The sequence below is a fragment of the Nocardioides massiliensis genome (assembly GCF_030811215.1).
GTDB lineage: Bacteria > Actinomycetota > Actinomycetes > Propionibacteriales > Nocardioidaceae > Nocardioides_A > Nocardioides_A massiliensis.
The window spans coordinates 3,686,015-3,797,172 of record NZ_JAUSQM010000001.1 but is presented as its reverse complement, the minus strand read 5'-3'; the positions used below and the strand labels follow the sequence as shown (position 1 = coordinate 3,797,172).

Below are 111,158 nucleotides of genomic sequence, written 5' to 3'. Positions count from 1 at the left end.
CCGGAGATCGCCGACGATGCTGCGCACGCCGACCTCGACCTGATCATCACCGAGACGAAGTGGGCCGCCACGCTGGCGGAGGGCGGCCCTGCCGCGCCGGTGTGGGTCGTCGACGCCGAGGCGGACGGTGACGCGGCGTACGCGAAGTGGCTGGCGCCGTACCGCGGTGCGCAGCTGCCCCAGGTGCAGCCGAGCGCCGAGGATCTGGCGATGCTGCTGTTCAGCAGCGGCTCCACCGGGCGGCCCAAGGCTGCGCTGGTGAGCCAGGGCCGGCTCGGTCGGTTGACCGACACTCTCGTCGGGCGGCTGGGCATCGACCGCGACTCGGTCACCTACCTCTCCACGCCGCTGTTCCACGGCAACGCCGTGATGATCAACCTCGCGCCGGCCTGGCACGCGGGCGCCACGGTGGCGATGGTGCGCAAGTTCTCCGCCTCTCGCTTCAGCGACGACATCCACCGCCACGGCGTGACGTTCGTGAACTACGTCGGGCGGACCCTGTCGTACGTCCTGACCCGCCCGGAGGACCCGCGCGACCGCACCAGCACGCTGCGCCTCGCCTACGGCACCGAGGGCTCGGTCGCCGACGTGCTCCGCTTCGGCGAGCGCTTCGGGTGTGAGGTGATGGAGGGCTACGGCTCCAGCGAGGGCGTGCTGCGCATCAACCGCACCCCGGACACCCCGCCGGGCGCCCTGGGTCTCCCGGCCAACGGCGCCGACGTCCGGGTGCTGCACCAGGAGACCGGTGAGGAGTGCCCGCGGGCGCGCTTCGACGAGACCGGGCGACTGGTCAACCCCGAGGCGATCGGCGAGCTGGTCGGCGTCGGGCTGGCCCACACCTTCGAGGGCTACTGGAAGAACCCCGGTGCCATGGCCGACCGCGTCCGCGGCGCGGACTACTGGACCGGTGACCTGGCCTACCGCGACGAGGACGGCTGGTTCTACTTCGCCGGCCGGTCCTCGGAATGGCTGCGGGTCGACTCGGAGAACTTCGCCGCGGCCCAGGTCGAGCGCGTGCTCGAGCGGTACCCCGGCACGGTGGCCGCACCGGTCTTCGCGGTGGCGGACCCGGTCACCGGCGACCAGGTGATGACCGCGATCGAGCTGGACCCCGACCGGAGCTTCGACCCGGTCGCCTTCGGCGAGTTCCTGGCCGCCCAGCCCGACATGGGCGCGAAGTGGTGGCCGGCCTACGTGCGCGTCGTCGAGCGGCTGCCCACGACCGGCAGCGGCAAGGTCGACAAGGCTCCCTTGCGCCACGTCGCCTGGAACACCGCACGGGACGCGGTCTACGCCCGCGTCGGACGGACGGCGGAGTACGTCGCGCTCGACGCCGCCGGCCGCGCGGAGCTCGTCGCGCGGTTCCAGGAGCACGGGCGTGCGGCGTACCTCCCGCAGGACGAGATGCCCGCCTGAGCTACCCGCCCGATCGGGGTCAGGCGCGGTGCTGGCGCAGCTCGTCGGAGGAGCGCTTCGCGCTGACATTGCTGCGCGAGCGCCGCTGCTTGCGGACGACCTCGTCGAGCTCGGCGAGCATCGTCTCGGCCCGGTCCCGCTCGTCGGCGTAGTAGCGCTCCGACCAGCGCAGCACCATGTTGGGGAAGGCCCACCCGGGCTCGTGCTCGGAGCCCTTGACGTCGGCGGCCGCCCGGATGCGCATCTTCTCCGACTCCTCGCGGTGCTGCTCGAGCATCGAGCGCAGCAGGTCGGGGTCGCTGGCGTGCCCGAGCCACATGCGCAGCATCACGCCGTGCTTGAGGACGGCCGGCTCCACCGGCGCCTCCGCGGCCCAGCGCGCGACGGCCTCCTCACCGGCCTCGGTGATGCGGTAGAGCCGCTTGCCGCGGAGGTCGTCCTTGTTGACCACGCGGGAGACCGCGAAGTCGAGCTCCTCGAGCTTGCGCAGCTCACCGTAGATCTGGCTGTAGGACGGGGCCCAGTAGAAGAACCGCAGGCTCCAGTTCGCCCACTTCTTCAAGTCGTAGCCCGACAGCTCCTCTCCGAACGACAGCAGCCCCAGGACCGCCCAGCTGGTGGGGCGCAGGGCGGGGAGGGGGTTCGGCACCGCGGTCTCGTCGGCAGGCATGGGCCGGATCCTACGCTCCGTCGCGTTCTCGGCATGTTCCGATTCGGAACATGCCGAGATCGGGATTGACGCTTGCCTCGTTGGAGTATTTCTATTAGACATACTCCAGTCCGAACCAGAGGAGGGGTGTGCGTGCTCGACGACGCGCTGGGCCGTGAGGTGGCCGACCTGTTGCAGGTGCTGAACGACGGCTTCCCCAGGGTCGAGGAGATGACCGGGGCGGAGGCGCGTGCGGCGGTGTCGGCACGCAGCGCCGTGGTCACCAACCTCGACGACGTCCGCGCGACCGAGGACCGCGTGGTCCCGACGGGCGCGGGCGAGGTGCCCGTGCGGATCTACCACCCGCACTCCGACGCGCCGGGGGCGGACGGAGCCCGGCCCGCGGTGGTCTTCTTCCACGGTGGCGGTTTCGTCTTCTGCAGCATCGAGAGTCACGACGGGTTCTGTCGCCGGGTGGCGCGTCACACCGGCGCGGTCGTGGTGTCGGTGGACTACCGCCTCGCTCCCGAGCACGCGGCGCCCGCAGCGGCCGAGGACGCCTACGCCGCCACCTGCTGGACCCATGCCGAGGCTGCGGCTCTCGGCATCGACGCCGACCGGATCGTCGTCGCCGGCGACAGCGCCGGCGGCAACCTCGCCGCCGTGGTCGCGCTCATGGCGCGTGATCGCGGGGGGCCGGCACTGGCCGGGCAGGTCCTGCTCTACCCGGTGATCGAGCCCGACTTCACCTCGCCGAGCTACGTGCGCTTCGGCGAGGGGCACTTCAACACCCGGGCCGCGATGGAGTGGTACTGGACCCAGTACCTCGGGGGCCACCCCGACACGACGCCGCTCCCCGAGCCCGTCGCCTACGTCGTCCCCAGCCGCGCGTCGAGTCTGGCCGACCTCGCGCCGGCGGTCGTGGTGACGGCGGGCCGCGACCCGCTGAGCTCCGAGGGCGAGGCCTACGCCCGCGCCCTGCGTGCGGCCGGCACCGCCGTACGCCATCGGCACTACCCGGACCTGTTCCACGGGTTCGCCACCATCGGCCCGTTCGCCGCCGCGGAGTCCGCGCGCGAGCTGCTCTGGGCCGACATCAGCGCGCTCGTCGCGCGCCCCGATCGAGAAGAGGTCTCCGCATGAGCGCTCCCCAGGCCCCCGACGTCGAGAACTGCGACGTCCTGGTCGTCGGCGCCGGGTTCGCCGGCATCTACACCGTCATCAAGGCCCGGTCCGCGGGTCTGGACGTGCGCGGTGTCGAGGCCGGCTCCGACGTGGGTGGGACGTGGTACTGGAACCGCTACCCGGGGGCCCGGTGCGACGTCGAGAGCATCGACTACTCCTACTCCTTCGACGAGGAGCTCCAGCGCGAATGGGTCTGGAGCGAGCGGTTCGCCGCCCAGCCCGAGATCCGTGCCTACATCGCGCACGTCGCCGACAAGTACGACGTCCGCCCGCACTTCCGCTTCGACGAGCGGGTCACCACCGCACGCTTCGACGAGTCGAGCGCCCGCTGGCAGGTCGAGACCGACACCGGCACGCGGATGTCGGCGCGTCATCTCGTGCTCGCCACGGGCAGCCTCTCGGCGCCGCACCTGCCCGACATCCCGGGCGTCGACAGCTTCGCCGGTGAGGTGCTGATGACGGCCGCCTGGCCCGAGGGTCCGGTCGACGTCAGCGGCAAGCGCGTCGGGGTCATCGGCACCGGCTCGTCGGGCATCCAGTCCGTCCCGATCCTGGCCGAGTCGGCCAGCCACCTCACGGTCTTCCAGCGCTCGGCCAACTACACCGTCCCGGCGTCCAACCGGCCTTTCGGCGAGGACGACCAGGTCGCGATCCAGGAGAACTACGCGGCCAGGCGGGCGACGTCGTGGGCCAGCTCCGCCGGCAGCCCCCACGTGAGCCACCCCCAGGAGATCTGGGACCTCGACGAGCAGGCGCGGCTGGAGGCACTCGAGCAGCGTTGGCAGGAAGGAGGCGTGCTGTTCGCGAAGACCTTCCCGAACCAGACCATCGACCCGGCCGTCAACGACATCGCGCGGGAGTTCGCGGAGGCCAAGATCCGCTCGATCGTCCGCGACCCGCAGGTCGCCGAGGACCTCATCCCGACCGACCACCCGATCGGCACGAAGCGGATCTGCACCGACGACGGCTACTACGCGACGTTCAACCGCGACAACGTCTCGCTGGTCAACCTGCGGCGTACGCCGATCGTGGAGGTCACCCCCGAGGGCATCCGCACCGAGGACGGGCTCGTCGAGCTCGACGTCCTCGTCTTCGCCACCGGCTTCGACGCCATGACCGGGGCGGTGACGCGCATCGACATCGTCGGACCGCGCGGCGAGTCGATCGCCGACGCCTGGGCCGACGGGCCGGTGACCTACCTCGGCATGACCGTGCCAGGCTTCCCGAACCTGTTCGCGCTCAACGGCCCCGGCAGCCCCTCGGTGCTGGCCAACATGGTGCTCACGGCTGAGCAGCAGGTGAACTGGATGGTCGACCTGATCACGCACTGCGACGGCGCAGGTCACACCGTCGTCGAGCCGCGGCGCGACGCGGCGAACGCGTGGTTCGACCACGTCAACCAGGCGGCTGCCGCGACGCTCTTCCCCAAGGCCAACTCGTGGTACATGGGAGCCAACATCGACGGCAAGACCCGGGTGTTCATGCCCTACATCGGCGGGTTCAAGCGCTACCTGGACCTCTGCGACGAGGCGCGCGACGGCGGCTACGCCGGGTTCGTGCTCGGGTCATGAGCGCCGCTCACCCGGCCGGGCGGACCGACCTGCTCGCCTCCCTGGCCGGCAAGGTCGCCGTGATCACCGGGGCCGCCCGGGGCCAGGGCGCGGCGGAGGCCGAGCTGCTGGCCGAGCTGGGTGCCCACGTCGTCCTCACCGACGTGATCGAGGACGAGGGCGCGGCGCTCGCCGGCCGGCTGGGGGAGTCGGCCACGTTCGTGCCCCACGACGTCTCCTCGCGCGCCGCCTGGGACCGCGTCGCCGAGGTTGCGCGCGCCCGCCACGGGCGCGTCGACGTGCTGATCAACAACGCCGGCGTCTACCGCACCGGCGACATCCTCACCTGGCCCGAGGACGAGCTGCGCCAGATCTTCGACATCAACCTGCTCGGTGCCGTGCTCGGCCTGCAAGCGATCGTGCCGCTGATGCCGGAGGGGTCCGCGGTGGTCAACGTCGCCTCCATCTCAGGGATGCGCGGGCACGCCGGCGCACTGCCGTACGCCGCCTCCAAGTGGGGCCTGCGGGGGGTGACGAAGTCGGCCGCCCGGGAGTTCGCGCCGCGCGGCATCCGGGTCAACTGCGTCTGCCCCGGCGCGGTGGAGACGCCGATGATCGCCGGCAGCACCATGGACCTCTCGCACCTGCCGATCCCGCGTCGCGGCACGGCGGCGGAGGTGGCCGGGCTGGTGGCCTACCTCGCCAGCGACGCCGCCGGCTACATCACCGGCGCCGACCTGGTCGTCGACGGCGGTTCGACCGCCTGACCCGGTTCCGCGCGGGTCCAGCTGAGCGGGACCGGGTGTGCGTGCGGTCACAGCACCACCTTCAATGGGAGGATGCTCGACCACGCCGCGCCCCGGACGCTCGGTGAGCTGCTCGCGCTGCGAGCCGTCACCCACGCCGACCGGCCCGCGGTGTGCGACGAGGTCGTCGCCCTCAGCTACGCCGAGCTGGCCGGACGGGCCCGGGCCGTCGCCCGTCTGCTGAGCGCACGCGGGGTCCGGCCCGGCGACCGGGTCGTGGTGCAGGGTCGCAACGAGGTGACCTGGGTGGTCGCGGCGTACGGCGTCCTGCTGGCGGGTGGGACCGTGGTCCCGCTGGGAGCCCGGGTCACCGAACAGGAGCGGTCCACGCTCATCGACCAGCTCATCCCGCGGCTGGCCGTCATCGGGCACGGCGTCGCGGTGCCGGACACCGAGGATCTGGACTGCCTCACCTTCACCGAGCTCGAGGCGGTGGCCCCCTGCGCCGGTGCCGGCGTCGCGACCGATGCCTGGGTGGACCCCGGCGACCAGGCGATCGTCATCTGCAGCTCCGGGACCTCGGGGCGGCTCAAGGCCGTCCCGATGGCGCACTGGCAGCTGCTGCGGATGTATGACGACACCCGGTTGGTGCTGGGGTGCCGGGAGGACGACGTCTGGGCCGGCGTGGTCCCGGTGTCGCACTCCTTCGGCTTCAACGGGGTGCTGCTCGTGGCGTTCCTGGCGGGCGCGTCGGTGCGGCTGGTGCCCGACTACCGTCGCGACGCGCTCGCGGCACTCGTGGCGGCGGGGGAGGTCACCGTGCTCGCCGGGCCGCCGGCGATCTACCACGACCTCGCCGAGCAGCTGGACGCGCCGGCGCCCCGGCTGCGTGTCGGCATCGTGGGCAGCACCGAGGTGTCGGCCACCGAGATGGTCGCGCTCGCCCGGACGCTGGGCGTGCCGCGGTTCGTCACGGGCTACGGCATGACCGAGACCTGCGGCACGGTGGCCATCGGTGATCTCGACCCGACCACCGAGGACCCCACTCCGTGGATGCCGCTGATGCCCGGCGTGGAGGCGCGCATCTGCGACAGCAGCGGCGCCGAGCTCCCGGCCGGCACGGCGGGCCGCATCCTCGTGCGCGGCTACAACCTCACCCGTCCGTACGCCGCAGCTCCCGACCTGCTGCCGGGCGGATGGTTCGACACCGGCGACGTCGGTCAGGTCGACGCGGCCGGCCGGCTCGCGGTCACGGGTCGCGTCGACGACATGGTGATCGTCTCGGGCTTCAACGTGCACCCCTCCGAGGTCGAGGCCGTCCTGCGCGAGCACCCCGGCGTCGCCCAGGTGGGCGTCGTCGGCACCCGCGACCCCCGCACCGGGCACCGCCTGGCCGCCTGCATCGTCCCGACCGACCCGCTCGACCCGCCGGACCGGGAGGCCGTCCGCGCCTGGGTGCGCGACCGGCTCTCGCCCTACAAGGTGCCCAGCGAGGTGGTCCTGCTCGACGAGCTGCCGGCCACGGCGACCGGCAAGCTGTCGCGCGTGGCCCTGCGCCAGACGGTGACCGGCGCGCAGTCGGCGAGCACCCGGTGAGCGGGACCGCGCTGGTCACCGGCGCGAGCCGCGGCATCGGGCGCCAGGTGGCGCTCGCGCTGGCGCGTGCCGGCTACGACGTCGCCTTCACCGCGCGCACCCTCCGCGAGGGCGACGGCACCGTCCCGCCCCGCACCGCGCGGGAGGCGGCCGCGGGAGCCGGTCCGCTGGGCGTCCCCGGCAGCCTGGAGAGCGTGGCTGCCGAGATCCGCGCGCACGGCGTGCAAGCGCTGCCGGTGCCGATGGATCTCACCGACCTCGCCAGCGTGCGTGCCGCCGCGACGCAGGTGACCGAGGCGTGGGGCCACGTCGACGTGCTGGTCAACAACGCGATCCTGCACGTGCCGCACGCGCGGGTGCTGGAGCTCGATCTCGACGCCCTGCGCGCCAGCCTCGAGGCCAACCACGTCCACCAGCTTGCGCTCGTGCAGGCCCTCCTGCCGCGGATGGTCGAGCGCGGCTCGGGCCTGGTCGTCGGGCTCTGGTCGGGCTCGGTCGTCAACGACCCGCCGGCCCCACCGGGAGAGGGTGGCTGGGGCCTCGGCTACGCGTCGTCGAAGGCCGCGTTCGCCCGCATCGCCGGTGCGATCAACGCCGAGTTCTGGGAGCACGGCGTCCGCGCCTTCAACCTCGACCCGGGCTTCGTGGTCACCGAGGCGGCCGCCGCGCGCGGTGGCGTCGAGCAGATCGCGGCCCACGGGGTGCCCACGGTCCCGGCCGCGGCCGCCGGGAGGGCCGTCGTGCGGCTGGCATCCGACCCGGCCTTCGCCGCCGGGTCCCGCGGCCGGGTGGTCCGGGCCGCCGACTTCGCGGAGATCGGGATGGAGACCCCATGAGCGCGCGCGTGTTCTTCTCCTTCCCCGAGGTCGTCGACCCCGAGCGCCACGAGGACTACAACGCCTGGCACCAGCTCGACCACCGCCCCGAGAACCTCGCCCTTCCCGGCATCGTCCACGGCGAGCGATGGGTGCGGACGCCGCAGTGCCGCGAGGCGGCTGCGTCCCTGGGTCCGGACGGCGATGCCGGGCTCTCGGCCGCGCAGTACGCCGCGATGTACTGGTTCCGCGAGCCGACCGAGCAGAGCATCCGGGAGTGGGTCGAGCTCGGCAGCACCACCGCCGAGGAGGGCCGGCGCCCCGACCAGGACTGGACCCGACGCCGCCTGACCGGGTTCTTCGCCCCGCTGCGCGGGTGGGTCAGCCCGCGCGAGGCGATCACCACGGCAGCGTTGCCGTTCCGTCCGGTGCGCGGCGTGCTGCTCGAGGTGTGGCGGGTCACCGACCCGCGCGGACCCGCGGCGGACGCCGCCCTGCGCGGCCTGCACCGAGCGGTCGCCGAGTCCGTCGAGCAGACCGACGGGATCGTCGGCGCGTGGAGCTTCGCCAGTCGGCGTACGACGGCCGAGGACGACGACGGCACGACGACCGGTGAGGAGCAGTGGGGCCGGCTGCAGGTCGTGGTGCGCTACTGCGAGGACGACCCCATCGAGCTGGTCGACGTCCTCGCCGCCACCGCGCCGGACCCCGTTCTCACCCCGCTCCTGCGCACCCCGCTGCTCACGATCACGCCGTGGACCTGGGACTGGTTCCGCGCCGACTACGCCCCGGGCACCGCGGGCAGGTAGGCTGCTGGCAGCACCACGTCGTCGGTGGCGGGTCGGAGGGTTGGCCTCCCCGCCCAGCAGCGTCCGGTGCTGAGCGCGTCGCACAGCAGGTCCGGGCCGTTCGCGTCTTGGTGACCCTGCCCCGGCACGCGCATCCGCAGCCACGGAAGCGAGAGGCAGAGCAGGTTTTGGCACAACGCCAGGGACGTTCGCGTCACGGCGGTACGGCGGCGCGAGCGCAGCGCCGGCACCGCGACAACGAGGGGATCCTCCCGATCCTCGCCAAGGCCGCGCGCGAGATCGAGTCGCGCGCCCAGCGAGGTGAGCTGCTGCGGACGACGTTCCAGGTGGTGGCCGTGCTCGCACGCGAGGAACGGATGCGGGTCAAGAACGACGACCAGATCGGCGAGGCGCGCCGCGACGCGGAGCTCAAGCGGCTCGACGGCATCGCGAAGATCCTCGGGCAGGTCGCCGGAGCGCAGCCGGAGCTGTTCGAGCTGCTCGACGAGAACGCCGAGCTCACCGACTCCGCGCGGGCGCTGAAGCGCGAGATGCAGCTCTCCGCCGGGCTGGAGCCCGAGCCCGAGCCCGAGCGGGTGCGCGCCGCGCCGACGATCCAGGAGCAGCGCCAGGTCGTGCCGCGCTCGGTGATCGCCGCGCAGCTGGCCAACCCGTTCCTCGTCCCGGACTCCTCGGGCGCCGAGCCGCGACTGCCGGAGAGCCGGCGCCTCGCCGGCTGGGAGCTGATGGGCCCCCTGCTGAGCTCGTTCGAGAAGGCGGGAGCGGGCGCGCCGTCGTGCATGGAGCTGCCCGATCCCGACCCCGGCTTCGCCGTACCCCCCGGTCTCGAGCTGATGCCGCACCAGGCCCGGCTCATCGCGGCCGCCGCTGGTGGGCACCGCACCTTCCTGCTCGCCGACGAGCCCGGCCTGGGCAAGACCGCGCAGGCACTGCTCGCGGCCAAGGCCGCCAACGCCTACCCGCTGCTGTGCGTGGTGCCGAGCGTCGTCAAGACCAACTGGGCTCGTGAGGCCGCGCACTGGACGCCCAACCGCTCGGTGAGCGTCGTGCAGGGCAACGGCGAGGACCTCGACGGCTTCGCCGACATCATCATCGTCAACTACGAGGTGCTCGACCGCCACAGCGGCTGGATGGGCACCCACGGGTTCCGCGGGATGGTGCTCGACGAGGCGCACTTCATCAAGAACAAGCAGTCGCAGCGCTCGCAGCACGTCATCGACATCGCCGACCGCATCCGCCGCCGGGTGGGACGACCACTCATGATGGCGCTGACCGGCACCCCGCTGATCAACGACATCGACGACTTCCGCACGATCTGGCAGTTCCTCGGCTGGACCGACGAGAAGCACCCGCGGCCCCGGCTCCTGGTCAAGCTGGAGGAGACCGGCCTGACGCCGCTCGACCGGGAGTTCTCCCGTGCCGCCCGTCAGGCCGTCATCGACATGGGCATCGTGCGCCGGCGCAAGGTCGACGTGGCCAAGGAGATCCCGGCCCGTCGCATCGCCGACCTGCCCGTGGAGCTCGACAGCGCCTCGGCCCGCTCGATCCAGGGCGCGGAGCGCGAGCTCGCCCTGCGGCTGGCCAAGCGCTACGACTCCTCGATCGCCGCCCGCGAGGAGCGGACGGGCGAGCGAGTCGTCGGCATCGACCACGAGCTCGTGCGCCGGGTGGCCGCCGCCGAGATCGCCGAGCCGTCCGACACCTCGACCGGCGAGAACGTCTTCACCCTCGTGCGGCGCATCGGGCAGGCGAAGGCTTCCCTGGCTGCGGAGTACGCCGCCCAGCTGGCGCGCAGCACCGGCAAGGTCGTCTTCTTCGCCAAGCACATCGACGTGATGGACAAGGCCTCGGAGCTGTTCGCAGCGCAGGGCATCGGCTACTCCTCGATCCGCGGGGAGCAGACGCCGGCGGTGCGGCAGAAGAACATCGACGCCTTCGTCAACGACCCGGACATCGCGGTCGCGGTGTGCTCGCTCACCGCCGCCGGCGTGGGCGTCAACCTCCAGGTCGCCAGCAACGTCGTGCTCGCCGAGCTGTCGTGGACGCACGCCGAGCAGACCCAGGCGATCGACCGGGTGCACCGGATCGGTCAGGAGGAGCCGGTGACGGCGTGGCGGATCATCGCCGCCCACACCGTCGACGCCCGCATCGCCGGGCTCGTGGACGCGAAGGCGGGACTCGCCGCTCGGGCGCTCGACGGCTCCGACGAGGAGGTCGCCGCCGAGGCGGACGTCCAGCTCGAGGCCCTGGTCTCGCTGCTGACCGACGAGCTCAGCACGCGCCGGTAGTCCGTCCGCCGGGTTCGGCTACAGCAGGCCGGCGCCGCGTGCCCACTGCAGGCTCGCGGCCATGCCGGTGTCGAGGTCGGTGCGTGGCTGCCAGTCCAGCACCGCACCGGCCTTGGCGATGGAGTAGGACCCCGGACGGTTGAGGAAGTCGAGGCTGGCCGGGCCGATCTCGGTCCGCACGCCGGCTCGCCGCAGGGTCGCACCCAGCGCGGTGACGGCGGGGAGCGCGACCGCCGCCGGCAGCGTCGGGACCCGCCGTCCGATGGCGCCGGCCAGCCGGCCGAAGTAGTCGGCGCACGGCACGGACGCGGACGGCCCCAGCGTGATCACCTCGCCGACGGCCTGCTCGCGGGTCAGTGCCCGCAGCACGCCCTCGACCAGGTCGTCGACGTAGACCGGGGCGAACATCCCGCGCCCGCCGTCGGGCAGCAGCATGCGCCGGGCGCGCAGCAGCGCCAGCGGCTCGCGGATCCACACCGACCCGGGACCGTAGACGTCGCCGGGGCGCACGACGGTCACGGCGGTCTCGCCGCGGGCGTGCGCGGCCAGGGCCACGGCTTCGGCGCCGACCTTGGTGTCGGCGTACGACGACCGGCCGCTCACCCGCACGGGGTAGGACTCGTCGACGCCGTCGGGGTAGTCGGTGCCGAAGACGGCGACGGACGAGAAGTGCACGAACCGCGCGACGCCACCAACCCGTGCGGCATCCAGCGCGTGGCGGGTCCCGACCACGTTGACGCGCCAGGCGTCGTCGTACGCCGCGACCATGCTCACCGTCGCCGCGGTGTGGAGCACGGCGTCGCACCCGGCGAAGGCGTCCTGCCACGGTCCGGGCCGGGTGATGTCGCCGGCGCCGATCCCCCGCGCGGGGTCCGCGACGAGGTCGACGCCGACCACCTCGACGTCGAGCGAGCGGAGCCGGTCGGTCAGGGCGCGGCCGAGGAAGCCGGCAGCGCCGGTGACGAGGACCCGGTGGGGGAGCGCGCTCACCAGACCACCCCGCGGTCGACCACGAGGTTGGACCCGGTGATCGACGCCGCCGCCGACGAGGCGAGGAACAGCACCGACTCCACCACGTCGCCCGGCGGCATGAAACCGGGGAACGCGCTCTGGCTGCGCATGAGGAGGTTCCAGTCGATGTCGGCCGGGAGCTCCGCCGCCGAGGTGTGCGGCATCGGTGTCTCGATGCCGCCGGGCGACACGCAGTTGACGCGCACCCGGTGGGCCGCGAGCTCGATCGCCAGGGAGCGCATCGCCATCAGCACCGCGGCCTTGCTGGCGCAGTAGGGGCTGTTGTAGGGCTGGGCGAGCACCGCGGAGATGGAGGCGATGGTGACGACGTTGCCGCGACTCTCCGCCAGTGCCGGGGTGAGCGCCTGCGTCAGGAGCACCGGCGCGACGACGTTGACGTCGAGGTGCAGACGCAGCGCATCGGCGGTGATGTCGCCGACCCGCGCGAAGCGCTGCACCCCGGCGACGTTGCACAGGACGTCGACCCCGCCGAGCTCGGCCACCGCGGCGTCGGCGAAGGCAAGCACCGCTCCTGCGTCGCGGAGGTCGACCTGGTGCAGGCCGTCGCCGGGGGCGACGTCGGTGCCGACGACGCGGGCGCCCTCGCGCCGGAACGCCTCGACCAAAGTCGCGCCGACACCGCCGGCGGCGCCGGTCACCACCACCCGGGCGTCGGCGAAGCGGGCAGGGGCGGGGGCGGTGCCGGTCACGGGTTCTCCTTCGTCGGCGGGACATGCGTCGCAGCGAGGCGGGACGGAGGAAGTGTGACCCATGGCACGGCTACCCTGCGGCCTATGCCGAACTTTGCCGACTACCAGCTCGGGACGTACTTCGCCGGGCTCGCCGGCGAGCTGCCGACGATGCCGTTCTCCTTCGCCGCGTGGGAGCGACTCGCCGAGGAGAAGCTCGAGCACCGCCTGTGGGACTACGTCGCCGGCGGCGCGGGTGACGAGCAGACCCAACGGGGCAACGTCGACGCGTTCACGCGCTACGGCCTGGTCCCGCACATGCTGTCGGGCGCGGCGGAGCGCGACCTGTCGGTCGAGCTGTTCGGGATGCGCCTGCCGAGCCCGGTCTTCATGGCCCCGATCGGTGTCCTCGGCGTGATGACCGAGGACGAGCACGGCGACCTGGCGGCGGCGCGGGCCGCGGCTGAGACCGGCGTACCCCTGGTCGGGTCCACGCTGATGCAGGACCCGCTCGAGGACGTGGCAGCCGCGCTCGGCGACACCCCGGGCTTCTTCCAGCTCTACACCCCCAACGACCGCGAGGTCGCCGAGAGCCTGGTGCGGCGGGCAGAGGCGGCCGGCTATCGCGCGCTCGTCGTCACCCTCGACACGTGGACGCTGGGCTATCGCCCCCGCGACCTGCAGCACGGCACCTTCCCGCAGCTGCGCGGCGCGTGCCTGGCCAACTACGTCTCCGACCCGGTCTTCGCCAGCCGGCTGCCGAACGGCGACACGAGCGACGTCGCGACGGTCGTGCAGCACTGGGCACTGATGTTCGGCAACCCGACACTCACCTGGGACGACCTCGCGTGGCTGCGCGGGCTGACCGACCTGCCGCTCGTGCTCAAGGGCATCTGTGCCCCCGACGACGTGCGCCGCGCCGTCGACGCGGGCGTCGACGGGATCTACTGCTCCAACCACGGCGGTCGCCAGGCCGGCAGCGCGCCGGCCCTGCACTTCCTGCCCGGCGTGGTCGATGCGGCAGGAGACCTGCCCGTGCTCTTCGACTCCGGCGTCCGCAGTGGCGTCGACGTGGTCAAGGCGCTCGCGCTCGGGGCGCGCGCGGTCGGGATCGGCCGGCCCTACGGCTACGCCGCTGCGGTCGGCGGCACCGCCGGCGTCGTGCACGCGCTGCGCAGCCTGCTCGCGGAGGCCGACCTGACGATGGGGCTCAACGGCTACCACGACGTCGCCGAGGTCCGGTCCCGGCCGCTGGTGCGGCTCTGAAGGCTCGGCGCGCCGCGGTCCTCGCGGCCACGGGTGCGGCGGTCCTCGCTGCAGCCGTGGCGCGGCGCGTCCGCACGCTCGGTGCGGTCGCCCCGGAGCTGCGCACGGGGTTCGACCTCGTGCCGGTGCCGATCAGCAACCGCGTGCTGCTGGCCCACGTGCGCCGTCAGCTCGTCGCGGTGGAGCGCCCGGTCGACGGCGTCCGGGTGACGAGGTACGCCGTGCCCGTCCCCGACGGCACCCGGACCCTGGTGACGCTGCACGAGCCGACGGGGGAGGGCCGCCTGCGGGGAGCGGTGCTGTGGCTGCACGGCGGCGGCACCCTCATGGGCCGCCCGGAGGTCGACCACGCGTGGTGCGGGCGACTCGCCCGGGAGCTGGGCGTGCTCGTCGCGGCGGTGGACTACCGGCTGGCACCCGAGCACCCGTTCCCCGCGGCGCTCGACGACTGCCTCGCCGCGCTGCACTGGCTGCGCGAGCGGCTCAACGAGCGGAACGCCCCCGTGCGGGTCGCGCTCGGTGGCGCCAGCGCCGGTGGTCTGCTCGCGGCCGCGACGGCGCAACGGGCGCTCGATGAGGGCGTCGCCGGCGTGTGCTTCCAGCTCCTGCAGTACCCGATGCTCGATGACCGCACCGTGCGCCGGCCCGACCACCCGGCGCGCGGACGGGTCGGGTGGACGCCGCGGTCGAACCGGTTCGCGTGGCGCTCCTACCTCGGTCACGAGCCCGGCAGCGCCATCCCGCCGGCGTACGCCGTCCCGGCCCGCCGCGCCGACCTTGCCGGACTGCCGCCCGCGTGGATCGGGGTGGGAGACCTCGACCTCTTCCGTGACGAGTCGACCGACTACGCCGAGCGACTGGCCGCGGCCGGGGTCGCGGTGGAGCTGCACGTCGAGCCGCGGATGCACCACGGGGCGGACGTCATGGCCGACCTGGGGGTGGGCTCGATGCAGCGCTTCCGGCAGCGGATGGTGGACGCGCTCGACGCGGCACTCGGCTGACCGCTAGCATCCACACAAACAGTCAGTCCTGCCTTTTTGTGTGGAGGTCCCGTGTCCGAGGTCGACCCGCTCACCGACTACCCCCAGGTGGTCCGGACCTCGGCTGAGGCCCCCGTCCCGCTGTCCGTGGCCGGGCCCGCGGTGCTGGACCTGGCGTCGTACGCGCAGTGGCTCAGCATCCACGTGGACTTCCGCGGGTCCGTGCCGGGCGTGGCGAGCGTCGGGGACAGCTACGGCGAGCAGGTCACCATCATGGGCATCCCGGCCGACATCACCTGGACCGTCGAGGCGGTCGAGGAGGAGGCCGACCGGGTCGCGGTGGCGCTGCACGGAGTCGGGCCGATGGAGCTCGTGCTCGCCCTGCGGGTCTCGGCCGCGTCCGCCGAGTCTGAGGCCGGCGGGGGAGGCGTGGTCGTGCGCGTCGACGCCGGGATCGGGGGAGACCCGGTCGAGGGTCCGCTCGGCGCGACGGTGGCGGCGAGCGTCGAGGAGGCGCTGAGCAGCTCGGTCGTCGCACTGGCCGCGGAGCTCGCTGCGCGTGACGGTGTCGCCACGAGTGGTGGCTCCCGCTTCCCGCAGCGCACGCTCGTCCACGAGCGCACCGGCGTCCGCCTGGACCCGCGCACCCCGGTCATCGTCGGGGTCGGCCAGGTCGTGCAGCGCGAGCCGGACCTCGACGCACCACGCGACCCCGTCGCCCTCGCCGTCGAGGCGCTGCGGCGAGCGGGTGAGGACAGCGGCGCGGGCGCCGAGGTGCTTCGCGCTGCCGACGCGGTGTACGCCGTGGCCAGTGCGTCGTGGACCTACCGCGACGCCGCTGCGCTGGTGGCCGACGCGCTCGGGGCCGAGCCCGCGGAGACCGCGATGTCGGCGCCGTACGGCGGGGACGCGGGGCAGGTGCTCGTCAACACCGCGGGGCAGGCCGTGGCCGACGGGCGGGCCGAGGTCGTGCTGGTGTGTGGGGCGGAGTCGGGCAACACGCTCGCCGCCGCCCGCAAGCGGGGCGTCGACCTGGGCTGGCCGACGCAGGACGCCGACGTCGCCCCCACGCAGGTGATCGGCAGCGACCGTGAGGCCAACAACAGCGCCGAGTCCGCCGCCGGCCTCACCGTGCCCGTCTACGCCTACGCCCTGATGGACTCCGCGCTGCGCCGCAAGGCCGGCCGGACCCCGCAGGAGCAGCGGGACCTCGTGACCGGCCTGTGGTCGCGGCTGTCGGAGGTCGCGGCGCAGAACCCCTACGCCTGGCGTCCGCAGCCCATGAGCGCCGAGGAGCTCGCGACGGTCGACGCCGGCAACCGGATGATCAGCTCGCCGTACCCCAAGCTGTTGTGCGCCAACCTGCAGGTCAACCTGTCCGCCGGCCTGGTGGTCACCAGCGTCGCCGCCGCGAGCGCGCTCGGGATCCCGCAGGACCGGTGGGTGTTCCTCCACGCGGGCGCCGCGGCGTACGACGAGTGGTTCGTCTCCGAGCGCGAGGACCTCGGCGCCTCCCCGGCGATCCGGGCGATCGGACAGGCGGCGTTCGAGCACGCCGGGGTCGGTCCCGACGAGGTCGCGCACGTCGACCTCTACTCCTGCTTCCCCGCGGCGGTCCAGATCGGGGCGGCGGAGCTCGGGCTCGACCTCGACGATCCGCAGCGACCGCTGAGTGTCACCGGTGGGCTCACCTTCGCCGGCGGGCCCGGCAACAACTACGGCACCCACGCCGTCGCGACGCTCGTGGAGCGGTTGCGCAGGGACCCTGAGGCCTACGGTCTGTCGACCTCGTTGGGCTGGTTCGTCACCAAGCACGCGTTGGGCATCTACTCCGCCCGCCCGCCCCAGCGGCCCTACCGCGCGATCAACCCGGTGCTGCTGCCCGGCCCGACGCGCCCGGCCCTCACTGCGTACGCCGGTCCGGGGGTCGTGGAGGCCGCGACCGCGGCCTACGACCGCAGCGGGAAGCCCGAGGCGGCGATCGTCTCGGTCCTGACCCCCGCGGGCGCGCGGATGCTGGTGCGCTCCGCGCAGCCCGAGGTCCTGGCCGCGGTCGCCGAGGGCGACCCGCTCGGTGCACAGGTCGAGGTCGACGACGCGACCACGCTGCGCATCATCGATGCCGGTCCACACCCGATGCCGCCCGCACCCGAGCCGACGGTCCTCACCGAGCGCCGGGACGGTGTCCTGCTCGTGACGCTGAACCGTCCACAGCGGCGCAACGCGATCGACCTGCCGACCGCCCAGCTCCTGGAGCGGATCGTCGACGCCTTCGAGGCCGACGCCGAGGCGCGGGTGATGGTGCTGGCCGGCGCCGGCGGCACGTTCAGCGCCGGCATGGACCTCAAGGCCGCCGCTGCCGGACAGTTCGCCCTCACCGACAAGCGCGGTCCGCTGGGGATCTCGGCCCTGCAGATCGCCAAGCCGGTGATCGCGGCGGTCGAGGGTCCGGCACTCGCAGGGGGGTGCGAGCTGGCGCTGGCCGCTGACCTCGTTGTCGCCGCGAGCGACTCGGTCTTCGGGATCCCCGAGCCCAAGCGTGGTCTGGTCGCGGCGGCGGGTGGCGTGCTGCGGTTGACCGAGCGACTTCCGCGCAACGTCGCGATGGAGCTCGCGTTGACGGGCAACCCGATGCCCGCGACGCGGCTGGCCGAGCTCGGCCTGGTCAACCGCCTGGCCGCACCCGGGACGGTGCTCGACGCCGCGCTCGCCCTGGCCGCGGAGATCGTGGCCAACGCGCCGCTGTCGGTGGCCGCGAGCCGGCGGATCGTCCTGGAGTCCCCGGGCTGGTCGCCGGAGGAGGCCTTCGCGCGACAGACCGAGCTCGCCGCCGCCGCGGTGACGTCGGCCGACGCGCAGGAGGGCATTGCGGCGTTCGCCGAGGGGCGCACACCGCGCTGGCAGGGTCGTTGAGCGGCGCCGTCGTCGCGGAAGAGCGCCTCAGCGGCGGGGGACCAGCACGACCACCCCGTCGCGTGCGCCCCACGTGCCGCTGACCCGGCCGCCGAGGGTGTCGGTGAGCTGACGGACGCGGTCGAGGTGCTGGTCCACGGATGCGGCGGCCGCACCGGTGGGGGTCGCCGAGGCATCGCCGGAGACCGCGATGCGGACGTGCTCCGGTCCGCCCCGCAGTGCGAGCTGGACCGGCGAGACCCGCGCAGCCCGCACGGCGAGCAGGAGGTCGTCGAGGAGCTGCTCGAACGGTCCGGCGGTGATCCCGGCCGAGGGGTCGCCCGTGAGGACCACCTCCACCTCGGTGTCGTCGGCCTCCAACGTGGCACCCCAGGCGACTGCGGCCGCCGCGGCCAGCTCGGACAGCGACACCTCGGACTCGGGCGCCACCTGGTGCGAGCGCACCTCCTTCAACACGAGCTCGAGCGCCTGCGTCGCCGCCGTGACGCGGTCGCGACCGCGCGCGGCTGTGGCGATGGCGTCGTCCGGCAGGTCGTCGCGGGTGGCGAGCTCGTCGAGCTCGAGACCGAGCGTGGTGAGCGGTGTCCGCACCTCGTGAGCGGCGCGGAGCGCGAGGTCCCGGTCGCGGTGCAGGGTCTCCTGCAGCCGGCGGGAGCTGGCAGCGAGCGCGTCGGTGAGCGCCGTGATCTCGGGGACCGAGGAGGACGGGAGCTGCAGCTGCAGACGACCGCGCCGCAGGGCGTTCGCGGCCTCGGCCAGCACGACGAGGGCGGAGGTGATCGGACGCACCACCAACGCGAACGCGACCGCGCCGAGCGTGGCGAGCGCGAGCGCGAGGAGGACGAGCGCGATCCACGCCGAACGCGTGGCCGCGTCGAGGGCGTCGTCGGTGGCCGTCAGCTCGACCGTCAGTCCGTCCCAGGTGCCCGACCCGACCAGCTGTCCCTCCGCCTCATCGACCCGCTCACCGCCCGCCGTGACCGCCCTCCCGTCGGGGAGCGTGACGCGGACGCGGTAGTCGGCGTCGGCGTACGGCGTGGGGTCGATGGGGGTCGTGGTGCCCGCACCCTGGTTCAGGGCGACGGCGATCGTCTGGGCCTCGCGGTCGAGGTCGGCCTCGAGCAGACCGCGCATGACCTGCTCGTTGGTGATGCCGCGGACGACCGCGAAGACGGCGAGGACCGTCGCGAGGATGGCGATCGCGGCCGCCGTGAGCCGTCTGGTCATCCGGTGTCCAGGCGAAAGCCGACACCGCGGACGGTGACGATCTCGGCGCGCGACCCGGCGCCCTGCAGCTTCTGGCGTAGCCGACCGATCGTCACGTCGAGGGTCTTGGTGGACCCGAACCAGTGCTCGTCCCACACCTGGGCCATGAGGTCCTCGCGGGTCACCACGCCACCTCCGGCACCGTGCAGGATGGCGAGCAGGTCGAACTCCTTGGCCGTGAGTGCCAGGTCGGCGCCGGCCACGGTGACGCGGCGGGTGTGGGTGTCGAGCTGCAGGTCGGGGGTCCCCGGGGGATGGGTGGACCCCTCCGCCGGGGCGGCGGACGCGGTCGGGCCGGCCGCAGGGACGCTCGCGGCGGTCGAGCCCACCGCGCGGGTGGCTCGACGGGCGAGGGCACGCACCCGGGCCTGCATCTCTGCCAGGCCGTAGGGCTTGGCGAGGTAGTCGTCGGCTCCGTAGTCGAGGCCGAGGACCCGGTCGAGCTCGTCGGAGCGGGCGGTGACCATGAGGATTCCGCCGTCGTAGCCGGCCTCGCGCACCTCCTGGCAGACGTCGAGACCGTCGATGTCGGGCAGCGTGAGGTCGAGCACCACGACGTCGGGGCGGTCGCGCAGGATCGCGTCGGCACCCTCGCGCCCGGTCGCGTAGTGCGAGACGTCGTAGCCCTCGCGTTGCAGCACGCGCTGCAGGGCCTGGGCGACGTCCTCGTTGTCCTCGATCATCAGCACCGTAACCACCTGCCCCACCCTAGGTGGCGCGCGCCGTCTGGGGCGGCTTCACAGGTCGCCATCGGCGGGTCCGCTCTCGACGGCGATGCCAGGAGCGATCGGCCGGCCGGCGGTGTCGCGCAGCGTCGAGGCGGGGGCCCATCGCAGGGTGCCGGGCTCGGTGGCGGTGCGCAGCTGGTTGTCGGAGAAGGCGCCGATCGTCACGCGGAGGACCGTCACGGGCACCCCGCCCACCGTCCCGGGGAGGGCGCGCAGCGTCATGGGGACGGCACCGATGCTGGAGTTGGGGTTGATGATCTGCTGCTCGAAGGCGAGCTGGCCGATCCCGGGGATCGTGAGCCAGTCGCTGCCCGGGACAGGGCCACCCGGGGACCGTCCGCTGCGCAGGGTGCCGGTGACCTGCACCGCAGCACCGCCCCACGCCGCCCGGACCGAGGTGAGGTCAGCTCGGGCCGAGAGCGTGAAGTCGTAGGTGTCGCCGGCGTCGAGCACACCGCGGGTCCCGCCGATCGTGGCTTGGACGTCGAGCGCGGCGATCGGCGGGTTGTCGACGTCGACGGTGATGACGTCGGAGGTCGTGCCGACGGCAGGAGGAGTCTCGGCGCGCAGCTCGTAGCTGCCGTTCGGCAGGTCGCGGGTGTCCCAGGAGCAGGAGTACGGCGCGGAGGAGTCGGTGCAGATCTCGATCCACGTGCCCGTCCCGGCGCGCCGGTAGTTGAGCCGGACCCAGCTGACGCTGCCGAGGAGGCCGGCATTGGCCGAGACGGTGGGCTCGAGGACACCGCTGACGGTGTCACTGTCGCGGGGTGAGGTGATCGCCAACGCGGCCAAGATGGAGACGCGTGCGGTGGCCGAGTCGGAGTTGGTGTTGCCGGCCCGGTCGGTCGCGGTGACCCGGACCTCGTAGTTGGCGCCGCCGTTGAGCGCGGTCGTGTCCAGCACGCAGCTCCACGGGGCGCTCGTGGTGGTGCACACCTCCTGCCAGCCGCTCGCGGGGATACCGAACAGGCCGAGCCGGCGGTAGTCGATACGCACCGAGGCGACGCCGGAGTGGGCGTCGGCGACGTTCGGCGCAACCGTGACCGCGGCCGTCAGGGTGCCGGGGAGGGAGAGGGAGACCGTCGGGTTGGTGCCGTCGACGAGCACGCGGGTCTGGTCCTGGGCGGTGGTCGCCGAGGTGCCGCTGCCGAAGACGGTCTGCACACGGACGTCGGCGAACCGGGTGGTGGTGCCGGCGCTCCAGCTGCAGGTCGGGGTGGCGCCGGTCCTGCCGGTGCAGACGTTGGTCCAGGTGCCGCCCTCGTTGCGGACGGCGAAGGCGCTGGTCATGGTGCGACCTGCCGCGCCGCTGACGGTCGCGGCGAGGTCGACCGCGCCCCGGACCGCGTCGGGCAGGGGGGTGATCACCACGGTGCCGGCGTTGGCGACGCGGGTCGTCACCGTTGCCGAGGTGGTGCTCAGCAGGGCGGAGTCGGTCGCGATGGCGCGCAGCTGCGCGTCGCCGTCGGCCACCGTGGTGGTGTCCCAGGAGCACCCCCAGGGAGCGGCGGTACGCACGCACACGTCGGTCCAGGCGCCGCCGTCGCGCTGGCGCTGCACGACGACGCGGGTGACCACGCCACTCACGTCGGCAGCGGTGACCGCGATGGTCGCCGTACCGCTGACGGTCGCCGGGACGCTGAGGCTCACTGTCGGCGGGGTCAGGTCGGGGGCCGCATTGATGGTGACCTGCGACTGGGTCCCGGAGACGTAGGTCGCGCCCGAGAAGTACGCCGTGACGGCGGTGACGCTCAACACCAGGGCCAGCACGACGAGCAGCCGCCGCGGCGGACGGCCCCCGCCCACGCGGGGCAGGAGGACGGTGCGGCGGCGGCTGGACACGAGAGGGACCTTCCGGAAGTCGGCGATAGGGGCAGATTAGGCGGCGAGCGTCTGGTCGCCGCGGGTGGTGGCGACGACCGGGACGGCGGGAGCCGGGGTCCGGCGGACGTTGCGGACGAGCTCGGCGAGCGCCATCAGCGCGATGATGGCGGCGGGGATGCCGATGAGGACCATGCGGGTGGTGCGGTCGGCCAGGGCGAGGAAGAGGTAGCCGACGTAGGGGACGCCGGCGACGACGCGGGGCTGCTCGAGGTCGGCGAGCTGGAAGGTCCAGGGGTCGACCTGGGGGTTGGCGTCGCCCTGGGTGCGGATCTCGCCGTTGTCGATGGAGACGATGCGGTGGGTGACGAGGTGGGTGATGCCGGTCTCGGCCGGGGGGACGTAGGTGATGACGTCGCCGACTTCGAGTTCGTCGGTGGGGACGACCTCGGCGAAGACGACCGAGCCGGTGTCGTAGGTGCCGGTCATGGAGCCGGAGGTGATGACGTAGCGCTGGTAGCCCATGAGGGCGGGGGCGAGGAAGCCGACGGCGAGGGCGACGACCAGGAACATCGCGGTGTTGACCGCGAACCCGGCGACGCGCGAGGCGTCACTGGTGCTGCGGCGGTGGGTGCTGTTCCTCATCGGTGCTCCTGAGCGAGGTGGGGGCCGGGGCGGCTCGGTGAGGACAACTCTGCTCGGAGCGACACCACGCGATCCCCACGGCAGCTCCACAGCACCTCCACAACTCGGTAACAGTCCCCGACCGGCGTGTGCGGCACTAGGGTGACGGCCGTGACGGACTCGCTCGCGCGGCTGGCCGGGGCCTTCGGACCGGACTTCACCTGGGGCGTGTCCACCGCGTCGTACCAGATCGAGGGCGCGGTGGCCGAGGACGGACGGACCCCGTCGGTGTGGGACACCTTCTGCCAGCGACCCGGTGCGGTGCTCGGCGGCGACACCGGTGAGGTCGCGTGCGACCACTACCACCGCTACGCCGAGGACGTCGCGCTGATGGCCGGGCTCGGGGTCGACGCCTACCGGTTCTCCTTCGCGTGGCCGCGGATCGTCCCGCACGGCGGTCGCGTCGAGCCCCGTGGCCTGGACTTCTACGACCGCCTGGTCGACGCCCTGCTGGCCGCCGGCATCGAGCCGGTGCCGACGCTCTTCCACTGGGACACCCCGCAGTGGGTCGACGACCTCGGCGGCTGGTGGGAGCGGTCGACCGCCGACCGCTTCGCCGACTACGTCGCCGTCGTCGCCGACCGGTTCGCCGACCGGATCTCGCGGTGGATCACCCTCAACGAGCCGGCGATGGTGACCATGCTCGGCCACGGGCTGGGCACCCACGCGCCGGGGGAGGCCCGCGGCTTCGACGCCCTCACCACGGCCCACGTCCAGCTGCTCGCCCACGGCCGCGCCGTGCAGGCGCTGCGGGCCGCCGGCGTCGGCAGCATCGGCGTCGCCAACAACCACACGCCCGTCTGGCGCGCCGACGACTCCGAGGCGGTGCGCGAAGCCGCGGAGATCTACGACGCCGTGCACAACCGGCTCTTCGCCGACCCGCTGCTGCTCGGGACCTGTCCGCTCGGCGTGATCCCCGACGACGACCTCGCCGTCATCGCGCAGCCGCTCGACTGGTACGGCGTCAACTACTACAACCCGACGCTGATCGGTCCGCCGGCTGACGACCTGCCCTTCTCCCTGCTCGACATCGAGGGCTACGCACGCAACGACTTCGGCTGGCCGCTGGTGCCCGCGGGGCTCACCGAGCTGTTGGTCGGCATGCAGGAGCGGTACGGCGACGCGCTGCCACCGATCATGATCACCGAGAACGGCGGCTCGTTCGGCGAGGAGCCCGACGCGTCGGGGCGGGTCCCCGACCAGCGACGCATCGACCAGCTCGCCACCCACCTCGTCGCGCTGCGTGCCGCGCAGGACGCGGGGGTGGACGTGCGCGGCTACTTCCACTGGTCGCTGCTCGACAACTTCGAGTGGGCCGAGGGCTACCGCCAGCGTTTCGGTCTGGTCCACGTCGACTACGCCACGCAACGACGTACGCCCAAGGACTCCTACCACTGGTATCGCGAGCTGATCGGGACCCACCGATGACCACCCCGACGACCGGCACGACCAGTCCGGCGACGCGGGTGCCGGCCGGCTGGGTCGCCGTCCTCACCCTCGCCAACATCGCGACCTTCGTGGCGTTCTTCGGCCCGCTGCAGGTGTTGCTCCCGCTACGGGCCGAGGAGCTCTCGCCGACCGGCAAGGAGGCCACCCTCGCGCTGGTGACCGGGGTGGGCGCGGCGGTCTCGATGGTCGCGAACCCGTTGTTCGGAGCGCTGTCGGACCGCACGCGCAGCCGCTTCGGGCGACGCGTGCCGTGGGTCGCCGGTGGCGCGCTCGGCGGAGCGTTCGGTCTGACCCTCCTGGCACTCGTGCCGGGTACGGCTGGGTTGGTGCTGTCGTGGTGCGTGGTGCAGGCGTCGGTCAACGCGGCACTCGCCGGGATCATGGCGGCGATCCCGGACGTCGTCCCGGTCGAGCAGCGCGCGGTCGTGGGCGGGTTCGTGAACCTCGGCCAGACGCTCGGCGTCCTCATCGGTGTCGGGCTCGCGCTGGCCGTCGGCGGGATCCGTGGCGGGTTCGTCGCCTGCGCGGTGTTCCTGCTGATCGCGGTGGTGCCCTACCTGCGCAACAGCCGGGACACGCCGTACGCCGTCGCCCCCGACTGGGTGGGTTGGGCGCGGTTCCTGCGGGGGTTCTGGGTGTCGCCCCGTGCGCACCCCGACTTCGCGCTCGCGTGGGCGACGAAGTTCCTCGTTCACCTCGGCAACGCGATCGTCACCCTCTATCTCCTCTACTACCTCTCCGACGAGGTCGGGCTGGAGGACGCGGAGTCACGGCTGTTCGTCGCCATCGGGCTCTACTCGGTCATCGTCGCGATCTCCGCGATCGTCGCCGGCCGTTGGTCCGACCGGGTGCAGCGCCGCCGGGTCTTCGCGGTCGGTGCCGGCTTCGTGATCGCCGCGGCGTCCCTCACGCTGGCCGCGTGGCCGACCTGGACCGGCACCCTCGTCGCCGCCTCGCTGCTCGGCGTCGGCTTCGGGGCGTTCGTCGCGGTGGACCTGGCGATCGTCACCGAGGTGCTGCCCGACCCCGACGCCCGCGGCAAGGACCTCGGGGTCGTCAACATCGCCAACGCGTTGCCGCAGGTGCTGGCGCCGGTCATCGCCGCGCCGCTGGTGACGCAGGCCGGCTATCCGACGCTCTACACCGTCGCCGCCGTCATCGGGCTCATCGGTTCGACCGCGGTGTGGCGCATCCGCTCCGTGCCGTGAGCCGGAGCGCTGCCTCATGGAGCGCGGGCCACTCGGTCATCGTCGTCCCCGTCCCGCTCGCGCCCGTGGAGGAGTTCGTGCGTGCCCGCACCGCGTACTACGACGCCAGCTTCGTGTCGGCCGACCCCGACTTCGCGCAGGCGCACGTGACCGTGCTCGGACCCTGGGTCCCGCGACCGACGGCCGCCGACCTCTCCCGGGTCGCGGAGGTGCTCGGCGAGATCGAGCCGTTCGAGCTCGAGCTGGGTGTGGTCGCGGAGTTCCCCGACGGTGTCATCCATCTGCGTGCGGAGCCGGCGCCGCTCCTGCGCGAGCTGACCGCGGCACTGCACCGTGCGTTCCCCGACCACCCGCCCTACGGCGGACAGTTCGGTGACGACCTCACGCCGCACCTGACGCTGGACCGGCGTGCGCCCGGGATCACCCCGGAGTCCGTCGGCGCGGACCTGGGCGACGTGCTCCCCCTGCGCCACCCGGTCACCCACCTCGACCTGCAATGGTGGGCCAACGACGACTGCCGGGTCCTGCACCGGTGGCAGCTGGAGGGGGTACGCCGATGAGGGTTCTGGTCACCGGTGGGGTCAGGTCCGGGAAGTCGCACCACGCCGAGGGACTGGTGGCGGACCGGGTCGCGGTCGCCTATGTCGCCCCCGGTCCGGCCCCGACGGCCGACGACGCCGACTGGACCGCCCGGGTGGCGGCACACCGGGCGCGACGCCCGGCGTCCTGGACCACCCACGAGACCGCCGACCTGGCCGGCGTCCTGGATGCCGCGCCCGGCCCCGTGCTCATCGACTGCCTCGGCACCTGGGTGACCGCGCTCGTCGACGACGCGGACTTGTGGGAGGCGCCGACCGAGAAGGTCGAGGTGCACGTCCACACCGCGCTCGATCGGCTCGTCAGGGCGCTGCGCGAGCGTGACGACGTCGTCGTCGTCACCAACGAGGTCGGGTGGGGCGTGGTCCCGTCCCACCGCTCGGGGCGGGTGTTCCGCGACGCGCTCGGCACCGTGAACCGGGTCGTCGCCGCCGTCTGCGACGAGGTGCACCTGGTCGTCGCGGGGCGCGTGTTGGTGCTCTGAGTCGTTCGTCGGCAGATGTTGCCGAGTTGTGGAGGAGCTGTGGACTCGATGTGGACCTGACGTGGGGATCTCGTGGTGTCGAGGCGAGCAGAGTTGTCCTCATCAACAAGCCGCACCCGGCGGCCCACGAAAACCCCTCAGGAGCACCCGATGTCGAACACCCGCCGCAAGGTCCTCGTCCCCCTCGCCACCCTGCTCGCCGCCGGCGCCGTGGCCATCGGCTCGGGTGCGACCTTCACCTCCACCACCGCCTCGACCACCTCGGTCGCCTCCGGCCACGTCGAGCACACGCTGGACAACACCACGCTCGACCTCACCAACATCAAGCCCGGCGACGTCATCACCGGCTCGGTCAAGCTCACCAACACCGGCACCCTGCCCGCCACCGTGACCCTGCGCGAGAGCGCCTCGACCAACACCTTCACCAAGGACGCGCTCACCCTCGAGCTCACCCAGGCCGGCAACGCCACCCCGCTGTACTCCGGCAACTTCGGCGACCTGGCCGACACCGCGGTCCTGCCCCTGGGCGCGGTCGACGTGGCCGGCTCGACCACCGTGACCTGGAAGGTCACCTTCGCCGCCGACGCCGGCAACGTGAACGAGAAGAAGGCCGCCACCGCCAGCTACACCTGGATCTCCACCCAGAACCCCGGCGTGGCCCTGCCCTTCGGCGCCACCGTCGGCCTGCCGAACCTGGGCGACTGACGCCCTGAGCACCACCTGCCGCCGGGGGTCCGCCCCGACCTGAGTCGGGGCGGACCAGACGGCACGTTCGGCGCAGTTCAGCCCAGTTCAGGGCAGTCCGGCCAGCACCACCAGCACGACCAGCAGCACCGTGAGCACGATCTCGATGGCGGCGCCGAAGACGTCCCCGGTCACGCCGCCGAACCGCCGGCGCACACGCGCGAGCAGCAGCCCGGCCGCCACCAGTGACATCGCCACCGCGACCACCCCGTGCCACCAGGGGAGACCGAGAGCGCCGAGAGCCCCGGTCAACACCCCCAGCAGCGCGAGCCACAGCACCGCCGCCCGGAGCGCCGAGACGCTCCCGGCGAAGCCGACGCCCAGCCCGTCGGGACGCGCCGCCGGCAGCACCGGCAGGCAGCACAGTGCCAGTGCACCGCGGGAGACGCACACCGCGATCCCCGCCACCACCGCCCCCTCGGTCGTCACCAGCAGGGGAGCGAGCGCAGCGATCTGGAGCCCGAGCACCAGCACCAGCGCGACCACGCCGGCCGGGCCCGCCGTCCCTCCCCGCATCACCGCGAGCGAGCACTCCGGGTCGTAGGAGGCGCTCAGCCCGTCGACGGTGTCGCTGAGACCGTCCAGGTGCAGGATGCGCGTCCCCAGCGCGAGGACGCCCACCGCGACCACGGCGACGACGTACGCCGGCGCGCCCAGCCAGGCTCCCAGCAGACCCACCCCCAGGACCGCCAGCCCCAGCGGGACCACCGCGAGCGGCGCGAGCAGTGCGGTGACGCGGAAGGTGCGAGCGTCGACCGCCCGCGGCGCCGGGACCCGCAGCACGGTCAGCGTCCCGACGGCCAGGCGCAGGGCGTCCACGCCGATCAGGCGTCCGGCGGCAGCAGGTCGCTGAGCAGCGCCACCTCACGCAACAACGCGATCGCGCTGCGCACCAACGGCACCGCGGCCACCGCGCCGCTGCCCTCGCCCAGGCGCATCCCAAGGTCGAGCAGGGGCTCGAGCCCGAGCGACTTCAGCGCCGGCAGGTGCGCGGGCTCGGGGGACAGGTGGCCGGCGAGGAACCATGGGGCGCACCCCGGCGACAGGTGCTCGGCGGCGAGGGCGCACGCCGTGCTGATCACGCCGTCGAGCAGCACCGGCACCCGATGTGCCGCCGCCTCCTGCACGAAGCCGACGGTCGCGGCGAGGTCGGCACTGCCCAGGGCGGCGAGGACGTCGCGCGGGGAGTCCGCCCGGTCGCCGAGCCGGGCGATCGCGGTCTCGATGACCGACTGCTTGTGGGCGAGGCCCGCCTCATCGACACCGGTGCCGCGCCCCACGACCGTCTCGACGGGCAGACCGCACAACACCGCGACCAGGGCCGCGGCGGGCGTCGTGTTGCCGATCCCCATGTCGCCACTGATCAGCAGGTCGGCGCCCGCGGCGATCTCCTCGCGGGCGACCGCGCGCCCGGCGGCCAGCGACTGCTCGAGCTCGTCGAGGGTGAGCGCATCCTCGAGGTGCGACGGGGCACAGGAACGGCGGACCTTGTGAGCCTGGAGCGCGGCGCGCACCTCGTCGTCCAGGTCGGCGAAGTCGTCGTCGACCCCGATGTCGAGGACGCGTACGGCGACGTCGTGGGCCCGGGCGAGCGCCGAGACCCCGGCGCGACCGGCGAGGAAGGTGCGCACCATCGCGCCGGTGATCGCCGGCGGGTACGCCGAGACCCCATGGGCGGCCACGCCGTGGTCGCCGGCGAAGATCACCAGCCGGGGGTCGGCGAGGGGCCGCGGCGGGACGACGCCCTGGAGCGTCGCCATCCGCACGCCGAGCTCACCGAGGCGCCCGAGCGCTCTGGGCGGAGTGGCGAGGGCGGCGAGCCGTGACTCGGCCTCCGCTCGCACCTCGGCCGAGGGCGAGACGCTCACTGCTGGCGGTCGCTGCGGACGATGTTGAGGATCGCCAGGCCGAGCCCGCCCCACAGGACGAGCATGGAGACGACCATCATCACGATCGCGGTGGTGCTCATCGGGAGACCTCTTCCTCGGGTGTGTCGGTAGGTGGGCCGTCGAGAGGCACGCGGGAGCTCCAGGGGAGCTGTGCCAGGACGATGGCGACGACGACGACGAGGCCGGCGGTGCCCCACCCGAAGGTGTTGATCAGCCAGGTCGGGAGGTCGCCGTAGGGCTTGTCGAGCACGAGCAAGAGCTCGTCGACGAGCACATAGACAAGCGCCAACGGGATGACCACCGCGATCAACGCCGACCACCAGCTGCCCAGGGGCACCGATCCGGTGGCGTTGAGGTGGCCGCGCAGGTCGGTCAGCGCGCGCATCTTCCAGGCGACGACGAGCATGCTGATGACCGCGACCAGCAAGATGCCGAACCGGTTGATGAAGTGGTCCATCGCGTCGAGGATCGGCAGGCCGGTCGTGGTGCCGAAGAGCAGGGCACTGATGACCGCGACGGGGATGCCGACGGCCAGCGCGGCGCTGGTGCGGCTGAGGTCGAGCTTGTCGCGCACCGCGGAGATCACGACCTCGATCACGCTCACCAGCGAGGTGAGCCCGGCGAGGACCAGCGAGCCGAAGAAGAGCACGCCGATCAGAGCGCCGGCCGGCGCCTCGGAGATGATCGCCGGGAAGGCGATGAACGCCAGTCCGATGCCGTTGCTGGCCACCTCGTCGATCGCGACGCCGTTGGCCTGGGCCATGAACCCGAGCGCCGCGAAGACACCGATGCCGGCGAGCAGCTCGAAGGAGGAGTTGGCGGTGCCGACGACGAGCCCGGACCCGGTCATGTCGGTCTTGCGGCCGACGTACGACGCGTAGGTGATCATGATGCCGAAGCCGACCGAGAGCGAGAAGAAGATCTGGCCGATGGCCGCCCCCCACACGGCTGCGTCGGTGAGCGCGCTCCAGTCCGGCGTGAAGAACGCGTCGAGCCCGGCGGCCGCACCGGGCAGGAAGAGCGCCTGGACGACGAGCGCGACGAACGCGAGCGCGAGCACCGGGATGAACACGAGCGCCGTGCGCCCGATGCCCTTCTGGACCCCGGCGACCATGATCGCGACGACGACCAGCCAGACGAGGACGACCGGCCACAGCACGCCGGGCACGAAGTCGAAGCCGAAGCCGGTCGTCGACTCGAGGAAGTCCTGGAAGAAGAACGCGTTCGGGTCGTCGCCCCAGGCGTTGTCCAGCGAGAAGAACGCGTAGCGGATGGCGTAGGCGATGATCGCGGCGTAGTAGATCGCGATGACCGCGCAGATGCCGACCTGCCACCATCCGAGCGTCTCCGCGCCCCGGCCGGACATCCGCCGGAACGACAGCGGTGCGGAGCCCCGGTACTTGTGCCCGATCGCGTAGTCGAGCATGAGGAACGGCAGCCCGGCCGCAAGCAGTGCGACCAGGTAGGGGATGAGGAACGCGCCGCCGCCGTTGTCGTAGGCGACGTACGGGAAGCGCCAGATGTTGCCCAGCCCGACGGCTGAGCCGATGGCGGCGAAGATGAAGACCCGGCGGTGTGCGAAGGCGCCCCGGGAGGCCTCGACTGGCTGCTCGGCGGACATGGCAGAGCATGTTACGCCCGCCGACGCCGGAGCCGCCGACTGTGTCAACCAGCCTCGACCAGGCGACGACCGTCGAGCGAGGCGACGTCGATCGCCAGCACCAGCGGGCGCAGCCCGTCCGGCCACGGGTCCGTGGGCGCACTGGCGGGACCGGCGTCCCAGTCGATGCTGGCGCGACCGCGGACCAGCACGCTCCAGCCGATCCGGTGATCCTCGTCGAGTGCGTCCACCTCGAACGCCACGGGCTGGTCGTCACACTCGCGCGCGATGGTGGAGTAGGCCGTCGTCCGGACCAGGACGCGTCCGTCGCGCCAGACGTGGTTGACGGGGATCGCGGTCAGCCCGGCGGAGCCGTTCCAGACGAGCCGACCGACCGGCACGGAGGCCAGCAGCTCCACGGCGGTCGCGGTGTCGAGGTCGACCAGGTGGCGGGCGGGGGACATGAGCGCGCTCCTCTCGTCGGGGAGCTCCATCGTCGCCGGGGTGGTCGTGACGCGCCAGGGCAGGAGGTGAGTGCGCGGCGGGACCTTGGTCCTTAGCCTCCCCACCCGCGGCCTGACAGACTTCCCCCGACAGGGGAGGCGGGATGGAGACGGTGCGCAGGTTGGCCGCGGTGACGTGGGCTGCCGTGTGTGCCGGCGCCTTCCTCGTCGCGATGCTGCTCGCCACGATCGAGTCGACCCGCGACGAGGGCACGGCTCGCGACACTGTCTTCCGCGCCCTCGGCGACGAGCTGTGGCTCTGGCTGCTCGTCTTCGGGCCGCTCGCCATGGTCGGGATCGCGGTCGGGCGGTGGCTCGCGCGTCGGCTCACGCGGGCCCGCGGGGCAGTCGACGTGGCCGGGCCACCGATCGGCCTGGTGCTGATGACGGTCCTCGTCATCCTCGCCATCCGCGTGCTCAGCCGGCTCTAGCCCTGCGCCAGCGCCAGCGTGTCCAGGTCGCGGATCGCGGCGCAGGTCCGCGCGAGCATGGTGGCGAACATCCGGTCGCCGCGGTCCGTGCGGGCTCCGAACGCGCACCCGAACACCTCCACGAGCAACCCCGTGAGGACCGCGAAGCGGTAGTCGTCCCAGCACTCCTCGAGACCCTGCGCCACGCCGTACGACGTCAGCCGCGCGTGGTAGGCCGCGACCACGTCCCGCTCGCAGGCCCGACGATCCTCGATCGGCAGACCGGTGGTCACGAGAAACGCGAGGTCGCGGGCGGGCAGGCCGAGGTTGACGGTCTGCCAGTCGAGCGCGACCGACGTGCCGTCGGGGAGGAAGAGCAGGTTGTCGAGGCGGTAGTCACCGTGGGTCACGGCGAACCGCTCCGGGCGGGCGAGGAGGAACCCGGGCAGCAGCGAGGAGGCCTCCCGCAGCGTCGCCGCGTCCTCGTCGCTGACGAGTGCGCCGATGCCGGTCTCCGGGTGCAGGAAGGTGTCGACGGCGGGCGGCAGGAACTCGCCCATCAGTGCCGCGTCGTCCGGGCCGGACACGGCGTACCCGTCGATCTCCGCCAGCGTCGGGTCGCACCAGCGCGGGCCGTGCAGACCGGCGAGGTTCTCGGCGGCGGCGATCGCCTCCGCGGGCGTGCAGCCGGCGAGCTGGTCGCCGACCCGACCGCCGGCGACGTCCTCGAGCAGCAGCGCGAACCGCCCCTCGTCGTCGACCTCCGTGGCGTGATGGCAGCCCGGCACCCGGATGTCGAGGGTCGGCGCGACCTCGGCGTAGAAGCGCACCTCGCCGCGGTAGGTGCCCGCGACCATCGCGCGGGAGGCGGGGTCCTCGGCGGGAAGCTTGGCCAGGACGGTCGCGGGGACGCGCCCGCCGATCTCGGGACCGTCGAGATGGAGGCGGAAGCACGAGCCCATCTGGCCGGTGCCGATCCTGGTGGCGTCCACCGTGTCGACCCGGGTGTCGAGCGCGGCCGAGAGCCACTGTGGGGTGAGGTCGTCGACGCCCGCCGGGGGCGTGCTCATGCCGGCCTCCCGCGTGCCCAGCCCGGGTTGGTCGGCAGCCCGGCCAGGTCGTCGTGCGGGCGGATCGCACGCCAGGCCTCGAGCACCGGCGCGAGCTCGGTCGGCGTCGCCCCGTGCAGCACGACGCTGTCGGCACCCGCGGCGAGCTGGTCGGCGATCCGGCGCGCGCACTGCTCGGCGCTGCCCGTGGCGGACGCCGCGAGCCACTGTGCGGGGAGGACCTCGTCGCGCAGGTAGGTCAGCTCCTCGGTGGTCCCGACCTGGTCGAAGGCGCCGGAGTAGCCCTGCACGAGCGGGTCCTGGCGGAACCGCTCCAGGACCGCGAGGTCCCACCCGTTGGCGCGGACGATCACCTCGCCGTACCCCTGCAGGTAGGTGGCCAGCCGTCCGACGAGCTTGCGCAGGCGCAGCTCCTCGTCGATCGAGTCCTCGACCGTCGCGAGCACCGACCAGATGCGCACACCGGCCGGGTCGCGACCGGCGTCGGCGGCACCGGCACGGATCGTGGCGACCGCGCGCGCCAGCGTCTCGTCGGTGAGGAAGGTGTGGAGCACGACGCCGTCGGCGTGGGCGCCGGCGAAGCGCAGCGTCCGCGGGCCGATGGCAGTGAGCAGCACCGGGATGTCCTCGTCGAAGGCCGCGTCCTGGTGCAGGAACGGGAAGCTGCCTGCCGGACCTTCGTGGCCGAGCACCATCTCGCCGTGCCAGAGCCGCCGGTAGAGCCCGACGGCGTCGGCGATCTGGGCCGAGGTGATCGGGGGCATCCCCATCACCTCGAAGAGCCGGTCGAACCCGCGCCCGAGGCCGAACGCGTAGCGACCGCCCGACATCCGGTGTGCCGTGGTCGCCATGGTGGCGGTGACGATCGGGTGCCGAGTCGTGTGGTTGGTCGCCGCGGTGCCGATGCCGATGCGGGTCGAGGCCGCGACGGCCGCGCCCACCAGCACGGCGGCGTCCTTGAGGTTGAACCGCTCGGAGAGGAAGACCGATCCGACGCCCAGCTCCTCGGCCAGCCGCACCTCGTCGATCAGGTCGGCCGGGGTCTCGGAGTGTCCCGCCAGCCCGTAGCAGCCCAGCTCGGGGAACGCCTGCCCCTCGCGGGGCATCACCACGTGAGGACCGCCTTGACCGTCGCCCCCGACGACACGTCGGCGACGGCCTCGTTGATGGCGCTGAAGGGGTACGTCGTGACCAGCGGGTCGACGTCGAAGCGGCCCTCGGCACGCATCTGCAGCAGCGCGGGGACCATCGTCTGCGGGTCCGACTCGCCCTCGATGGTCGACAGGAGCGTCTTGCCGCCGTGGAGCAGGTCGGTCGCGCTGATCTGGTAGTCCTCGAAGGTCAGGCCCAGCGCCGCGAGCTTGCCCTGGGGACGCAGGGCCGCCATCGCCTGGGACACCACCGCCGGGATCGCGGTCGTGTCGATGCCGTAACGCGCTCCGCCGCCGGTGACCTCCTTGAGCCGGTCGAGGAGCGTCGTGCCCGGCTCGTCGCCGAAGTCCGCGGGGTTGAGGCCGACCGCACCGTAGCGCTCGGCCGCCTCGAGCCGGCTCGGGAGCAGGTCGACCGCCACCATCGTGGCGAGGCCGCGGGCCGCGCCGGCGGCGAGCGCCGCCAGCCCGACGGCGCCGACGCCGAACACCGCCAGGCTGTCGTCCGGGCCGGCGTCGAAGACGTTGATGACGGTGCCGGCGCCGGTCTGGTAGCCGCAGCCGAACGGTGCGGCGTGGACGAGGTCGACGCCCTTGTCGACCACGACGCAGTTGTCGGCGTACGCGATGGCGTGCTGGGCGAAGCTCGACTGGCCGAAGAACGAGCCGATCACCGGGGTGTCGCCGTCGCGGTAGGTGACGCTGCCGTCGAGGCGCATGCCCATGTAGTTGAGGGCGACGCTCTGCTCGCAGTAGCCGACGTCGCCGGCCTTGCACGGCGCGCAGCTGCGGCACGAGCGGAAGCTGAGGACGACGTGGTCGCCCACGGTGATGCCCTCCACGGCCGGCCCGACGGCCTCGACGACCCCGGCGCCCTCGTGGCCGAGGACGGCCGGCAGCATCTCGGGCGGGTAGCTCGCGGCGATGGTGAGGTCGGTGTGGCACAACCCCGAGGCCACGATGCGCACGAGCACCTCGTCGTCGCGCAGGTCGTCGACCTCGAGCTCGCGGATCTCGAACGGCGCTCCCGGCGCGGGGACGACCGCAGCGGTGGTCCGCACGTCAGCTCGCCATGAACAAGATCGCGTCCCGGTCGTACTCCCGACCGGGGTGCTCGGCGGACAGATGCGCCTGGGCGTTGGCGACCAGCTCGTCCTCGTCGGTGCCGGTGATGTATTCACCGCAGGGGCAGTTGAGACGGGTCTTCATGGGAGCTCCTCTGCTCGTCAGGTGGCCGGTGCGGGTGGGAGGAGGGCGGTGGCCACGGAGCCGCCGTCGACGATCAGGTCGGTGCCGGTGATGTAAGCAGCCTCGGGGCCGAGCAGGAAGGCCGCGGCGGACGCGACCTCCTCGACGGTGCCGACCCGCGGGAGGGGAGCGGCGTCGAGCAGCATCCGCATGCCGGCGCCGTGGGGGCTGGCGAGCTCCTCGCGACCCATCGCGGTGTCGATCACCCCGGGGCTGATCGTGTTGATGCGTACGCCGCGGGCGCCCCACGGGCCCGCCGCCGCACGCACCCGCAGCTGGACGGCGCGCTTGGCCCGCATGTAGGCCAGGGACGGGTTGTCGGCGAGCGCCTCGGCGGAGAGCTCCGGATGGGCGCCCAGCTCCTCGAACGGCAGGTGCGCCCACGCGCCCTCGACCTCGGGCGCGACGGGGCCGAGGTAGTGCCCGGCGATGCTGGAGATGACCAGCGCCGCGCCACCGGGCGCGAGCACGTCGGCGAACACCTCGACGACGCGGACCACGCCGAGCAGGTCGACCTCGACGATGCGGGCCGGTGTCGCCTGGACGGGACCGAGCCCGGCAGCCACGAGGAGCGCCGTGACGGTCCCAGCCTCGGCACAGGTGGCGCGGAAGGCGGCGAGCTGATCGGGGTCGGTGACGTCGAGCGGGACCTCGGTCGCCGTGCCGCCGGCCGCCCGCACGGCCTCGACCGTGACGGCGCGGTTGGCCGCCCGGGGATCGCCGACGACGACGGTGTGGGTGGCGGCGAACCGGACGGCCACGGCGGTGGCCATGTCGCCGGCGCCGGCGAGCGCGAGGACCGGGGTCATCGGGTGCTCAGACGGGGGTGATCGGCAGGGAGCGACGCGGCTCGAAGGTGAAGCTGGCGCCGGCGCTGAACCGGGTCACCTGCACCTCGCGGGCTTCGGGCGCGGGCTCGTCGCGACGGACGACCCGGGCGGTCCAGCCGTCGGCAGGCCCCGACATCTCCACGTCGAGGTGCGGGTCGATCGCACGCACGATCGCCTGCAGGGCGGCGGGGTTCTCCGCGTCGACCAGGACGATCCAGGCGTCCTCGTCCTCGTGGGCGAGCGACGGCCGCACGCTGACCGTGTCGGCGTCGACGTCGGCCTCGACGTAGGCCGCCGGGTTGAGCAGCGGGTGCAGCTCGAGGGTGCGCAGGGCACCCTTCTCGTCGGCCGGCAGGTCCAGGGCGCGGTGGATCCGCTCGGCCGCGATGCCGGCCAGGCCGACCAGGCAGGAGCGGGCGATCTGGCGGGTCTGGTGCTCGTCGGCGGCACGCTGACGCACGGCGTGGGTGTAGGACAGTGCGAGCAGGTGCATCTGCACGCAGACCTCGTCGGCCATCCGCACGAGCGCCGAGTGGGAGAACGCGCCGAAGTCGAGGTCGTCGAGCACCGGTCCGCTGTAGTCGGCCAGGCCGTCGTCGTGCGGGTCGATCGGGTCGAGCTCGATGCTCGCCGCGTGCTTGGTGATCACGTGGTGGTAGGGCGGCAGGTGGTCGAGCGGCTCGTTGGCCTCGTCGATGACGATCGTCCAGGCGCAGTGCGGTGCGCGGTCGGCCGGCACCCGCGGCGGCCGGTGGATCGGCCGGAACCGCGCCTTGGGATTCGTCGCGGCGGCCGTGGCGTCGAAGGTGGGGTCCTCGATGTCGTGGCACATCACCGTGACGTAGTCGTCACCCATCGGCTCCACGTCGAGCAGTGCGCCGCAGTGGTCGAGGTGGAACTCCGCGTGCGTCGGGCTGTGGATGGTGTAGCGGAAGTCCATGAACTGAGGCGGCGCACCGATGTCGAGCTGCAGGCCCTTGACGAGCGTGGTGACGTCGTCGCCCTCGAAGCCGAGCGCGCGCTGCATCCGCGGGGCATAGATGGGGGACGCCCCGGCCCACTCCTCGATGGCGATGTCGCCCATCGCGTCGCGACCGAAGGCGGAGATGCACCACGCCATGCCGGAGCGGTCGATGAGCTGCCCGATCAGCAGCAGCTCGGGCACGAGCGTGGCGAGCTGGTCGCGGGTGAGCGCGCGGAAACGACTGGGCACGTCGGGCCTTTCGCTGACGAGAACGTGTTCTAGATTACATCCTCTCGCGGGGCCGTGGGGCGTTGTCAACGCTGTTGACGAGATGCGCAGTCACCCCTACCGTCGCGCCATGCGCGCTGCGGTCTGTGCCGGGGGAACCTTCGTCGTCCGCGAGCTCCCGGACCCGGTCCCGGGCCCCGGTCAGCTGCTGCTGCGCGTCGCGGCGTGCGGGGTCTGTGGCTCCGACCTCAAGGCACACGGGTGGATGCCCGAGGGCACCGTGATGGGGCATGAGTACGCCGGCACCGTCGTCGCCGCCGGCACGGACGTCGCCGAGGCGTGGCCGGTGGGCACGCCTGCGACCGCTCTTCCGGTGCTGGGGTGTGGTGCCTGCGCGGACTGCGGCCTGGGCGATCCGGCGCGCTGCGAGCGCGTGGCGGCGATCGGTGTCGGCGGGGCGCCCGGTGGGTTCGCCGAGCTGGTGGTCGTCGACGCCGCGGAGGCGGTCGCCCTGCCGGCGGACCTCGACCTCGAGCTCGGCGCCCTGGTCGAGCCGCTCGCCGTGGGCCTGCACGCCGTCAACCGGGCGCGGGTCGCGCCGGGGGAGCGGGTGCTGGTCGTCGGCGCCGGCCCCGTCGGCCTGACCGTCGCGCTGTGGGCCGCGCGCGCCGGCGCCCTCGAGGTCGTCGTCTCCGAGGTCTCGGCCGCGCGCCGCGACCTCGCGCTCGCGGTGGGGGCCACCGCGGTGCTCGACCCGACCACGGAGCCGGTGGGGGCGGCGTACGACGTGGTGGTGGAGTGCGTCGGCGTGCCAGGGATGCTGGCGACGGTCATCGAGGCGCTCGCGCCGCGCGGTCGCGGCGTGGTCGCAGGCGTGTGCGTCGATCCCGACCCGGTGTCGCCGGTGGCCGGTGTGGTCAAGGACGTCGAGCTGCACTTCGTGTCGTACTACCGCCGCGCGGAGTTCTTCGCAGCCGCTCGGCTGCTGGCCGCCGGACGGTTGCCCGAGGCGATGCGGATGATCTCGCGCCGGGTGCGTCTCGACGAGCTCGACGCCGTGGTCGTCGACCTGGCGGCGGGGTCGGGCGACGCGAAGGTGCTCGTCGTCCCCTGAGCGTCAGGCCGGCGCGTCGAGCAGCGCCTGGATCGCCCGGCCGTAGGCCGCCGCGAGGTCGGCGGGCGGGGTCGCGAGCACCTGCGGCTCCTCGAGGATCACCAGCAGGTCGAGCAGGCCGGAGACCTGGGCGGCGACGAGCCGCGCCCGCAGGTCCGGCTGGGGTCCCGGCAGGCGCGGAGCCAGAGGTGCGACGAACATCGCCTCCATCGCCTCGAGCAGGCGCAGCCGCACGCGCTCGGAGTCGGTGGCCCGCATGAGCACGCGGTACGGCGCGAACAGCTCGCCGTCGCGACCGCTGGCCACCGCAGCGACCAGCCGGGCGCCGAGTCCATCGAGCGGTCCGGCGAGGACGTCGGTGAACAGGCCCTGGAACGCGACCGTCTCGAGGAACAGCTGCTCCTTGGAGCCGAAGTGCCGGATCACCAGCGCGGGGTCGATCCCGGCGTCGGCGGCGACCGAGCGCACCGACGTCGCGGTGTAGCCGTCGCGGGCGAAGCGCCGTCGCGCCGCGTGTGCGATGGCGGCACGGGTCGGCGACGACATGGGGTCCAGTGTGGACCAAACCGGGACTTCCGCTGGACGTGAGCCACGCCACATCTTAGGTTGACACGCGTCAACGGCGTCCGGCGGCGCCGACCGGTCGAGGTGGAGGAACGACGTGGCGGAGACGGTGCAGCAGCAGCTGAGGGAGCGGCTCCAGGACGACCAGCCCGGCGTCCTGTCGGGGGACATGGTGCTGTCGTGGCGCGAGCACCTGGCCCGGGCCCAGCAGGAGGCCTCGGCCATCATGGCGCGTCTCGACCCGGACCGTCCGGCGCACGTCGGCACGCTGCTGGCCAACACCCCGCAGATGCTGCAGGCGCTGGCCGGCGCCGGCTTGGCCGGCTACGTCCTCGCCGGGATCAACAGCACCCGTCGCGGGGACGGCCTGGTCGGCGACATCCAGCGTGCGCACGTCCAGGTGCTGCTGGTCGACAATGAGCACCGCGAGCTGCTCGACGGCCTCGACCTCGGCGATGTCCAGGTCGTCGAGGTGGAGGGAGCGGCGTGGGCCGACGAGGTGGCTGCGGCGGGACCGTTCCGAGTCCTGCGCGAGACCGAGGCCATGGACCCGTTCATGCTGATCTTCACCTCCGGCACGAGCGGTGACCCGAAGGCGGTGCAGGTCGGCAACCTGATGGCCGTCTTCGCCGGGCTGATGCTGGCCGACAAATACTCCATCGGGCCCGACGACGTCTGCTACCTGTCGATGCCGATGTTCCACTCCAACGGCATCCTGGCCGGCTGGTCGGTGGCGATCAACAGCGGCGCGGCGATGGTGCCGGCCAAGTTCTCCGCCAGCCGGTTCGTCGACGACGTACGCCGCTACGGCGTGACCTACATGAACTACGTCGGCAAGCCGCTCGCCTACATCCTGGCGACCCCCGAGCAACCCGGTGACGCCGACCTGCCGCTGCGCGTGGCGTTCGGCAACGAGGCCTCCGACCGCGACATCGACGAGTTCAGCCGGCGCTTCGACTGCATCGTCTGGGACGGCTACGGCTCGACCGAGACCGCCGTGATGGTCACCCGGGAGGAGGGCACCCCGCAGGGCTCGATCGGCAAGGGCGCCGAGGGCGTGGCGATCTACAACTCGCGCACCGTCACCGAGTGCGCGCCCGCGGAGTTCGACGACAACGGGGTGCTGCTCAATCCCGAGGAGGCGATCGGGGAGCTGGTCAACACCCAGGGCGCGGGCTACTTCGTCGGCTACTACAACAACGAGCAGGCCAACGCCGAGCGGATGCGGCACGGGATGTACTGGTCCGGTGACCTGGCTTACCGGGACAAGGACGGTTGGGTCTACCTGGCCGGGCGTACGGCGGACTGGATGCGGGTCGACGGGGAGAACCTCGCGGCCGCCCCGATCGAGCGCATCCTCATGCGGCTGGAGCCGCTGAGCCGGGTGGCGGTGTACGCCGTCCCCGACGAGCGGGTCGGCGACCAGGTGATGGCCGCGATCGTGCTCCGCGACGAGGCGACGCTGACGCCGGCCGAGCTCGAGGAGTTCCTGGCAGCGCAGCCGGACCTCTCGCCGAAGGCATGGCCGCGCTACGTCCGCATCGCGCCGGAGCTGCCGTCGACGGCGACCAACAAGGTGCTCAAGCGCGAGCTCATCAAGCAGGGCCCCGTGGCCGACAACGGGGTGCTGTGGGCCCGCGAGGAGCGCGGACGGTCCTACACGGAGGTCCAGGAGCCCGCGGGCGTCTGACGCGGGGCCGTGGTGCGCGCGCTCAGCCGAACGCGCGCACCACGTGCCCGTGCACGTCGGGGTAGGCGCGCAGGTGGGCGCCCCCGTTGAGGTCGATCGCCTCCCCGGTCAGCCACGGGGTCGTGAGCGCGAAGAGCACGGCGTCGGCGACCTCCGCGGCGGTGCCGGCCCGGCCGAGCGGGGTGTTGGCGAGGTAGTCCTCGCGCACGCCGGGGATGTCCATCGCGGGTGCGGTGAGCGGTGTGTCCACGAGCCCGGGGGAGACGGCGTTGACGCGCACGCCGCGCGGCGCCAGCTCGAGCGCGGCGACCTCGGTCAGCATCACCAGGCCGGCCTTCGCGGCGCAGTAGGGGCCGAAGCCAGCCGCGGGCTGGCGGGCGTTGAGCGAGGTCAGCGAACAGATCGCACCGCCGTCGGCGACGTGGCGACCGGCGTGCTTGAGCACCAGGAAGGCGCCGTGCAGGCAGATGTCGACCACCCGGCGGAACTCCGCCTCGTCGAGCTCGGTGAGCAGCCCGAGGGTGCTGGACCCTGCGCTGTTGACCACGGCCGTGAGGTTGCCATCGGCCCCGGCCTCGCTCAGCAGGGCGTCGACATCGGTCTCGACCGTGACGTCGCAGCGCCGGGCGGCGTGGCCGGTGCCGGGCAGGTCGTCGACGACCGCGCCGGCACCCTCCTCGGTGAGATCGGCGACCGTCACGGCGTGACCTGCTGCCGCCAGCGCCCGGGCAGTGGCCGCCCCGATGCCCGAAGCGCCTCCGAGCACGACAGCACGACTGGTCATCGATCCTCCGACAGCTCGGCCGCCCACCGCGGCGTGATGAAGACACCGTGGGCGCGGATGGCGACGGTGCCGTCGGTAGCGACGATGGTCGCCTCGACGTCGATCTTGCGGCGCTCCTGCTTCACGAGCTCGGCGTGCAAGGTGACCTTGCCCAGCGGGAGCGTCGCCTCGTAGCGCATCGTGAGCGTGCCGGTGAACGCGGTCTGCGTGTGCCGGTGGCTGGCCGTCACGCCCATCAGGTGGTCGAGCAGGAGGGCGGAGACGCCGCCGTGGACCATGCCGGGCGGCCCTTCGTACGCCGGACCGAGGTCCGCCTCGCCGACGACGTGGGTGTCGTCGACGAAGCGCAGATACAGGGGTGGGGCGACGGCGTTGCGCTCGCCCACGGCCGCGTTGCCCCAGCTCCAGGAGCGGCCCTCGTGGTTGAAGCAGGTGCCGACCGGGCCGGGTGGTGCGCCCTCGCCGAGCTGGCGGGTGAGCTCGTCGATCCGGGCGACGGCGTCGGTGAGCAGGGTGTCGTCGGCGGTCGACCGGATGACCGCATCGTTGAGTCGGCGTACGGCCTCCGCCAGCGGCAGGAAGCGGGCCTCGACGGCGTCGACCTCGACGGTCGGGATCTCGCGGTAGGTGAACCCGCCGATGGAGTCCCCGTCCGTCAGCTCGGTCATCGGCTGACCACCGCCGGGGCGAGGACCCGGGTCAGGAACGCGACCTGGTGCCGGACCGCCGCGTCGTGCCAGGCCTTCCCCGGCCACACGTCGAAGTGGTCGCACGGGTAGTGGTGGACGATGGCCCGGGCGGCGAAGGCCGCCTTGCCGGCGGCGTGGGGCGGGGCGCTGCGGTCGAGGTCGCCGATCTGGACCAGCGTCGGGCAGGTCACCGCCTTGGCGTCCCGACCGGCGCGGACGCTGCCGAGCTCGAGGCCGACGGCGGCGTCGACCTCGTTGCGCCAGGTCGGTCCGGCGAGTGCGGTGTAGTCCTCGAGGCAGCCGTCGAGCGTGAGCGCACCGAGCTCGCCGGGCCGCGCGACCACGGGCATCGTGCGCGCGGGCCGGCCGCGTGCGGCGGCGACCTTGCTCGCCACCCCGAGCGCGCTGCTGCGCAGCATCGCCGTCGGTCGGTGGTGGGCCATCGCGTGCCGTCCGGCGGCCAGCCCGTCGACGAGCGGCGTGAGGGAGACGACGGCCGCGATCCGCGGGTCGGTCGCGGCGAGGGTGAGAACGTGTCCACCGGCGAGGGAGACCCCCCACACCGCGATCCGGGCGGCATCGACCGCGTCGAGCGCGCGGGCGTGGGCGACCACGGCGCGGAAGTCGTCCAGCTGGCGGGCGACCCTCACCTGCTGGCGCGGGGCCCCGGAGCTGGCCCCGAAGCCGCGGTAGTCCAACGCGAAGACCTCGAAGCCGACGCCGGCGAGTGCCTCCGCGAACGGCGCGAGCCCGGAGTCCTTCGTGCCGGCGAGGCCGTGGGCCATCACCACGGCGGGCCGGCCGGCGGGGGAGCCGAGCTCGTCGTGGGCGGCGGCGAAGTGCCACACGTCGAGCTCGTCGCCGCCGAGGGGGACGCGGATCGTGGCGGGGGTGGCGGTGGGGGTCATGCGGTTCCTCCTGAACCGTAGATCGAGCGCAGCCAGATCGCGATCACCGCGTCCAACTGAGGGCGTACGTCGAGCTCGCTGCCCCGCGCGACGCGTTCGAGGACGCGGTCGTTGAGCTCCAGCAGCAGGGTCGCGAGGGCTGCGGCATCAGGACCCGCAGGGGCGTTGCCGGCCGCCCGCTCGGCCTCGATCAGCTCCACGACCGGGCCGACGAAGCTGCTGCGGTCGGCGTCCCAGAGCGCGCGGACCGTCGCATCGGTGTTGCGGGCGTCGCCCAGGGCGCGGTGCAGGTGTGCGCGCTCGGTGACGACGTCGAACATCGCCCGCAGCCCGGCATCGATGCGGGCCTGCGGCGTCTCGTCCTCGGCGCGCAGCAGGGTGGTGGCGACGAACCGCTCGTCGTACACCTCGCTCATCAGCGCGGCGACGGCGATCGCCTTGGAGTCGAAGTAGAAGTAGAACGCCGAGCGGGTCACCCCCGCGCGGTGGGAGATGTCGGCGATCTTGATCTGAGCGAGCGGGTGCTCCTGCAACAGCTCGTCGAGGGCCTCGAGCAACGCCGTACGCCGCCGGTCGGCCCGGTCTGCGCGGTCGGGACCGCTCACGCGAAGGCCGGACCCAGCGTGGCCGCACGCCGGCGGCCCTCGGGGAGCTCCTGGGTGCGCAGCTGGTGCTCGTAGCGGAAGAAGTCGACCTGCTGGGTGTGCCGGGCGGAGTCGTGCATGTGGCCGATGTAGAGCTGCTCGTCGGCCTCGATGACGCGCTCCATCTCCTCGACGCCGGGCAGCCGGTAGAGCCCCGCGGCGTACGCCGCCACGAGCCGGGACTGGGCCTCCACGAACGGGAAGAGCGTGGGCGTGGACTGCGCGAAGCCGACGAAGACCAGGTCGTCGAGACCGGGCTTGAACATCCGCTTGTAGAGCCGGATCCGGTTGTCGGGCGCGGACAGGAACGCAGGGTCGAAGAACGGGAAGGTGATGTTGTAGCCGGTGGCGTAGATGATCACGTCGAACTCGGCGCTGGTGCCATCGACGAAGTGGACGCGGCTGCCGTCGAGGCGGGTGATGTCGCCCTTGGCGGTGACGTCGCCGGAGCCGAGTCGCAGCGGGAGCTCCACCGACTGGGTCGGGTGGGCCTCGAAGAACTTGTGGTTGGGGGTGGGCAGGCCGTAGTCCTCGGGCCGGCCGGCGGTGAGCGGCTGCATGACCTGCACGAACTTCCGCTGCCAGGACAGGGGCAGGTAGGGCGTGGTCTTGTAGTACTTGTCGGCCGGGGTGCCGGCGAAGTACTTCGGCACGATCCAGGCGCCTGAGCGGGTCGAGAGCACGACCTCGTTCTCGTAGGCCTTCGACGACAGCTCGACGACGATGTCGGCGGCGCTGTTGCCGAGACCGACGACCAGGATGCGCTTGCCGTGCAGGTCCAGCGGCTCGCGCGGGTCGACGTAGTAGTGGGAGTGGATCACCTCGCCGCTGAACTCGCCCGGGAAGTCGGGGTAGCGCGGGTCCCAGTGGTGGCCGTTGCCGACCACCAGCAGGTCGAACCGCCGCGTCGTGCCCGCCTGGTCGTGGATGTCCCACCCGCCGTCGGGGCGGCGCTCGGCGCGCTCGACGCCGTTGGAGAACTCGATGCGCTCGCGCAGGCCGAAGGCGTCGGCGTAGGAGTCGAGGTAGTCCTTGATCTGGGTGTGGTGGGGGAAGTCGGGGTAGTCCTCGGGCATCGGGAAGTCGCGGAACGACAGCTGGTGCTTCGAGGTGTCGATGTGCAGCGACCGGTAGGCGCTGCTCATGTTGTTGGGGTTGCGGAACGCCCAGTTGCCGCCCACCCGGTCGGAGACCTCGAAGGTCGTGTGCGCGATGCCGTAGTCGCCGAGCATCTTGGTCGAGGTCAGGCCGCTGATGCCGGCGCCGATGACGGCGACGGTGGGGCCGGGGCGTGAGGACATGGCCGGAGCGTAGGGAGCGTTGTTGACACGCGTCAATCACTTCGGGTGATCTGGGTCACGCGATTGTTCTCGCCGGTGGCGCCAACCAAGAGGGTCCGTCGTCGCGTTGGATCGGGTGACGGGGCGAGGAGGCGGGATGGACGACCAGGGGTTCAGCGACTGGGTCACGGGTGCCCAGCGGCCGCTGCTGCGCTCGGCGTACCTGCTCACCGGCGACCTGCACCGCGCCGAGGACCTGGTCCAGGAGGCCCTGGTCAAGGTGGCGCTGCGGTGGCGGCGGCTGCGCGACGGCAACCCGACGGCGTACGCGCGCACCATCCTCGTGCGTGACCACATCTCGGCCGCCCGCCTGAGGCGCAACCAGGAGCGGCCAGTCGCCGAGGTGGTGTCGACGGCCCTGGTCTCGTCGGAGCCGGAGACCGAGCTCGTCGTACGCCGGGCGCTCGCGCGGCTCACCGCGGCGCAGCGGGCGGTGCTGGTGCTCCGGCATTTCGACGACCTGTCGGAACGTCGGACCGCCGAGGTGCTCGGTGTCTCCGTCGGCGCGGTGAAGAGCCAGAACGCGGCCGCGCTGGCCCGGCTGCGTGCCGGTGCCCCGGAGCTGCTGGACCTGATTGGGAGGACGTCATGACCGAGCACGACCCTGGCGACCAGGGCGCGACCGAGCCGGGTCTGCGGCAGGTCCTCGAGCGAGCGACCGACCGGATCGAGCCGTCGTACGCCGGGACGGTGCTGGACCTCGCACGACAGCGACGGTCCAGGCGTCGTGCCACGCTGGCGAGCCTTGCGGCGGCCGCCGTCGTCGTGGGCGTGGTCGTCGGCGTGACCCGGATGGACGGCTCCGACCGACTGATGCCGGCCGACGTGCCCGACCCGGCACCGACGGCGTCGGCCCCGGCTGAGACGCACGACCCGGTGCTGGCGCGCTGGGACCCCTTCACGGTCGTGGACGCGCCGGTGCGGGAGACGGTCCTCCCGATGGACGTGGAGCCACCGGCCACGGCGCCGAGCGTGCTCGAGCAGCCGATCGGGGCGGCAGTGCTCGCCTGGCCGGAGGAGGGGCGCGACGTGCGCCTGCTCGCGGTCGACGGCACCTGGCGGTCGGTGCCGGGCACCGTCGAGGCGGTCAGTGGGACCAACCGCCTCGTGACGCCCGCGCTCAGCCACGACGGGCGACTGCTGGCCCATCCCACCGACGCGGGCATCCTCGTCGTCGACCTCGCCGCGGGCGAGCAACGCACGATCGCCTGGCCCGACCCCCTCGCCGGTCCGTCGGACTGGCCACCCGAGCTGCGCTGGATGCCCGGGGAGCAGCAGGTCGCCGTGCTGCACTGGCGCGGCACCTGGCTGGTGGGTCTCGACGGCTCGTCGCGCCGAGCGCCGTACGGCGGCGAGTACGGGACCGGCCTGGCGATCGACCCGGAAGGACCGATCGTGCACCGGCGCTGGGAGGACCAGGACCTGCGGGTGTGGGACGGCGAGACGGTCGTGAGCGAGACGCGCTTCCTGCACTGGGGAGACCGGATCGTGACGGCCCACGGGCTGATGGCGATGAGCGGCGGGGGTGGGGGACTGCCCGGGAACGGCGGACCGATGGTCGTCGACGCCGCCACCGGCGAGGTCCTCGCCTACGCGCCGATCCGGGACAGGAGCGCGGTCTACACCGACAACGGTCATCTACGGCCCCAGGGCTTCCTCGACGAGGACACCGTGCTGCTGCTCGTGGGACCGATGGACTTCCGCACGATGGAGCTGGGGGAGGAGAGCTGGCACCTGGTGGCGTGGGACTTCCGCGAGCACTCCTTCACCCGGTTGGCGACCGGCGACACGGCGATGTCCTGGGTAGGGGTGGCCCCCGGGGTGCTCGCCGACAGCTGGTAGCAGCGCCCGCTCACAGGCCGGTGGCGACCCGGGCGGCGTCCTCGACCGCGCCCTGGATCAGCCGCGGGCCGGTGCAGTCGCCGATCGCGTGGACGGGCACGCCCAGGCGGGCGCCGAGGTCGTCGGCCAGGTCGGTCGCGGCCTCGGGGGTGCCGGCCAACCAGACCTCGTCGGCCGGCAGGATCCGCGGACTCCCGCCCGCGGGGGTGAACGCGACACCCTCTGCGGTGACGCGGTCGAGGGTGACCTCGGTGTGGACGGTGACACCGAGCCGGTCGAGGCGGTCCATGTGCTCGCTCCTGCGCTTCCAGCCGACCTCGGGCGCGAGTGTGGTCCCCTCCTCCAGGATGGCGACGCGGTGCCCGCGCCCGGCGAGGTGCTCGGCGACCTGGCTGCCCGCCAGCGTGCCGCCGACGACGACGGCGATGCGGGCGCCCGGCGACGGCTCGGGGCCGGTGCCGGCGAGCCAGGCTCGGATTGCGGCGGGGTCGCGCACGTGCGCCAGTCCCGCGCCTTCGAACGCGGGGGCGACGACCCGGCCACCGGTGGCGACGACGACAGCGTCGGGAGCGAGGTCGGCGATCGAGGCGGCGTCGGCCTCGGTCCCCAGGTGCAGGTCGATGCCGGGCGCGGCCTCGACCTCGGCCCGCAGCCAAGCGAGGAAGGGCGCGTTCTCGGGGTGCACGACGGCCGACAGGGCCAGCGCGCCGCCGAGGTGGTCGCTGCGCTCGAGCAGCGACACGCGATGCCCGCGCAGGGCCGCGACCCGTGCGGCCTCCAGGCCGGCCGGCCCACCGCCGACGACGACCACGTGTCGGCGTACGGCGGAGGGGAGCGGCGTGAGCTCGAGCTCGCGGCCCGTGCGCGGGTTGACCGCACAGTCGACGCTGAAGCGCAGCTCCATCGCGTCGATGCAGTTCTCGCAGCTGATGCACTGCCGGACGCGGGCGGCGCTGCCCGATGCCAGCTTGGCGGGCAGCTCGGGGTCGGCCAGCAGCGGACGGGCCATGGCGACGAAGTCGGCGCGTCCCTCGGCCAGGACCCGCTCCGCCAGGGCCGGGTCGTGGATGCGTCCGACCGCGATAACCGGGACGTCGACGACCTCGCGGACGGCCGCGGCGGCGCCGACGTTGAGGCCGTCGCCGTCGTCGGCGCCGTTGACCATCCGGGTCACATAGCGGTCGATCACGCCACCGCTGACGTGGAAGGCGTCGACACCGGCGGCCACCAGGGTCGGGGCGGAGCGGGCGGTCTCCCACATCGGGCGCCCGCCCGCGACGCGCTCGTAGCCGGAGATGCGCAGCGTCACCGGGAAGTCGGTGCCGACCTCCGAGCGGATCGCCGCGAGGGCCTCGAGCAGCAGGCGCAGCCGCCCCTCGGGGCGGTCGCCGCGATAGCCGTCGGTGCGCCGGTTGCGCTGGGGGGCGAGGAACGAGCCGAGCATCATGTAGCCGTGGGCGGCGTGCAGCTCGAGTCCGTCGTACCCGGCCTCGCGCACCCGGCGGGCGGCGGCGCGGTACTGGTCGAGCAGACCCGCGATCTCCGCCTCCTCGAGCGGCCGCGAGGGTCGACCGGTGAGGTACGACGCCACGACCGACGGGCCCAGGGAGTCGACGCCGAACATCTCCGGCCCGAGCCCGTCGGGTCCGGCGTGCACGATCTGCGGCTGGATCCGTGCGCCGTGGGCGTGGACCTCCTCGACGAGCGCCCGGTGCGCGGCGACGGCGTCGTCGGTGGCGATGTGGAGCCCGCCGGGTGTCTCGGGGTGGCGATGGTCGATCCCGGTAGCGCCGACGGTGATCAGGCCGACCCCGCCGCGTGCGCGGGCGGCGAAGTAGGCGCGGGTGCGCTCCGACGGCAGACCCTCCGGGGTGCCGTAGAGCGTCTCCATCGGCGACATCACGACGCGGTTGCGGATCTCCATCGAGCCGATCCGACCGGGTGCGAGCAGGTGCGGGAACCCGGCGGCGGGTGCGTCGTGGATCACGGGCCGCAGCCTGGCACAGGGCACTACGCTGCCGCAGGTGGATGGACTCCTGGCCGGCCTGGCCCTGGGTGCCGCCGCCGGCGTGGGGCCGGGCCCGCTGCTCGTGCTGGTCGTCACGGTCACGCTGCGCTCCGGCGTACGCGCCGGTCTGCTGACGGCCGGGGTGCCGGTGCTGTCCGACGCGCTCGTGGTGGTGCTGGCGCTGACGTTGCTGCGACAGGTGCCCGAGCGGCCACTGGCGGTGCTGGGACTCGTGGGCGCCGTGCTGGTCGTGGCGATCGGCGTACGCACGGTCCTGGACGCCCGTGCCGCGACGCTGGCCGCAGGGGAGCTGGTGCGGGAGCCGGCGTGGGTGACGCTGCGCCGCGCCTTCCTGGTCAACATCGTGAGCCCGCACCCGTGGGTGTCGTGGCTGACCGTGCTCGGTCCGCTCGCGATCTCCTATGGACGCGACTCCCTCAGCGTGGGTGCGATCTTCGTGGTCGCGTTCTACGTCGGCATCGTGGGAGCGAAGGCGGTGCTGGCCCTGCTCGTGGGGATGGGGCGCCGCCGCATGCGCGACGCCGGCTACCGACGAGCCCTGGTGGTGGCAGGGGCGCTCCTCGTCGGTGCCGGCGTCGCCATGGGGGTGGAGTTCGGGCCGGTGGCGCTCGGTCTGTGACCGAGCGACCGGTTCACACCCCCCAGGTGACCGCCTGGGCCAGGTGATCGGCCAGCGGCAGGATCTCGCGCATCTCCTCACGTCGCGACAGCGTGCTCGGGAGTCCGGCGCGTCCGTGCTGGGGACGTGCGGAGGTGCGGTGGCGGGCGGTGATGTCGTCGTGCTCGGCCATGGTGGGCTCCTCTCGTGCGGGGTGGGTGGTGACCCGTTGAGAGGATGGTGCGCGAGCGAGATTTCACCCCCGTAACGCTCTGTAACGCGCGGGGGCGCGTGCGGTGAAGATTCGGTGTCAGCCGCTGAGGTCGGCGATCTTCTCGATCAGCGCGGTGGTCGAGATGGCCGGTGTGCGCGGCAGATAGACGATCTCGCAGATGTCGCCCAGGTCGTCGAACCGGCCGGCCCAGTCGTCACCCATGACCAGCACGTCGGCCTGGTGGGTGAGGAGGTATTCGCGCTTCTGCTCGAGGCTCTCCTCGAGGAAGACCGAGGAGACGGGCTTGAGGGAGGCCACGATCTCCATCCGCTCACCCTGGGAGAAGACGGGAGCGCGGCCCTTCTTCTTGGCGTTGAGCGCGTCGGAGGAGACGCCGACGATGAGCCGGTCGCCGAGGGACGCCGCGCGCTGGATCACGCGCAGGTGCCCGACGTGGAAGACGTCGAAGGTCCCGAACGTGACGACGGTGGTGGGGCGATCGGTCATGGCGCGCATCCTTCCACGCATGGCGCTGCGAGGTGCGCGGTAGGTTCGCGCCGATGTCGATACCACTGGTCGCGGGGGACCCCGCAGCGGAGCAGGAGCGCAGGCGCGCCCTGCGCCGGATGCGCGCGGTCGCGAGCTCGCTGCTCGTGATCGCGGCGATCGTCTACGTGCTCACCCACGGTGACGGCGGCGCGTGGGGCTACGTCAACGCGGCCGCGGAGGCGTCGATGGTCGGCGCGATCGCCGACTGGTTCGCGGTCACCGCGTTGTTCCGCCATCCCCTGGGCATCCCCATCCCGCACACCGCCCTCATCCCGCGCAAGAAGGAGATGCTGGGCCGCGGGCTGGAGGAGTTCGTGGGAGAGAACTTCCTGCACGCCGGCATCGTGCGCGAGCGCGTCGAGTCCGCTGAGGTGACGGTGCGCGTCGGTCGGTGGCTGCGCGAGGAGCGGCACGCGCGCCGCGTGGTCGACGAGGCGGCCACTCTCGTGCACCTGGGGCTGACGAAGGTCCGCGACGACGACGTCCGAGCGCTCGTGGAGGAGGCGATCCTTCCGCGGCTGCGCAGCGAACCCATCAGTCCCGTCGCCGGCAGCCTGCTCGCCGAGGTGGTGCGCGACGGTGCCCACCACGGCCTCGTCGACCTGGTCGTCGAGGAGGGCTACCGCTGGTTGACGCTGCACGGCGACACGTTCACCGACGTGATCGCCGAGCGGGCGCCCTGGTGGGCCCCCGAACGGCTCAACGACGCGGTGACCCGTCGGTTGCACACCGAGGCGGTGCGGTGGATGGCCGACATCCGCGACGACCCGCGGCACTCGGCACGGCTCGCCCTCGACAGCCTGCTCGCCCAGCTCGCAACCGACCTGCTCGAGGACGCGGAGACCCAGGAGCGTGCGGAGCGACTCAAGGAGCGGATCCTGGCGCAGCCTGCGCTGGTCGACAGCGGCCTGTCGTTGTGGACCGGCTTGCGCACGGCCCTGCGCGACGCACTCGAGGACCCCGAGGGCGCCGTACGCCGAAGGGCGCTGACGGAGGTGCAGCGGTTCGGCGAGCTGCTCGTGACCGACGCAGCGCTGCGCGAGCGGTTCGACCGCCGTGTCGCGGACGCGGCGGTGTTCGCCATCGAGCGCTACGGCAGCGAGCTGACGACTGTCATCACGACCACGATCGAGAAGTGGGACGGCGACGAGGCGGCGCGCAAGATCGAGCTGCATGTCGGGCGCGACCTGCAGTTCATCCGGATCAACGGCACCGTCGTCGGCGGGCTCGTGGGTCTGCTGATCCATGCCATCAGCGAGGTGCTGTGACGGCGTCGTGACGCCGGCGGCTACAGCCGGTCGAACGGAGCGGCGTAGCGGAACGCGCCGCCGCGACCGTCGTACGCCGTCAGCGGCCGGGCTTGGAAGTAGTCGCCCCACGCGGGATCCGGAGCCGTGATGCTCAACGAGCTCGCGGGGACGAAGCCGAACCGCGTGTAGTAGGCCGGATCTCTCGTCGGATGAACACCGGACGAGACTGGCGCGGGCGGCGGGCTGCGGCAACCGGATTTCGCGTCGCTAGAGTCGAGACATGCGAGACGTGGGGTTGCGTGACGAGTCGATCCGCCTGGGGCAGTTCCTCAAGCTCGCCGACCTCGTGGACGCCGGCGCGGACGCCAAGCAGGTCATCGCGGACGGCCAGGTCCAGGTCAACGGCGAGGTGGAGACCCGTCGCGGGCGGCAGCTGCGGCCCGGTGACGAGGTCCAGTTGGGCGGGGAGGTCGTGCGGGTCACGGCCGGACCGGTCGCAGACGACCTCCCCTGGTAGGTCAGGTCAGCTGACCGCGAGCAGGTCGACGACGAAGATCAGCGTCTCGCCGGGCTTGATCACGCCGCCCGCGCCGCGATCGCCGTACCCGAGGTGCGGCGGGATGACGAGCTGGCGCCGCCCGCCGACCTTCATGCCCTGCACGCCGGTGTCCCAGCCGCTGATGACCTGGCCGATGCCGAGGCGGAAGGTCAGCGGCTCGCCGCGGTTGTAGCTGGCGTCGAACTCCTCGCCGGTGGAGTGCGCGACGCCGACGTAGTGCACGCGCACCGTCTGGCCGGCCGCGGCGACGGGTCCGTCGCCCTCGGTGATGTCGGTGATGACCAGGTCGGAGGGGACCTCGCCGGGGAAGTCGATCTCAGGCTTCTCGCTCATATCTCGACCCTACGGGCTCCCGGATGCGGCGCGCCGTCGCGGGGTCTAGCCTGCCGGGGTGACCACGACCCTCGGCTACACCCGCGAGGACCGTATCTGGATCTTCGTGCTCTTCAGCCTCGGTGGCGCGATCCTGCTCGGCGTGACGCCATGGGTCGCGCAGTGGCTGGCCGACCTCCCGTTCGTGCCGTTCGGCGACGCGTTGAGCTGGATGGGTGGCCTCGACGACCCGTGGATGCACGTCGCGCGTCCGGCCGTCGGTCTCCTCCTCGGCCTGGTCCTCGCCGTCGTCGTCGTGGAGGACGAGTACCGCCTCGAGATCGGTCCTGACGCCGTGGTCATCACCCACGGCTCCGACCGCCGCACCCTCGCCCGCAGCGAGATCACCGGGGTCCACCGCGACGGCGGCAAGGTCCACATCGACGGGCGCGAGGGCCGCGTGCTGTTCGCCAAGAAGGTCGAGGCCAGCAAGGACGCCGTCCGCGAGGCCTTCACCGCGCACGGGTACCCGTACGAGTCCGACTAGGAGCGGTTCGCGGCCGTAGTGAGGTGGTCGAGTGCCGGTCGAGGCGCTGGCCGAGACCGGTGTATCGAGACTCGTGGGGGTGGCGTTCCCGCTCAACCATGGGGGTCTCGATACACCACTCACTTCGTTCGCGGCACTCGACCAACCCGGTGACCGGTGTATCGAGGCCAGGGTGACTGTCGGCGCCGCCTGTTTCACTAAGACCATGCTCGATCGAGGCGACCTGGAGAACTTCGGCAAAGCCGAAGCCTGGGAAACGCTGCGCTCCAACCGCGCCACGCGCGACCGCCTCGACGTCGACGACCTGCTCATCGCCAACCACCTCGCCGGCCTCTACGAAGCCGGCACCCTGGCCGAGGCCACGAAAGCGTTCCGCCACGACCCCGAGCGGATGGTGGCGCTCGCGGGTGAGGGCGCACCGATCCTGAGCGAGTACGCCGCCAGCGAGCTCTCCGGACACCTGCGCATGCCGTTGCAGTCCGCCCGCCAGCTGCTCGGAGACGCGATCGAGATCGCCCACCGCCTTCCGCGCCTGTGGGCGCAGATGGTCGAGGGCAAGACCGAAGCGTGGCGGGTCCGGGCCGTGGCCAAGGAGACCCGCACGCTGAGCTTCGAGGGCGCAACCTGGGTCGATGCGCAGCTGACGCACCGCCTGCAGAAGCGCAAGCCCAACAACGCCGCCCCGCAGCTCGTCGATGAGGCAATCAAGAAGTTCGACACCGAACTCTTCGCCCAACGCGAGCAACGCCGCCAGGACGGCCGCGGGGTCTGGCTCGACCCCGACACCTGCCAAGGCCTGTTGCGTGGGGTGCACATGACCCTCGACGCACCCGATGCCGAGCTGTTGGACCAGACCCTCGACACCATCGCCGCAGGACTGAAGGCCGCAGGAGACACCGACGACCACCAGGCCCGCCGCGCCAAGGCCGTCGGGACGCTGCTCGACCCCCAGCTCGCGATGGACTTCCTCAACGGCACCCTCCCCGACACCGGCTCGCACGGCACAACGAAGACCAAGACACCAGGCACGACGAGCCGGGTCGCGAACATCTACGTCCACTGCTCACTGAGTGATCTCGCCACCATGACCAGTGCCGGGGTCGACCACGGGGCGAGCATCGAGAAGCTCGGACCCATCACGCTGGCCCGGATGGGCGAGTGGTTGACCCGTCCGGGTGGTGTCGGATCCGGACGCATCGTCCTGCGTCCGGTGATCGACACCAACACCGACCAAGCCGTGGATCAGCACGATCCGCCGGCGTGGATGCGCGAAGCGATGATCCTGCGCGATGAGGTCTGCGTGTTCCCCGGCTGCACCACCACCGCCAGAGCCTGCGACGCCGACCACATCGACCCCTACGTCCCGCTCGAGGACGGCGGCCCACCCGGCCAGACCCATCTGGGAAATCTGGCTCCGCTATGCCGTTCACATCACCGGCTCAAGACCCACATGGGCTGGACCTACCAACGCAGGTCAAACGGCACCTATGCGTGGTGGGACCGGTGGGGACGACCCGTCCGAGACAGCCACGACCTCGTCCAATCAGATGCTCGTGATCTCGACCCTTCGACAAGCTCAGGACATCGCTTCGCTCGATCGACCATGGAGATCTACCTCCACGACTTCCTCATCGAGTACGTCGCCGGACCCGGCGGCACCGACCCACCGACCTAGCGATCCCGCCCCGACGCCCGCGCGGGTCTCGACCAGCAATGAGCAGCTCGACCGACCAGGACCCGCGCGGGCGCGCCGGCATGCCCGAAGCCCGTCAGGCGCCCTGGTTGACGTAGGAGTCGAGCTGGTCGCGTTCGAACTCGAGCCGGTCGATCTTGTGCTTGACCACGTCCCCGATGCTGACGATGCCGACGAGCGCGCCGTCCTCGACGACGGGCACGTGGCGGATGCGCATCGAGGTCATCGTCGCCATCAGCTCGTCGACGGTCGTGTCGGGAGTGCAGGTCTGCACGACGGCCGTCATGATCGCGCCGACGGTGTTGTTGACCACCGTGCCGTCGTGGTGCAGGTGTCGGACGATGTCACGCTCGCTGACGATGCCGTCGAGCGAGGTGCCGTCGGCGCTGACGATCAGCGCACCGACGTTGTGCTCGGCGAGGAGCGCGAGCAGGTCCCGTACGCCGGCGTCGGGGCCGACCGTGATGACCTCGGAGATCGCCTTGGCTTGGAGCACGTCGTGGATGCGCATGGGACACCTCGCTGGTCGGCAGATTCCGACGGTACCCACGCAAACCGGAACTGAGAAGGGGCTGGCCGCCTACTGGTCCTCGGACCTGCGCCGACGTGCCGAGAGGTCGTGCAACACACCCTGCTCGGGGCGTACGACGTCGGGGTCGTCTCCGTCCGGCACCGCGCCGAGGTAGGAGAGCGCCTGGTCGTGCAACCGGCCGTTGGTCGCCACTGCGTTGCCGCCCCACGGCCCCGGCGTGCCCGCCAGGGAGGTGAACGTCCCCCCGGCCTCGCGCACGATCACGTCGAGCGCCGCCATGTCGTAGGTCTCCAGCTCGGGCTCCGCGGCGATGTCGACCGCACCCTCGGCCACGAGCATGTAGGACCAGAAGTCGCCGTACGCCCGGGTCCGCCAGCAGCGCCGGCTCAGCGCGAGGAAGTCCTGCAGCTGTCCGGCCTGCTCCCACCCGGTGAGGGAGGAGTAGGAGAACGACGCGTCGGCGAGGTCGTCGACGTCGGAGACGCGGCAGGCCGTGGCGCGCAGCAACGAGCGGCCGGTCCACGCCCCCCCACCCTTCGACGCCCACCAGCGCCGGTTGAGCTGCGGAGCCGAGACGACACCGACGACGACCTCGTCGTCGACGGCCAGCGCGATCAGCGTCGCCCAGACGGGCACGCCCCGCACGAAGTTCTTGGTCCCGTCGATCGGGTCCACGATCCAGCGGCGCGAGCCGCTGCCGGTCGTGCCGTGCTCCTCGCCGGTGACGGCGTCCCGCGGCCGGGCGCGGGAGAGAGTACGGCGGATCCCCTCCTCGACGGCGCGGTCGGCGTCGGTGACCGGTGTGAGGTCGGGCTTGCGGGCGACGTGCAGGTCGAGTGCCTTGAACCGGTGACCGGTCAGGGAGTCCGCGTCGTCGGCCAGGACGTGCGCGAGGCGCAGGTCGTCGGTGTAGTCCGGAGCACGGTCACCAGAGGCCATGCGGGTCACCGTAGCGGCCGACACGCCCGGATGCTCAGTCCCCCTCGGCGCGTTCGCGGCTCGCGAGCAGCCGCCGGAACGAGTCGACCCGCCCTGGCGTGGTGTCACCCGCGGCCAGCGCCTCGTCGAGGCCGCACTCCGGGGCGTCGTACCCGTGCCCACAACCGCGGGAGCAGGCATCCGTGTGGACCTCGAGGTCCGGGAAGAAGTCGATGAGCCGCTCGGCGTCGACGTGGGCGAGGCCGAACGACCGGATGCCGGGGGTGTCGACGATCCACCCGTCACCGCCGGGCAGCTCCAGCATGATCGCCGACGTCGAGGTGTGCCGGCCGCGGCCGGTGACGGCGTTGACGTGCCCCGTCGAGCGGGCCGCGCCAGGCACCAGACCGTTGACCAGGGTCGACTTGCCGACGCCGCTGTGGCCGATGAGCACGCTCGTGCGGCCGGCCAGGCGCTCGCGCAGGTCGCTGAGCTCGGTGCCGGCGCGGGTCACCACCCACGGCACGTCGAGCGGGCGGTAGATCTCCAGCAGCGTCTCGGGGTCGGCGAGGTCCGGCTTGGTGAGGCAGAGCAGCGGATCCATCCCTGCGTCGTACGCCGCCACGATCGCGCGGTCGATGAGCCGGGGGCGCGGCTCGGGGTCGGCGAGGGCCGCGACGACCACCAGCTGGTCGACGTTGGAGACGATCACCCGCTCAACGGGGTCGTCGTCGTCCGCGCTGCGGCGCAGGACGGTGGTGCGCTCGTCGACCAACGCGATGCGCGCCAGTGTGCCCTCGGCCCCGGTGGTGTCCGCGACCAGGCGAACGCGGTCACCGACGACGACGGCCTTGCGGCCCAACGGGCGGGCCTTCATCGCGGTGACAACCGTGCCGTCGTCGAGCAGGCACGTGTAGCGGCCGCGGTCGACGGTGGTCACCCGCGCCGGCACGGCGTCGTCGTAGCTGGGCCGGTCCTTGGTGCGGGGGCGCGTACGGCGACGCGGGCGCTCGTAGCTCTCCGGGTCGTGGGCGTCGAACCGCGGGCTCACGCGAACATGCCCGCCCACGTCCCGGCGAAGTCCGGGAAGGTCTTGCTGGTGGTCGCGATGTCCTCGACCCGTACGTCGGGGACGGCGGCGCCGAGCACGACCGCGGCATGCGCCATGCGGTGGTCGGCGTACGTGCGGAACGTGCCCCCGTGCAGCCGAGCAGGCCGGATCCGCAGGCCGTCGTCGGTCTCGGTGACCTCGCCCCCGAGGCGGTTGATCTCGGTGGCCAGCGCCTTGAGCCGATCGGTCTCGTGACCGCGGATGTGGGCCACCCCGCGCAGCACCGAGGGGGAGTCCGCCAATGCGCAGAGCGCGGCGACCACCGGGGTCAGCTCACCGACGTCGTGCAGGTTCACATCGATGCCGTGCAGCTCGCGACCCGTCACGCGCAGGCCGTCGGCCTCGACGCTCACCTCGGCACCGAGCTGCACGAGGAGGTCGCGCCAGGCGTCGCCGGCCTGGGTCGTCGTGGCCGGCCAGTCGCGCACCAGCACCGACCCGCGGGTCGCGGCCGCGAGCGCCAGGAACGGTCCGGCGTTCGACAGGTCGGGCTCGATGACGGTGTCGAGCGCGGTCACCGGACCGGGCGCGACGCGCCACCGGGCAGGCTCGCTGTCGTCGACCTCGACGCCACGCTCGCGCAGGCACGCGACCGTCATGTCGATGTGGGGCAGCGACGGCAGCGGTCCGCCCTCGTGGCGCACGTCCACGCCCTCGTCGTACGCCGGAGCGGCCAGCAGGAGGGCGGACACGAACTGGCTCGAGGACGACGCGTCGATCGTGACCGAGCCGCCCTTGACCGCACCTGTGCCGTGGACGACGAACGGCAGCGTCCCGCGTCGGTCGTCGTCGACGTCGACCCCGAGGTCGCGCAGACCGCCGAGCACCGCGCCCATCGGCCGCGTCCGGGCGTGCGGGTCGCCGTCGAAGCGGACCGGGCCGGAGGACAGTGCGGCGAGGGCCGGCACGAACCGCATCACGGTGCCGGCGAGCCCGCAGTCGACGTCGACGTCACCGCGCCACGCACCCGGCGTCACGGTCCAGTCGGCGCCCGCGCTGTCCACCTCGGCACCGAGCGCGGTCAGAGCCGCGGCCATCAGTTGGGTGTCGCGGGAGTGCAGGGCGGCGCGCAGCACGGACGGGCGATCGGCGAGCGCGGCGAGCACGAGGGCACGGTTGGTGAGCGACTTCGAGCCCGGCAGGCGGACGTCGGCGACCACCGGCGCCGCGGCGTACGGCGCCGGCCACGTGTCGCGGTGATCGGCAGGAGTCATCGCTCGGAGTCTAGGCCCGGGCGTCCGGCGATGAGGACGGCGATGGCGGTCGTGATCGGCACGGCGGCGACGATGCCGAGACTCCCGACGAGGCCGCGCAGCACCTCCTGGCCGATCCCGTCCGACAACAACGCACTGCCGAAGTCCGAGGACGTCAGGCTCAGCAGGAGCAGCAGCGGGAGCATCGAGGAGGCGTAGGCGAGACACAGCGTGTTGACCGCCGCCGTCACGTGTGAGCGGCCGATGCGCATGGCGGCCCGGAAGACGCGTCGTCGCGAGGCCGTCGGGTCCGCAGCGCGCAGCTCCCACACCGCCGCCGCCTGGGTCACGGTCACGTCGTCGAGCACGCCGAGCGCACCGATGATCAGACCGGCCAGGATCAGGCCCTCGTAGTCGAGGTCCTCCCGCAACGCGCTGAGGAAGGTGACCGACTCGTTGCTGAAGCCGGTGAACTGCGCAGCCGCCGAGAAGTACGCGCCGAGCACCCCGGCCAGCACGAGCGAGAGCAGCGTGCCGATGAACGCCACGGACGTGACCGCCCGGATGCCGTGCCCGAGGTAGAGCGTCACGACCATGACGCCGGAGGCCGCCACGATCGCCACGAGCAGCGGCGAACGCCCCTCGAGCAGGTTGGGCAGGACGAACCAGATCACCAGCGCTAGCGACGCCGTGAGGCTCAGCAGCGAGGCGACCCCGCGCCACCGCGACAACGCCACCACCGCGACCGCGAAGAGCGCGATGAGCAGATACATGGGCGTGGAGCGGTCGAAGTCGGCGATCGACCACTGCACCGCCTCGAGACCACCGGGGGAGTGGAACAGGACGACGTCGTCACCCGCCTCGACGCGGGGTGCGCCGGTGCCCATCGGCAGCGGCGCCTCGACGACGTCTCCGGCCGAGGCGCCGGTGTGCTCGGCGTTCGCGTCGAGTCGCACCCGGGTCGAGGTGCACGTGCCCGACGCGCCCTGGCCGACCACGTCGGCCAGCTCGGGGGAGCAGGGCTGGAGGGCCTCGACCGTGCCGGTCACCCGTTCGGGTCGCTCGTAGCCCTCCGGTCGTTCGACGTCGCCGCTGGGCCAGAGGACCACGAGCGCGACGGCGGTGATCGCGACGAGCGGGAGGACCACGGCGGCGAGGCCGAGGACCACCCGGCGCGGCAGGTCGATCCGGCCACCGTGGTCAGGATCCTCGGACCCCCGCCGGTGGCTGTGGTGAGCGCCCAGGGGTCAGCCGACCTGGGCGCGGGCCAGCTTGGCCTCGCGACGTGCCGACTTCGCAGCGCGCGTGGTCTCGCGGCGTACGTCGCCGGCAGCGCGCTTGGCCCGCCAGGCGACGCCCGGCTTGCCGTCGGTGTCGACGGCGCCGAGGAGCAGCCCGCCGAGCATGGACAGGTTCTTGAAGAAGTGCACCTGCTGGTTGGCCTTCGCGCCCGGGTCGGTCTCCTCCCAGAAGCGGTGACCGGCGGCCGTAGTGGGCACCAGCGTCGCGGCCAGCACGGCACTCGAGAGTCGCGGAGCGCGGCCGGTGGCCAGCGCGAGCCCGGCGACGACGTGGATCGCTCCGTTGATCTTCACCTGCGTCTGCGCGTCCTTCGGCAGCGGCACCTGGGCCTTCTGCGCGCCGGACGCCAGCTTGTCGGCGACCGGCTGGACCTGCGGGGCCATCGCGGAGGCGTTGCGCAGCGAGTTGATGCCCCCGACGACGAACATCGAGGCAAGCAGCGGACGAGCGACCAACCGGGTGACAGTCATGGGCCCCTTCCTACCCCATGCGGACCTGTTTACGCCCGGGGGCCGGCGCCGCGCGGGCGCTACGGTGAGGGCATGTGCGGTCGCTACGCGTCGAGCCGGGAGCCGGACGACCTCGTCGACGAGTTCGACGTCGCCGTGAGCATGGTGGGTGCCGGGATCCCCGCCGACTACAACGTCGCGCCGACCAAGGAGGTCTACGCCGTCCTGGAGCGTCCACCGGCTCCGGACCGCGGTCGCCCGGCGCCCGAGCGCCAGCTGCGCGTGCTCACCTGGGGCCTCGTGCCCTCGTGGGCCAAGGACCCGAAGATCGGGAACCGGATGATCAACGCCCGCGCCGAGACCGTCGCCGAGAAGCCGTCCTTCCGCAAGGCGTTCGCGGCCCGGCGCTGCGTGCTCCCCGCCGACGGCTACTACGAGTGGTACGCCGGGCAGCCCGACGAGCGCGGGAAGCCGCGCAAGCAGCCGTTCTTCATCCACCCCGCCGACGACTCAGAGGTGCTGGGCATGGCGGGGCTCTACGAGATCTGGCGCGACCCGACCAAGCCCGACGACGCCGAGGACCGCTTCCGCTGGACGTGCACGGTCATCACGACCGAGGCCGAGGACTCGCTGGGGCGGATCCACGACCGGATGCCGATGCTGGTCGAGCGCGAGCACCGCGACCAGTGGCTCGACCCCCGGGTCAGCGGCAACGACCTGCTCGGCCTGCTCGTGCCGGCCGCTCCCGGTCGGCTGGTCGCGCACCCGGTGTCCCCGGCGGTCGGCAACGTCGCCAACAACGGGCCCGAGCTCACCGCGCCCATCCCGATCAGCGAGGCGTTGGTGGAGGCCTGATGGCACTCGCCGGACGCCAGGTGCGCGAGCTCGAGACCCCTCAGGGGACGGCTCGCCTGCACATCTCCCGCGCACGCCGACCCCGGGCCACGGTGTTGCTCTCGCACGGCGCGGGCGGCGGGGTCGACGCGCCCGACCTCGTGGCGCTGGACGCCGGACTGCCGCGTCTCGACGTCACGGTCATCCGCCTCGAGCAGCCGTGGCGCGTCGCCGGTCGCAAGATCGCCGGCCCTCCGGCGTCGCTGGACGCTGCGTTGGTCGCGGTCGCCTCCCAGCTGCGCACCCGAACGCCGCTGGTGCTGGGCGGTCGGAGCGCCGGCGCCCGCAGCGCGGCACGGTGCGCCCGGACACTGGGAGCCTCGGGCGTCCTGGCGCTGGCCTTCCCGCTGCACCCGCCCGGCAAGCCCGAGCGGTCCCGCCTCGAGGAGCTGCTCGGCGCCGGCGTACCCACGCTCGTGGTCCAGGGGGAGCGGGACCCGTTCGGCCGCCCTGAGGAGTTCCCGGCCGACTCCGCGCGCCGCCGGCTGGTCGTCGTGCCGGAGGCCGGTCACGAGCTGACAGTGAGGGCGCGGGCGGCGCTGACGCCCGAGGAGGTCGCCGCGCTGATCGTCGAGGCGACGGAGGAGTGGCTCGAGCGCGAGGTCGTCGGGACCGGCTGACGCGTCGGAATACCCATCGGCTCGGTGTCGTTGTGCCGATGTAGCGCCCGACGAGGGAAGGACGCGTGCTGACGGTGGTGACCACCCTGGAGGCCGACCGCATAGGCTGGTCGGCGATGAGCGACGAGACGAGCGACGACCCCACCCCCGAGGAGGAGGTCGTCGACCTGGCGAGCGAGTCCGCCGAGGCGCGCGCGGCGCGGTTCGAGCGCGACGCCCTGCCGTTCCTGGACCAGCTGTACGGCGCGGCGATGCGGATGACGCGCAACCCCGCCGACGCCGAGGATCTGGTGCAGGAGGCGTTCGCGAAGGCCTACGCGTCGTTCCACCAGTTCAAGCCCGGCACCAACCTCAAAGCCTGGCTCTACCGCATCCTGACCAACACCTTCATCAACAACTACCGCAAGAAGCAGCGTCAGCCGCAGCAGTCGATGACCGAGGACGTCGAGGACTGGCAGCTGGCCCGCGCGGAGTCCCACACCTCCACCGGCCTGAAGTCGGCGGAGGTCGAGGCGCTCGAGCGCCTGCCCGACTCCGACGTCAAGGACGCGCTGCAGCGGCTGCCCGAGGATTTCCGCCTCGCGGTCTATCTCGCCGATGTCGAGGGATTCCCCTACAAGGAGATCGCCGAGATCATGGAGACCCCGATCGGGACGGTCATGTCCCGGTTGCACCGGGGTCGGCGACAGCTGCGCGACATGCTCGCCGACTACGCGCGCGAGCGCGGCATGAAGGTTCCCCACGACGCCGGGACGGGAGGTCGGTCATGAGTGGACCACTGGGCGAGGAGTGCGGGTGCGACTGCACGCAGGCACTCGAGCAGCTCTATCTCTTCCTCGACTCCGAGATCGACAACGCCACCTGCGAGGAGATCCAGGCCCACGTCGACTCGTGCTCGGCCTGCCTGAGCGCCTACGACCTCGAGCGCCTCGTCAAGGCGTTGGTCTCGCGCTCGTGCTCCGAGCGCGCACCCGAGCCGTTGCGCGAGCGGGTCTTGATGAGCATCCGCCAGGTGCAGGTGCGCATCGAGCTCCAGGACTGAGCATCGCGTCCCGGTTTGGCGCAGTGCTGCCCGACCTGGGATGATGGCCGACGGCTCGGTGCCCCCGGGCCCTCGAAGAGCCGAGGAGGAACCATGGGCAAGACCGGCCGCAAGCGTCGTGCGCGTCGCAAGAAGGGCGCGAACCACGGCAAGCGCCCCAACGCGTGAACCTGCGCTGACCTGAGCATCCGAACCCCCGCGCCGCGCCGGCCCGGGGGTTCGTTGCTGCTTGGATGACTCTCATGAGTACGCCGCAGCTGCCCGCCGGTGCCGAGGCCCGGCTCACCTTCACCGTCTCCGACGACGACACCGCCGCCGCCGTGGGCTCCGGCGACCTGGCCGTGCTCGGCACCCCACGGCTACTGGCGTGGTGCGAGGCAGCCACCTGCGCCGCGATCGCCGACCACCTGGACGCTGCGAGCACGTCGGTCGGCACCCGGGTCGCGCTCGAGCACCGCGCGGCCAGCCCCGTCGGTGCGGTCGTCGACGTGCACGCCACGCTGGTCCACGTCGACGGACGCCTGGCGCGCTTCTCGGTCGCCGCCGAGCACCGGGTCGGGGACGGCCCACCGGTCCTGGTCGGGACCGGCGAGGTCACCCGGGTGGTCGTCGACGCCGAGCGGTTCCTCGCGCGACTCGGCTGAGTCGCGCGAGGCGCCGCTCAGATCCCGAACGTGTTGCGCGGGTAGGCGGCCTCGACGTCGGTGATGACGTTGACCAGGTAGGGCACGCCGGAGGCGAACGCCCGGTCGAGGGTAGGTCCGATCTCGCGCGGGTCGGTGACCTCCTCGCCCGCTCCGCCGAGTGCCTTGACGACCTCGTGGTAGCCCGTGCGCGGCGTGAGGTCGGCGGCGACGTCGTAGCCGTAGAGCATCTGCATCGGGCCCTTCTCCAGCCCCCAGGCGCCGTTGTTGCCCACGACCATGACGACCGGCAGGTCGTGGCGCACCAGCGTGTCGACGTCCATCAGCGACATCCCGGCAGCACCGTCGCCGTAGAGCAGGACCACCTGCGACGACGGGCGCGCCAGGCGCGCGGCGATCGCGCCACCCAGGCCCGCACCGAGGCAGCCGTACGGCCCCGGGTCGAGCCAGCCGCCGGGGCGCTTGGGCTCGACGTACTTGCCGGCGAAGGACACGAAGTCACCACCATCACCGACGACGACGGCGTCCTCGGCGAGCCGGGGGACCAGCTCGCCGTAGATGCGCGCCGGGTGGATGGGGTCGGCCTCGGCCCGCAGCAGCTCGTCATCGCGCGCCGTGGCGGCCGCGACCGTCTCCTGCAGCGTGCCCACCCACCCGCTCCAGTCCGTACGCCGGCTCTGGCCCTGCACCGCGGTGAGCAGCCCGTCGAGGACGAGCGTGAGGTCACCGCTGGCCGAGCCGGCGAGCTCGGCGTGCCGCGAGACCTGGCCGGGGGAGTCGGCGAGGTGCACGGTCTTCGCGACCGGCGCGCCCTCCTTGCCGCCGAACACGCCATAGCTGAGCCGGAAGTCGAGCGGGGTGCCGACGACGATCACCAGGTCGCTGGTGCCGAGCGCGACGCTGCGGGCCTTCGTCATCAGCAGCCGGTGGCCGCCGGGGACGACGCCGCGTCCCATGCCGTTGGTGATGGCCGGGAGCTGGAGCTCCTCCACCAGCCGCAGCGCGGCCTCCTCGGCGCCGTCTGCCCAGACGTCGGTGCCGAGGACCAGCACCGGACGCTCTGCCCCGGCGAGGAGCGCGGCGATCCGCTCCAGCGCGTCGGTGTCGGGCTGCAGGCGGGCCGGCATCGACAGGTCGGGGGTGTCCACGACGGCGGTGTTGAACAGCTCGTCCATGGGGACGTCGACGAAGACGGGCCCGCGGTGGGAGCTCCCGGCCGCAACGAACGCCTCCTGCATGCCGGCGGCGATCTCGGGGGCCGTCGGGATCGTCCGCGCGAGCTTGGAGACCGGCGCGAGGATCGGCGGCTGGTCGAGCTCCTGGAGGCTGCCCGTGCCCCACCGCGCAGCGGGTGCGCGGCCCCCGACGACGACCATGGGGGAGCCGGCGAACTGCGCCTGGGCGACGGCGCTGACGCCGTTGGTGACCCCGGGTCCCGCGGTGAGCACGGCGAGGCCGGGGCGCCGGGTCAGCTTGCCGGTCGCCTCGGCGGCGAACGCAGCGGTCTGCTCGTGCCGGACGTCGAGGAGCCGCACCGGCGGGTCGGCGCGCACGGCGGCGTCGTACATCGGGAAGACGTGCGCGCCCGAGAGGGTGTACATCACGTCGACACCGTGGGCCGCGGCGACGGCCAGGGCGTGGTCGCCCCCGTGGCCATCGATCTTGCCGTCGATCTTCTCGGTGGTCTGCTGGTGGGTCGGCTCCGTCATGTGACGGAGGTTACCGGCGCGTCACGTGTGGCGTCCGGAGGACGCAGCGGCTCCCTCCGGACCCGGGTCGACGAGGACCGCGCCGTTGGTGCGGCGCAGAGCGTCGATCAGCACGAGCAGCAGGTCGCTGCGCACCGCCGGCGGTTGCGGCGCCAGCGCCAGTTGCAGGTGCAGCGCGCGCAAAAACGCCTGCGCGTCCGCTGGTCGGAGGTAGGGATCCTCGTCGAGGGAGCGCTGCACCGGCACCGCCTCCGCAGCGATCCGGTTGACCCACGGCTCCAGGACGTCGAGGCCGAGCAGGTCGCGGCGCAGGACGTGCAGCACCGCCTCGGCCAACCGGTCGACCTCACCGCCCAGGAACCTCTGCGGCGCCTCGGTCAGCACCCGGTCGGCGACCACGTCGAGCACCACGGTGAGCTCCAGCTCACCGCACCGCGGCGAGCGCGCCAACGCCGCGAGGGCGTCGGCGCCGTGCGCGACAGCGTGGGCGAGCCCCTGGCCCGGCACGAAGGCACGCAGGTCGCGCTCGCGCAGCAGCCAGGTCATCACCCGGTCACCCCAGCTGAGCACCTGGTCGGCGGTGAGCAGGTCGCGCCCGCCCGGGCGCTCGCTGTCGCGGTCGATGCAGGCAGCCAGGACGACCGCGCACAGGGACCGGCGGAACACCGACGCGGTGTCCTGCTCACCGAGCCCCACGTCCAGGCCGCGCGCGATCCCGTCACCCAGCCCCGGCAGCAGGTCGTCGTACACCCCGCGGTCGATCCAGGTCAGCAGCACGGCGAGGGCGACCTCGTGCCGCTCGCGGGGGTCGGGGGCCCCGAGCAGCCGGGTGAGCTCCGCCGTGAGGTCGGTCAGGGGACGGTCCGTCGGGACCGCGAAGTCCCTCGCGACCACCTCTGCCCAGAATCCCGAGACCATGGACAACATCCTGACACGGTTCGCGGCCTAGGCTGCATCCCGTGTCGTCCCTGTCCGAGCTCGTCCGCGCGCACACCGATCTCGATGCCGAGGACGTCGCGTGGCTGCACCAGCTGCTCGCCGACTGGCAGATCATCGCCGACCTCTCCTTCGCCGACCTGGTCCTCTGGCTGCCCGACCGCGACGGCGCCGGCTTCTGGGCAGGCGCGCAGATCCGGCCCACGACGGGCCCGACGGCGTACGTCGACGACCTGGTCGGCGGCTACCTCGCACGCGGCACACGGCCACTGCTGGACACCGCCTACGACCACGCCCGGATCGCACGCGAGGGCGACCCGGAGTGGCGCGACGACGTGCCGGTGCGGGTGGAGGCGATCCCCGTGCGCCGCGGCAGGCGCGTGCTGGCGGTGATCGGGCGCAACACGAACCTGCTCGGGGTCCGCACCCCCAGCCGGCTGGAGCTGTCCTACCTGCAGACGGCGACCGAGCTCACCCAGATGATCAGCGCCGGGCGCTTCCCGCTGCCCGGCCAGCGCTCCGACCATGCCGACTCGCCGCGGGTGGGCGACGGGTTCCTGCGCATCGACGCCGAGGGGCGCGTCGGCTACGCCAGCCCCAACGCCCAGTCGGTCTACCGGCGCCTCGGGCTGACCGGTGACCTGACGGGACAGACGCTCGCCGAGGTGACCCGGGCCCTGGTCCCGGTGCGTTACCGGGTCGACGAGGAGACGGTCTCGGCAGTCCTGGGCGGACGCCTGGCGCGCGAGACCGAGCTCGGCAACGGCGAGGTGGTGGTCATCGCCAGGTCCATCCCGCTGGCACCGACCGGCACCCACAGCGGGGCGCTCGTCCTGCTGCGCGACGTCAGCGACCTGCGTCGCCGTGACCGCGAGCTGCTCACCAAGGACGCGACGATCCGCGAGATCCACCACCGGGTGAAGAACAACCTGCAGACCGTCGCCGCACTGCTGCGGCTCCAGGCGCGGCGCATCCCGTTCCCGGAGGGACGCCAGGCTCTGGAGGAGGCTGTGCGCCGCGTGGGGTCGATCGCGATCGTGCACGAGACGCTCAGCCAGGCCTTCGACGAGAGCGTCGACTTCGACGACGTCGCGGACCGGATCCGGCGGATGGTGGCTGACATCGGCACCCGCGGGGCGGTCGTCCACACGCGGCGGGAGGGCTCCTTCGGGATGCTGCCCGCCGAGGTCGCGACGCCGCTGGCGATGGTGCTGACCGAGATCCTGCAGAACGCCGTCGAGCACGGGTACGGCGAGACCGGCACCGGCACCGTCGTCCTGCGCATCGCGCGCGAGCGGGCGCCGGAGGGGTCCGAGGACGACGTGCTGCGCTTCTGGGTCACCGACGACGGGCGCGGACTTCCGCCGGACTTCGACCCGGGGGCCGCGGCGGGCCTGGGGTTGTCGATCGTGCGGACCCTGGTGTCCTCGGAGCTCGGAGGGGAGCTGGAGTTCGGCCGGGCAGAGCCGCACGGCACCGAGGTGGCCGGGGTGATCCGGCTCGCCGACGTACCCACCCGCGGCTGACGGTCCGGCTCGTCGTGCTCCTCGGGAGCGTCAGGCGGTGCGTACGCGGGCGCGAGCGTTGCGGCGCTTCAGCGCGCGGCGCTCGTCCTCGCTCATCCCGCCCCAGACACCGTGGTCCTGCCCGGCCTCCAACGCCCACGCGAGACACTGCTCGCGGACGTCGCAGCGTCGGCACACCTTCTTCGCCTCCTCGATCTGGAGGATGGCGGGACCGGTGTTGCCGATCGGGAAGAACAGCTCTGGGTCCTCGTCGAGGCATGCAGAGCGGTGGCGCCAATCCATGGCGGGGGACTCCTCTACTCGGGTTGCTTCCCGCCTGACCGGTAGGCCGCGCGGGGTGCTCAGCCCGACCCGAGGCCGGACACGACACTGTCCGCGGTCAAATCGGGGGTACCCGGCGATCCGCGGACTCCTTGAGCATCGCAAGAGAACCGGTCGCGCACAACCCTCTCAGCGGGGTCACGTTGGTCACAGCAGTCACGCGAGTAGGCTCCCTCGCCGTGACTCCCACCCCCCGCGCCACGCCCTTCCTGCGCGTCGCCGCCGTCCTGGTCGCCCTCGAGGGAGCCGCGCTGATCGTGCTCGCCGTGCTCGAGGCGCTCACGGTCTCGGGGGAGCGACTGGTCATGGGGCTGACCACCACCGTGTTCTTCCTCGGGTACGGCGCGGCGCTCCTCGTCGGCGCCTGGGGCCTGCTGCGACCCTGGGACCTCGTCCGCAGCCCGGTGGTGCTCGCCCAGCTCATCCAGCTCGGGGTGGCCTGGAGCTTCCGCGGAGGGGACACCGGGGCCGTCGCTGCTGTGCTCGCCGTCACCGCGGTCGCGGTCCTCGTGCTGGTGCTGCTGCCGTCGTCGACGGCGTACCTCGTCCCCGAGGACGAGCAGTAGCAAGGCCGTCCTAGACGGTCGACTCCTCCATGACCTCGCGCATCTGCGCCAGCGAGCGGCTCAGCAGGCGCGAGACGTGCATCTGCGAGACGCCGACGTCGTTGGCGATCTGGCTCTGCGTCATGCCGCCGAAGAACCGCAGCAGCACGATCCTGCGCTCACGCGGCTCCAGCCGGTCGAGCAGCGGCTCGAGCGAGGCCCGGATCTCGACGTTGGCCAGCGCATCGTCCTCGGCTCCCAGGGAGTCGGCGAGGGTGAGCGTGCCCTCGTCGCCCGGCGCGTCCGGCCGGTCGAGCGAGAGGGTCTGGTAGGCGTTGCCGGACTCGATGCCCTCGATGACCTCGTCGACCGTGCAGTCCAGACGTTGCGCGAGCTCGGTGGGCGTGGGGGAGCGCCCCAGCTCCTGCGACATCTCCGAGGTGACGGCACTGATCTGCTGGCGCAGCTCCTGCAGGCGCCGCGGCACCCGGATCGCCCAGCCCTTGTCGCGGAAGTGCCGCTTGATCTCCCCGACGATGGTCGGGGTGGCGTAGGTGGAGAACTCCACGCCGCGCTCGAGGTCGAACCGGTCGACCGCCTTCAGCAGCCCGATGGTGCCGACCTGCACGAGGTCCTCGAGCGGCTCGCCGCGGTTGCGGAAGCGGCGCGCGCAGTGGTGCACCAGCGGCAGGTGCAGCTCGATGAGCTGGTCGCGGGCGTCCGAGCGCTCGGCGCTGCCCTCCTCGGCGGCCAGCAGCCGCTCGAAGAGTGCCTGCGTGGCCGCTCGCGTCGCGCTGCGCGCCGTCGCGCGTGCGTCGGGCACCTCCGGCGTCGCGGAGGGGTCGGCCGTCGTGTCCACGGCGCTCAGGACTCCGTCACCAGGCCGACCGGTCCGGTGGCGCCACCGCTGGTGGACGAGCGGGCGGTCAGCACCAGTCGCACGCAGTCCGCGTCGGTCGAGGCGGTGACCTCGGCGGTGAGGGCCGACAGCACCTGCCAGGAGAAGCTGTCACGGTCGGGCTCGTGGGGGTCGGCGCTCTGTGCCTGGAGCGTCACGGTCAGCGCGTCGGCCTCGAGGCGGAAGTCGCAGGCGAGCTGCGAGCCCGGCACGGCCTGGGGCAACAGCATGGAGCTGGCCTCGTCGACGGCCGTGCGGATGTCCTCAATGTCGTCGAGCGGGAAGTCGAGACGGGCCGCGAGCCCCGCCGCGGCGGTACGGAGGATCAGCACGAACGCCCCGTCCGCGGGAAGGCGCAGCGACACCTCGGCGGTCGTGCGTCCACCGAGCGCGCCCGTGCTCTGCTGGGTTCCTGCGTGTGCGTTCATGTGATCCTCCGTCCGGTGTCCGCGCTCAGGCCTTCTTGGTCTCCCAGAAGATCTCCGCGATCTCGTCGATCTTCGCGAGGAGCTGGTCGGCCACGTCGGCGTCGAGGGTGCCCTTCGCGCCACCGGCACCGGCGAGCTTGGTGGCCTCGTTCACGAGGGTGTGCAGGTGCGGGTACTTCTCGAAGTGCGGCGGCTTGAAGTAGTCGGTCCAGAGCACCCAGAGGTGGTGCTTGACCAGCTCGGCGCGCTGCTCCTTGATGAGCACGGCGCGCGTGCGGAAGTCCGGGTCGTCACTGTCGGCGACCTTGGCGATGATGGCCTTGATGGACTCCGCCTCGATGCGCGCCTGGGCCGGGTCGTAGACGCCGCAGGGCAGGTCGCAGTGGGCCTGGGCCTCGAGGGTGGGGGCGAAGAGTCGCGCGAGCATACGGAGTACCTCTCTCGTCAATAGATCGGCTGTGGTTGGGACACTACTCCCGCGCGGGGACCGGCGTCCGGCCACCCCGCTGGGACTGCGGGAGGCACGATGGGAGACATACCCCCCACCACGGGCTCTACGCCCGCGGCCGGCCGTCCGCCCGGACGGTGGGGGATCGTCGTGGTCCGGGGCCGCTCCATGCAGCCGACGCTGCGCGACGGGGACCGGCTGCTGGTCCGGTACGCCGCCCGCCGGCGGCCGGGGCAGGTCGCGCTGGTGCGTCTGCCCGACGGGGTCGTCGCGGTGAAGCGCCTCGCGCACCAGGAGCCCGACGGTGCCTGGTGGGTCGAGCGCGACAACCCGCGCGAGGGCGTGGACTCCTGGTCGGTCGGCGCAGTCACCGAACCCGATGTGTGGGGCGTGGCGGCGGTGCGACTGTGGCCGCGTCCGGCAAGGCTGCGCCGGCGTCGGTAGTGCGGGCTGACACCCGACGGACTCCGCACCCGGCCCCCGCGTTTCGACCCTCGGCCACTCGGGCCACGGAAGTCGCCTTGTGCCACACTGACCGGCGCCCGTAGACCGCCTTGAGGGAAGTGCGTGAAGCCTGCGATGACGTCGTCCGAGAAGACCACCCAGTCCGCCGTGTCCGACCAGGACCCGGTCTTCGCGCTGCACGTCGGCGGCAAGATGGAGATCAGCTCCACCGTTGCGCTGACGGGTGCCGACGAGCTGTCGCTGGCCTACACCCCCGGTGTGGCCCGGGTGTGCGAGGCCATCGCTGCCGAGCCCGAGCTGGTCGCGGACTACACCTGGGTCTCCAACACGGTCGCCGTCGTCACCGACGGCACCGCGGTCCTCGGCCTCGGCGACATCGGGCCCGCGGCCGCGATGCCGGTCATGGAGGGCAAGGCGGTGCTGTTCAAGCAGTTCGGCGGCGTCGACGCCATCCCGATCTGCCTCGACACGACCGACACCGACGAGATCATCGAGACGGTCGTGCGTCTGGCCCCCAGCTTCGGCGGGATCAACCTCGAGGACATCTCGGCCCCGCGCTGCTTCGAGATCGAGGACCGGCTCAAGGAGCGGCTCTCCATCCCCGTCTTCCACGACGACCAGCACGGTACGGCGGTGGTGGCGCTCGCCGCGCTGCAGAACGCGCTGCGGCTCACGGGTCGTCTGCCCAACACCACGCGCGTGGTCGTCTCCGGTGCCGGCGCCGCGGGCGTCGCGGTCGCCAAGATCCTCAAGGCCGCCGGCATCGGCGACCTCGCGGTGACCGACCGGCAGGGTGTCGTCAGCTCGACGCGCTCCGACCTCACCCCGGTCAAGATGGCGCTCGCCGAGGAGACGGCCGACCTCACCGGCCGGTCCGGCACCCTGGCCGAGGTGATGGCGGGCGCCGACGTCTACATCGGCGTCTCCGGCGGCACCGTGCCGGAGGAGGCCGTCGCCTCGATGGCACCCGACGCGATCGTCTTCGGTCTGGCCAACCCGACGCCCGAGGTGCACCCCGACATCGCCCACAAGTACGCCCGCGTCGTGGCGACCGGTCGCTCGGACTACCCCAACCAGATCAACAACGTGCTCGCGTTCCCGGGCATCTTCCGCGGTGCCTTCGACGTGCGTGCGACGGCGATCACCGAGGGCATGAAGCTCGCCGCGGCCAACGCACTCGCCGACCTCGTCGGTGACGACCTGCGCGAGGACCTGATCATCCCCTCGCCGTTCGACGACCGGGTGGGGCCCGCCGTCGCCGCGGCCGTCGCCGAGGCCGCGCGACGCGACGGGGTCGCCACCCGTTAACTCGCTAGGGTCGGTTCCATGTTCGCCGTCTACGCCTCCACGTTCTCCTCCGACGACCCGTTGTCCGGGCTGGTCCTGGGCGACCTCCCCGAGCCCGAGCTGCCCGACGGGTGGGTGCGGGTCCGCCTGAAGGCGGCCTCGCTCAACCACCACGACCTGTGGTCGCTGCGGGGCGTCGGACTGCGCGAGGAGGCCCTGCCGATGATCCTCGGCTGTGACGCCGCGGGCATCGACGAGGACGGCAACGAGGTCGTCGTGCACGCGGTCATCAGCTCTCCGGACTGGACCGGCGACGAGACGCTGGACCCGTCGCGCTCGCTGCTCAGCGAGAAGCACCCCGGCACATTCGCCGAGACCGTGATGGTGCCGCGCCGCAACGTGGTCCCGAAGCCGCAGTCGCTGTCGTTCGAGGAGGCCGCCTGCCTGCCGACGGCGTGGCTGACCGCCTACCGGATGCTGTTCACCCAGGGCGGGCTCAAGGCCGGCGACACCGTGCTCGTGCAGGGTGCGGGCGGGGGAGTGGCCACCGCGCTGATCGTCCTGGGACGCGCTGCCGGCCTGCGAGTCCTGGCGACGAGCCGGGACGAGGCGAAGCGCTCGCGCGCCCTGGAGATCGGCGCCCATGAGGTCTTCGAGTCCGGCGCCCGGCTCCCGGTCAAGGTCGACGCCGTGATGGAGACCGTCGGCCGCGCGACCTGGTCGCACTCGATCCGCTCCCTGCGTCCCGGCGGGTCCCTGGTGATCTCGGGGACCACGTCGGGCCCGAAGCTCGACGACGCCGAGCTCACGCGGATCTTCTTCCTCCAACTGCGGGTGCAGGGCTCCACCATGGGCACCCGCAGCGAGCTCGCATCGCTGGTCAGCCTCCTCGACGCCACCGGCAGCCGTCCCCTCATCGACCGCACGCTGCCGCTGAGCGAGGCGCGCGACGGCTTCGCCGCGATGGCGCAGGGTGACGTGTTCGGCAAGATCGTCTTCACCCTCTGATGGCCATCTACCTGCTCACCGGTGCCGGCTCGGGCATCGGCGCCGCACTGGCCACGGTCCTCCACGAGCGCGGCGACGAGCTCGTCCTTCTCGCCCGCTCCGGCGAGCGCGCCGAGGAGCTGAGCTCCCGCTACCCCGGGGCCCGGGCACTCGTGGCCGACCTCGCCGAGGCCGACGCCGTCGCCGGGCTCGCCGCCGACCTGCCCGCGCGCCTCGACGGCGTGGTCCACTCCGCCGGTGTGGTGGAGCTGGGGGACGTCGAGGGCCAGGACCTCGGGGCGTGGCGACACACGTTGGAGGTCAACCTCCTGGCCCCGGTCGCCCTGACCCGCGTCGCGCTACCCGCCCTGCGTGCGGGGGCCGGTCGGGTGGTGCTCGTCAACTCCGGCCAGGGCCTCGGCGCGGCGCCGGGCTGGGCGTCGTACGCCGCCTCCAAGCACGGCCTGAAGGCCTTCGCGGACTCACTGCGCCAGGAGGAGAAGGCCCACGGCGTCCAGGTGATCAGTGTCTATCCCGGACGCACGGCGACGCCGATGCAGGAGCAGGTGCACGCGCACGAGGGAGCGCCGTACGACGCGCGTGCCTGGACCCGGCCGGAGTCGGTGGCCGCGACGATCGTGCACGCGCTCGACATCGGCGCCGACGCGGCGCTCACCGACATCACGGTGCGCCCGGGCCGCTAGTCCTCGGGGTCGTCCAACCGGGCGAGCCAGGTCGCGAGCCGCTCGACCGGCACCTCGAAGTCGGGGTGCAGGTCGACGAACTCGACCAGCCGCTCGGCGAGCCACGCCAGGGTGACCTCCTCGTCACCCCGGCGTCGCTCGAGCTCCTCGATCCCGCGATCGGTGAAGTACACGGCGCGATCCGCTCAGGAGAAGGCCTGCGCGAGCAGCGCCTTCTGCTCCTCGACGTGGCGCGACTGCTGGCCCACCGCAGGAGACGTCGACTCCGGACGCGAGACCCGGTAGAACGGCACGTCCAGCTCGCCGGTGAGGTGCAGGGCCATGTGCGGCCACGGGCCCATGTTGGCCGGCTCGTCCTGCACCCAGCGGACCTCCTGGAGGTTGGGGAAGCGGGAGAGCTCCGCCTTGATCTCCTCCAGCGGACGCGGGTAGAGCTGCTCCAGCCGCACGATGCCGGTCGACGGCTTGTCGGCCTCGCGCTTGGCGCGCTCGACCATCAGGTCCCACGTCACGCGACCGCTGCACAGCAGCACCTTGCGCACGGACTCCGGGTCGACCATGCCGTCGCCGATGACCGGGCGGAAGACCGTGTCGCCGGTGAAGTCCGACGGCTGGGAGGCCGCCTCCTTGCGCTTGAGCATCGACTTCGGCGTGAAGACGATCAGCGGGCGGTGCTGCTCGCTGAGCGAGTGCTTGCGCAGCAGGTGGAAGTAGCTGGCCGGGGTCGAGGGCTGCGCGACGACGAAGGCCTCCTCGGCCGCCATCGTCAAGAAGCGCTCGATGCGGGCGGACGAGTGGTCCGGTCCCTGGCCCTCGTAGCCGTGGGGGAGCAGCAGGACGACGCCCGACTGCTGGCCCCACTTGGTCTCACCCGAGGTGATGAACTCGTCGATGATGGTCTGCGCACCGTTGACGAAGTCGCCGAACTGGGCCTCCCACAGGACCAGCGCCTCGGGGCGGGCCACCGAGTAGCCGTACTCGAAGCCGAGCGCGGCGTACTCCGAGAGCAGCGAGTCGTAGACGTAGAACTGCGCCTGGTCCTCGGTGAGGTTGGCCAGCGGGGTCCACTCGTCGGCGTTGGTGCGGTCGATGATCGTCGCGAAGCGCTGCACGAAGGTGCCGCGGCGGGAGTCCTGACCGGCCAGGCGCACCGGACGACCGTCCATGAGCAGCGAGCCGAACGCGAGGATCTCGCCGGTGCCCCAGTCGATCGGGCCGTCGACGATCGCCGCGGCCCGGCGCTGCAGCTGCGGCTGCACCTTCGGGTGGACGACGAAGCCCTCCGGCGGAGAGGTGTAGGCGTCCGCGATCCGCTTGAGGGTCTCCTGGGTGATCGCCGTGGGGGGCTCGAGCGCGCCGGACTTCTCCGGGTAGTCCGGGACCGTCATCCACTCTTCCGGCCCGCTGGTCGCCTCGCGCACCTCGGTGAAGACCCGCTCCAGCTGCTGCTGGTAGTCCCGCAGGACCTGCTCGGCCTCCTCGATGGTGATGTCGCCACGACCGATGAGGGACTCCGTGTAGAGCTTGCGCACGGAGCGCTTCTGCTCGATGAGGTCGTACATCAGCGGCTGGGTGTAGCTCGGGTCGTCACCCTCGTTGTGACCGCGGCGGCGGTAGCAGACCAGGTCGATGACGACGTCCTTGTTGAACGCCTGGCGGTACTCGAAGGCCAGCCGGGCGACGCGGATGCACGCCTCGGGGTCGTCGCCGTTGACGTGGAAGATCGGCGCCTGGACCATCCGTGCGACGTCGGTGGAATACAACGACGAGCGCGAGGAGGCCGGCGAGGTGGTGAAGCCGACCTGGTTGTTGACGATGACGTGGATCGTGCCGCCGGTGCGGTAACCCCGCAGCTGCGACAGGTTGAGCGTCTCGGCCACGACGCCCTGCCCGGCGAACGCCGCGTCGCCGTGGATCAGCAGGGGGAGGACCGGGTACTCGGCACCGCGGTTGAGCACGTCCTGCTTGGCGCGGGCGATGCCCTCCAGGACGGGGTCCACAGCCTCCAGGTGGGACGGGTTCGCGGCGACGGACACCTTGACGGTGTCGCCCTTGCCGGAGGCGAACTCGCCCTCGGCGCCGAGGTGGTACTTCACGTCGCCGGAGCCCTGCACGGTGCGGGGGTCGATGTTGCCCTCGAACTCGCGGAAGATCTGGCCGTAGCTCTTGCCGACGATGTTGGCTAGCACGTTGAGCCGACCGCGGTGTGCCATGCCGATGCACACCTCGTCGAGCGACTCCTCCGCGGCCGCCTCGCAGATCTCGTCGATCAGCGGGATCGTGGTCTCGCCGCCCTCGAGGCTGAACCGCTTCTGCCCGACGAACTTCGTCTGCAGGAAGGTCTCGAAGGCTTCGGCCTGGTTGAGCTTGAGCAGGATGCGCAGCTGCTCCTCGCGCGGCGGCTTCTGGTGCGGCCGCTCCACGCGCTCCTGGATCCACCGGCGCTGCTCGGGGTCCTGGATGTGCATGTACTCGATGCCGACCGTGCGGCAGTAGGAGTCGCGCAGCGTCCCCAGGATGTCGCGCAGCTTCATGAACGGGCGGTTGTTGCCGCCGAAGGACCCGGTCGCGAACTCGCGGTCGAGGTCCCACAGGGTCAGCCCGTGCGTCTCCACCTCGAGATCGGGGTGGCTGCGCTGGCGGTACTCGAGGGGGTCGGTGTCGGCCATGATGTGGCCGCGCACGCGGTAGGCGTGGATCAGCTCGAGGATGCGCGCCTGCTTGCTGATCTCGTCGTCGTGGTTGGTCGAGATGTCAGCAGCCCAGCGGATCGGCTCGTAGGGGATCCGCAGCGACCGGAAGATGTCGTCGTAGAAACCCTCCTCGCCGATGAGCAGCTGGTGGATGCGACGGAGGAACTCGCCCGACTGCGCGCCCTGGATGACCCGGTGGTCGTAGGTCGAGGTCAGCGTCATGATCTTGCTGACCGCGTTGCGGGTGAGGGTCTCCTCGGAGGCGCCCTGGAACTCCGGCGGGTAGTCCATCGAGCCGACGCCGATGATCGTGCCCTGGCCCTTCATCAACCGCGGCACCGAGTGGCTGGTGCCGATGGTGCCGGGGTTGGTGAGGCTGACGGAGGTGCCCTGGAAGTCGGCGACGGTGAGCTTGTTGTTGCGCGCCTTGCGGACGACGTCCTCGTAGGCGGTCCAGAACTGCGCGAAGTCCATCGACTCCGCTGCCTTGATGGAGGGCACGAGCAGCTGGCGGGTGCCGTCGGACTTCTGCTGGTCGATGGCCAGGCCGAGGTTGACGTGGGCAGGCGTGACCAGGTGCGGCTTGCCGTCGATCTCGTCGTACGACGCGTTCATCTCCGGCATGCCGGCGAGCGCCCGCACCAGCGCGAAGCCGATGAGGTGGGTGAACGACACCTTGCCGCCGCGTGCGCGCGCCAGGTGGTTGTTGATCACCGTGCGGTTGTCGATGAGGAGCTTGACCGGGATGTTGCGCACGCTGGTCGCGGTCGGCACGGACAGGCTGATGTCCATGTTCTTCGCGGTGCGCGCCGGCGCACCGCGAAGGACGGTGACCTCGGGCTCCTTGTCGGCCTCGGGCTCCTCGTGCTTCTCGGGCTGCTTGGAGACCGGCGGGGTAGCGGGTCGCGAGGCCGACGTCGCGGCCTTCTCGTTGCGCTGGGTGGTCTGCTTCTGCGCCTTGGCCTCGACCTTCGTGCGCGAGTCGCCCTGGGCGGCCGCGTCGGAGGAGGACGACGAGGGCTTGCGCTCGGCGGCCGGGACGCCGGAGGCGACCGGGGCCTCGGCGGCGTCGCCGCCCTGCTCGGGGGCCGTGGCGCGTGCCGCCGGCTTCGCGCCGGGGGACCGGCTCGAGCCGGCGGTGGCGGTGGACGCGCCGTTGGTCGCGCCCTGGTTCGCGAAGTACTCGTGCCACGCGGGATCGACACTGGACGGATCCCGTTGGTAGGCCTCGTACATCTCCTCGACCAGCCACTCGTTGGCACCGAAGTCGGTGCCCGGGGCGGTCGCGGTGTCTACGGAGGTGTCAGAGGAGCGGTCACGGGGTGACTCGGGCACGGCTGCGTTCGCCTCTTCCGGTGCGTCATGCGAGTGTGTGGGTGCGGCTCCAAGGCTAGTCCGTCACCGCAAGGATCCGCACGCTGGTCCTCACCCCAGGAAGGAATGCTCGTCGTGGCCCTACGCAGACCCCGTCTGCAGGTCCCAGCGACCACGTCCACCCCGGTTGTCGCACCCGTTCTCGCCCTTGCACTCGCGCTCATCGTGACAGGGTGCACCGAGGACGATCCGCCGCCCCCCTCGCCGTCCCCGACGCCGTCGGCCACCGCGACGCCGACGCCCCAGCCGCAGGCGGCGCCCCTCGACGTCACGATCGCCGACGCGGCGGGCCGGCTGCCGCGCGCGGCCCGGAAGATCGCCACCGCGCGCGTGGAGAGCACCGTCGGCGGTTATCTCGAGGGCGCCTTCCTCGGCGACTTCCCCCGCACCCGGTACGCCGACGCCTGGACGCACTTCACACCCGCGGCCACGCGCCTGGCCCGGCGCGACCTCGGGCTGCTCACCCACGCCGACCGGGGTGCACGCATCGCGTCGGTGGTCCCGGTGCGCCAGGAGGTCCGGGTCCGAGCGCTCGCGCCCCGGCGCAAGATGATCGGCGGCACCGCGCGGGTGCGCCTGGTCCTGCGGGTGACCGATGTCGACGGTGCGGTGCAGCGCGTGCGGATCGCCGGCCGGCTGCTGCTGACCCGCGCCCCCGACCGGACGTTCCGGATCTTCGGCTACGACCTCGAGCGGTCCTCGGGTCCGCTGCGCGCTCCTGCTGCTCCTGGAGGTGACGCATGAGGAAGGTCCTGCTGCGCTGGCTTCCGCTCGGTCTGGTGCTGGCGCTCGTCGGCACCACCGTGCCGGACTCGGCGTACGTCGAGCCGCCCGCCGCCCTGGTGCGGGTCGCGTCCGACGACGGCCGGGCCCAGGGGATCGGCCGCGATCCGGCGGTCACCTGGATCCTCGCGATCGGCTCCGACGCGCGTCCGGGCCAGCCGGTCCTGCGCAGCCGTGCCGACGCGATCCAGCTGGTCGGCCTCAACGCCCGGACCGGGCACGCGGCCGCGCTCGGCATCCCGCGCGACTCCTACGTCGACATCCCCGGCCACGGCCGCAACCGGGTCAACGCCGCCCTCACGTTCGGCGGGCCGGAGCTGATGGCTCGCACCGTGGCGGGCATGACCGGGTTGCGCCCCGACTACGTGATGGTGACCAGCTTCGGCGGCTTCGAGCGCATGGTCGACGCCATCGGCGGCATCACGGTCAACTCGCAGTACGCGTTCTCCGACGTCGTCCGGCCGCGCGGCTACCGGGTCGGGAAGAACCGGCTCAACGGTCTGCAGGCCCACGTGTTCGCCCGGCTCCGCAAGCCGTTCCCCCGCGGGGACTTCGACCGTTCGGCCAACCAGCAGCGGGCGATGTTCGGGATCCTGCGGGAGATCCGGAGCAAGGTGGACCGGCCCGGCTTCATGGAGCGCGGCACCCTCGCGGCGATCCGCAACCTGTCGACCAACCTCGGTCCGATCGAGGCCTTCCGGCTGGCGCACGCCGTCGGTCAGGTCCGGCCGGCCCGCGTGCGCGCCTGCGTGCTGCGCGGCGGCACCGGCATGGCCGGAGCGGCGAGCGTGGTGTTCCCGGACCTGGGACAGGCGCGGCGCTTCGCGCGGAAGGCGGGTCGGGACGCGCGCCTGGAGGGCGGCTGCGGCTGACGGGCGAAAAAGTGCCCCCGGCAGGATTCGAACCTGCGACTCCTGGTACCGGAAACCAGTGCTCTATCCCCTGAGCTACGGAGGCGAAGCCCGGCGCAGCAGAACTGCCGGCCGGGCTGGGCGGGACTCTACAGCCGGAGGGCGGGGCCCGGCGAATCGGGGCGGCGTCGATACGCTGGGCCGGTGACCCCTGACCAGCTCGCCACCGCTGTCCGCGACGTCCTGACCGGACTCGTCGCCGACGGTGCCATCGCCCTCGACGCCGCCGACGTACCCCAGGACGTCACGATCGAGCGACCCCGCCAGAAGGGTCACGGCGACTACGCGACCAACGTCGCGCTGCAGCTGGCGAAGAAGGCCGGCACCAACCCGCGCGAGCTCGCTGCGACGCTCGCCGAGCGGCTCGCGGAGCAGGCGGGGGTCGGTGGCGTCGAGGTCGCCGGTCCGGGCTTCCTCAACATCACCGTCGATGCCGGCGCGCAGGGCCAGGTCGCCGCGCAGGTCGTCCGCGCAGGGGAGCGGTACGGCGCCAACGACGCGTTCGCCGGCGAGCGGATCAACCTCGAGTTCGTCTCCGCGAACCCGACCGGGCCGATCCATCTCGGCGGCGTCCGATGGGCGGCCGTGGGCGACGCGCTGGGCCGGATCTTCACGGCCTCGGGCGCGCAGGTCACTCGCGAGTACTACTTCAACGACCACGGCTCGCAGATCGACCGGTTCAGCTCCTCGCTCCTGGCCAGCGCCCGCGGCGAGGCCGTGCCCGAGGACGGCTACGGCGGGCAGTACATCCACGACATCGCCGCGGCCATCGTCGCGCAGCGCCCGGACGCGCCGGGCCTGCCCGACGCCGAGGCGCAGGAGGTCTTCCGCGCGCTCGGCGTCGAGATGATGTTCGCCGAGATCAAGCAGAGCCTCCACGACTTCGGCGTCGACTTCGACGTCTACTTCCACGAGGACGACCTCCACAGGAGCGGCGCCGTCGGCCGTGCCGTCGACCGGCTGCGCGAGCTCGGCAACGTCTACGAGCAGGACGGGGCGGTCTGGCTCGCCACCGAGCGCTTCGGCGACGACAAGGACCGGGTGATCATCAAGTCCGACGGGCAGGGCGCCTACCTCTCGGGCGACCTGGCCTACTACCTCGACAAGCGCGAGCGCGGGTTCGACCGCTGTCTGATCATGCTCGGTGCCGACCACCACGGGTACGTCGGCCGGATGATGGCGATGTGCGCGGCGTTCGGCGACCAGCCGGGCACGAACCTCGAGATCCTCATCGGCCAGATGGTCAACCTGGTCCGCGACGGCGAGCCCATGCGGATGTCGAAGCGCGCCGGCACCGTCGTGACGATCGACGACATCGTCGGAGCGCTCGGGGTGGACGCCGCGCGCTACGTGCTCGCGCGCTACAGCTCCGACTCCAACATCGACATCGACCTCGACCTGTGGACCAAGGCGTCGAACGACAACCCGGTCTACTACGTGCAGTACGCCCACGCCCGGGTCGCGTCCCTGCTGCGCAACGCCGCCGACCTCGGTCTGACCGCTGACGACCAGGTCGACACCAGCACGCTCGTCCACGAGAAGGAGGGCGAGCTGCTACGTGCCCTCGCGGAGTTCCCGCGGGTGGTGGCCGCGGCCGCCGAGCTACGCGAGCCGCACCGGGTCGCGCGCTACCTCGAGGAGACCGCGGGGATCTACCACCGCTTCTACGACAACTGCCGGGTGCTGCCGATGGGTGATGAGGAGGCGGGCGACCTGCACCGCGCGCGGCTGCTGCTGGTCGCCGCGACCCGCGTCGTCCTCGCCAACGGACTGCACCTGCTCGGCGTCTCGGCGCCCGAGCGGATGTGAGGGGCTGTCATGCGTGCACATGAGGCCGGTTGGGCCCACGCCGAGGGCGCTCGTGGCCCGACGTGGCTGCAGGTGCCGGCGGACGTCAACGACCTGGTCGCGCACCTGTGGTCGTCCACCGCCCGCAAGGTCGACGGGGTCCTCGAGGTCGGGGGCGTCCCGATGACCGACCTGGTCGCGGAGCACGGGTCGCCGGCGTACGTCCTCGACGAGGTGGACTTCCGCCAGCGCGCCGCCGCCTTCCGCGACGCGTTCGCCGACTACGACGTCTACTACGCCGGCAAGGCGTTCCTCTGCACCACCGTCGCGCGCTGGGTGGCGGAGGAGGGGCTGCGTCTCGACGTCTGCTCGGCCGGAGAGCTCACGGTGGCACTGGCGGCGGGCTTCGAGCCAGCGTTCATCGGCTACCACGGCAACAACAAGACCGGCGCGGAGCTCGCCCGGGCCGTGGAGGCCGGGGTCGGGCGGATCGTCGTGGACTCCTTCCTGGAGGTCGAGCGGGTGGCGGAGATCGCCGCCCGGACCGGCCGTCGGGTGGGGGTGATGGTGCGCGTGACCGCCGGGGTGGAGGCGCACACGCACGAATACATCGCGACCGCGCACGAGGACCAGAAGTTCGGCTTCTCCATCACCAGCGGTGACGCCCTCGAGGCCGTACGCCGCGTGCAGGCGGCCGCGCCCGAGGGTGACGGCGGCGGGCTACTGCTGCTCGGTCTGCACTCGCACATCGGCTCGCAGATCTTCGACTCCTCGGGGTTCGAGGTCGCTGCGCGACGCGTGCTCGCGCTGCACGCGACCGTCGCGCGCGAGCTCGGCGTACAGATGCCCGAGATGGACCTCGGGGGTGGCTTCGGCATCGCCTACACCACCCAGGACGACCCGAGCACCCCGCAGCGGCTGGCCGAGGAGATGTCGGCGATCGTCGCCTACGAGTGCCGCGCACTCGACCTGCCGGTCCCGCGGCTGTCGATCGAGCCCGGTCGGGCGATCGTCGGGCCGGCGATGTGCACGGTCTACGCCGTCGGCACGGTGAAGCCGGTGGCGCTCGACGGCGGCGCCCGCCGCACCTACGTGTCGGTCGACGGCGGCATGAGCGACAACATCCGCACCGCGCTCTACGACGCCGACTACAGCTGCACGCTGGCCAGCCGTTCGTCCCACGCGACCCCGATCCTGTCGCGGGTCGTCGGCAAGCACTGCGAGGCCGGCGACATCGTGGTCAAGGACGAGTTCCTGCCCGGAGACATCGCTCCCGGCGACCTGGTCGCCGTGCCGGGGACCGGCGCCTACTGCCGCTCGATGGCCAGCAACTACAACCACGCGCTGCGGCCGCCGGTCGTCGCCGTCCGCGACGGGGTGGCGCGGGTCGTCGTACGCCGCGAGACCGAGGACGACCTCCTGCGCACCGACGTCGGCTGGACCGGTCCATCTCAGGGGACGGACGCGGACGCCGCCGGACCTGCGGTCGCGGCCGGGTGAGGTGAGAATGCCAGGCATGGATTCCGGGAGCGACACTGCCCACGACTCGGGCGTCAAGCGACTGCGCGTGGCCCTCCTCGGCTGCGGCTCCGTCGGCAGCCAGGTGGCAAGGCTGCTGCACGAGCAGGCCGGTGACCTCGAGGCACGGGTCGGCGCTCCCGTGGAGCTCGTCGGTGTCGCCGTACGCCGGCTGGACGCGCCGCGCGAGGTGGACCTGCCCACCGAGCTGCTGACCACCGACGCCGAGGCGCTGGTACGCCGCGACGACGTCGACCTGGTGGTGGAGGTCATCGGCGGCATCGAGCCGGCACGGTCGCTGATCCTGGCCGCGCTCGAGCACGGCGCCTCCGTCGTCACCGCCAACAAGGCGCTGCTCGCCGAGGACGGCAGCACGCTCTTCGCCGCCGCGGAGAAGGCCGACCGTGACCTCTACTACGAGGCGGCCGTGGCCGGTGCGATCCCGATCATCCGTCCGCTGCGCGAGTCGTTGGCCGGCGACCGGGTCACCCGCGTGCTCGGCATCGTCAACGGCACCACCAACTTCATCCTCGACAAGATGGACACCACCGGGGCGGGCTTCACCGAGACCCTGGAGGAGGCGCAGGCGCTCGGCTACGCCGAGGCCGACCCCACCGCCGACATCGAGGGCTTCGACGCCGCGGCGAAGGCGGCGATCCTCGCGAGCCTGGCGTTCCACACCCGGGTCACCGCCGCCGACGTGCACCGCGAGGGGATCGTCGACATCTCCGCCTCCGACATCGCCGGTGCCCGCGACATGGGCTGCGTGGTGAAGCTGCTGGCGATCTGCGAGCTCGTCGAGGGAGACCACGGCACGGCCGTCTCGGCGCGCGTCCACCCGGCGATGATCCCGCGCAGCCACCCCCTGGCGAGTGTCCGGGAGGCCTACAACGCGGTCTTCGTCGAGAGCGAGGCCGCCGGTCAGCTGATGTTCTACGGCCCCGGTGCCGGTGGTGCACCCACCGCCAGCGCGGTGCTCGGTGACCTCGTCACGGCCGCCCGCAACCGGCTCAGCCGGGTGCGCGGCGTGGGAGAGTCCGCCTACGCGCAGCTGCCGGTGCTGTCGATGGGGGAGACCACCACCCGCTACCACGTGCAGATCGACGTCGACGACCGCACCGGCGTGCTCGCCGCGGTCGCCCAGGTGTTCGCCGAGCACGAGGTGTCCATCCAGACCGTGCGGCAGGAGGGCCGAGGCGTCGACGCCCAGCTGGTCGTCGTCTCCCACCGTGCCTCCGACGCCGCGCTCGCTGCGACCGTCGAGGCGCTGCGTGCCAAGGAGTACGTCCACGACGTGTCGTCGGTGATGCGTGTCGAAGGAGAGAGTGACCAGTGACAGCCCACCAGTGGCGCGGCGTGATCGAGGAGTACCGCGACCTGCTGCACATCCCGGAGCAGACCCCGACGGTCACCCTGCGCGAGGGCGGTACGCCGCTCGTGGAGAGCCGTTGGCTCAGCGGCCTGACCGGCGCTGAGGTGTGGCTCAAGGTCGAGGGCAACAACCCCACGGGGTCGTTCAAGGACCGCGGCATGACCGTCGCGCTGTCGGTCGCCGTCGGCGAGGGCGCGAAGGCCGTCGTCTGCGCCTCCACCGGCAACACCTCCGCCTCGATGGCCGCCTACGCCGCGGCCGCCGGGATCACGCCGCTCGTGCTGGTCCCGCAGGGCAAGATCGCCGCCGGCAAGATGGCGCAGGCCGTCCTGCACGGCGCGCAGGTGATCCAGGTGCGCGGCAACTTCGACGACTGCCTGCGCATGTGCCGCACGCTCGCCGAGGACTATCCGGTCGCCCTGGTGAACTCGGTCAACCCGATGCGCATCGAGGGCCAGAAGACCGCCGCGTTCGAGATCGTCGACATGCTCGGTGACGCACCCGACTTCCACGTGCTGCCCGTCGGCAACGCCGGCAACATCACGGCGTACTGGAAGGGCTACTGCGAGTACGCCGAGGCGGGCGTGAGCACGAAGCACCCGACCATGCTGGGCTGGCAGGCCGCCGGTGCGGCACCGCTGGTCGCCGGGGCGCCGGTGGCCGAGCCCGAGACGGTCGCCTCGGCCATCCGGATCGGCAACCCGGCCTCCTGGGACGCCGCCGTCGCCGCGGCCACCGAGTCCGGTGGCGCGTTCCGCTCCGTGACCGACGAGCAGATCCTCGCCGCACAGCGCGAGCTCGCGGCACGCGACGGTGTCTTCGTCGAGCCGGCGTCGGCGGCCGGTGTCGCGGGGATGCTCCTGGAGCACGCCGAGGGCCGCGACCTCGGGGGCTCCCGGGTGGTCGTCACCGTGACCGGTCATGGGCTCAAAGACATCGACACCGCCCTGTCGACCTTCTCCGACCTCGTCGACGTCGTGGTGGACGCCGACACCGACGCCGCGGCCGCCGCGGCCGGCCTGCGCTGACCGCCCATGCCCACACCGCGCGTCATCGAGGTCTCGGTGCCGGCGAGCAGCGCGAACCTCGGTCCGGGCTTCGACTCGCTCGGTCTCGCGCTCGGCTTCCGCGACGTCGTGCGGGTCGAGGTCGCCGACCGGCTCGAGATCACGGTCGAGGGGAGCGGCTCGGGCGACGTCGCGCTCGACGAGACCCACCTGGTGCACCGCGCCCTGGCGGCGACCTTCGAGCAGCTCGGGCGCCCTGTGCCGCCGGTGCGGCTGAGCTGCCGCAACCGCATCCCGCACGGCCGCGGTCTGGGCTCGAGCTCGGCCGCGATCGTCGCGGGCATCGTCGCCGCGCGGGCGCTCGTGCCGGGTGGCTCCCTCGTCCTCGACGACCGGGCCGCGCTCGATCTCGCGGGTCGGCTCGAGGGGCATGCCGACAACGTCGCCCCAGCCTTGCTCGGCGGGTTCACCGTCGCCTACGAGACCGCCGACGGCTACCACGCCACGCAGCTCGCGGTGGACCCACGGATCCGGGTCGTCGTCCTGGTCCCGGCCGAGGCCGTGAAGACCACCGCCGCCCGGGCGCTGCTGCCGGCGCAGGTCCCGCATCGCGACGCCGCGCGCAACGCCGGTCGCGCCGCGCTCCTGGTCGCCGCGCTCACCGGTCGTCCTGAGCTGCTCATGGATGCCACCGAGGACGCGCTGCACCAGGACTACCGCCGTCCGGCGATGCCCGGCACGTGTGACCTCGTCACCCGGCTGCGCGCCCAGGGGGTGCCGGCGGTGATCTCCGGCGCGGGTCCCTCGGTGCTGGCGTTCGTGGGCGAGCGAGACGTCGAGCAGGTGGCCGCGTTGGCGCCCGTGGGCTGGGAGCCGCTCGCACTCGCGGTGGATCTCGACGGCGCACAGGTCTGTTAGGGTGGCGCCGCGCAGCAGGCCCGGTGGCGGCACCGTCGAGACGCCGACCATGGTCGTGATCGCCGCGCACACCTCCCCGTGATCCCGGCGCCGCCGGTGGCCCGCTCTGGTGCCACGACGCCGCGACGCACCGGTGAGGCCCGCCATCTGTTCCCGCCGTGCCAGACGTGGGCGGCACTCAACGTGGGAAGGACCTCACGTGACCGAATCCAGCCAGACCCCCGCCGAGCAGGCTGTCACCGAGAAGCCGGCGTCGAGCCGCCGTCGCTCCAGTGGCGGCGGCCTCAGCTCTCTCCTGCTGCCCGAGCTCAAGCAGCTCGCCGGTGGGCTGGGGATCAAGGGTGCCGGCGGCATGCGCAAGGGTCAGCTGATCGAGGCGATCCAGGCCGCGCAGGGTGGAGGTCAGCCCGCGCAGCCGGAGAAGAAGCCCCTAGCCGAGAAGCCCCGGGGCGAGACGCCCCAGGCCGAGAAGCCGCAGGCCGAGAAGCCGCAGGCAGAGAATCCCGCCGAGAAGCCCGCCGAGCAGTCGGAGCAGCGTCCGCGGCAGGACCGGCAGGACCAGCAGGAGCGCCCGCAGCGGTCCGCGGAGAAGCAGCCGCAGGACAAGCAGCAGGACAAGCAGCAGGACAGGCAACAGGACAAGGGCCAGCAGGACAAGCAGCAGGACAAGGGCCAGGCCCAGGACGGCGATGACGACGGTGGCAGCCGGCGCAACCGGCGCCGCCGCGGGCGGGATCGGGAGCGCACCCGCGGGACCCAGCGCAACGAGCCCGACACCCAGATCCTCGAGGACGACGTGCTCGTCCCGTGCGCGGGCATCCTCGACGTCCTCGACAACTATGCGTTCGTCCGGACCAGTGGCTACCTGCCCGGCCCCGACGACGTCTACGTCTCGTTGTCGATGGTGCGCAAATACGGTCTGCGCCGCGGCGACGCGATCACGGGTCAGGTGCGCCAGCCGCGCGAGGGGGAGCGCAAGGAGAAGTTCAACCCGCTCGTCCGCATCGAGTCGGTCAACGGCGTCGAGCCCGAGACGGCCCGCACCCGGCCGGAGTTCTCCTCGTTCACGCCGTTGCACGCCTCGGAGCGGTTGCGGCTGGAGACCGACGCGCAGAACCTCACCGGTCGCGTCATCGACATCACGGCCCCGGTCGGCAAGGGTCAGCGCGGTCTGATCGTGTCGCCGCCCAAGGCCGGCAAGACGATGGTCCTGCAGTCGATCGCGAACTCCATCAGTGCCAACAACCCCGAGGTCCACCTCATGGTGGTGCTGATCGACGAGCGGCCCGAGGAGGTCACCGACTTCCAGCGCACGATCAAGGGCGAGGTCATCGCCTCGACGTTCGACCGGCCGGCCACCGACCACACGACCGTCGCCGAGCTGGCGATCGAGCGGGCCAAGCGGCTGGTCGAGCTCGGCCACGACGTGGTCGTCCTGCTCGACAGCATCACCCGCCTCGGGCGTGCCTACAACCTGGCGGCGCCCGCGAGCGGTCGGATCCTGTCGGGGGGAGTGGACTCCTCCGCGCTCTACCCGCCGAAGAAGTTCTTCGGCGCCGCGCGCAACATCGAGGACGGCGGCTCGCTGACGATCCTCGCCACCGCGCTGGTCGAGACCGGCTCGAAGATGGACGAGGTGATCTTCGAGGAGTTCAAGGGCACCGGCAACATGGAGCTGCGGCTGCGCCGGGAGTTCGCCGACAAGCGGATCTTCCCGGCGATCGACGCGGTCGCCTCCGGCACTCGGCGCGAGGAGCTCCTGATGGGGGAGGAGGAGCTCGCCATCGTCTGGAAGCTGCGCCGGGTCCTGTCGGCACTCGAAGGACAGCAGGCGCTGGAGCTGTTGTTGGAGCGACTGCGCAAGTCGCACAGCAACATCGAGTTCCTCACCCAGGTGCAGAAGACGACGCCCACACCCGGCGCCCGCGACACGGACTGACAGGGCGCGGGCGCGGGACGCGTTCGAGAAGCGCCGGTGCCACGGGCCGTGCGTCGTTATGCTGACGGCCGCAAGGCTCGGAAGGGGTCGATAGCTGTGGCACGGATCGTGGTGGCCGACGACGACGGAGACATCCGCGACCTCGTCGTCTTCAAGTTGCGCCAGACCGGCCACGACGTGCTTGCCGTCGAGGACGGTGCGGCAGCGGTCGAGGCCTGCCAGGCCGAGGTCCCCGACCTGGTCATCCTCGACCTGATGATGCCGGGGATGAGCGGCCTCGACGCTGCGCGTGCGTTGCGTGAGCAGGACGCCACGAGCGCCCTGCCGATCATCATGCTCACCGCGCGCGCCCAGGAGACCGACATCGAGCAGGGTTTCGCGGCGGGGGCCGACGACTACGTCGTGAAGCCGTTCAGCCCGCGCGAGCTCGCCGGGCGGGTCGACGCCCTGCTGGCCCGCAAGTCCGGCTGAGAACGAGCCGCCCCGGCGGAATACCCGCACCGGGGCCGGGCGTTGTGGCGGTGGTCGGTGCCGGATTGGTGTGAACGCCCGTGTGTGCGGCACACTTGTCGGCTGGTTCCGGTTCACGTGTCCGCGTTCGGCGGAGCGACCCGGCGACCCGAACCCCCGAGAGGAAATCATGCAGAAGGACATCCACCCCGCTTACAACGAGACCCAGGTGACCTGCACCTGCGGCGCCTCGTTCACCACGCGCAGCACCTCGAGCACCGGCTCGATCCACGCCGACGTCTGCTCGCAGTGCCACCCCTTCTACACCGGCAAGCAGAAGATCCTCGACACCGGTGGTCGCGTCGCCCGCTTCGAGGCGCGCTACGCCAAGAAGGACGCCAAGAAGGACGCCGCGCAGTAGCACTTCCGACGCCGGTCCCCTGCGCTCTCGCCGAGCCGGGGACCGGCGTCGTCGTCTGTGGAAGCCGGTCGGGGACCGGGCAGCGAGGGTGACAGAAGGGAGCGCGGGGTGTTCGAGGCCGTCGCTGCACTGCGCGATGAGCACGCCGAGCTCGAGCAGCGCCTGGCCGACCCGGCGGTCCACTCCGACGCCGGGTTGCTGCGCCGCCTGCATCGGCGCTACGCCGGGCTGAGCGCCGTCCTGCGCGCTCACGACGAGTGGGGCGCCGCCACCGAGGACCTCGGGGCGGCCCGCGAGCTCGCGGCCGAGGACTCGGCGTTCGCCGAGGAGGTCCCCGCCCTCGAGCAGCGGTTGGCCGCCGCCGAGGAGCGGTTGCGGCACCTGCTCGTGCCGCGCGACCCGGCCGACGACAAGGACGCGATCGTGGAGATCAAGTCCGGCGAGGGTGGCGAGGAGTCGGCGTTGTTCGCCGGCGACCTGCTGCGGATGTACACCCGCTACGCCGAGCAGCGCGGTTGGCGCACGGAGATCCTCGACGCCACCCCCTCCGACCTCGGCGGCTACAAGTCCGTCACCGTGGCCGTGCAGGCCAGCGGCACGCCGGCACCGGGGGAGGCGCCGTACGCCCAGCTGAAGTTCGAGGGCGGCGTGCACCGCGTGCAGCGGGTGCCGGTCACCGAGAGCCAGGGGCGCGTCCACACGTCGGCCGCGGGCGTCCTCGTACTGCCGGAGGCCGAGGAGGTCGACGTCGACATCTCCGACAACGACCTGCGCATCGACGTCTACCGCTCGTCGGGGCCCGGCGGGCAGAGCGTCAACACGACCGACTCCGCGGTCCGGATCACCCACCTGCCGACCGGCGTCGTGGCGAGCTGTCAGAACGAGAAGTCGCAACTGCAGAACCGGGAGCAGGCCATGCGGATCCTGCGGGCGCGGCTGCTCGACCTCGCCCAGTCGGCCGCCGACGCGGCGGCCTCGGACGCGCGGCGCCAGCAGGTGCGCACCGTGGACCGGTCCGAGCGGATCCGCACCTACAACTTCCCGGAGAGCCGGATCTCCGACCACCGCACCGGCTACAAGTCCTACAACCTCGACCAGGTGCTCGACGGGGCGCTGGGTCCGGTGGTCGCCGCCAGCATCGAGGCCGATCTGGCCGCCCGGCTGGCGGCGCTCGAGGAGACCGGGTGAGCCACGCCCGCGCCGTGCAGGCGGAGGCCGCCCGCCGGCTCACCGCCGCCGGGGTCGCCTCGCCGGAGACCGATGCGGCGCTGCTGCTCGCGCACGTGCTGGGGGTCTCGCGCGGCAATCTCGTGCTGGTCGACGAGGTCGCTGCCGAGCAGGAGGCGGCGTACGACGCGCTCGTCCGCCGCCGGGTGGCGCGCGAGCCGCTGCAGCACCTGACCGGCACCGCCGCCTTCCGGCATGTCGAGCTCGCCGTCGGCCCCGGGGTGTTCGTGCCGCGACCCGAGACCGAGCTGCTGGCGGGATGGGCGATCGAGGAGGCCCTCGCGCGTGCGGCGGACGGCGTACGCCCGGTGGTGGTGGACCTGTGCACGGGCTCGGGCGCCATCGCACGAGCGGTTGCCGATGAGGTGCCCGATGCCCGGGTCCATGCCGTGGAGCTCGATGAGTCGGCGTGGGCCTGGGCCGCGCGCAACCTGGCCGACACCGGGGTCGACCTGCGCCAGGGCGACATGGCCGACGCCTTCTCCGACCTCGACGGGAGCGTCGATGTCGTGGCCTGCAACCCGCCCTACATCCCGGTGGAGGCGTGGGAGTCGGTCGCGCCGGAGGCGCGCGACCACGACCCGGCGTTGGCCCTGTGGTCGGGGCAGGACGGGCTCGACGCGTTCCGCGTCCTCGAGCGCACCGCCGCCCGGCTGCTGCGCCCCGGCGGGGTGCTGGGGGCCGAGCACGCCGACGCCCAGGGCGACAGCGCGCCGGCCGTCTTCGTCGCGACCGGCCGCTGGCAGGACGTGCGCGACCACCGCGACCTGGCGGGCCGTCCCCGCTTCACGACCGCGCGACTGGCACGATGACCCGGTGGACGAGCCCGTGACCCCCGGACCAGAGCGCGAGCCCGCGGAGACCCTCTTCGACACCGCCGACTCCGACGCGCGGGAGGCTGGCGTCAGTGCCGCCACCCTCGCGGTGCAGCGCGGTGAGCTCGTGGTCCTGCCCACCGACACCGTCTACGGCGTGGGCGCCGACGCCTTCGACCCCACCGCCGTGCGGCGCCTGCTGCGCGCGAAGGGACGCGGACGCGAGATGCCTCCGCCGGTGCTGGTGTCGGCCGCCGGGACGCTCGACGCCCTCGCGATCGGGGTGCCGGTCTATGCGCGCACCCTGGTGGAGGCGCTGTGGCCGGGACCGCTGACGCTCGTGTGCCGCCAGCAGCCGTCGTTGCAGTGGGACCTGGGCGACACCCGCGGCACGGTCGCGGTGCGCATGCCCGACCACCCCGTCGCCCTCGAGCTGATCGGCCGGACCGGTCCGCTGGCGGTGAGCAGCGCGAACCGCACCGGTCTGCCCGCCGCCACCGACGCGTACGGCGCACGCGAGATGCTCGGCGACCGCGTGGCGGTCTACCTCGAGGCCGGGCCCACGCCGGCGTCCGTGCCGTCCACCATCCTCGACGTGACCGGTCCGGTCGGCCGGATCCTGCGCGCGGGGGCCGTGACCCGTGAGCAGCTCGACGCCCTGGTCGCCGACCACGGCACCCACGTCGAGGACCTCGGGTAGGTCCGGTGCGCGAGTACCTCCTGGTCTTCCTCGTCGCGGCCGCCGTCACCTACCTGCTGGGGGTGGTCGCGCGCGAGGTGGCCGTGCGGACGGGGGCGGTCGCGCAGGTGCGGGACCGCGACGTGCACGCCGTCCCGATCCCGTACTTCGGGGGAGTGGCGATGCTCGGCGGCCTCGTCGCGGCGTACGTCGTCGCGCAGTCCCTGCCGTTCCTGTCCACGGCGCAGGCGACCGTCTTCGACGACGCCGGGACGGTGCTCGTGGCCGGAGCGCTGATCTGCGCGGTCGGCGTGCTCGACGACCTGATCGAGCTGAACCCGCTGATGAAGCTCGGGGGACAGGTCGCGGCCGCCGGCTTCCTGGTCCTCAACGGCGTGCAGTTCTACTTCATCATCCAGCCCGGCGGCGGCCAGATGACGCTGGACACCCTGCAGGCCCAGCTGTTCAGCATCCTGTTGGTCGTGGCGACCGTGAACGCGGTCAACTTCGTCGACGGACTCGACGGGCTCGCCGCGGGAGTGGTGGGGCTGGGCGCGGTGGGCTTCTTCGTCTTCTCCTACACGCTCGCCGATGCCAACGACGAGACGTTGGCGATCACCGCGGCGCTGCTGTGCGCCGGGCTCGCGGGCGTGTGCGCCGGCTTCCTGCCGCACAACTTCTGGCCGGCGCGGATCTTCATGGGCGACTCCGGATCGATGCTGCTCGGCCTGGTCCTCGCCGGCTCGGCGCTGACGCTCACCGGTCAGTTCACCCCCCGCGTCTTCGTCGACGGCACGGGCGGCGACACGAGCTTCCTGCCCGTCCTGATGCCGGTCCTGCTTCCCGTCGCGATCCTGATCGTGCCGTTCGTCGACTTGGTCCTCGCCGTGGTTCGGCGTACGGCGGCCGGCCGCTCGCCGTTCGCCCCGGACAAGCAGCACCTGCACCACCGGCTGCTGGAGATCGGGCACTCCCACCGTCGCGCGGTCCTGATCATGTGGCTGTGGGCGGCGCTGCTCGCCGTCGGCAGCGTGGTGGCGAGCCTCTACTCCGGCCCCGCCACCTGGGCGGCACTGGGTGCGTGGGCGGTGCTGACCGTCGTCGCGACCTTCTCCCTGCCTCGGGTGCGGACGTCGTTGTAACGTGCCAATGCGGGCGCACGGTGACTTTGTGCTAGTTTTCACAAGCGCCTCTCGGAGGTGCTGCCTTGACCGTTCCCGCACAGAATGGCCACCGCCGTGATGACGACCGCCCCGCGCCCGGACGCCTCCGTCCCGGCCCGCCCGGCGCCGGTCGTCCCGCCGATGGGGGCGTTGCTGGTGGCCATGGCGGCGACAGCCGTCACCGGCATCGTGACCGTGGTGCTGGCCGCCGTCCTGGCCGGGGACGCCGCCGCTGAGGCCGCGATGGTCGGTGCAGGGGTCGCGCTCGGGTTCTTCGTGCTCGGCGCGTTCTTCCTGCACTTCGCCGCGGGCGTCATGCCCGGCGCCTCGCTCGCGCTGGCGATGCTCACCTACACCTTCCAGGTGCTTGCCCTCCTCGCGCTGTTCGTGGGCGCGACGCAGGCCGGCTGGCCGGCGACCGACACCGCCCGCTCGTGGTTCGCCGCGGCCGTGATCGCGGGCACCGTCGCCTGGACCGTGGGCCACGTCGTGGCCGCCGTTCGCACGCGCCAGCCGCTCTACGACCTGCCGACGATCCCCGACGAGAAGGCGGGTGCGTGATGACCTGCGCCGGCTGCTATCGTCCGGTGCGCGATGACGTCGCGACCCGATTCCGGTGGACCTGCCTCTCCTCCGAGCCCCGATCCCTGGCAAGCCTTCAGCTACCTCGTCTCCGGGGTGCTGGTCTACGGCCTGCTCGGCTGGTTGGCGGACCGGTGGCTGGGCACCTCCTACCTGGTCGCGATCGGCATCGTGGTGGGCGCCGGATTCGGGGTCTACATGGTCGTGAAGCGGTTCGGTGTGCAGGACGCGCCTCCCGGCTCACGGCCGCAGGACGGCCCCTCGACGAAGCAGTAGAGATGCAGAAGAAGGAGACACGGCGTTGACCGCTGCCACCTTGCTCGCCCCGGTGCTGCCGATGGCTTCCGGCAACGGCTTCACGCCGCCCGGACCGAGGGACTTCGAGCTTCCGCCGATCTTCGGCGACGTCACGAAGCCGATGGTGCTCATCGTCCTCTCGACGGTGCTGATCTTCGCGGTGACCTACGCGATGGCCCGCAAGGCCGCCGTGGTCCCCGGCCGCCTCCAGTTCGCGGGCGAGTTCGCCTACGGCGCCGTACGCAACTCGATCGCGCGCGACAACATCGGGTCCGAGCACTTCGTGAAGTTCGTGCCGTACCTCTTCTCGTTGTTCGCCTTCGTCCTGGTCAACAACTACTTCGGCCTCATCCCGCTGCTGCAGTTCCCCTCGTTCTCCCGCGCGGGCATGGCCTACGGCCTGGCGGCACTGACGTGGCTGCTCTACAACGGTGTCGGCATCTGGAAGCACGGCTTCCTCGGCTACCTGAAGCACACCTGCATCCCGGCCGGGGTCAGCGGCATCATGCTCCTGCTGATCGTCCCGCTGGAGTTCTTCTCCAACATCCTGGTCCGCCCCGTCACGCTGGCGCTGCGTCTGTTCGCCAACATGTTCGCCGGCCACCTGCTGCTGATCCTCTTCGCCCTCGGCGGTGAGTACCTCCTCTTCGAGGCCTCCAGCTCGGTGATGAACATCTTCGGTGGCGTCATGTCGTTCGTGATGTTCTTCGGCATCTCGACCCTGGAGCTGCTGGTCATGTTCCTCCAGGCCTACGTCTTCACCCTGCTGACCGCGATGTATGTCGGCGGCGCGCTCGCCGACGAGCACTGATCGGTCGGCCCCCCGCACCACAACTGCACAACCGCTCCATCAGCAAGTCCCGCACAGCGACGCGGCCCTCGCGTCACAACGAAAGGAAATGCCGTGGAAGGCACCCTCAACATGCTCGGCTACGGCGTCGCGACCATCGGTCCCGGCATCGCCGTCGGCCTGATCTTCGCCGCCTACATCAACGGTGTCGCCCGCCAGCCCGAGGCGCAGGGCCGTCTGCAGACGATCGCCATCCTGGGCTTCGCGCTCGCCGAGGCGCTCGCGATCATCGGTATCGCGCTCGCCTTCGCGCTCTAATCAGTCCTGTCGAGTCCATCGAACGAGGTGACCCATGAATGAGACCGTCCTGGCCGCGGAGGAGCTGAACCCGCTCGTCCCGCACCTGTCGGAGCTCATCCTCAGTGCGGCGTTCTTCCTGCTGCTGGTCTTTCTCATCACGAAGTTCGTGGCTCCTCGCTTCGAGCAGGCCTTCGCGGAGCGCACTGCCGCGATCGAGGGTGGGATCGAGGCGGCCGAGTCCAAGCAGGCCGAGGCCGACGCGAAGCTCGCCGAGCTCGAGCAGCAGCTGAGCGAGGCACGGCACGAAGCCGCACGGATCCGTGAGGAGGCCCGCGAGCAGGGGGCCGCCATCGTCGCGGAGATGCGCGAGCAGGCCCAGGCCGAGGCTGGCCGCATCGTCGAGCACGGCAAGGCGCAGATCGATGCCGAGCGGCAGCAGGCCGTGACGCAGCTGCGTGCCGAGGTCGGCGCCCTGGCGACCGGTCTGGCCGGTCGCATCGTCGGGGAGAGCCTCGACGACGAGGCCCGGCAGAGCCGCATCGTCGACCGGTTCCTCAGCGAGATCGAGGCCGGCGAGTCGGCAGGACAGGGCGGAGTGCGCTGATGGACTTCCGCGGGGCATCGGCCGCGTCCTTCGCCGCCGTGCGTGCCGAGCTCGACTCGGTGGCGGCGCAGGGCGACCTGGCGCGCGTTGCCGACGACCTGTTCACGGTCGCGGTGATGCTGCGTGACGAGCCCGCGCTGCGGCGCGTCGCGACCGACGTGTCGCTGCGTCCCGAGGCCAAGCAGGGGCTCGTGGAGGAGATCCTGGGCAGCCGGGTCAGCGCCGGGGCGCTGGCGGTCGTCAAGACCGCCGTCGCCCAGCGGTGGACCGCCACCCGCGACCTCCCGAACACGCTCCAGCGGGTCAGCGAGATCGCGGTCGTGCTCTCGACCGAGGATGCCGACCGCCTGGCCCACGAGGTCTTCGCCGCGGGGGAGGTCGTGCGTAGCAACCCGGAGCTGCGCGACGTGCTCTCCGACCCCGCGCGTTCCACCGCCGACAAGACGGCGCTGGTCGACCAGCTCTTCGGCGCGAAGGTCTCCCCGGCGACCAGCACCCTGCTCAAGCAGGCGCTGGCCGGGAACTACCGCACCTTGAACGTCGCCCTGGAGAGCTATCGCCAGGTGGTCGCCGAGGTCAACGATCGCCTCGTGGCCACGGTCCGCGTCGCGAAGTCGCTCAGCGAGGCCGACCAGCAGCGACTCACGTCGGCGCTGTCCGGTCAGTACGACCGACCCGTCCATCTCGACGTGGTCGTCGACCCGGCCGTCATCGGCGGCCTGCGTGTCGAGATCGGTCACGACGTCATCGACGGCACCGTGGCCGGCCGTCTCGACGAGGCCCGCCGCCAACTGGCCGGCTGACCGCCCACCCCCTGAACACACCTGAGGAAAAGGAAGAGTGATGACGGAGCTTTCGATCCGTCCGGACGAGATCCGCGACGCCCTGCAGCGTTTCGTGGCCGACTACCAACCGGACGCCGCGACCCGCGAGGAGGTCGGCACGGTCGCCGAGGCCGGTGACGGCATCGCCCGGGTCTCCGGCCTGCCCTCCGCCATGGCCAACGAGCTGCTCGAGTTCGAGGACGGCACGCTCGGCATCGCCCTGAACCTCGACACCCGCGAGATCGGTGTCGTCATCCTCGGTGACTTCGACCAGATCTCCGAGGGCCAGACGGTCCGCCGCACCGGCGAGATCCTGTCGGTCCCCGTCGGCGAGGGCTACCTCGGCCGTGTGGTCGACCCGCTGGGCAACCCGATCGACGGTCTCGGCGAGATCGCGACGTCCGGTCGTCGCGCCCTGGAGCTGCAGGCTCCGTCCGTCGTCCAGCGCAAGTCGGTCCACGAGCCGCTCGCGACCGGCATCAAGGCGATCGACGCCATGACGCCGATCGGTCGCGGCCAGCGCCAGCTGATCATCGGTGACCGCGCGACCGGCAAGACCACGATCGCGATCGACACGATCATCAACCAGAAGCAGAACTGGGAGTCGGGCGATCCCGCGAAGCAGGTGCGCTGCATCTACGTCGCCATCGGTCAGAAGGGCTCGACCATCGCCTCCGTGCGTGGCGCCCTCGAGGAGGCCGGCGCGCTGGAGTACACCACCATCGTCGCCTCGCCGGCCTCGGACTCCGCCGGCTTCAAGTACCTCGCGCCCTACACCGGCTCCGCCATCGGCCAGGAGTGGATGTACGACGGCAAGCACGTCCTCATCGTCTTCGACGACCTGACGAAGCAGGCCGAGGCCTACCGCGCCGTGTCGCTGCTGCTGCGCCGCCCGCCGGGCCGTGAGGCGTACCCCGGTGACGTCTTCTACCTGCACAGCCGGCTGCTCGAGCGGTGCGCCAAGCTGTCCGACGAGATGGGCGCGGGCTCGATGACGGGTCTGCCGATCATCGAGACCAAGGCCAACGACGTGTCGGCGTTCATCCCGACCAACGTCATCTCGATCACCGACGGCCAGATCTTCCTCCAGTCGGACCTGTTCGCCTCCAACCAGCGCCCGGCCATCGACGTCGGTGTGTCGGTGTCCCGCGTCGGTGGCGCGGCGATGACCAAGGCGATGAAGGCCGTGACCGGTTCGCTGAAGGTCGACCTCGCGCAGTTCCGCGCGATGGAGGCGTTCGCGATGTTCGCCTCCGACCTCGACGCCGCGTCGCGCCAGCAGCTGGCCCGCGGCCAGCGGCTGATGGCGCTGCTGCGTCAGGCGCAGTACTCGCCGTACCCGATCGACGAGATGACCGTCGCGCTCTGGATCGGCACCTCGGGCCGGCTCGACGACGTCCCGACCGAGGACGTGCACCGCTTCGAGCAGGAGTTCCTCGACTACCTGCGGCGCTCGCACGACAACGTGCTGAGCACGATCCGGGAGTCGCTCAAGTTCGAGGACGACACCGAGGCGGCGCTGGCTTCGGCGTACGACTCCTTCCTCGACCAGTTCCAGACCTCCGACGGCCAGTCGATCAAGGCCGGCCGCGAGGAGCACGACGCCCTCGAGGACGAGGACGTCGAGCAGGAGCAGATCGTCAAGCAGAAGCGGGGCTGAGATGGCCGTATCGCTGCGTGAGTACCGCGCGCGGATCAAGTCGACGGAGTCGATGAAGAAGATCACGCGCGCCATGGAGCTCATTGCTGCGTCCCGCATCATCAAGGCGCAGCAGCGGGCGCAGGCGGCCGCGCCGTACGCCCGTGAGCTGACCCGAGCGGTCTCGGCGCTGGCGACGTTCTCCGACGTCGACCACCCGCTGACCACCGAGCCCGAGAATCCGACCCGGGCCGCGGTGCTGGTCGTGACCAGCGACCGGGGTCTGGCCGGTGCCTACTCCTCCAACGTGCTCAAGGAGGCGGAGCGACTGGTCGAGAAGCTCCGCGAGGAGGGCAAGGACGTCGACCTCTACGTCTCCGGACGCAAGGGGCAGGCGTACTACAAGTTCCGCGGTCGCGACGTGCTGCACAGCTGGTCGGGTCAGTCCGACCAGCCGCAGTACGACACCGCCGCGGAGATCGGCGAGCTGCTCATCGACAGCTTCGTACGCGACGCTGAGGGCGACGCCGGCACCCCCGGTGATGACGCCGACGGGCTGCTCGGCGTGGACGAGGTCCACGTCGTGTTCACCCGCTTCAAGTCGATGCTCGTCCAGGAGCCCACGGCCGTGCGGTTGCTGCCGCTCGAGGTCGTGGAGGGCACCGAGGCGCCCAGCGAGAGCGAGCTGCTCCCGTTGTACGAGTTCGAGCCCTCGCCCTCCGACGTGCTCGACGCCCTGCTCCCGAAGTACGTCCAGAGCCGGATCTACTTCGCCCTCCTGCAGGCGGCTGCCTCCGAGCTCGCCGCCCGCCAGAAGGCGATGAAGGCCGCGACGGACAACGCCGAGGAGCTCATCAAGAAGTACACCCGAATCGCCAACCAGGCCCGCCAGGCCGGCATCACCCAAGAAATCAGCGAGATCGTCGGTGGCGTCAACGCGCTCGCCGATGCGACTGCCGGGAGTGAGTGAGAACAATGACTGCCACCATCAACGAGACCGCTGAGACCACTGCGGGCAGCGTCGGACGCATCGCGCGGGTGATCGGCCCCGTCGTCGACATCGAGTTCCCCGCGGACGCGATGCCGGGCATCTACAACGCCCTCGACGTCGACCTGAGCCTCGGCGGCGAGACGACGACGATCATCCTCGAGGTCGCCCAGCACATCGGCGACGGGATGGTCCGCGCCATCTCGATGAAGCCGACCGACGGCCTGGTCCGGGGTCAGCAGGTGCGCGACTCCGGGGGCCCGATCACCGTGCCCGTCGGCGACGTGACGCTCGGCCGCGTGTTCAACGCCACGGGCGACTGCATGAACCTCGAGGAGGGCGAGACGCTCGAGGTCAACGAGCGCTGGGGCATCCACCGCAAGGCGCCCGCGTTCGACCAGCTGGAGTCGAAGACCCAGATGTTCGAGACCGGCATCAAGGTCATCGACCTGCTCACGCCGTACGTCACCGGCGGCAAGATCGGCCTGTTCGGCGGCGCCGGCGTGGGCAAGACCGTGCTCATCCAGGAGATGATCGCGCGTGTGGCCCGCAACCACGGTGGTGTGTCGGTGTTCGCCGGGGTCGGCGAGCGCACGCGTGAGGGCAACGACCTGATCGCGGAGATGACCGAGGCGGGCGTGTTCAGCCAGACCGCGCTGGTCTTCGGCCAGATGGACGAGCCGCCGGGCACCCGGCTGCGCGTCGCGCTGTCCGCCCTGACGATGGCGGAGTACTTCCGCGACGTCCAGAAGCAGGACGTGCTGCTGTTCATCGACAACATCTTCCGGTTCACCCAGGCCGGGTCCGAGGTCTCGACCCTGCTGGGTCGCATGCCTTCGGCCGTGGGCTACCAGCCCAACCTGGCGGACGAGATGGGCGTGCTCCAGGAGCGGATCACCTCGACGCGTGGTCACTCGATCACCTCGATGCAGGCGATCTACGTGCCGGCCGACGACTACACCGACCCGGCTCCGGCGACCACCTTCGCCCACCTCGACGCGACCACCGAGCTCTCCCGCGAGATCGCGTCGCTGGGTATCTACCCGGCCGTGGACCCGCTGACCTCGACGTCGCGGATCCTCGACCCGCAGTACATCGGCCAGGCGCACTACGACTGCGCCATCCGGGTCAAGCAGATCCTCCAGCGCAACAAGGAGCTGCAGGACATCATCGCGATCCTCGGTGTGGACGAGCTCTCCGAGGAGGACAAGGTCATCGTGTCGCGGGCGCGCCGCATCCAGCGGTTCCTCTCGCAGAACACCTACGTCGCCAAGCAGTTCACCGGCATCGAGGGCTCGACGGTCTCCATCGAGGACACCATCGAGGCGTTCAACAAGATCGCCGAGGGCGAGTACGACCACGTCGCCGAGCAGGCGTTCTTCATGTGCGGTGGTCTCGACGACGTCGAGCGCAAGTGGGACGAGATCCAGAAGTCCCTCTGACCCGTCGATCTGCCGAGATCCAAGGAGCTGAAGAACCGTGAGTGAGAGCGCTCTGCAGGTGGAGCTGGTGGCGGCCGACCGCCTCGTGTGGTCGGGTCAGGCCACCAGCGTCATCGCCCGTACGACCGAGGGCGACCTCGGCGTGCTCCCGGGTCACGCGCCGCTGCTCTCGGTGCTCGTGCCGGGTGTCATCGAGGTGACCACGGTCGAGGGCGAGAGCTGGGTGGCAGCAGTCGACGGCGGGTTCCTGTCCGTCGCCGACAACCGCATCTCCCTGCTCTCCGAGCGTGCGGAGATGTCGCACGAGATCGACCTCGAGAAGGCACGTCACGACCTCGAGCGCGCGCAGGCGGCCGGGGAGCTCGACGACGAGGCGATCCAGGCCGTCCGTGTTGCCGAGGCCCGCCTGCGGGCCGCCGAGCGCGGGGTCTGACCACCGCCTGACCGTTGGGCGGTGCGCCGGTGCGCCGGTGCGCCGGACCCGTCCCATTCGATAGCATCCCCCGCACGCCCGGTTCTCGTAGCCGGGCGTGCGGGGTTTCTCGTCCGTTCCGCTTCGTGGCCGACAGGAGGAAGCAGCATGCCGTGGTGGCAGTTGCTCCTCGACATCGTCGGTGCAGCGCTCGTGCTCCTGGTCCTCTACGGGCTGACGCTGATCGTGCGCCGTCGCGTGCTGTCGCGCAACGGCGGGACCTTCGAGCTCAGCGTGCGAGTCCGCACCGACCGGCCCGGTCGCGGTTGGGTGCTCGGCCTGGGACGCTACGACCGGGACGTCCTGCAGTGGTTCCGGATCTTCTCGATCTCGCCGCGTCCGCGTCGGGTGTTCGCCCGCACGGAGCTGGACTACATCGGCCGCCGTGCGCCCGAGGGCGCGGAGACGTACTCGCTCTACACCGACCACGTCGTGGTCACCTGTGAGACGCCGACCGGGGTGCAGGAGCTTGCGATGAGCCGGGAGGCGCTCACGGGGTTCCAGGCCTGGACCGAGGCGGCCCCGCCCGGCCAGCTGCGCCGCGGGTGAGCGCCCCCGCAGCGACGATCCGTGCCGCCCGCAACGGCACCGGCTGGGTCTTCGTCCTCAACGGCCTGTGCTTCGCGACCTGGGTCTCGCGGCTGCCGCAGGCCAGACGCGCCCTGGAGCTCGACAACGCCCAGCTCGGCCTGCTGCTGCTCGCACTGGCCGTGGGCTCGATGATCGCGCTCCCGCTCACCGGCGCGTTGATCGAGCGGGTCGGCGTACGCATAGCAGTGCGGGCGGGCCTCGTCGCCGCCGTCGTCGGCCTCTCGTGCGCTGCGGTCGCCATCAGCGACGGTGTGCCGGTCGATGCTGCGCGCGTGCTGGCGGCTGCCGGGCTCTTCGTGTACGGCGCGGGCTCGGGTGCGTGGGACGTCGCCATGAACGTCGAGGCCGCCGAGGTCGAGCGCGGGCTGGGCCGCACGGTCATGCCGCGTTTCCACGCCGGGTTCAGCATCGGCACCGTGGCCGGAGCCGGACTGGGTGCCGCGGCCATCGCCCTCGGCGTGCCGGCGCCGGTGCACGTCGGGCTGGTCCTCGTCCTCAGCGTCGGCGTGCTCCTCCCGGCGACGGGGGCATTCGTCCCGGTGGGCGGGGCGGCGCGCGGTGGTGAAGGCCCCCCAGGCTCGTCGGTGTCGGTCTGGCGCGCCTGGACCGAGCCCCGGACGCTCCTGATCGGCGCGATGGTGATGGCGCTCGCGCTGATGGAGGGCACGGCCAACGATTGGCTGGCCCTCGCGCTGGTCGACGGGCACGGCTTCGCCGAGGCCTCAGGGGTGGCCGGGTATGCCGGCTTCGTCGCCGCGATGACGCTGGGTCGCCTCGTCGGCCCGGCCGTCCTGGACCGCGGTGGCCGCACCGCGGTGCTGTGGGGGACCTTGTTGTGCGCCGCGGCCGGGATCGCGCTGGTGGTCACCCAGGATGGGCCGCTCATCGCGCTCGGCATCCTGCTCTGGGGACTGGGCGCGTCCCTGGGCTTCCCCGTAGGGATGAGCGCGGCCGCGGACGACCCGGTGCGCTCCGCCGCCCGCGTCAGCGTGGTGTCGACATTGGGCTACACCGCGTTCCTCGCCGGTCCGCCCGCCTTCGGGGCGCTCGCTGAGACCGTCGGCACGCTCGAGGCGCTGTGGGCGCTGGCGATCCTCACGCTTCCGGCCGCGCTGCTCGTGCCGGCGGCCAGGCCACGAGACGCCCCGGCTTGATCTGCGCCGCACTCGAAGATCCCAGTCGGCTGGTGACTGCGATCTTCGACCAGGACGCTCAGTGCCCGCTCAGCGCTCGCCACCGGGGACCCACAGCACGTCGCCCTGCTCGCGGTTCGCGTGGCGGGCGAGGATGAACAGTAGGTCGGAGAGCCGGTTGAGGTAGGTGATGGCGAGGACGTTCATCGTCTCGGCGTGCTCCTCGTAGGCCGCCCACGCCGAACGCTCGGCGCGACGGACGACCGTGCGCGCGACGTGCAGCAGTGCTGCGCCCGCAGTGCCGCCGTTGAGGATGAACGACCGCAGGTTCGGCAGGTCGGCGTTGTAGTCGTCGCACCACTGCTCGAGGCGGTCGACATAGGCCTGCTCGATGCGCAGGGGCGGGTACTCGGGGTCGGGGACGACCGGGGTGCAGAAGTCGGCCCCCACGTCGAACAGGTCGTTCTGCACGGTCGTGAGGACCTTGACCACGTCCTCCTCGAGGCCACCGGCGGCGAGCGCGTGACCGAGGTGGGCGTTCGCCTCGTCGACATCGGCGTAGGCGTGCAGCCGCAGGTCGTTCTTCGAGGTCTCGCTCATGTCGCCCAGGCGGGTGCGTCCGCCGTCGCCGGTACGGGTGTAGATGCGCGTGAGGTTGACCATGGTCACCACCCTAGATGTCGTGGGTATCGTCCCCGACGTGAGTGACGCCTTCCGCCTGACGGCCGCCGGGCCGCGCACCCGACCGCTCGAAGGGACGGTCGAGGTCGGCGGGGCCAAGAACTCCTCGCTCAAGCTGATGGCTGCGACCCTGCTTGCGCCTGGTCGCAGCACCCTGCACAACGTCCCCGACATCCTCGACGTCCACGTGATGGCGCAGCTGCTCGAGCGCCTGGGCTGCACCGTCACCGTGGAGCACCCCGACCCGACGGTCTCCCTGCGCGGGTCCGGCACCGTGGTCATCGACGTGCCCGAGGAGCTCGACCCGGAGGCGCCGTACGAGCTCGTGCGCCGGCTGCGGGCCAGCATCTGCGTGCTCGGGCCGCTAGTGGCCCGGTGCGGCACCGCTCGGGTCGCCCTGCCCGGCGGTGACGCGATCGGCTCGCGCGGGCTCGACATGCACTTCAAGGGCCTCGAGGAGCTCGGCGCGCAGGTGCGGGTCGAGCACGGCATGGTCGTCGCCGAGGTGCCCGATCGGCTGCGGGGCGCCTCGCTCTGGCTGGACTTCCCCAGCGTCGGGGCAACCGAGAACCTGCTGATGGCCGCCGTGCTCTCGCCCGGCACCACGGTGATCGACAACGTGGCCCGCGAGCCCGAGATCGGTGACCTGTGCGAGCTGCTGATCGCGATGGGAGCACGGATCGCCGGCGTGGGGTCGTCGACGCTCGAGGTCGAGGGGGTCGCCCAGCTGCGACCGGTCGAGCACACCACCATCGGCGACCGGATCGTGGCGGGCACGTGGACCTTTGCGACCGCGATCGCCGGGGGAGACGTGACCGTCGCCGGGGCGGGCCTGCGGCACTTCCAGATCGTCGTCGACAAGCTTGTCGCCGCGGGCGCGCAGATCGAGACCGTCGAGGGGTACGGCGAGGACGCGTTCCGCGTCCGGTGCGACGACCGGCTCGCGGCGTTCGACGTGGCGACGCTCCCGTACCCCGGCTTCCCGACCGACCTGCAGCCGTTCGCGATGGCGCTCGCCGCCACCTCCGACGGCACCGCGATGATCACCGAGAACGTCTTCGAGGCGCGCTTCATGTTCGCCCAGGAGCTCGCGCGGCTGGGCGCCGACCTGCGCACCGACGGTCACCACGCCGTCGTGCGCGGCGTGCCGGCGCTGTCGGGGGCGCCGGTCGTGGCCCACGACATCCGCGCGGGCGCCGCCCTCGTGCTCGCCGGACTGGCGGCCGAGGGGACGACCGTCGTGGCGGAGGCGCACCACATCGACCGCGGCTACCCGCACTTCGTCGAGGTGCTGCAGACCCTCGGGGTCGACATCGCCCGCGTCGGGTCCGACGAACCGGACTGACGAACGATCTGAGAAACCGCCGGACCCAAAGCAACCAAAACGCTGTGGCGCGCGTCATAGTGGTGGAGGGGGACGATTCGGGCGTCCCGCAGCAGCGAACGGGCGGGTGTGTGCAGTGGTGGATCTCGAGGTTGACGGATCGATCTTGAAGCTGGTCGGGGACTTCGACGTGCGCAGCACCAGCACGGTGCGCCAGGCGTTGTACGCCCACCTGGAGGCGCACACCGACACCTGTGAGCACGACATCGTCGTGGACCTCTCCGGCGTGCCCTCTGTCGATGAGACCGCGCTGCGGGTGCTTGCGGTCGCGACCCGGGCCGCCGAGCGCGCCGGACACCGGCTGGTGCTGCGGGGGTGCAGCCCGTCAGTCCGGCGGATGCTGACCGTGGCGCGGTTCCGGCACCGGGTGTCGGTGGAGCCCGTCGCCGTCTGAGCGGGGCTGTCTGAGCCGGGGTCGGCACCCCGCAGTGTGAATCAGCCGACAGCGGGGTTACTCGCGCGTACGTCCGGGCCTATCCTCCACCCATGAGCGAGCAGACCCCTGACAGTGCGCTTCCCCCGGCGGACCGACCGCGGCCGAAGGACAAGCCGTGGGTGATGCGCACCTACGCCGGGCACTCCACCGCCGCGGCGTCGAACGCGCTCTACCGCACCAACCTCGCCAAGGGCCAGACCGGACTGTCGGTGGCCTTCGACCTCCCGACCCAGACCGGCTACGACCCGGACTCGCCGCTCGCGCGCGGCGAGGTCGGCAAGGTCGGCGTACCCGTGCCGCACCTGGGGGAGATGCGTCAGCTCTTCGAGGGCATCCCGCTGACGGAGATGAACACCTCGATGACGATCAACGCCACGGCCATGTGGCTGCTGGCGATGTACCAGGTCGTGGCGGAGGAGCAGAACCCCGAGCTGGCGCCCGAGGAGGTCGCCGGTCAGCTCGCTGGGACGACCCAGAACGACATCATCAAGGAGTACCTCTCGCGCGGGACCTATGTCTTCCCGCCCGAGCACTCGCTGCGGCTGACTGCCGACACGATCGCCTACACGGTCAACAACGTCCCGAAGTGGAACCCGATCAACATCTGCAGCTACCACCTGCAGGAGGCCGGCGCGACCCCGACGCAGGAGCTCGCCTATGCGCTGAGCACCGCGATCGCCGTGCTCGACGCCGTCCGCGACACCGGCCAGGTGAGCGAGGACGACTTCGAGAAGGTCGTCGGCCGGATCTCGTTCTTCGTCAACGCCGGGGTGCGGTTCGTCGAGGAGCTGTGCAAGATGCGTGCCTTCGTGGCGTTGTGGGACGAGATCACCCGTGAGCGCTACGGCGTGCAGGACCCGAAGATGCGTCGCTTCCGGTACGGCGTGCAGGTCAACTCGCTCGGCCTCACCGAGGCCCAGCCGGAGAACAACGTCCAGCGGATCGTCCTGGAGATGCTCGGCGTCACGTTGTCGAAGGACGCTCGCGCTCGCGCCGTGCAGCTGCCCGCGTGGAACGAGGCGCTGGGTCTGCCGCGGCCGTGGGACCAGCAATGGTCGCTGCGGCTGCAGCAGGTGCTGGCCTTCGAGTCGGACCTGCTGGAGTACGACGACATCTTCGCCGGCAGCCACGTGATCGAGGCCAAGGTCGCCGAGCTGATCGCGGGCGCGCGTGAGGAGATGGACCGGGTCGCCGCGCTGGGTGGCGCGATCGCCGCGGTCGAGTCCGGCTACATGAAGCAGAACCTCGTCTCCGCCCACGCCGCCCGGCGCGCGCGGATCGAGTCCGGTGACGAGATCATCGTCGGCGTCAACAGGTTCGAGACCACCGAGCCCTCCCCGCTCACGGCCGACCTCGACGGCGCGATCCAGACGGCCGACCCGGCTGCGGAGGCGGCCGCGATCGAGAGCGTCCGGGCGTGGAAGGCCCAGCGTGACCAGGCCGAGGTCGACGCCGCGCTGGCGCGCCTGGCCGAGGACGCCAAGTCCGACGTCAACCTGATGGAGGCCACACTGGCGGCGGCCCGCGCCGGCGCGACGACGGGGGAGTGGGCCGGGACCCTGCGCGAGGTGTTCGGTGAGTTCCGGGCCCCGACCGGGGTCAGCGGTGCCGTCGGTGTCGCCGAGGCCGGTGCGGAGCTGACGGCGGTCCGTGAGCGCGTGCGCGCGACGGGTGAGGAGCTCGGCGGCCGCCTGCGTCTCCTGGTCGGCAAGCCCGGCCTGGACGGGCACTCCAACGGCGCCGAGCAGGTCGCCGTCCGGGCGCGCGACGCCGGTTTCGAGGTGATCTACCAGGGCATCCGGCTCACCCCCGACCAGATCGTCGCTGCGGCGCTGGCCGAGGACGTGCACTGCGTCGGGCTCTCGATCCTGTCGGGCAGCCACATGGAGCTCGTCCCCGACGTGCTGGCGCGGATGCAGGAGTCCGGCATCGGTGACGTGCCGGTGATCGTGGGCGGGATCATCCCCGGCTCCGACGCACGCGCGCTCATCGAGCAGGGGGTCGGTGCCGTCTACACGCCCAAGGACTTCGGGCTGACCGAGATCATGGACGGCATCGTCGACGTCATCCGCAAGGCCAACGGACTGGCCTGAGGCAGCTCCGAGGCGGCGACCAGAAACCGAGATCGAGAACACAGGTAAGGCTCGCCTTCATTAGTGCTACCTTGCTCTCGTGGGCAAGAAGAAGGACGGCGCGCGCAAGCTTCCCAAGCGCGAGTGCTGCGACTCCAAGCCGAAGTGCGGCCGCTGCCCGCTGCGCATGCTCAAAGAGGGCACCCTGCCCGAGGGCTACACGGTCAAGAAGCGCAAGCTCGTGCGCCTCGACGGCAAGAAGGTCACCAAGAAGGGGCTTTCCGAGGTCGCGTGACCCGTAAGGTGGGCGGGTGCCTGCCTCCCGTTTCGTCGCCCAGCTCAACGAGCAGATCGGGCACGAGTTCGCCGCCCACCACCAGTACCTCGCCTGCGCGATCCACTACGACGCGCTGACCATGCCGCAGATGGCCGCGTTCTTCTACGGCCAGGCGCTCGAAGAGCGCGACCACGCGTTGATGATGGTGCAGTACCTCCTCGACACCGACGCCGAGATCGCGTTGCCCGGTGCCGAGGCGCCCCAGTCGCAGTTCGCCGACGTGGTCGCACCCGTCGCGCTCGCCTTGGAGCAGGAGAAGCGGGTCACCGAGCAGATCAACGCACTGCTGCGGATCGCGCGCGAGGAGCACGACTACGCCTCCGAGCAGTTCATGGCGTGGTTCATCAAGGAGCAGGTCGAGGAGGTCGCGACGATGAGCGACCTGCTCGCCGTGGTGACGCGCAACCGCGACGACATCGAGGACATCGAGGAGTACGTCGCCCGCGAGCACGGCGGCGACGGGGGCGACCCCACCTCGCCGCGGATCGCCGGCGCCTGAGCACCTAGGGCATGTCTGACAAATGTCGGGTCCAGGCGATCACGGCGTTGAGGACAGCGGCTGCGCGGTAGGTGATGGCGAGCTTGTCGTAGCGGGTGGCGAGTCCGCGCCACTGCTTGAGGTGGCAGAAGCGGCGCTCGACGACGTTGCGTCCCTTGTAGATCTCGGCGTCGAAAGCCGGCGGTCGTCCGCCGCGCGATCCTCGCCGTCGGCGGTGTCCTTGTTGGTCGGAAGGCTCAGGGATGGCTGCGCGGATGCCGCGCTGGCGCAGATGAGTGCGGATCGCGCGTGAGGAGTAGGCCTTGTCCGCGCGCACGAGGTCGGGTCTGGTTCGTGCTCGCCCGACCGGCTGCGCGACGCGCAGGTGCGCCATCAACGGCCCGAACATCGGCGAATCGCCCGCCTGCCCGGGACTGAGCAGCACCACCATCGGTAGGCCGTGGCCCTCGACCAGGGAGTGGATCTTGGTCGACAACCCGCCGCGGGAACGCCCGATCGCGTGGTCAGGCGGCTCCGCGAGCCGGTCGGGTGGATTCGTGTAACTCGATCCAGCCCCCTGTGAGGCGCGTGGTGTTCGTCGCGTGCTGGTGAGCACGCGCGATCGTGGAGTCCACCGACAGCGACCAATCGACCAGCCCGGCAGCATCGGCCGCAGCGGTCAACCGGTCCAGCACGGTGTCCCACGTGCCGTCCTCGGCCATCCGTCGATGCCAGGTCCACAACGTCTGCCATGGCCCGTACACCTCGGGCGAATCGCGCCAGGCGATCCCGGTTCGGTAGCGGTAGATGATGCCCTCCACGACCTGGCGCGCATCAGCAAACGGGCGGCCCTGGCGCCCCGTCGGCTTCGGAAGCAGGTCCTCGATCAACGACCACTGGGCATCGGAGAGCATCTGGAAACGCGACACGACCCGAACGTTCCCAGACCTACCGCCCAATCTTTGTCAGACACGCCCTAGCGCGCGTACTGTCGAGACCTTGTCGGTTCCTTGCAGTGCGCGCGGCCCGTGCCCCGTACGGTGACGGTGTCCGTCCCCAATGCCGTCCCCGATGCCGTCACGGAGGTGCCAGTGCAGGCGCACGATCAGTTCTTCCGCAGCCTGATGGAGGCGGCGCCTGACGGCTTCCTCATCGTCGACCAGTCCGGCGTGATCAAGCTGGTGAACGGCCAGGTCGAGAACCTCTTCGGCTACGAGCGCAGCGAGCTGCTCGGGCAGCCGGTCGAGGTCCTGGTCCCGATGCGGTTCCACGGGGCGCACGCTCGGCAGCGGTCGGGCTACGCGGCGAAACCGCGCCTGCGACCGATGATGGGCACCGAGCGCGACCTGTATGCCCGGCGCAAGGACGGCTCGGAGTTCCCGGTGGAGATCAGCCTCGCGCCGATCACGAGCGACGCAGGCACGGTGATCTCGGCGATCATCCGCGACGTGAGCGAGCGCAAGCGGCTGCAGGAGGAGTCCGACCGCATCCGCGAGGAGCTGATCGCCACGGTCTCCCACGAGCTGCGCACACCGCTGTCGTCGATCATCGGCTACACCGAGCTGCTCAGCGACCTGGGGGAGGGCCACCTCAGCACTGAGGCCCGCGAGCTGCTCGAGGTGATCGAACGCAATGCGCGTCGTGAGCTCTGCCTGGTCGACGACCTGCTCACCCTGGCCTCGATGACCAGCGGCCGGATGGTGCTCAACGCCGAGCCGATCGACATCGAGCGGCTGGCGACCGACGCGGTCCGCGCGATGCGTCCACGCGCCGAGGCGCAGGGGCTCTCGGTCGTGATGGAGGTCGAGGCCGCCGGATCGACGACCGCGATCTTCGGTGACGCCGTGCGGCTGGGTCAGGTGCTCGACAACCTGCTCACCAACGCCGTGAAGTTCACCCCGCGCGGCGGCGTCATCACCGTCGCCCTGCGCGAGGACGAGGCGTACGCCGTCGTGGAGATCCGCGACACCGGCGTCGGCGTGCCCGCGGAGGAGGTCGCCCTGATCTTCGAGCGGCTCTACCGCGCTCGGCATGCGGTGGAGAAGCACGTGCAGGGCGCCGGCCTGGGACTGTCGATCGCCAAGGCGATCGTCGACGCGCACGAGGGTGCGATCAGCGTGGAGAGCGAGGTCGGGCACGGCACCACGGTCAGCGTCCGCCTCCCGCTCGGGCCGTCAGCTCAGAACAACCTGTCGGTCGGGTCGTCGAGCCCGCGCAGCGCGTCGTAGTCCACCACCGCGCAGGTGATGCCGCGGTCCTCGGCCAGGGTCCGGGCCTGCGGCTTGATCAGCTGAGCCGCGAAGATCCCGCGCACCGGGGCGAGCAGCGGGTCGCGGTTCAGCAGCTCGAGGTAGCGCGTCAGCTGCTCCACGCCGTCGATCTCGCCGCGCCGCTTGATCTCCACCGCCACCCGGTTGCCGTCGGCGTCGCGGCACAGCAGGTCGACCGGCCCGATCGGGGTGGGGTACTCGCGCCGGACCAGCCGCAGGCCGTCGGCCAGGGTCGCGGGGTGCTCCGCGAGCAGCTCCTGCAGGTGCTTCTCCACGCCGTCCTTCTGCAGGCCGGGGTCGATGCCGAGGTCGTGGGAGGAGTCGTGCTGGATCTCCTCGATGAGGATCCGCAGCGTGTCGCCGGTCTTGGATGTGACCGTCCACGACGCGACGCCCTCGTCGTCGACCTCCTCGGCGAAGGTGCACGGCGGTGACATCCAGTTCAGCGGCTTGTAGGAACCCCCGTCGGAGTGCACGAGCACCGACCCGTCGGCCTTGATCATCAGCACGCGGGTGGCCATGGGCAGATGTGCGGTCAGCCGCCCGGCGTAGTCGACCTGGCAGCGGGCAACGACGAGTCTCACGCTCGGGGAATCTACCCGGCGCGACGCGGGCCCGCCGGCGCGGGCGGTTTCCGCAGGTCACCGCGGGGGAACTGCGCACGCATGGCGACACAGGACGGATGGTTGGGCCGGGTCGAGACGGCGATCGACGAGGCCTTCGATCCGCTCGCCGAGGCCGTGGGGTCGGTGGTCTTCTACGCTCCGACGATCCTCGGGGTCGAGGTGCCGCTGCTCATCGTCTACGTGGTGATCGCGGGCATCGTGTTCTCGATCTACCTGCGGGGCATCCAGTTCACCGGCTGGTCGACCGCGATCCCACTGGTGCGCGGGCGCTACTCCCGGCGCTCGGACCCCGGGGAGGTCACCCACTTCCAGGCGCTGTCCTCCGCTCTGTCCGGCACGGTCGGTCTGGGCAACATCGCCGGCGTCGGTGCGGCGGTCGTCGTCGGCGGACCGGGCGCGACGTTCTGGATGATCCTGGCCGGCTTCCTCGGCATGTGCGTGAAGTTCGTCGAGTGCACCCTCGGGGTCAAGTACCGCGAGGTCCACGAGGACGCTCGGCTCGGCGGGAGCGTCGCTGCTCTTCGGTCTGCTGCTCGCAGCCGGTATCGCGGTGGTGATCATCGGCGGGATCAAGTCGATCGGCGCGGTCACCAGCAGGCTCGTGCCGCTCATGGCGATCGTCTACCTCTTCGGCTGCCTCCTGGTGATCTTCGGCAACCTCGAGCAGGTGCCTGGCGCGATCGGCACGATCGTGAGTGGGGCCTTCAACCCCGAGGGCGTGGCCGGCGGTGTGCTCGGCGTGCTGATCGTCGGCTTCCAGCGCGCCGCGTTCTCCAGCGAGGCCGGCGTCGGATCTGCGCCGATCGCGCATGCCGCGGTGAAGACCAAGCACCCGGTCAGCGAGGGCTTCGTGGCCCTTCTCGAGCCGTTCGTCGACACGATCGTGGTGTGCACGATGACCGCATTGACGATCGTCATCGCCGACACGGCGTTCTACGCCGACGCCCGGTCCGAGGTCGCCGGGGGCGGGGCGCCGCCGGACGGGGTCGTCGTGACCTCCGACGCCTTCGAGACCTTCCTGCCGTGGTTCCCGGCCGTGCTCGCCGTCGCCGTGGCACTGTTCGCCTACTCGACGCTGCTGA

114 protein-coding genes, 1 tRNA gene and 2 pseudogenes (2 of these 117 running past the window's edge) are annotated in these 111,158 nt (G+C 72.0%); 71 read left to right on the top strand and 46 right to left on the bottom strand.

The window, feature by feature from the left end; translation table 11 throughout:
* Window positions 1–1,416, top strand: the 3' portion of a protein-coding gene (locus tag J2S59_RS18720; protein ID WP_068118643.1) for an AMP-binding protein. Its footprint begins 267 nt before the window's first position; the window shows 1,416 of its 1,683 coding nt (coding positions 268–1,683); the start codon falls outside the window, past its left edge; the stop codon is at window positions 1,414–1,416.
* A 19-nt stretch (window positions 1,417–1,435) separates the two neighbouring features.
* Here J2S59_RS18720 and J2S59_RS18715 read toward each other — a convergent pair whose 3' ends face one another.
* A complete protein-coding gene (locus J2S59_RS18715; RefSeq protein WP_068118640.1) occupies window positions 1,436–2,086 on the bottom strand; it encodes a PadR family transcriptional regulator in 651 nt (216 codons plus the stop codon).
* Between the two features lie 132 nt (window positions 2,087–2,218).
* Between J2S59_RS18715 and J2S59_RS18710 the strand changes: the two genes are divergently transcribed.
* From J2S59_RS18710 to J2S59_RS18680, 7 genes are all read left to right on the top strand, one after another.
* Window positions 2,219–3,208: an alpha/beta hydrolase gene (locus tag J2S59_RS18710; protein ID WP_246360166.1), complete on the top strand. Its 990-nt coding sequence runs from the start codon at window positions 2,219–2,221 to the stop codon at window positions 3,206–3,208.
* A complete protein-coding gene (locus tag J2S59_RS18705; protein WP_068118637.1) occupies window positions 3,205–4,821 on the top strand; it encodes a flavin-containing monooxygenase in 1,617 nt (538 codons plus the stop codon). Before J2S59_RS18710 ends, J2S59_RS18705 begins: the two co-directional genes overlap by 4 nt.
* Window positions 4,818–5,567 carry an SDR family NAD(P)-dependent oxidoreductase gene (locus J2S59_RS18700; RefSeq protein ID WP_306825391.1) on the top strand — a complete coding sequence of 250 codons (750 nt, stop codon included), beginning with the start codon at window positions 4,818–4,820 and terminating at the stop codon, window positions 5,565–5,567. Before J2S59_RS18705 ends, J2S59_RS18700 begins: the two co-directional genes overlap by 4 nt.
* 72 nt (window positions 5,568–5,639) lie before the next feature.
* Window positions 5,640–7,142, top strand: a complete 1,503-nt coding sequence (locus tag J2S59_RS18695; RefSeq protein ID WP_306825390.1) for a class I adenylate-forming enzyme family protein — start codon at window positions 5,640–5,642, stop codon at window positions 7,140–7,142.
* Complete coding sequence (locus J2S59_RS18690) at window positions 7,139–7,978, top strand: SDR family NAD(P)-dependent oxidoreductase (RefSeq protein ID WP_306825389.1); 840 nt, start codon at window positions 7,139–7,141, stop codon at window positions 7,976–7,978. The genes J2S59_RS18695 and J2S59_RS18690 overlap by 4 nt, the downstream gene beginning before the upstream one ends.
* Window positions 7,975–8,766, top strand: a complete 792-nt coding sequence (locus J2S59_RS18685; protein WP_306825388.1) for a hypothetical protein — start codon at window positions 7,975–7,977, stop codon at window positions 8,764–8,766. The genes J2S59_RS18690 and J2S59_RS18685 overlap by 4 nt, the downstream gene beginning before the upstream one ends.
* A gap of 167 nt (window positions 8,767–8,933) precedes the next feature.
* Window positions 8,934–11,054, top strand: a complete 2,121-nt coding sequence (locus tag J2S59_RS18680; protein ID WP_068119672.1) for a DEAD/DEAH box helicase — start codon at window positions 8,934–8,936, stop codon at window positions 11,052–11,054.
* An 18-nt stretch (window positions 11,055–11,072) separates the two neighbouring features.
* Here the strand turns inward: J2S59_RS18680 and J2S59_RS18675 are convergent, their stop codons facing one another.
* Window positions 11,073–12,044, bottom strand: a complete 972-nt coding sequence (locus J2S59_RS18675; RefSeq protein ID WP_306825387.1) for an NAD-dependent epimerase/dehydratase family protein — start codon at window positions 12,042–12,044, stop codon at window positions 11,073–11,075.
* Window positions 12,041–12,775, bottom strand: a complete 735-nt coding sequence (locus J2S59_RS18670) for an SDR family NAD(P)-dependent oxidoreductase (RefSeq protein ID WP_068121311.1) — start codon at window positions 12,773–12,775, stop codon at window positions 12,041–12,043. The genes J2S59_RS18675 and J2S59_RS18670 overlap by 4 nt, the downstream gene beginning before the upstream one ends.
* Window positions 12,776–12,859: 84 nt before the next feature.
* Here J2S59_RS18670 and J2S59_RS18665 point away from each other — a divergent pair, with 84 nt between their 5' ends.
* Genes J2S59_RS18665 through J2S59_RS18655 form a run of 3 tightly spaced genes read left to right on the top strand, consistent with a single transcriptional unit; the run spans window position 12,860 to window position 17,913 of the window.
* Window positions 12,860–14,020 (top strand): alpha-hydroxy-acid oxidizing protein, encoded by a 1,161-nt coding sequence (locus tag J2S59_RS18665; protein ID WP_068121305.1) that lies wholly within the window; start codon window positions 12,860–12,862, stop codon window positions 14,018–14,020.
* Between the two features lie 56 nt (window positions 14,021–14,076).
* Window positions 14,077–15,021, top strand: coding sequence for an alpha/beta hydrolase (locus J2S59_RS18660; protein WP_246360355.1), 945 nt, complete (start codon window positions 14,077–14,079; stop codon window positions 15,019–15,021).
* 51 nt (window positions 15,022–15,072) lie between these two features.
* Window positions 15,073–17,913, top strand: a complete 2,841-nt coding sequence (locus J2S59_RS18655) for a crotonase/enoyl-CoA hydratase family protein (protein WP_220138473.1) — start codon at window positions 15,073–15,075, stop codon at window positions 17,911–17,913.
* 27 nt (window positions 17,914–17,940) lie between these two features.
* On the opposite strand, the gene J2S59_RS18650 is transcribed toward J2S59_RS18655, so the two are convergent.
* The 4 genes from J2S59_RS18650 to J2S59_RS18635 are packed head-to-tail and all read right to left on the bottom strand — an operon-like array spanning window position 17,941 to window position 22,373.
* On the bottom strand, window positions 17,941–19,140 hold the full coding sequence (locus J2S59_RS18650) for a histidine kinase (protein WP_306825386.1): 1,200 nt from the start codon (window positions 19,138–19,140) through the stop codon (window positions 17,941–17,943).
* A complete protein-coding gene (locus J2S59_RS18645; protein WP_220138521.1) occupies window positions 19,137–19,877 on the bottom strand; it encodes a response regulator transcription factor in 741 nt (246 codons plus the stop codon). Before J2S59_RS18645 ends, J2S59_RS18650 begins: the two co-directional genes overlap by 4 nt.
* Before the next feature lie 39 nt (window positions 19,878–19,916).
* The gene (locus J2S59_RS18640) at window positions 19,917–21,749 is read right to left on the bottom strand and encodes an Ig-like domain-containing protein (RefSeq protein WP_306825385.1); all 1,833 of its coding nucleotides are present in this window, start codon (window positions 21,747–21,749) and stop codon (window positions 19,917–19,919) included.
* Window positions 21,750–21,785: 36 nt separating this feature from the next.
* Window positions 21,786–22,373, bottom strand: a complete 588-nt coding sequence (locus J2S59_RS18635) for a signal peptidase I (protein ID WP_306825384.1) — start codon at window positions 22,371–22,373, stop codon at window positions 21,786–21,788.
* Window positions 22,374–22,523: 150 nt separating this feature from the next.
* Between J2S59_RS18635 and J2S59_RS18630 the strand changes: the two genes are divergently transcribed.
* The 5 genes from J2S59_RS18630 (at window position 22,524) to J2S59_RS18610 (ending at window position 26,855) form a co-directional block, all read left to right on the top strand.
* Entirely contained in the window at window positions 22,524–23,840 is a 1,317-nt protein-coding gene (locus J2S59_RS18630) for a GH1 family beta-glucosidase (protein WP_246360419.1), read from the top strand.
* Window positions 23,837–25,069 carry an MFS transporter gene (locus J2S59_RS18625; protein WP_306825383.1) on the top strand — a complete coding sequence of 411 codons (1,233 nt, stop codon included), beginning with the start codon at window positions 23,837–23,839 and terminating at the stop codon, window positions 25,067–25,069. The genes J2S59_RS18630 and J2S59_RS18625 overlap by 4 nt, the downstream gene beginning before the upstream one ends.
* Window positions 25,066–25,629: a 2'-5' RNA ligase family protein gene (locus J2S59_RS18620; protein WP_068121397.1), complete on the top strand. Its 564-nt coding sequence runs from the start codon at window positions 25,066–25,068 to the stop codon at window positions 25,627–25,629. The genes J2S59_RS18625 and J2S59_RS18620 overlap by 4 nt, the downstream gene beginning before the upstream one ends.
* Window positions 25,626–26,150 carry a bifunctional adenosylcobinamide kinase/adenosylcobinamide-phosphate guanylyltransferase gene (cobU, locus tag J2S59_RS18615; protein ID WP_068121394.1) on the top strand — a complete coding sequence of 175 codons (525 nt, stop codon included), beginning with the start codon at window positions 25,626–25,628 and terminating at the stop codon, window positions 26,148–26,150. Before J2S59_RS18620 ends, cobU begins: the two co-directional genes overlap by 4 nt.
* Window positions 26,151–26,300: 150 nt before the next feature.
* Complete coding sequence (locus J2S59_RS18610; RefSeq protein WP_306825120.1) at window positions 26,301–26,855, top strand: TasA family protein; 555 nt, start codon at window positions 26,301–26,303, stop codon at window positions 26,853–26,855.
* Window positions 26,856–26,942: 87 nt separating this feature from the next.
* On the opposite strand, the gene J2S59_RS18605 is transcribed toward J2S59_RS18610, so the two are convergent.
* Genes J2S59_RS18605 through J2S59_RS18585 form a run of 5 tightly spaced genes read right to left on the bottom strand, consistent with a single transcriptional unit; the run spans window position 26,943 to window position 30,847 of the window.
* Complete coding sequence (locus J2S59_RS18605; RefSeq protein WP_246360448.1) at window positions 26,943–27,713, bottom strand: adenosylcobinamide-GDP ribazoletransferase; 771 nt, start codon at window positions 27,711–27,713, stop codon at window positions 26,943–26,945.
* Between the two features lie 5 nt (window positions 27,714–27,718).
* Complete coding sequence (gene cobT / locus J2S59_RS18600) at window positions 27,719–28,762, bottom strand: nicotinate-nucleotide--dimethylbenzimidazole phosphoribosyltransferase (RefSeq protein ID WP_306825382.1); 1,044 nt, start codon at window positions 28,760–28,762, stop codon at window positions 27,719–27,721.
* Window positions 28,759–28,863, bottom strand: coding sequence for a methionine/alanine import family NSS transporter small subunit (locus tag J2S59_RS18595; protein ID WP_181641990.1), 105 nt, complete (start codon window positions 28,861–28,863; stop codon window positions 28,759–28,761). The genes cobT and J2S59_RS18595 overlap by 4 nt, the downstream gene beginning before the upstream one ends.
* Window positions 28,860–30,404 carry a sodium-dependent transporter gene (locus J2S59_RS18590; protein WP_068121026.1) on the bottom strand — a complete coding sequence of 515 codons (1,545 nt, stop codon included), beginning with the start codon at window positions 30,402–30,404 and terminating at the stop codon, window positions 28,860–28,862. The genes J2S59_RS18595 and J2S59_RS18590 overlap by 4 nt, the downstream gene beginning before the upstream one ends.
* A gap of 44 nt (window positions 30,405–30,448) precedes the next feature.
* Window positions 30,449–30,847 (bottom strand): pyridoxamine 5'-phosphate oxidase family protein, encoded by a 399-nt coding sequence (locus J2S59_RS18585; RefSeq protein WP_068121023.1) that lies wholly within the window; start codon window positions 30,845–30,847, stop codon window positions 30,449–30,451.
* 170 nt (window positions 30,848–31,017) lie between these two features.
* Between J2S59_RS18585 and J2S59_RS18580 the strand changes: the two genes are divergently transcribed.
* Window positions 31,018–31,317: a hypothetical protein gene (locus J2S59_RS18580; RefSeq protein ID WP_306825381.1), complete on the top strand. Its 300-nt coding sequence runs from the start codon at window positions 31,018–31,020 to the stop codon at window positions 31,315–31,317.
* On the opposite strand, the gene J2S59_RS18575 is transcribed toward J2S59_RS18580, so the two are convergent.
* From J2S59_RS18575 to J2S59_RS18550, 6 genes are read right to left on the bottom strand one after another with little or no spacing between them, the layout of a single operon-like run.
* Complete coding sequence (locus tag J2S59_RS18575) at window positions 31,314–32,366, bottom strand: phosphotransferase family protein (protein ID WP_068121016.1); 1,053 nt, start codon at window positions 32,364–32,366, stop codon at window positions 31,314–31,316. The genes J2S59_RS18580 and J2S59_RS18575 overlap by 4 nt on opposite strands.
* A complete protein-coding gene (locus J2S59_RS18570; protein ID WP_068121035.1) occupies window positions 32,363–33,472 on the bottom strand; it encodes a TIGR03857 family LLM class F420-dependent oxidoreductase in 1,110 nt (369 codons plus the stop codon). Before J2S59_RS18570 ends, J2S59_RS18575 begins: the two co-directional genes overlap by 4 nt.
* Entirely contained in the window at window positions 33,472–34,578 is a 1,107-nt protein-coding gene (locus J2S59_RS18565; RefSeq protein ID WP_068121012.1) for an NAD(P)-dependent alcohol dehydrogenase, read from the bottom strand. The genes J2S59_RS18570 and J2S59_RS18565 overlap by 1 nt, the downstream gene beginning before the upstream one ends.
* A gap of 1 nt (window position 34,579) precedes the next feature.
* Window positions 34,580–34,726 (bottom strand): DUF1059 domain-containing protein, encoded by a 147-nt coding sequence (locus J2S59_RS18560; RefSeq protein ID WP_181641989.1) that lies wholly within the window; start codon window positions 34,724–34,726, stop codon window positions 34,580–34,582.
* A 17-nt stretch (window positions 34,727–34,743) separates the two neighbouring features.
* Complete coding sequence (locus tag J2S59_RS18555) at window positions 34,744–35,574, bottom strand: SDR family oxidoreductase (protein WP_068121007.1); 831 nt, start codon at window positions 35,572–35,574, stop codon at window positions 34,744–34,746.
* Window positions 35,575–35,581: 7 nt separating this feature from the next.
* Complete coding sequence (locus tag J2S59_RS18550) at window positions 35,582–36,808, bottom strand: hypothetical protein (protein WP_068121003.1); 1,227 nt, start codon at window positions 36,806–36,808, stop codon at window positions 35,582–35,584.
* Window positions 36,809–36,917: 109 nt separating this feature from the next.
* Between J2S59_RS18550 and J2S59_RS18545 the strand changes: the two genes are divergently transcribed.
* Window positions 36,918–37,901, top strand: a complete 984-nt coding sequence (locus J2S59_RS18545) for an alcohol dehydrogenase catalytic domain-containing protein (protein WP_068121001.1) — start codon at window positions 36,918–36,920, stop codon at window positions 37,899–37,901.
* A 3-nt stretch (window positions 37,902–37,904) separates the two neighbouring features.
* Here J2S59_RS18545 and J2S59_RS18540 read toward each other — a convergent pair whose 3' ends face one another.
* Window positions 37,905–38,447 carry a TetR/AcrR family transcriptional regulator gene (locus tag J2S59_RS18540; protein ID WP_220138454.1) on the bottom strand — a complete coding sequence of 181 codons (543 nt, stop codon included), beginning with the start codon at window positions 38,445–38,447 and terminating at the stop codon, window positions 37,905–37,907.
* A gap of 115 nt (window positions 38,448–38,562) precedes the next feature.
* Between J2S59_RS18540 and fadD1 the strand changes: the two genes are divergently transcribed.
* Entirely contained in the window at window positions 38,563–40,155 is a 1,593-nt protein-coding gene (fadD1, locus tag J2S59_RS18535; protein ID WP_068120998.1) for a fatty-acid--CoA ligase FadD1, read from the top strand.
* A 22-nt stretch (window positions 40,156–40,177) separates the two neighbouring features.
* On the opposite strand, the gene J2S59_RS18530 is transcribed toward fadD1, so the two are convergent.
* Genes J2S59_RS18530 through J2S59_RS18510 form a run of 5 tightly spaced genes read right to left on the bottom strand, consistent with a single transcriptional unit; the run spans window position 40,178 to window position 44,481 of the window.
* On the bottom strand, window positions 40,178–40,939 hold the full coding sequence (locus J2S59_RS18530; RefSeq protein WP_068120996.1) for an SDR family NAD(P)-dependent oxidoreductase: 762 nt from the start codon (window positions 40,937–40,939) through the stop codon (window positions 40,178–40,180).
* Window positions 40,936–41,607, bottom strand: a complete 672-nt coding sequence (locus tag J2S59_RS18525; protein WP_306825380.1) for a PaaI family thioesterase — start codon at window positions 41,605–41,607, stop codon at window positions 40,936–40,938. Before J2S59_RS18525 ends, J2S59_RS18530 begins: the two co-directional genes overlap by 4 nt.
* Complete coding sequence (locus J2S59_RS18520; protein WP_306825379.1) at window positions 41,604–42,536, bottom strand: alpha/beta hydrolase; 933 nt, start codon at window positions 42,534–42,536, stop codon at window positions 41,604–41,606. Before J2S59_RS18520 ends, J2S59_RS18525 begins: the two co-directional genes overlap by 4 nt.
* The gene (locus J2S59_RS18515) at window positions 42,533–43,141 is read right to left on the bottom strand and encodes a TetR/AcrR family transcriptional regulator (RefSeq protein ID WP_068122110.1); all 609 of its coding nucleotides are present in this window, start codon (window positions 43,139–43,141) and stop codon (window positions 42,533–42,535) included. Before J2S59_RS18515 ends, J2S59_RS18520 begins: the two co-directional genes overlap by 4 nt.
* On the bottom strand, window positions 43,138–44,481 hold the full coding sequence (locus J2S59_RS18510; RefSeq protein WP_306825378.1) for a flavin-containing monooxygenase: 1,344 nt from the start codon (window positions 44,479–44,481) through the stop codon (window positions 43,138–43,140). Before J2S59_RS18510 ends, J2S59_RS18515 begins: the two co-directional genes overlap by 4 nt.
* A gap of 136 nt (window positions 44,482–44,617) precedes the next feature.
* Between J2S59_RS18510 and J2S59_RS18505 the strand changes: the two genes are divergently transcribed.
* On the top strand, window positions 44,618–45,112 hold the full coding sequence (locus tag J2S59_RS18505; protein ID WP_068119234.1) for a SigE family RNA polymerase sigma factor: 495 nt from the start codon (window positions 44,618–44,620) through the stop codon (window positions 45,110–45,112).
* Complete coding sequence (locus J2S59_RS18500) at window positions 45,109–46,362, top strand: hypothetical protein (protein WP_306825377.1); 1,254 nt, start codon at window positions 45,109–45,111, stop codon at window positions 46,360–46,362. Before J2S59_RS18505 ends, J2S59_RS18500 begins: the two co-directional genes overlap by 4 nt.
* A gap of 10 nt (window positions 46,363–46,372) precedes the next feature.
* Here J2S59_RS18500 and J2S59_RS18495 read toward each other — a convergent pair whose 3' ends face one another.
* The gene (locus J2S59_RS18495) at window positions 46,373–48,349 is read right to left on the bottom strand and encodes an oxidoreductase (RefSeq protein WP_306825376.1); all 1,977 of its coding nucleotides are present in this window, start codon (window positions 48,347–48,349) and stop codon (window positions 46,373–46,375) included.
* Between the two features lie 37 nt (window positions 48,350–48,386).
* On the opposite strand from J2S59_RS18495, the gene J2S59_RS18490 reads away from it, so the two are divergent.
* On the top strand, window positions 48,387–49,010 hold the full coding sequence (locus tag J2S59_RS18490; protein WP_068121881.1) for a LysE family transporter: 624 nt from the start codon (window positions 48,387–48,389) through the stop codon (window positions 49,008–49,010).
* A 13-nt stretch (window positions 49,011–49,023) separates the two neighbouring features.
* On the opposite strand, the gene J2S59_RS18485 is transcribed toward J2S59_RS18490, so the two are convergent.
* Both J2S59_RS18485 and J2S59_RS18480 read right to left on the bottom strand, forming a co-directional pair.
* Entirely contained in the window at window positions 49,024–49,182 is a 159-nt protein-coding gene (locus tag J2S59_RS18485; protein ID WP_181642110.1) for a hypothetical protein, read from the bottom strand.
* Window positions 49,183–49,299: 117 nt separating this feature from the next.
* Window positions 49,300–49,710, bottom strand: coding sequence for an FAD synthase family protein (locus J2S59_RS18480; protein ID WP_068121879.1), 411 nt, complete (start codon window positions 49,708–49,710; stop codon window positions 49,300–49,302).
* A 53-nt stretch (window positions 49,711–49,763) separates the two neighbouring features.
* Here J2S59_RS18480 and J2S59_RS18475 point away from each other — a divergent pair, with 53 nt between their 5' ends.
* Both J2S59_RS18475 and J2S59_RS18470 read left to right on the top strand, forming a co-directional pair.
* On the top strand, window positions 49,764–51,020 hold the full coding sequence (locus tag J2S59_RS18475) for a DUF445 domain-containing protein (protein WP_068121878.1): 1,257 nt from the start codon (window positions 49,764–49,766) through the stop codon (window positions 51,018–51,020).
* Between the two features lie 262 nt (window positions 51,021–51,282).
* Complete coding sequence (locus J2S59_RS18470) at window positions 51,283–51,519, top strand: RNA-binding S4 domain-containing protein (protein WP_068121876.1); 237 nt, start codon at window positions 51,283–51,285, stop codon at window positions 51,517–51,519.
* A gap of 6 nt (window positions 51,520–51,525) precedes the next feature.
* Here J2S59_RS18470 and J2S59_RS18465 read toward each other — a convergent pair whose 3' ends face one another.
* Window positions 51,526–51,894, bottom strand: a complete 369-nt coding sequence (locus tag J2S59_RS18465) for an FKBP-type peptidyl-prolyl cis-trans isomerase (protein WP_068121874.1) — start codon at window positions 51,892–51,894, stop codon at window positions 51,526–51,528.
* A 58-nt stretch (window positions 51,895–51,952) separates the two neighbouring features.
* Here J2S59_RS18465 and J2S59_RS18460 point away from each other — a divergent pair, with 58 nt between their 5' ends.
* Window positions 51,953–52,420, top strand: a complete 468-nt coding sequence (locus J2S59_RS18460; RefSeq protein ID WP_306825375.1) for a YqeB family protein — start codon at window positions 51,953–51,955, stop codon at window positions 52,418–52,420.
* Between the two features lie 205 nt (window positions 52,421–52,625).
* Window positions 52,626–54,095 (top strand): HNH endonuclease signature motif containing protein, encoded by a 1,470-nt coding sequence (locus J2S59_RS18455; RefSeq protein ID WP_306825374.1) that lies wholly within the window; start codon window positions 52,626–52,628, stop codon window positions 54,093–54,095.
* A gap of 94 nt (window positions 54,096–54,189) precedes the next feature.
* On the opposite strand, the gene J2S59_RS18450 is transcribed toward J2S59_RS18455, so the two are convergent.
* The 6 genes from J2S59_RS18450 to J2S59_RS18425 form a co-directional block, all read right to left on the bottom strand.
* Window positions 54,190–54,624, bottom strand: a complete 435-nt coding sequence (locus J2S59_RS18450; RefSeq protein WP_068122944.1) for a CBS domain-containing protein — start codon at window positions 54,622–54,624, stop codon at window positions 54,190–54,192.
* A 69-nt stretch (window positions 54,625–54,693) separates the two neighbouring features.
* On the bottom strand, window positions 54,694–55,584 hold the full coding sequence (gene hisN / locus J2S59_RS18445) for a histidinol-phosphatase (protein ID WP_068122943.1): 891 nt from the start codon (window positions 55,582–55,584) through the stop codon (window positions 54,694–54,696).
* 34 nt (window positions 55,585–55,618) lie between these two features.
* The gene (rsgA, locus tag J2S59_RS18440) at window positions 55,619–56,614 is read right to left on the bottom strand and encodes a ribosome small subunit-dependent GTPase A (RefSeq protein WP_068122940.1); all 996 of its coding nucleotides are present in this window, start codon (window positions 56,612–56,614) and stop codon (window positions 55,619–55,621) included.
* The gene (aroA, locus tag J2S59_RS18435; RefSeq protein ID WP_068122935.1) at window positions 56,611–57,888 is read right to left on the bottom strand and encodes a 3-phosphoshikimate 1-carboxyvinyltransferase; all 1,278 of its coding nucleotides are present in this window, start codon (window positions 57,886–57,888) and stop codon (window positions 56,611–56,613) included. Before aroA ends, rsgA begins: the two co-directional genes overlap by 4 nt.
* Window positions 57,885–59,015, bottom strand: a complete 1,131-nt coding sequence (locus tag J2S59_RS18430) for a YibE/F family protein (RefSeq protein ID WP_306825373.1) — start codon at window positions 59,013–59,015, stop codon at window positions 57,885–57,887. Before J2S59_RS18430 ends, aroA begins: the two co-directional genes overlap by 4 nt.
* Before the next feature lie 99 nt (window positions 59,016–59,114).
* Window positions 59,115–59,639, bottom strand: a complete 525-nt coding sequence (locus J2S59_RS18425; RefSeq protein ID WP_068123234.1) for a DoxX family protein — start codon at window positions 59,637–59,639, stop codon at window positions 59,115–59,117.
* 72 nt (window positions 59,640–59,711) lie between these two features.
* Between J2S59_RS18425 and J2S59_RS18420 the strand changes: the two genes are divergently transcribed.
* The 6 genes from J2S59_RS18420 to J2S59_RS18400 all read left to right on the top strand — a co-directional run bounded on the left by J2S59_RS18420 (window position 59,712) and on the right by J2S59_RS18400 (window position 62,818).
* Window positions 59,712–60,473, top strand: a complete 762-nt coding sequence (locus tag J2S59_RS18420; RefSeq protein ID WP_068123237.1) for an SOS response-associated peptidase — start codon at window positions 59,712–59,714, stop codon at window positions 60,471–60,473.
* Complete coding sequence (locus J2S59_RS18415) at window positions 60,473–61,132, top strand: alpha/beta hydrolase family protein (protein WP_068123241.1); 660 nt, start codon at window positions 60,473–60,475, stop codon at window positions 61,130–61,132. The genes J2S59_RS18420 and J2S59_RS18415 overlap by 1 nt, the downstream gene beginning before the upstream one ends.
* Window positions 61,133–61,248: 116 nt before the next feature.
* Window positions 61,249–61,902 (top strand): sigma-70 family RNA polymerase sigma factor, encoded by a 654-nt coding sequence (locus J2S59_RS18410; RefSeq protein ID WP_068123251.1) that lies wholly within the window; start codon window positions 61,249–61,251, stop codon window positions 61,900–61,902.
* Window positions 61,899–62,174 (top strand): mycothiol system anti-sigma-R factor, encoded by a 276-nt coding sequence (rsrA, locus tag J2S59_RS18405; RefSeq protein WP_068123245.1) that lies wholly within the window; start codon window positions 61,899–61,901, stop codon window positions 62,172–62,174. Before J2S59_RS18410 ends, rsrA begins: the two co-directional genes overlap by 4 nt.
* Before the next feature lie 93 nt (window positions 62,175–62,267).
* Entirely contained in the window at window positions 62,268–62,342 is a 75-nt protein-coding gene (locus tag J2S59_RS20395; protein ID WP_369797015.1) for a 50S ribosomal protein bL37, read from the top strand.
* Between the two features lie 74 nt (window positions 62,343–62,416).
* Window positions 62,417–62,818: a thioesterase family protein gene (locus J2S59_RS18400; RefSeq protein WP_068123248.1), complete on the top strand. Its 402-nt coding sequence runs from the start codon at window positions 62,417–62,419 to the stop codon at window positions 62,816–62,818.
* Between the two features lie 17 nt (window positions 62,819–62,835).
* On the opposite strand, the gene J2S59_RS18395 is transcribed toward J2S59_RS18400, so the two are convergent.
* On the bottom strand, window positions 62,836–64,527 hold the full coding sequence (locus tag J2S59_RS18395) for an acetolactate synthase (protein WP_306825372.1): 1,692 nt from the start codon (window positions 64,525–64,527) through the stop codon (window positions 62,836–62,838).
* A gap of 21 nt (window positions 64,528–64,548) precedes the next feature.
* Window positions 64,549–65,445, bottom strand: a complete 897-nt coding sequence (locus tag J2S59_RS18390) for a DUF2785 domain-containing protein (protein WP_068124231.1) — start codon at window positions 65,443–65,445, stop codon at window positions 64,549–64,551.
* Between the two features lie 41 nt (window positions 65,446–65,486).
* Between J2S59_RS18390 and J2S59_RS18385 the strand changes: the two genes are divergently transcribed.
* Window positions 65,487–66,989 (top strand): sensor histidine kinase, encoded by a 1,503-nt coding sequence (locus tag J2S59_RS18385; protein ID WP_068124233.1) that lies wholly within the window; start codon window positions 65,487–65,489, stop codon window positions 66,987–66,989.
* A 30-nt stretch (window positions 66,990–67,019) separates the two neighbouring features.
* Here J2S59_RS18385 and J2S59_RS18380 read toward each other — a convergent pair whose 3' ends face one another.
* Window positions 67,020–67,271, bottom strand: coding sequence for a WhiB family transcriptional regulator (locus J2S59_RS18380; RefSeq protein ID WP_068124235.1), 252 nt, complete (start codon window positions 67,269–67,271; stop codon window positions 67,020–67,022).
* 218 nt (window positions 67,272–67,489) lie between these two features.
* On the opposite strand from J2S59_RS18380, the gene J2S59_RS18375 reads away from it, so the two are divergent.
* On the top strand, window positions 67,490–67,876 hold the full coding sequence (locus J2S59_RS18375) for a hypothetical protein (protein WP_068124237.1): 387 nt from the start codon (window positions 67,490–67,492) through the stop codon (window positions 67,874–67,876).
* Window positions 67,877–67,886: 10 nt separating this feature from the next.
* Here J2S59_RS18375 and J2S59_RS18370 read toward each other — a convergent pair whose 3' ends face one another.
* From J2S59_RS18370 to sodN, 3 genes are read right to left on the bottom strand one after another with little or no spacing between them, the layout of a single operon-like run.
* Entirely contained in the window at window positions 67,887–68,714 is an 828-nt protein-coding gene (locus J2S59_RS18370; RefSeq protein WP_246360582.1) for an RNA polymerase sigma factor SigF, read from the bottom strand.
* Between the two features lie 5 nt (window positions 68,715–68,719).
* The gene (locus J2S59_RS18365) at window positions 68,720–69,181 is read right to left on the bottom strand and encodes an ATP-binding protein (protein WP_220138591.1); all 462 of its coding nucleotides are present in this window, start codon (window positions 69,179–69,181) and stop codon (window positions 68,720–68,722) included.
* 25 nt (window positions 69,182–69,206) lie between these two features.
* Window positions 69,207–69,608: a superoxide dismutase, Ni gene (gene sodN, locus J2S59_RS18360; RefSeq protein WP_068124242.1), complete on the bottom strand. Its 402-nt coding sequence runs from the start codon at window positions 69,606–69,608 to the stop codon at window positions 69,207–69,209.
* 99 nt (window positions 69,609–69,707) lie between these two features.
* Here sodN and J2S59_RS18355 point away from each other — a divergent pair, with 99 nt between their 5' ends.
* The 4 genes from J2S59_RS18355 to J2S59_RS18340 all read left to right on the top strand — a co-directional run bounded on the left by J2S59_RS18355 (window position 69,708) and on the right by J2S59_RS18340 (window position 73,072).
* Window positions 69,708–70,073 (top strand): S24/S26 family peptidase, encoded by a 366-nt coding sequence (locus tag J2S59_RS18355; protein ID WP_220138592.1) that lies wholly within the window; start codon window positions 69,708–69,710, stop codon window positions 70,071–70,073.
* A 135-nt stretch (window positions 70,074–70,208) separates the two neighbouring features.
* Window positions 70,209–71,402, top strand: a complete 1,194-nt coding sequence (locus tag J2S59_RS18350) for an NAD(P)-dependent malic enzyme (protein ID WP_306825371.1) — start codon at window positions 70,209–70,211, stop codon at window positions 71,400–71,402.
* 18 nt (window positions 71,403–71,420) lie between these two features.
* Window positions 71,421–72,389 carry a zinc-binding dehydrogenase gene (locus J2S59_RS18345; RefSeq protein WP_068120622.1) on the top strand — a complete coding sequence of 323 codons (969 nt, stop codon included), beginning with the start codon at window positions 71,421–71,423 and terminating at the stop codon, window positions 72,387–72,389.
* Window positions 72,389–73,072, top strand: a complete 684-nt coding sequence (locus J2S59_RS18340) for an SDR family oxidoreductase (RefSeq protein ID WP_068120621.1) — start codon at window positions 72,389–72,391, stop codon at window positions 73,070–73,072. Before J2S59_RS18345 ends, J2S59_RS18340 begins: the two co-directional genes overlap by 1 nt.
* On the opposite strand, the gene J2S59_RS18335 is transcribed toward J2S59_RS18340, so the two are convergent.
* On the bottom strand, window positions 73,069–73,245 hold the full coding sequence (locus J2S59_RS18335; RefSeq protein WP_181641931.1) for a DUF6104 family protein: 177 nt from the start codon (window positions 73,243–73,245) through the stop codon (window positions 73,069–73,071). The two genes, J2S59_RS18340 and J2S59_RS18335, sit on opposite strands and share 4 nt — an antisense overlap.
* Window positions 73,246–73,257: 12 nt before the next feature.
* Window positions 73,258–77,100, bottom strand: a complete 3,843-nt coding sequence (locus J2S59_RS18330; RefSeq protein ID WP_306825370.1) for a multifunctional oxoglutarate decarboxylase/oxoglutarate dehydrogenase thiamine pyrophosphate-binding subunit/dihydrolipoyllysine-residue succinyltransferase subunit — start codon at window positions 77,098–77,100, stop codon at window positions 73,258–73,260.
* A gap of 114 nt (window positions 77,101–77,214) precedes the next feature.
* Between J2S59_RS18330 and J2S59_RS18325 the strand changes: the two genes are divergently transcribed.
* Together J2S59_RS18325 and J2S59_RS18320 are read left to right on the top strand one after the other, a co-directional pair.
* Complete coding sequence (locus J2S59_RS18325; protein WP_306825369.1) at window positions 77,215–77,883, top strand: hypothetical protein; 669 nt, start codon at window positions 77,215–77,217, stop codon at window positions 77,881–77,883.
* Complete coding sequence (locus J2S59_RS18320) at window positions 77,880–78,794, top strand: LCP family protein (protein ID WP_068122312.1); 915 nt, start codon at window positions 77,880–77,882, stop codon at window positions 78,792–78,794. The genes J2S59_RS18325 and J2S59_RS18320 overlap by 4 nt, the downstream gene beginning before the upstream one ends.
* Window positions 78,795–78,806: 12 nt before the next feature.
* Here J2S59_RS18320 and J2S59_RS18315 read toward each other — a convergent pair.
* Window positions 78,807–78,879, bottom strand: a tRNA-Arg gene (locus tag J2S59_RS18315).
* A gap of 98 nt (window positions 78,880–78,977) precedes the next feature.
* Here J2S59_RS18315 and argS point away from each other — a divergent pair.
* From argS to J2S59_RS18195, 24 genes are all read left to right on the top strand, one after another.
* The gene (gene argS, locus J2S59_RS18310; protein WP_306825368.1) at window positions 78,978–80,642 is read left to right on the top strand and encodes an arginine--tRNA ligase; all 1,665 of its coding nucleotides are present in this window, start codon (window positions 78,978–78,980) and stop codon (window positions 80,640–80,642) included.
* A gap of 9 nt (window positions 80,643–80,651) precedes the next feature.
* Window positions 80,652–82,121, top strand: coding sequence for a diaminopimelate decarboxylase (gene lysA, locus J2S59_RS18305; RefSeq protein ID WP_068122959.1), 1,470 nt, complete (start codon window positions 80,652–80,654; stop codon window positions 82,119–82,121).
* 16 nt (window positions 82,122–82,137) lie between these two features.
* Window positions 82,138–83,475: a homoserine dehydrogenase gene (locus J2S59_RS18300; RefSeq protein ID WP_068122956.1), complete on the top strand. Its 1,338-nt coding sequence runs from the start codon at window positions 82,138–82,140 to the stop codon at window positions 83,473–83,475.
* Entirely contained in the window at window positions 83,472–84,539 is a 1,068-nt protein-coding gene (gene thrC / locus J2S59_RS18295) for a threonine synthase (protein ID WP_068122953.1), read from the top strand. The genes J2S59_RS18300 and thrC overlap by 4 nt, the downstream gene beginning before the upstream one ends.
* Window positions 84,540–84,545: 6 nt before the next feature.
* Window positions 84,546–85,436 (top strand): homoserine kinase, encoded by an 891-nt coding sequence (gene thrB, locus J2S59_RS18290; protein ID WP_068122950.1) that lies wholly within the window; start codon window positions 84,546–84,548, stop codon window positions 85,434–85,436.
* Window positions 85,437–85,635: 199 nt separating this feature from the next.
* Window positions 85,636–87,375 carry a transcription termination factor Rho gene (gene rho / locus J2S59_RS18285; RefSeq protein ID WP_370871516.1) on the top strand — a complete coding sequence of 580 codons (1,740 nt, stop codon included), beginning with the start codon at window positions 85,636–85,638 and terminating at the stop codon, window positions 87,373–87,375.
* Window positions 87,376–87,471: 96 nt separating this feature from the next.
* Window positions 87,472–87,846 (top strand): response regulator transcription factor, encoded by a 375-nt coding sequence (locus J2S59_RS18280; RefSeq protein ID WP_068123000.1) that lies wholly within the window; start codon window positions 87,472–87,474, stop codon window positions 87,844–87,846.
* Window positions 87,847–88,015: 169 nt separating this feature from the next.
* Window positions 88,016–88,246 (top strand): 50S ribosomal protein L31, encoded by a 231-nt coding sequence (gene rpmE, locus J2S59_RS18275; RefSeq protein ID WP_068123002.1) that lies wholly within the window; start codon window positions 88,016–88,018, stop codon window positions 88,244–88,246.
* A 108-nt stretch (window positions 88,247–88,354) separates the two neighbouring features.
* Window positions 88,355–89,434: a peptide chain release factor 1 gene (gene prfA, locus J2S59_RS18270; RefSeq protein WP_068123004.1), complete on the top strand. Its 1,080-nt coding sequence runs from the start codon at window positions 88,355–88,357 to the stop codon at window positions 89,432–89,434.
* Window positions 89,431–90,285 carry a peptide chain release factor N(5)-glutamine methyltransferase gene (gene prmC, locus J2S59_RS18265; RefSeq protein ID WP_068123008.1) on the top strand — a complete coding sequence of 285 codons (855 nt, stop codon included), beginning with the start codon at window positions 89,431–89,433 and terminating at the stop codon, window positions 90,283–90,285. The genes prfA and prmC overlap by 4 nt, the downstream gene beginning before the upstream one ends.
* 4 nt (window positions 90,286–90,289) lie before the next feature.
* Window positions 90,290–90,988 (top strand): L-threonylcarbamoyladenylate synthase, encoded by a 699-nt coding sequence (locus J2S59_RS18260; protein ID WP_246360505.1) that lies wholly within the window; start codon window positions 90,290–90,292, stop codon window positions 90,986–90,988.
* Between the two features lie 5 nt (window positions 90,989–90,993).
* The gene (locus J2S59_RS18255) at window positions 90,994–92,109 is read left to right on the top strand and encodes a glycosyltransferase family 4 protein (protein ID WP_068123011.1); all 1,116 of its coding nucleotides are present in this window, start codon (window positions 90,994–90,996) and stop codon (window positions 92,107–92,109) included.
* An 84-nt stretch (window positions 92,110–92,193) separates the two neighbouring features.
* Window positions 92,194–92,691 (top strand): hypothetical protein, encoded by a 498-nt coding sequence (locus J2S59_RS18250; RefSeq protein WP_068123016.1) that lies wholly within the window; start codon window positions 92,194–92,196, stop codon window positions 92,689–92,691.
* A 33-nt stretch (window positions 92,692–92,724) separates the two neighbouring features.
* Entirely contained in the window at window positions 92,725–92,988 is a 264-nt protein-coding gene (locus J2S59_RS18245; RefSeq protein WP_181642393.1) for an AtpZ/AtpI family protein, read from the top strand.
* Between the two features lie 25 nt (window positions 92,989–93,013).
* The gene (gene atpB / locus J2S59_RS18240) at window positions 93,014–93,820 is read left to right on the top strand and encodes a F0F1 ATP synthase subunit A (RefSeq protein ID WP_306441369.1); all 807 of its coding nucleotides are present in this window, start codon (window positions 93,014–93,016) and stop codon (window positions 93,818–93,820) included.
* Window positions 93,821–93,931: 111 nt separating this feature from the next.
* Window positions 93,932–94,117 (top strand): ATP synthase F0 subunit C, encoded by a 186-nt coding sequence (gene atpE / locus J2S59_RS18235; protein ID WP_181642395.1) that lies wholly within the window; start codon window positions 93,932–93,934, stop codon window positions 94,115–94,117.
* A 34-nt stretch (window positions 94,118–94,151) separates the two neighbouring features.
* Window positions 94,152–94,703: a F0F1 ATP synthase subunit B gene (locus J2S59_RS18230; RefSeq protein WP_068123024.1), complete on the top strand. Its 552-nt coding sequence runs from the start codon at window positions 94,152–94,154 to the stop codon at window positions 94,701–94,703.
* Complete coding sequence (locus tag J2S59_RS18225) at window positions 94,703–95,506, top strand: F0F1 ATP synthase subunit delta (protein WP_068123026.1); 804 nt, start codon at window positions 94,703–94,705, stop codon at window positions 95,504–95,506. Before J2S59_RS18230 ends, J2S59_RS18225 begins: the two co-directional genes overlap by 1 nt.
* 40 nt (window positions 95,507–95,546) lie before the next feature.
* On the top strand, window positions 95,547–97,187 hold the full coding sequence (gene atpA / locus J2S59_RS18220; RefSeq protein WP_068123029.1) for a F0F1 ATP synthase subunit alpha: 1,641 nt from the start codon (window positions 95,547–95,549) through the stop codon (window positions 97,185–97,187).
* Window position 97,188: 1 nt separating this feature from the next.
* The gene (locus J2S59_RS18215; protein ID WP_068123031.1) at window positions 97,189–98,136 is read left to right on the top strand and encodes a F0F1 ATP synthase subunit gamma; all 948 of its coding nucleotides are present in this window, start codon (window positions 97,189–97,191) and stop codon (window positions 98,134–98,136) included.
* 5 nt (window positions 98,137–98,141) lie between these two features.
* Window positions 98,142–99,596 carry a F0F1 ATP synthase subunit beta gene (atpD, locus tag J2S59_RS18210; RefSeq protein WP_068123033.1) on the top strand — a complete coding sequence of 485 codons (1,455 nt, stop codon included), beginning with the start codon at window positions 98,142–98,144 and terminating at the stop codon, window positions 99,594–99,596.
* A 37-nt stretch (window positions 99,597–99,633) separates the two neighbouring features.
* Entirely contained in the window at window positions 99,634–100,029 is a 396-nt protein-coding gene (locus tag J2S59_RS18205) for a F0F1 ATP synthase subunit epsilon (RefSeq protein WP_068123035.1), read from the top strand.
* A 147-nt stretch (window positions 100,030–100,176) separates the two neighbouring features.
* Complete coding sequence (locus tag J2S59_RS18200) at window positions 100,177–100,617, top strand: DUF2550 domain-containing protein (RefSeq protein WP_068123037.1); 441 nt, start codon at window positions 100,177–100,179, stop codon at window positions 100,615–100,617.
* Complete coding sequence (locus J2S59_RS18195; RefSeq protein WP_246360506.1) at window positions 100,614–101,813, top strand: MFS transporter; 1,200 nt, start codon at window positions 100,614–100,616, stop codon at window positions 101,811–101,813. Before J2S59_RS18200 ends, J2S59_RS18195 begins: the two co-directional genes overlap by 4 nt.
* Before the next feature lie 69 nt (window positions 101,814–101,882).
* On the opposite strand, the gene J2S59_RS18190 is transcribed toward J2S59_RS18195, so the two are convergent.
* Window positions 101,883–102,455: a cob(I)yrinic acid a,c-diamide adenosyltransferase gene (locus J2S59_RS18190; protein ID WP_306825367.1), complete on the bottom strand. Its 573-nt coding sequence runs from the start codon at window positions 102,453–102,455 to the stop codon at window positions 101,883–101,885.
* A gap of 37 nt (window positions 102,456–102,492) precedes the next feature.
* Between J2S59_RS18190 and murA the strand changes: the two genes are divergently transcribed.
* The 5 genes from murA to J2S59_RS18165 all read left to right on the top strand — a co-directional run bounded on the left by murA (window position 102,493) and on the right by J2S59_RS18165 (window position 107,201).
* Window positions 102,493–103,818, top strand: a complete 1,326-nt coding sequence (gene murA / locus J2S59_RS18185) for a UDP-N-acetylglucosamine 1-carboxyvinyltransferase (protein ID WP_246360250.1) — start codon at window positions 102,493–102,495, stop codon at window positions 103,816–103,818.
* A gap of 118 nt (window positions 103,819–103,936) precedes the next feature.
* Complete coding sequence (locus J2S59_RS18180; RefSeq protein WP_068119958.1) at window positions 103,937–104,251, top strand: STAS domain-containing protein; 315 nt, start codon at window positions 103,937–103,939, stop codon at window positions 104,249–104,251.
* Window positions 104,252–104,343: 92 nt separating this feature from the next.
* Window positions 104,344–106,386 (top strand): ethylmalonyl-CoA mutase, encoded by a 2,043-nt coding sequence (locus J2S59_RS18175; protein WP_181641818.1) that lies wholly within the window; start codon window positions 104,344–104,346, stop codon window positions 106,384–106,386.
* A 79-nt stretch (window positions 106,387–106,465) separates the two neighbouring features.
* Window positions 106,466–106,660 (top strand): hypothetical protein, encoded by a 195-nt coding sequence (locus J2S59_RS18170; protein ID WP_068119953.1) that lies wholly within the window; start codon window positions 106,466–106,468, stop codon window positions 106,658–106,660.
* Window positions 106,661–106,676: 16 nt separating this feature from the next.
* Complete coding sequence (locus J2S59_RS18165; RefSeq protein WP_068119952.1) at window positions 106,677–107,201, top strand: ferritin; 525 nt, start codon at window positions 106,677–106,679, stop codon at window positions 107,199–107,201.
* A 4-nt stretch (window positions 107,202–107,205) separates the two neighbouring features.
* On the opposite strand, the pseudogene J2S59_RS18160 reads toward J2S59_RS18165, so the two are convergent.
* Window positions 107,206–108,094, bottom strand: a pseudogene (locus tag J2S59_RS18160) (IS5 family transposase).
* Window positions 108,095–108,226: 132 nt separating this feature from the next.
* On the opposite strand from J2S59_RS18160, the gene J2S59_RS18155 reads away from it, so the two are divergent.
* A complete protein-coding gene (locus J2S59_RS18155; protein WP_181642112.1) occupies window positions 108,227–109,408 on the top strand; it encodes an ATP-binding protein in 1,182 nt (393 codons plus the stop codon).
* Here the strand turns inward: J2S59_RS18155 and nucS are convergent.
* Window positions 109,360–110,034 carry an endonuclease NucS gene (nucS, locus tag J2S59_RS18150; RefSeq protein ID WP_181642111.1) on the bottom strand — a complete coding sequence of 225 codons (675 nt, stop codon included), beginning with the start codon at window positions 110,032–110,034 and terminating at the stop codon, window positions 109,360–109,362. The two genes, J2S59_RS18155 and nucS, sit on opposite strands and share 49 nt — an antisense overlap.
* Here nucS and J2S59_RS18145 point away from each other — a divergent pair.
* Window positions 109,978–111,158, top strand: a pseudogene (locus tag J2S59_RS18145) (alanine/glycine:cation symporter family protein) (it continues 290 nt past the right edge of the window). The gene nucS and the pseudogene J2S59_RS18145 sit on opposite strands and share 57 nt — an antisense overlap.

Excerpts from the sequence above, each read along its gene's own strand:
- J2S59_RS18715 (WP_068118640.1), bottom strand. The coding sequence starts at position 2,086 with ATGCCTGCCGACGAGACCGCGGTGCCGAACCCCCTCCCCGCCCTGCGC.
- J2S59_RS18705 (WP_068118637.1), top strand. The coding sequence starts at position 3,205 with ATGAGCGCTCCCCAGGCCCCCGACGTCGAGAACTGCGACGTCCTGGTC.
- J2S59_RS18700 (WP_306825391.1), top strand. The coding sequence starts at position 4,818 with ATGAGCGCCGCTCACCCGGCCGGGCGGACCGACCTGCTCGCCTCCCTG.
- J2S59_RS18695 (WP_306825390.1), top strand. The coding sequence starts at position 5,640 with ATGCTCGACCACGCCGCGCCCCGGACGCTCGGTGAGCTGCTCGCGCTG.
- J2S59_RS18685 (WP_306825388.1), top strand. The coding sequence starts at position 7,975 with ATGAGCGCGCGCGTGTTCTTCTCCTTCCCCGAGGTCGTCGACCCCGAG.
- J2S59_RS18665 (WP_068121305.1), top strand. The coding sequence starts at position 12,860 with ATGCCGAACTTTGCCGACTACCAGCTCGGGACGTACTTCGCCGGGCTC.
- J2S59_RS18650 (WP_306825386.1), bottom strand. The coding sequence starts at position 19,140 with ATGACCAGACGGCTCACGGCGGCCGCGATCGCCATCCTCGCGACGGTC.
- J2S59_RS18635 (WP_306825384.1), bottom strand. The coding sequence starts at position 22,373 with ATGAGGAACAGCACCCACCGCCGCAGCACCAGTGACGCCTCGCGCGTC.
- J2S59_RS18625 (WP_306825383.1), top strand. The coding sequence starts at position 23,837 with ATGACCACCCCGACGACCGGCACGACCAGTCCGGCGACGCGGGTGCCG.
- cobU (WP_068121394.1), top strand. The coding sequence starts at position 25,626 with ATGAGGGTTCTGGTCACCGGTGGGGTCAGGTCCGGGAAGTCGCACCAC.
- J2S59_RS18610 (WP_306825120.1), top strand. The coding sequence starts at position 26,301 with ATGTCGAACACCCGCCGCAAGGTCCTCGTCCCCCTCGCCACCCTGCTC.
- J2S59_RS18595 (WP_181641990.1), bottom strand. The coding sequence starts at position 28,863 with ATGAGCACCACCGCGATCGTGATGATGGTCGTCTCCATGCTCGTCCTG.
- J2S59_RS18590 (WP_068121026.1), bottom strand. The coding sequence starts at position 30,404 with ATGTCCGCCGAGCAGCCAGTCGAGGCCTCCCGGGGCGCCTTCGCACAC.
- J2S59_RS18585 (WP_068121023.1), bottom strand. The coding sequence starts at position 30,847 with ATGTCCCCCGCCCGCCACCTGGTCGACCTCGACACCGCGACCGCCGTG.
- J2S59_RS18575 (WP_068121016.1), bottom strand. The coding sequence starts at position 32,366 with ATGAGCACGCCCCCGGCGGGCGTCGACGACCTCACCCCACAGTGGCTC.
- J2S59_RS18570 (WP_068121035.1), bottom strand. The coding sequence starts at position 33,472 with ATGCCCCGCGAGGGGCAGGCGTTCCCCGAGCTGGGCTGCTACGGGCTG.
- J2S59_RS18560 (WP_181641989.1), bottom strand. The coding sequence starts at position 34,726 with ATGAAGACCCGTCTCAACTGCCCCTGCGGTGAATACATCACCGGCACC.
- J2S59_RS18555 (WP_068121007.1), bottom strand. The coding sequence starts at position 35,574 with ATGACCCCGGTCCTCGCGCTCGCCGGCGCCGGCGACATGGCCACCGCC.
- J2S59_RS18545 (WP_068121001.1), top strand. The coding sequence starts at position 36,918 with ATGCGCGCTGCGGTCTGTGCCGGGGGAACCTTCGTCGTCCGCGAGCTC.
- J2S59_RS18540 (WP_220138454.1), bottom strand. The coding sequence starts at position 38,447 with ATGTCGTCGCCGACCCGTGCCGCCATCGCACACGCGGCGCGACGGCGC.
- J2S59_RS18530 (WP_068120996.1), bottom strand. The coding sequence starts at position 40,939 with ATGACCAGTCGTGCTGTCGTGCTCGGAGGCGCTTCGGGCATCGGGGCG.
- J2S59_RS18525 (WP_306825380.1), bottom strand. The coding sequence starts at position 41,607 with ATGACCGAGCTGACGGACGGGGACTCCATCGGCGGGTTCACCTACCGC.
- J2S59_RS18520 (WP_306825379.1), bottom strand. The coding sequence starts at position 42,536 with ATGACCCCCACCGCCACCCCCGCCACGATCCGCGTCCCCCTCGGCGGC.
- J2S59_RS18510 (WP_306825378.1), bottom strand. The coding sequence starts at position 44,481 with ATGTCCTCACGCCCCGGCCCCACCGTCGCCGTCATCGGCGCCGGCATC.
- J2S59_RS18505 (WP_068119234.1), top strand. The coding sequence starts at position 44,618 with ATGGACGACCAGGGGTTCAGCGACTGGGTCACGGGTGCCCAGCGGCCG.
- J2S59_RS18500 (WP_306825377.1), top strand. The coding sequence starts at position 45,109 with ATGACCGAGCACGACCCTGGCGACCAGGGCGCGACCGAGCCGGGTCTG.
- J2S59_RS18485 (WP_181642110.1), bottom strand. The coding sequence starts at position 49,182 with ATGGCCGAGCACGACGACATCACCGCCCGCCACCGCACCTCCGCACGT.
- J2S59_RS18480 (WP_068121879.1), bottom strand. The coding sequence starts at position 49,710 with ATGACCGATCGCCCCACCACCGTCGTCACGTTCGGGACCTTCGACGTC.
- J2S59_RS18475 (WP_068121878.1), top strand. The coding sequence starts at position 49,764 with ATGTCGATACCACTGGTCGCGGGGGACCCCGCAGCGGAGCAGGAGCGC.
- J2S59_RS18470 (WP_068121876.1), top strand. The coding sequence starts at position 51,283 with ATGCGAGACGTGGGGTTGCGTGACGAGTCGATCCGCCTGGGGCAGTTC.
- J2S59_RS18465 (WP_068121874.1), bottom strand. The coding sequence starts at position 51,894 with ATGAGCGAGAAGCCTGAGATCGACTTCCCCGGCGAGGTCCCCTCCGAC.
- J2S59_RS18455 (WP_306825374.1), top strand. The coding sequence starts at position 52,626 with ATGCTCGATCGAGGCGACCTGGAGAACTTCGGCAAAGCCGAAGCCTGG.
- J2S59_RS18450 (WP_068122944.1), bottom strand. The coding sequence starts at position 54,624 with ATGCGCATCCACGACGTGCTCCAAGCCAAGGCGATCTCCGAGGTCATC.
- hisN (WP_068122943.1), bottom strand. The coding sequence starts at position 55,584 with ATGGCCTCTGGTGACCGTGCTCCGGACTACACCGACGACCTGCGCCTC.
- aroA (WP_068122935.1), bottom strand. The coding sequence starts at position 57,888 with ATGACTCCTGCCGATCACCGCGACACGTGGCCGGCGCCGTACGCCGCG.
- J2S59_RS18425 (WP_068123234.1), bottom strand. The coding sequence starts at position 59,639 with ATGACTGTCACCCGGTTGGTCGCTCGTCCGCTGCTTGCCTCGATGTTC.
- J2S59_RS18420 (WP_068123237.1), top strand. The coding sequence starts at position 59,712 with ATGTGCGGTCGCTACGCGTCGAGCCGGGAGCCGGACGACCTCGTCGAC.
- J2S59_RS18415 (WP_068123241.1), top strand. The coding sequence starts at position 60,473 with ATGGCACTCGCCGGACGCCAGGTGCGCGAGCTCGAGACCCCTCAGGGG.
- J2S59_RS18410 (WP_068123251.1), top strand. The coding sequence starts at position 61,249 with ATGAGCGACGAGACGAGCGACGACCCCACCCCCGAGGAGGAGGTCGTC.
- rsrA (WP_068123245.1), top strand. The coding sequence starts at position 61,899 with ATGAGTGGACCACTGGGCGAGGAGTGCGGGTGCGACTGCACGCAGGCA.
- J2S59_RS18400 (WP_068123248.1), top strand. The coding sequence starts at position 62,417 with ATGAGTACGCCGCAGCTGCCCGCCGGTGCCGAGGCCCGGCTCACCTTC.
- J2S59_RS18395 (WP_306825372.1), bottom strand. The coding sequence starts at position 64,527 with ATGACGGAGCCGACCCACCAGCAGACCACCGAGAAGATCGACGGCAAG.
- J2S59_RS18390 (WP_068124231.1), bottom strand. The coding sequence starts at position 65,445 with ATGGTCTCGGGATTCTGGGCAGAGGTGGTCGCGAGGGACTTCGCGGTC.
- J2S59_RS18380 (WP_068124235.1), bottom strand. The coding sequence starts at position 67,271 with ATGGATTGGCGCCACCGCTCTGCATGCCTCGACGAGGACCCAGAGCTG.
- J2S59_RS18365 (WP_220138591.1), bottom strand. The coding sequence starts at position 69,181 with ATGAACGCACACGCAGGAACCCAGCAGAGCACGGGCGCGCTCGGTGGA.
- sodN (WP_068124242.1), bottom strand. The coding sequence starts at position 69,608 with ATGCTCGCGCGACTCTTCGCCCCCACCCTCGAGGCCCAGGCCCACTGC.
- J2S59_RS18355 (WP_220138592.1), top strand. The coding sequence starts at position 69,708 with ATGGGAGACATACCCCCCACCACGGGCTCTACGCCCGCGGCCGGCCGT.
- J2S59_RS18350 (WP_306825371.1), top strand. The coding sequence starts at position 70,209 with ATGACGTCGTCCGAGAAGACCACCCAGTCCGCCGTGTCCGACCAGGAC.
- J2S59_RS18345 (WP_068120622.1), top strand. The coding sequence starts at position 71,421 with ATGTTCGCCGTCTACGCCTCCACGTTCTCCTCCGACGACCCGTTGTCC.
- J2S59_RS18340 (WP_068120621.1), top strand. The coding sequence starts at position 72,389 with ATGGCCATCTACCTGCTCACCGGTGCCGGCTCGGGCATCGGCGCCGCA.
- J2S59_RS18320 (WP_068122312.1), top strand. The coding sequence starts at position 77,880 with ATGAGGAAGGTCCTGCTGCGCTGGCTTCCGCTCGGTCTGGTGCTGGCG.
- lysA (WP_068122959.1), top strand. The coding sequence starts at position 80,652 with ATGCGTGCACATGAGGCCGGTTGGGCCCACGCCGAGGGCGCTCGTGGC.
- J2S59_RS18300 (WP_068122956.1), top strand. The coding sequence starts at position 82,138 with ATGGATTCCGGGAGCGACACTGCCCACGACTCGGGCGTCAAGCGACTG.
- thrB (WP_068122950.1), top strand. The coding sequence starts at position 84,546 with ATGCCCACACCGCGCGTCATCGAGGTCTCGGTGCCGGCGAGCAGCGCG.
- rpmE (WP_068123002.1), top strand. The coding sequence starts at position 88,016 with ATGCAGAAGGACATCCACCCCGCTTACAACGAGACCCAGGTGACCTGC.
- J2S59_RS18250 (WP_068123016.1), top strand. The coding sequence starts at position 92,194 with ATGGCCACCGCCGTGATGACGACCGCCCCGCGCCCGGACGCCTCCGTC.
- J2S59_RS18245 (WP_181642393.1), top strand. The coding sequence starts at position 92,725 with ATGACGTCGCGACCCGATTCCGGTGGACCTGCCTCTCCTCCGAGCCCC.
- atpE (WP_181642395.1), top strand. The coding sequence starts at position 93,932 with ATGCTCGGCTACGGCGTCGCGACCATCGGTCCCGGCATCGCCGTCGGC.
- J2S59_RS18230 (WP_068123024.1), top strand. The coding sequence starts at position 94,152 with ATGAATGAGACCGTCCTGGCCGCGGAGGAGCTGAACCCGCTCGTCCCG.
- J2S59_RS18225 (WP_068123026.1), top strand. The coding sequence starts at position 94,703 with ATGGACTTCCGCGGGGCATCGGCCGCGTCCTTCGCCGCCGTGCGTGCC.
- atpA (WP_068123029.1), top strand. The coding sequence starts at position 95,547 with ATGACGGAGCTTTCGATCCGTCCGGACGAGATCCGCGACGCCCTGCAG.
- J2S59_RS18215 (WP_068123031.1), top strand. The coding sequence starts at position 97,189 with ATGGCCGTATCGCTGCGTGAGTACCGCGCGCGGATCAAGTCGACGGAG.
- atpD (WP_068123033.1), top strand. The coding sequence starts at position 98,142 with ATGACTGCCACCATCAACGAGACCGCTGAGACCACTGCGGGCAGCGTC.
- J2S59_RS18200 (WP_068123037.1), top strand. The coding sequence starts at position 100,177 with ATGCCGTGGTGGCAGTTGCTCCTCGACATCGTCGGTGCAGCGCTCGTG.
- J2S59_RS18190 (WP_306825367.1), bottom strand. The coding sequence starts at position 102,455 with ATGGTCAACCTCACGCGCATCTACACCCGTACCGGCGACGGCGGACGC.
- J2S59_RS18175 (WP_181641818.1), top strand. The coding sequence starts at position 104,344 with ATGAGCGAGCAGACCCCTGACAGTGCGCTTCCCCCGGCGGACCGACCG.